The sequence below is a fragment of the Halobellus captivus genome (genome assembly GCF_003697845.1).
In the GTDB taxonomy this organism is placed as follows: domain Archaea; phylum Halobacteriota; class Halobacteria; order Halobacteriales; family Haloferacaceae; genus Halorubrum; species Halorubrum glutamatedens.
Genome location: NZ_RDQE01000001.1, coordinates 57,672 through 166,149, shown reverse-complemented (window position 1 = coordinate 166,149; position 108,478 = coordinate 57,672). Strand labels below are relative to the sequence as shown.

The following is a 108,478-nucleotide window of genomic DNA, read 5'->3' as shown; positions in this document are numbered from 1 at the left end:
GAGCGCGACCCGGACCAGAACGACTTCGACTTTGCCGAGCCGGCAACCGACCAGTCGTTCGAGAACGCACTCGAGAAGGCCCGTGACGGGACCCGACTCTCCGTCGACGACGCGACCGAGCTGCTCGCGACCGGGACCGACGCCGACGGGATCGACCCGGTCCGCAAGGAGGCCGTCTTGGAACTCGCCGACCGCCGTCGCGCCGAGACGGTCGGCGACGAGGTGACCTTCGTCGCCAACCTCAACAACAACGTCACCACCGCCTGCAACACGGGCTGTCTGTTCTGTAACTTCAAGGACTCCGCGCACGCGTTCGAGGCCGATAGCGACGTCGACCACGCCGGCTTCACCAAGCCGCCCGCCGAGTCGGGGGCGGTCGTCGAGGACGCCCTCGAGATGGGGATCTACGAAGTGTGTTCCGTCTCCGGGCTCCACCCAGCGTTCGCGCTGAACGCGGAGCACCACGAGGTCCTCGAAGGCTACGACGACCCCGCGAGCGAGGTGAACTACAAGCCGCCGGAGGCGTACGCGACCGACCCGGGAACCTACCTCGAGCAGATGGAGGCGATGTCGGTCGGCGGCGTCCACCTCCACTCGATGACGCCGGAGGAGGCCTACCACGCCAAACGCGGCACCGACTGGGAGTACGAGTCGGTGTACCGCGACCTCGCCGACGCCGGGCTCGACTCCGCGCCGGGTACCGCCGCCGAGATCCTCGTCGACGAGGTGCGAGACGTGATCTGTCCGGGGAAGATCCGAACCGACGACTGGGTCGCCGCGATGGAGGGCGCGATGGCGGCCGGCCTCGACGTCACCTCGACGATGATGTACGGCCACGTCGAGACGGTCGAACACCGCGCGGAGCACCTGGAGGTGATCCGGGACCTCCAGGACCGAACCGGCGGGATCACCGAGTTCGTGCCGCTCTCCTTCATCCATCGGAACACGCCGCTGTACCGCCAGGGCGTCGTCGACTCCGGACCCTCCCGCGACGAGGACGAACTCGTCGTCGCGGTGGCCCGGCTCTTCCTCGACAACGTCGACCACGTCCAGGCGTCGTGGGTGAAGTCGGGCGACGCGCACGGGCTCAAACTGCTCAACTGCGGCGCGGACGACTTCATGGGGACGATCCTCTCGGAGGAGATCACGAAGCGCGCGGGCGGCGAGTACGGCGAGTACCGCTCGTTCGACGACTACGTCGAGATGATCACGGCGATCGGCCGTACCCCCGTCGAACGGTCGACCGACTACCGGACTCGCCGGCGGATCGACCCCGACGACGGCCCGCACGGACCGCGTCTCGGGCCTCGCGCCGACGGCACGCCGATGCTGCCGAACCGGACGGCGGGCGGCGACGGCGACCCCGCGAGCGCGGACGACTGACGCGTTTCGAAAACCATTACCTCCCGACCGCCGGAGGATCGTTCATGAAAGTCCTCGTGACCGTAAAGGAGGTCGGAGAGCCCGACGACGACTTCGAGATCGAGGGGACCGACATCGCGGCGTCGGACCTCGAGTACGACCTCAACGAGTGGGACGACTACGCCGTGGAGGCGGCCGTCCAGCTCGCTGAGGCCGGGATCGCCGACGAGGTCGTCGCCGTCACTATCGGCCCCGTGCGCGCCGAGGAGACGATCCGAATGGCCCTCGCGAAGGGCGCCGACCGCGCCGTTCGCGTCTGGGACGACGCCTTCGAGGGGACCTTCGCCGACGTCTCCTCGAAGGTCGACGTCCTCGAGGCGGTCGTCGACGACGAGGAGCCGGACCTCGTCTTAGGCGGCGTCCAGGCGGCCGACACCGCCTTCGGCGCGACCGGCGTCGCGCTCGCCGAGCGGATCGGCTTCGAGCACGCCGCGGTCGTCAACGACCTGGAGCTCGACGCCGACGCGGGCGTCGCGAACGTCCACCGCGAGCTGGAAGGGGGAATAGAGGAGCTGACCGAGGTCGACCTGCCCGCCGTGTTGACCGTCCAGACCGGGCTCAACGAGCCGCGATACGCGAGCCTCCGCGGGATCCGACAGGCCCAGCGCAAGGAGATCGCCGTGACGGAGTTGGAGGACCTCGGGCTCTCCGCCGCCGACGTCGAGAGCACGCTGACGCTGACGGAGATGTACGAGCCCGAGAGCGAGTCCGACGCGGAGATCATCGAGGGGGACGCCGGCGAGGCCGCGGGACGCCTTGCCGAGGTCCTGCGTGATAAGGGGGTGGACGCGTGATGAGCGACGTTCTCGTCGTCTCCGAACACCGCCGCGGCGACCTTCGCGACGTCTCGCTCGAACTGCTCACCGCCGGCCGCGAGCTGGCGGACGCCCTCGACGGCGACCTCCACGTCGCGGTCGTCGCCGGCGACGTCGAGCGGTTCGCCGACGAGCTGAACCGCCCGGGAGTCGACCGGATCCACGCCGTCGAGAACGGCGAGGAGTTCGATCACACCGTCTACGCGGCCGCCGTCGAGGAGCTCGCGGAGCGGGTCGACCCGGCCGCGATCCTCACGCCCAACTCCGTCAACGGGCTCGACTACGCGCCCGCGGTCGCGGAGCGGCTGGACGTTCCGCTCGTGGCCGACGTCCTCGGCTTCGAGTACGACGCCGCCGACGGTCTGACGGTCACCCGCGAGATGTACGGCTCGAAGGTGGAGACGACCGTCGCGGTCGAGGGAGACCGGTTCTGTCTCACGGTTCGCGGCGGCGAGTTCGTTCCCGCCGAAGGTGTCGGGGACGCCGAGATCGGATCGGTCGACGTCGAGGCCCCCGAGTCGGGCGCGCGCGTCAAGGGGTTCGAGGAGGTCGGCGGCGGCGACGTCGACATCGCGGACGCCGACGTGCTCGTCTCGGTCGGGCGCGGGATCGGCGAGGAGGAGAACCTCGACCTCGTCGAGGAGCTCGCGGACGCGCTCGGCGCGACGCTCTCGTCGTCGCGGCCGATCGTCGACAACGGATGGCTCCCGAAGAACCGCCAGGTCGGCCAGTCGGGCAAGGTCGTCACCCCCGACGTCTACATCGCGGTCGGCATCTCCGGGGCGGTCCAGCACGTCGCGGGCATGAAGGGTTCGGACACGATCGTCGCGATCAACACCGACCCGAACGCGCCCATCTTCGACATCGCCGACTACGGGATCGTCGGCGACCTCTTCGACGTCGTCCCCGAACTCGTCGCCGAGTTCGAGTGATCGGGACGGGACCGACGAGAGCTGGCGGACGGTGCCGTTCGCCCCTTCCGGCGAAAACCCTATACTCCCCGTTCGGGATGTCTTGGACATGCCACACGTCCGGGGGACGATCCACGGCGTTGCCGCGATGGTGACGCTGGTCGTCGGATCGATACTGACCAACACGATCCGCGAGGAGTTCGAACTGTTCGCACAGATCGCCGCGACGACGACCCGGCTGCTCGTCGACGTCGCCGAACTGCCGGTCTCCGAGGAGATCGCCGAGGTCGTCGTCCCCGTCGGCGTGTTGATGGGGATCTGGGTGTTCGCCTACGAGCTCCAGCGGCTCTGACGGATCGAATGATCCCGATCCGCGCCGCGCTCCCGACGACCACTGAGGCCAGGGCGTTGCTGGCCGCCTACCGACGGGGGACCGGCGTGAACGCCGACCGACTCGTCGCGGAGGTAGCCGACACTGAACCCGACGCCGGGCTCGTCGACCCCCTCGCGGACCCCTTCTCGTCCGTCGACGACGTCGCCGAGCGGCTGGCTCGAGCCGAGTCACGACTCCGCGACCGCGGCGACCGGCGGTCGGTGTTCCTCACGGTGTACGTCCGGATGACGGAGGCGGTCGCCGCGGCGATCGAAGCCGGCGAGTTCGTCGACGACGAGTGGGTCGCGTCGTACCTCGTCGCGTTCGCGGAGCACTACCGGCGGGCGTTCCTCGCGTTCGAGCGCCGCGAGTTCGACGCGCTCCCGCGGGCGTGGATCGTGGCGTTCGGCGCGGCCGCCCGCGGCGACACTCTCGTCGCCCAGGACGCCCTCCTCGGGATCAACGCGCACATCAGCTACGACCTCACGTACACGCTCCGGGACGTCGGGATCGATCCGGACCGCGGGCACAAGCGGGCCGATCACGACCGCATAAACGACGTCCTCGCCCGGCTCGTTTCGGTCGTCCAGGAGGCGCTCGTCGAGGTGTACGACGCCGCGGGCGTCGCCGGAGTCGACGCGCTGTTCGACCCGCTCGACGACCGGATCGCCCTCCTGGGACTGAAGGGAAGCCGCGAGTTCGCCTGGCGGAACGCCGTGTCGCTCGCGGACCTCCCGCCGTGGATCGCGACGGGATACGTCGGCTGGCGAGCTCGGACCGTCTCGACCGGGGTCGCGACCCTGATCGCCACGCCCCGGATCGACCCGGAGGACCGGCGGCGGCTCGAGGCGTTCGAAGCGAACGTCCCAGCGCTGACCGAGTTCCGCGACGAATTCCGACGGCGGACCGCGTCGATGGCGGGCGACGCGTGATCGAACCGGCGTCCTCGACCCCGCCGCCGCCCCGATCGTCCCCGACGGACTCTCGGTTCGTTTATCACCCCGCCGACCCTCCGATCCCTCAATGAGCGAGGCCGACGAGCAGCCGGCTGCGACCGCGACGGGCCGGGAGATCTGGATCGAGAAGTACCGGCCACAGACGCTGGAGGACATCCACGGCCAGGAGGAGATCGTCGAACGCCTCGGAAGTTACATCGAGCAGGACGACGTTCCGCACCTTCTTTTCAGTGGTCCAGCTGGTGTAGGAAAGACCACCGCGGCCACCGCCATCGCCCGCGAGATCTACGGCGAGGACAACTGGCGCGGTAACTTCCTCGAGCTCAACGCCTCCGACCAGCGCGGGATCGACGTGGTCCGCGACCGGATCAAGGGGTTCGCGCGGTCGTCGTTCGGCGGCGACTTCCGGATCGTGTTCCTCGACGAGGCCGACTCGCTCACGGATGACGCCCAATCAGCGCTTCGCCGGACGATGGAGCAGTTCTCCGACAACACCCGCTTCATCCTCTCGTGTAACTACTCCTCGAAGATCATCGACCCGATCCAGTCGCGGTGTGCCGTCTTCCGCTTCTCGCCGCTCTCCGACGAGGCCGTCGCCAGTCAGACTCGTGAGATCGCGGCCGCCGAGGGGATCGAGGTGACGGACGCGGGCGTCGACGCGCTCGTCTACGCTGCCGACGGCGACATGCGCCGCGCGATAAACTCGCTTCAGGCCGCGGCGACGACCGGCGACGTGGTCGACGAGGAGGCGGTGTACGCGATCACGGCGACCGCCCGGCCCGAGGAGATCGAGTCGATGGTGACCGACGCGTTGGCGGGCGACTTCACGAAGGCGCGCGCGACCCTCGACACCCTGCTCACCGACACCGGGATGGCCGGCGGCGACGTGATCGACCAGCTTCACCGCTCAGTCTGGGAGTTCGACCTCCACGAGCGTGAGGCCGTCCGGTTGATGGAGCGGATCGGCGAGACCGACTACCGGATCGCCGAGGGCGCGAACGAGCAGGTCCAACTGGAGGCGCTGTTGGCGGCGCTGGCGCTGCGTGAAGAGTAGTTCGGTCGGGGTTTTTGTCTTCAGAACTCGTCGAGTCCCGACTGCTCGGCGGCCGCGAGCGCGTCCGCGCACGTCGACCAGGACCGCCGTGCGTGCGGCGGGACGTCGCCGTGATCGGCCACGTACGCGGCGAGGAACGCGCGCGTCGTCGGGTCGCTCGGGTAGCCGCTGCCGACGCGGTCGTACGCGGGGTAGGACGCGTCGATGGCGGCGACGCGGGCGTCGCGGGCGACCTTCGCGACGATGCTCGCCGCGCCGACGACCGGGTCGGACTCGTCCGCGCCGTGGGCGGCGTCGACGGCGACGTCCGCGACGGGAGCGACGGTCTCTCGTTCCGGATCCACCACGAACCCCCGCAGCCGCCGCGCGAACCGCGCCTCGGAGGTATCGCCCGCGTCGGCGACGACGCGGTCGCCGGCCCGGGCCACCCCCCGAACCGCCCGCGCCTGTCCGCGGACGGTGAGGGTGTTCATGTCCGTATCGGGCGCGTCGATCTCGCTCGTCTCGACGGTCGCGACCGCGACGTCGACCGCGTCGGCCGCGCGGAGCGCGGCCGCGATCTCCCGCCGCCGATCGGGCGCGACGCGCTTCGAGTCGTCGACGTCGGCCGGCAGGCTCTCCGGGTCCGCGCGGACCGCCGCGGCGACCATCGGTCCGAGGACTGGGCCCTTTCCGGCCTCGTCGACGCCGACGTACATGGCCGGATCGGACGCCCCGATGGACAAATACCTTGAGATCGGTCGGCAGTTGTGGGACGAAGACGGTCGGCGCGTGCCTCCGAGCGCCCTGACGGGCGCGAGGAGCCCGCGCGAGGGAGTCAGTCGCCGAGTGAAGCGAAGGCGACTGACGAGGCTGGGGAGGCGTGAGGTGTGGAACGGTGCGGGGTGGGACTCGAAGGGGCGAGGCGGTGCGGGACTCAAGAGGGCAGCCGCGAGGCGGGGGCTTCGGGGACGTTCTCCGGTGTCACGTCGACGACGACGCCGTACCGAGCGGTCGAGTGGGGACTATCGGGTCGTGGATCGCGTTGCCGAACGGTCGGCTCCGCCGAGGTCGACGGCGTAACTACTCGATCAGGACCGCGTTGACCTGGCCGGTCTGGCCGGGTCGGGAGGTGACGCGGGCGCGCCCCTCGCTCGTCTCGATGACGGCACCCTTGGTGACGATGTTCCGGCGGACGTAGTTGACGTTCGAGGGGTTCTCGACGACGTCCTCGATATCGGCCTCGACGACCTCGCCGCCGTCGGCGACCTGCGCGACGTTCGTCGCGAGCGCGCGGACCTTCCGCTCGTTGCCGCGGGAGTCGATGTACTGAACGCGGGTCTCGCCGACCGTCGTCTCGGCGGGCTCGCGGCCGAGCTGGTGGCGCTTCTTCTTCGCGGCGGGCTTCAGTCGGCCGCCGGTTCGCTTGCGCGTGGAGCGTCCCTGGTCTTTCATGTCCCTACGAACAGCCAGCGAATACTTGAAGCGTTCGACTCCGGTCGGCGGGCGTCTCGCGGGCGCTCGTGACCGATGGCGGACCGACGTCCGGTCGTCCGCGCGGCCCGTGGACGCGTCGGTCGAGCCGACCCGGGACCGCGCGACCGACAGACGAAAGTCCCGCGGTCACCGATCGAGAGGTATGAGCGACGACAACGAGGGGAACGCCGACGGAGACGACGACGTCCTCTCGGCGAGCGACATCGGCGGCGAGGGGCCGCCGATCGAGGAGAAGCCGTACAAGATCGTCTTCGAGGCGAACAAGTGCTTCGGCGCGGGCAAGTGCGCGGAGGTCGCCGACAACTGGGAGATGGACGTGGTGAGCGGGATGGCGAAGCCGCGGACCTACTACGTCGGCGAGGACGACCTGGCCGAGAACGTTCGCGCCGCGGAGGTCTGCCCGGCGAAGAAGGAGCGCGGCGTCATCCACGTCGTCGACCGCCGGACCGATGAGGAGATCGCGCCGGACCCGCACGGCGACGGAACGCTGTCGGTCGACTGGTGAGGGCGGTCCGGGTTCCGAAAGGGGTTTGACCCCGCCGGCGGTACCCGGATCCGCGCGGGGGTGGCTGAGCCTGGCCAAAAGCGGCGGACTTAAGATCCGCTCCTGTAGAGGTTCGAGGGTTCGAATCCCTTCCCCCGCACTCCTGCGGCGAGCAATTCGCGAGCCGCAGGAGTCTGATCAGAAGGGTTCGAACCCGGAAAGTCGCAGCCCGGACCGCGAGCGAAGCGAGCCGCATGCCCGGACCGTCTTTCGTTGGTTCGAATCCCTTCCCCCGCACGTCGCGGCGCTCACACACCGTGAGCGCTGCGGCTCGGCTGGGAGGGATTCGAAGCAGGGAACGGGTGGTGAGCGCGGACGCGAGCGAAGTAAGCACCTCAACGAGTGCTCCGTGAGTGATGGGACCCGGAACACGACCGCCGAAGCCCCGGACGGGTCGACCCGCCGGGACTCGCTGCGCGCCCGATCCGGGCATGCGGCTCGCTTCGCTCGCCGTTCCGGGCTCCGAGTGCTTGCGTCGTCCGGGCAGGACCGACCCGCCCGTCCCTTCGAATCCCGCCCCGCCCCGCTCCGCACCTCACGCCTCCCCAGCCTCGCGGTTCACGCTCTTCGAGCGCTCACCGCGTCCCTCGCGCGGGCTCCTCCCGCCCTGACGGGCGCTCGGAGGCACGCGCCGACCGCGGCTACGTTCGAGTTCGATCAGTAGTGCCAGGGGTACTCGTCGAACGCGGGCTCGCGCTTCTCGAGGAAGGCGTCGCGACCCTCCTGGGCCTCGTCGGTCATGTACGCCAGCCGGGTGGCCTCGCCGGCGAACACCTGCTGGCCGACCATGCCGTCGTCGGTCAGGTTGAAGGCGTACTTCAGCATCCGCATCGCGGTCGGCGACTTCGCGGTCATCTCCTCGGCCCACTCGAGCGCGACGGCCTCGAGCTCCTCGTGCGGGATCGCCTCGTTGACCATCCCCATGTCCGCGGCCTCCGCCGCGGAGTAGGTCTTCCCGCGGAAGAACACCTCGCGGGCCTTCTTCTGACCGATCTGTTTCGCCAGGTACGCCGAGCCGAACCCGCCGTCGAAGGAGGCGACGTCGGGGTCGGTCTGGAGGAACTTCGCGTGCTCCGCGCTCGCGAGAGTGAGGTCACAGACGACGTGGAGCGAGTGGCCGCCGCCGACCGCCCAGCCCGGCACGACCGCGACGACGGGCTTCGGCATGAACCGGATCAGTCGCTGGACCTCGAGGACGTGGAGCCGCCCCGCCTTCGCCTCGCGGACGAGCGGGTCGTCCGCCTCGCTCGCCTCGTCGTCGTCGCGGTACTCGTAGCCCGAGCCGCCCCGGACGGACTGGTCGCCGCCCGCGCAGAACGCCCAGCCGCCGTCCTTCTCCGAGGGACCGTTGCCCGTCAGGAGGACGCAGCCGACGTCGGCCCGCTTTCGCGCGTGATCGAGGGCGGCGTACAGCTCGTCGACGGTCCCCGGACGGAACGCGTTCCGGACCTCGGGCCGGTCGAACGCGATCCGGACGACGGGTACGTCGCGAGCCCGGTGGTACGTCACGTCCTCGAACTCGTCGGTAACCGGCTCCCACGCGTCGGGGTCGAAGATCTCCGAGACCATGCCGGACCGTCGCGCGCGGGAACCATAAACGACCGCGGGTCGGGACGACGGAACGGGATCCCCGTCCCGAAGACCGGCAATCGTTACGGCTATCGCGGACGCGAGGGATCGAGTGGATCGGTGGAAAGCCCGCTCGAGAAGCGTGAAGCGACGGATATCGGGACGTAACCTCGTCACCGGTACGGTCGGCGATTGCTGGTGGCGCGAGGGTATTGATCCCCGATCCCGTTGGATCGACATGAACCAGCGAAACCCGGGAGTCTCACGGCGGTCCTTCCTCGCGGCCGCGGGCGGAACCGCGACGGCGGGGATCGCCGGATGTCTCGGCGGCGATGACGGACTGGAGGAGTTGACCGTCGCGCACATGCCGATATATCCGGACCTCCAGTGGTACGTGATGGAGGGAGAGGGCTACTTCTCCGAGATCGACGCCGAGATCACCGGCGAGGAGTTCACCGACGGCCCCGCGATCATCCAGGCGTTCGGCGGCGGCGACATCGACGTCGCCATGTTCGGAATCGTACCGGCGATGATCGTCATCGATCGCGACATCCCGGCACAGGTGACGGCGGCGAACATCCGCGAGCCGATGGGGATCATGGCGGAGTCGTCGTTCCGTCCGACGTTCGAGGAGCACGGCGCGGAGGCGTTCGCGATGTGGGCGGAGGAGAACGACCGCCCCTTCCGCTTCGGCACCTTCCCGCAGGGCAGCGTCCCCGACGTACTGCTCCGGTACTGGCTCGGGGAGGTCGGCGTCGATCCCGAGGCGAGCGACGACGTCGAGATCATCGAGATAGGCGGCGCGAGCGCGGTCTGGCAGGCGATCGCCAACGACGAGATCGACGGCACCTCGATCATGGAGCCGGTTCCCACGATCGCCGACGAGGAGGGGTCGTCCGTCACGATGCTCCGAACTGCCGCGGAGATCCTTCCCGGACAGCCGGCCGCCGTCACCCTGATGAGCGACGCGGTCCGCGACTCCCCGCTCGCCGCACAGTTCCTGGAGGAGCACGTCCGTGCCACCGACTTCATCAACGAGAACCCCGACGCGACAGCGGCCCACGTCGAGGAGGGAATCGGAATGCCCGCGGACCGGGCCCGGAAGGCTCTCGACTCGCCGCTGTCGAACTTCGTCACCGATCCCGCGGAGATCACCGACGCGACGCCCGTCTTCTCGGAGTTCGCGGCGAACAACGGACAGATCGACGAGCGGCTCACGAACGAGCAGGTCTTCGATCCGAGCGTCTACGAGTCGCTCTGATGGCCACCGATATCGGACGGGAACTCGACGGAAACGGTCTGCGGGCCGGATTCGATCTCGGCGATCCCCGCCGGCTCCTCCGCGGGATCGCCGGCATCGTCGGGTTCCTCGCCCTCTGGTATCTCGTCTCGCTCACACAGCCCGCGTACGTGTTGCCCTCGCCGGCCGCGGTCGCGGGGACTTTCCTCGAGGAGCTCGCGTCCGGCACGATGACCGCCGCGCTGTGGTCGAGCGTCCGCCACTGGCTCCCCGGCACGATCGTCGGGACGGGACTCGGCGTCGCCGCCGGCGTCGCCTTCGCCTGGAGCGGGCTCCTCGACGACGTCACCGCGCCGCTCGTTCGGGTTCTTCGGCCGGTCCCGCCGCTCGCGCTGATCGGGTTCGCGATCGCGTGGTTCGGGATCAACGACGCGGGCGCGGCGTTCATCATCGCCGTCGGCGCGTTCTGGATCAACTTCTACGCGGCCTACGGGGCCGTCGAGGGCGTGTCGAAGGACCTCCTCGACGTGGGCCGGACGCTCGGAGTCCGCAGCGACCTCGACATGGTCCGGTCGATCGTTCTCCCGGCGTCGCTGCCGGGGATCATGACCGGGATCCGAACCGGCCTCGGACGCTGCTGGATGCTCGTCGTCGCCTCCGAGATATTCGGCGTGCCGGGCGTCGGACGCGAGATCCTTCGGGCGAGCAACAACCTCCTCGTCGACAAGGTGATCGCGTACATCCTCGTGTTGAGCCTGATGTATCTCCTCGTCGACGTGGCGTTCCGTGCGGCTCAACGGCGGGTGTTGATATGGCAGGCGTGAACGGGGACCCGGCGGACGTGAACGAAGATCCGGCGACCGAGACGGGCGGTGGTTCGAGCGAGACGGGCGTCGTCGTCGACGGCGTCGGGAAGACGTACGACGGGGAGGGCGACCCGGTCCGCGCGCTCGAGGAGGTGTCGTTCGGGGTCGAAGACGGGGAGTTCCTCTGTCTCGTCGGTCCCTCCGGCTGCGGGAAGACGACGCTGTTCCGGATCATCGCCGGACTCGCCGACGCCACGGACGGCGAGGTTCGGTTGGGGGGGTCGCCGGTGACGGGCCCCACGACCGACATGGGCGTCGTCTTCCAGGAGTACCATCTGTTCCCGTGGCTCACCGTCGAGGAGAACGTCGGGTTCGGACTCGATCGGAGCGACCGGTCGGCCGGCGAACGCGCGGCGCGGGTCGACGAAATGCTCGAACTCGTCGGGCTGTCGGAGTTCCGCGAGTCGTATCCGAAGTCGCTGTCGGGCGGGATGAAACAGCGCGTCGCCATCGCGCGGGCGCTCGCCGTCGATCCGACTCTCCTGTTGATGGACGAGCCGTTCGGCGCGGTCGACGCACAGACCCGCGAGATGCTCCAGCGCGAACTGCTCGACGTGTGGGCGTCGACGGGGAAGACCGTGCTCTTCGTCACCCACGACGTCGCCGAGGCGGTGACGCTCGCCGACCGGATCGTGGTGATGGCCGCCGAGCCGGGTCGCGTCCGCGAGGTCGTCGACGTCGACGTGGACCGCCCGCGCGAGCGCGGCGATCCGGCATTCGGCGAGCACGTCGCCCGCGTTCGGGAGCTGATCGGCGCACGAGCCTGAATCCACCGCCCGAACGGCACGACGCGTCACTCGGCGTCACGCCCGCGTTCACTCCTCGAGGGCGTCCCGCAGGTCGTCGGCGTGGCTTCGAAGCACCGCGACGGTCGCGTCGGCGTCGGCGTACCCCTGGTCGTACTGGTCGAACGCCGCGTCCGCCTCATCGAGGAATCGATCGACCGCGTCCGCGAGTCCGGGCTCGTCGTCGGTCATGCCCGGGGAGACGGGCGCCCGCGGGGAATACTCCTCGGTGTCACACGACCGCGGGTTTTATCTCCGGACGAGAGTATTGTACAGTATGAAGAATACTGTCGGCCAGCATGGAGCGGCGGAACGGGGATCGGGGCGAGCTCGGCGGAGGGGCCGAGGACGGGAGAGGAACCGAGAGTGGAGGAGGAGCCGATGAGCGGGAAGTCGGCCGTGCTCGCGACCGACCTCTCGACGGCGAGCGAGACGATGGTCGAGTCGGAGACCGGGCTGAACTGTCTCTCGCGGATCGGCGTCGATCGGATCCATCTCGTGACGGTGGTGCCCTCGAACGTCCACTCCGGGATGCCCGGGATCGACTTCGAGAAGCGTCGGAAACGCGGGCTCCGCCGCTACCGGTCGACGATCGAGGCCGCCGGGTTCGACGTCGAGACGCACGTGGTTCGGGGGACGCCACACCGACGGATCAACGGGATCGCCGGCGCGGTCGGCGCGGACCTGATCCTCGTCGGATCACGGGGGAAGAGCCCGCTCGAGAACCGCGTCATCGGGTCGACGGCACGGAACCTGGCCAGGACCACGGTGGTGCCGCTGCTCGTCGATCGGATCGAACGCGGCGTCGACGACCCCGAGACCGTGCGCCGACACCTGTTCAAGCGAACGCTCTTCGCAACCGACTTCTCGGAGAACGCCGAGCGCGCCTTCGAGACGTTCGAGTACCTCCGGCACGCGACCGAGGAGGTCACGCTGGTTCACGTGCGGTCGCCGAAGGACGACACCGGCGACGAGGGCGACGTGGAGGCACGACTCGGTGAGCTCGGGGACCGGCTCGACGAGTGGGGGCTCGAGGCCCGCACCGACGTCAGACGCGGGGATCTCGCGGCGGAGATCCTCGCCGCCGAGCGCGAACACGAGCCGAGCACCTTGCTCCTCGGATCGCGCGGTCGGAGCCGCCTGCGGCGACTCCTCCTCGGCAGTGTGAGCGAGGAGGTCGTCGTGAACGCGACCGGCAACGTCTTCCTGGTGCCGCCGCCGCGATCGGCCTGAGCCCGCGAGATCGGGGACATCGGCGAGTACGGGCCTGTTCACACGGAATTGTGTGTTCTATACACAAGCCTTTTACGCACACGGGGCGTACTCGCGGGCAATACCATGCCAGACTCGTTGGCCGAACAGCTCCGGAGCGACATGGAGTGTGAGGGGTTACTGGAGTGTTTCCACGGACTCAAACCGCTGGACAGGGAGTGTTTCCAGGTGCTCGTCGAGAGCGAGGAGCCGCTGACGATCGACGAGATCGGCGAGGCCGTCGACCGGGAGCGCTCGACCGCCTACCGTGCGGTCCAGCGGCTCCTCCAGACCGGGTTCATCAGCAAGGAACAGATCAACTACGACCAGGGCGGCTACTACCACGTCTACCAGCCGACCGACCCCGAGAAGATCTCGGGAGAGATGCAGCGGATGTTGAACGACTGGTACGCGAAGATGGGCCAGCTCATCCAGGAGTTCGAGGACAAGTACGAGGGCGCAGAGTCGGTAACTGCGCCGAGTTAGGACGCCGGTCGCTCAGCCGATAGTCAGGACTCGATCGGCGGTCGTCACGACCTCGAGTAGGTCGTTCATCGTCGATATCGGACAGACCTCGCTTCCGTCGCGTTTCCGCATCTCCAGGCACGTCCCGCACGCGAGCAGCTCCCCGCCCGCCTCGTCGAACGCCTCCATGCGGTCCCGCACGTCGAACTCGTCGTCCGTGATCTCCTCGGCTTCGACTCCCTCACCCAGGAGGAACACGGAGACGTCCCGTCCGTCCTCCAGGGCGGTGAGTCCGAGCCGGAACGCGTTCCAAGCGCGCTCGGGATCGGCGGTTTCGAGTACGATCCCCAACGTCTCCACGTCGTCCGGTGTGCCAGACATGTATTGTGCAATATAGTCAAGACTATATAGTTCCATCGTCGTCGGTCGACGACCAAGCGCGGTTCGGGCCAAGCGGCGGATCGACGCAGTGGGTCGGGGTGAATCGAGTCGGACCGACCGTCGACGGCGGGCCGGGCCGACCGTCGACACGCTTTGCGGGCCTCAGCGGCGGCGGAGCGCGTAGGCCGCGTAGCCGACCGCGGCGAGCAGCCCGGTGAAGAGCAGGCTTCCGGTCGCCGCCGGCGTGGTCGTGACGTACTCGCCGAACGGGTCGGTGAGCGCCAGCACGCCGACGGTGAGGACGACCCCGATCAGGATCGTCACCGCACCGAACGCCTTGAACGCCGCGTCGAGGTCGATGCGAGACGAACGTGATGAGTGGCTCATACCCGCCAGTACGCGTCCCGTACATAAATGGAGGGATGGATATTCCCACGAACGGGGAACACGTTGGCTCGGAGTCACGACGTATCGTGTTAAATAGTCCCATGAAAACACACGATACGATCGACCATCGGATCGACGTCTCGAGGAAGTGGAACGGTCCCTCGACGCGGATCGACTGGAAATCGCGAGTGAAACGCGCCGATTCGACGGATCGGTGTGATCGGAACGAATCACGAGAAATAATACGAATACGTTATCTATCGTTTCCCGTCTCCCACTCGAATATAGTATTGTACAACTAACCCAAAACCGTTATATCTCCCTGTCGGCTATCCTCGAGTACATGACCGACATCGATCGACCGATCCGGCACGGAACGCGGACGACGGAGGACGGGGGGAGCCGATGACCGGCACGGAGCTCCTCGCGGGCGCGTCGCCGTCGGTACAGGCACTCGCGGTGATCGGAGTCGTCCTCCTCGAGGCGATCGCCCTCTACGTCGGGTACGGGGCCGTGGAGGAGGCGGTCGGGCCGGCCGTCCTGGATCGGCTCGCGAAGGCGAGATGATCGGCTCCATCGCGGCGACCGAGCTCCTCGGTCTCGGCCCGGAGATCTTCGGCCTGTTCGTCGCCTTCGGCTTCATGGTCGGCGTGTTCTTCGGGTTCTTCGGGATGGGGGGCTCGTTCCTCGTCACGCCCGCGCTGTTGATCCTCGGCTATCCCGCCCCGGTCGCCATCGGCAGCTCGATGGCGTTCGTGTTCGGGACCGCGGCGATCGCGACGATGAAACACCACGACGCCGGGCAGGTCGACTACAAGCTCGGCGCGCTGATGTTCGTCGGGATCTCCGTCGGCATCGAGCTCGGAAGCCGGCTCGTCTTCGGACTCGAGGTGCTCGGGATCGCGAACGTCGTCGTCGGCGTCGCGTACGTGCTCCTGCTGGCGGCGATAGGCGTGTTGTTCACGCGGAGCGCGCTGGATACCGACGATGACGACGGCGACGACTCCGAAGGTGACGCCGACGAGGTCCCGGCGATCGCCCGAAAGATCCAGTCGTACGAGATCCCGCCGATGACCACGCTCGCGGACGGCAGCCGGGCGTCGCTGTGGACGATCTCCGGCGTCGGCGGCGGCGTCGGGCTCGTCTCCGGGTTCCTCGGCGTCGGCGGCGGGTTCGTCCGGATGCCCGCGATCTACTACGTGATCGGCACGTCGCTCGCGGCCGCGGTCGGGACGAGCCTCTTCGGCGGGCTCATGTCCGGGGCGGTCGGCGCGTTCACCTACGGCCGCGCGGGCGTGATCGACCTCGGGATCGTCACGGCATTGCTCGTGGGCAGCGCGCTCGGCGCGCGGATCGGCTCGAGCGCGACCGCCTACGTCGACGAGGACGACGTGACGATCTACTTCGGACTCATGCTGCTCGTCGCCAGCGCCGCGGTCGGGATCGGCGAGCTCTCCTCGTGGCTGTCGATGCCGGTCCTCGACCGGCTCAGCTTCGTCCTCCTGATCGGGTCCGCGCTGCTCGTCTGTGCGATGATCCTCTATCACGGCGCGCTCGCCGTGCGACGGACCCGCGGCGTCCCCGGATCGCCCCGGCGTGGCGAGTGAACGACGCTCCGCCCACGAACCGACCGACCCGGAGTATTGTATTAGACATCCAAAACCGTTATGGGGACGGGGTGCGTACGTCTCGATGATGACACAAACCAGCGAACCCGTGCCGACCGAACCCGTCGCGCTCGAGAGTGCCGACGACTTCGACGACTTCGTGACCGGGCACGACGTGGTGCTCGTGGACTTCTACGCCGACTGGTGTGGTCCCTGTCAGATGATGGAGCCGGCCGTCGAGGCGGTCGCGTCCGGGACGGACGCGGCGGTCCTGAAGGTCGACGTCGATCAGCACCAGGGACTCGCCGCCGAGTACGGCGTTCAGGGCATCCCGACGCTCCTGGTGTTCGCCGGCGGTGAAGTCGCCGACCGAATGGTCGGCGCACAGACCGAGGACGCCCTCCGCGAGGCCGTCAGCGGGCGGCTCGAGTGAATGACCGCGAAGCCGGAGGGGTCCGCATGACCCCGCGGGAACTCCGGGCGGACGTTCCCGCGCTGGACGAGGAGACGGCGTACCTCAACTACGGCGCACACGGACCGAGCCCGGAGTTCGTCGTCGACGCCGCCGCCGACTTCCTCGCGGGCCACGAGTACGACGTGGCCGAGACGGACCCGTACGAGCACGCGTTCGGGACCTACGAGACGGTCCGCGAGCGGATCGCGGCGCTGCTGGGGGCCGACCCCGAGGAGATCGCGCTAACCGAGAGTACGACCGACGGGATCGCGCGGATCGCCGCCGCGATCGACTGGCAGCCGGGCGACGTGGTCGTCCGGACCGACGTCGAACACCCGGCGGGCGTGCTCCCCTGGCGACAGCTCGAGGAGGAGGTCGGGATCGAGGTCCGCGTCGTCGAGACCGAGGGCGGCCGGATCGACCGCGACGCGTTCGCCGACGCGGTCACGGACGCGCGGCTCGTCTGTTTCAGCGCGATCACCTGGACGCACGGCACGCGTCTCCCCGTCCGGGAACTCGTCGAGGTGGCGAACGACGCGGGCGCGTTCACGCTCGTCGACGCGGTCCAGTCGCCGGGGCAGGTCCCGGTGGACGTCCACGCGTGGGGCGCGGACGCGGTCGCGGCCGCCGGCCACAAGTGGCTGCTCGGGCCGTGGGGAGCGGGCTTCCTCTACGTCGACCGCGCGGTCGCCGAGGGGATGACCCCCGGCACCGTCGGCTACCGCGGCGTGGAGACGCCCACCGCTCACGACATCGAGTACGCCCCCGGCGCGAAGCGATTCGAGGTCGGCACCACAACCCCGGCGGCACACGTCGCCCTGTTGGAGGGGATCGACGCCATCGAGTCGATCGGCCTCGACGCGATCGAGAGCCGGATCGAGACGCTCACCGACCGCCTGAAGGAGGGCGTCGACGAGGAGCGCCTCCTGAGCCCGGCCGAGTACGAGACCGGGCTCGTCACGTTCGACGTCGAGGAACCCGAGGCGACCGTCGAGCGGCTCCTCGATCAGGGGATCGTGATCCGCGACCTGCCGCATCCGGACGCGGTCCGCGTGTCGGTCCACGCGGTCTCGACGGAGCGGGAGATCGACGAGGTGTGCGAGGCGCTGAACGGGGAACCGTAGCCGAATGGGATTTCACACGTTCGACGCCGACCGGGCGGCGAAGCTCGAGGACCCCGAGCGCTACGCCTGGGTCTCGCGCGAGGAGCTGGTCGACGCGGTCGATCCCGACGACGACGCCGTCGCCGACCTGGGCAGCGGGACCGGATTCTACACCGACGACGTCGCGCCCCACGCCGGGACGGTGTACGGCGTCGACCTCCAGGCGGAGATGCACGCGGCGTACCGCGAGAAGGGACTCCCCGAGAACGTCGAACTCGTCGAGAGCGACGTGGCCGACCTGCCGTTCGCGGCGGGCGAGCTCGACGCCGCCTTCTCGACGATGACGTTCCACGAGTTCGCCGACGACGACGCGGTCGCCGAGGTCGCCAGAGTGCTACGGGCCGAGGGGCGGTTCGTCGTCTTCGACTGGTCCGCCGACGGCGACGCCGCCGCCGGGCCGCCGCTCGACGAGCGGTACGACCTCGCGGACGCGACCGCGATGCTCGAGGGAGCCGGCTTCGAGGTCGTCCACGGGACGACCCGCACCGAGACGTTCGCGGTCGTCGCGCTGGCGCCGCGAGGGTGACGGAACCCTGCCGCCGTCCGTCAGTCGGATGGAACTCTATCCGCGGCCGTCCGCCAGTCGGGCGGCCTCCGGGAGCGACCGCAGCCACAGCATCGCGCCCGTCCCGACGAGGGGACCGACCACGAGCGGAACGAAGGCCCACCGCCAGCCGGCGACGTTCCGAACCGCGGGGATCAGCCGGATGGAGGCCATGGTGATGAGGAAGCCGACGGCGGTCTGGAGCGTCAGCGCGGAGCCGACGTAGCTCGAGTCGGCGAGTTCCGAGACGGCCGCGGAGAACTGTGCGGAGTCCGCGACGATGAAGAACCCCCAGACCAGGACGAACGGAACGACCACGAGAAGCGACGAGCCGTAGACGAGGCCGGCGAGGAGACAGGCGGTGCCGGAGACGCCCATCGAGACGCTCGTCACCAGGGATCGGCCCCAGCGGTCGGCCGCCGACCCCGCGATCCAGGCCCCCACGCCGCCGATCGCGATGGTTCCGAACGCCAGGAGCGAAGCGAGCCGTCCCGCGTTCGCCGTACCCCCGGCCTCGAGGCTGGCGACGAGATATATCGGGACCCATGTCCAGACGGCGTACAGCTCCCACATGTGGCCGAAGTAGCCGACGTTCGCCAGGACGACGCCGCGGTCGGTGACGATACGCCGGATCGCGCCGGGGTCGAACGGGGACGTCTCGGGCTGGTGAGGGCCGTCCTCGTACGCTAGGACGAGAAGCCCGCCGAGGGCGGCGAGCCCCGCGGTCCCGTAGAGGACGAGGTCGGGACGACCGACGCCGCCGATCGCTCGGAGGAGGTGTGGCGACGCCGAGCCGACGGTGAGCGCGCCGACGAGGACGCCGATGGCGAGACCACGTCCCTCGTCGAACCACGCCGCCATCATCTTCATGCCCGTCGGATAGACGCCCGCGAGGGTGACGCCGGTGAGGAATCGGAGAGCGATGGCCGGGAGGCCGCTGGAAACGACGCCGGCGATGAGCGCCGTCACGGCGGCGCCCGTGAGCGCCGAGCCGGCGAAGAGATACCGTGGCGGAACGACGTCAGCGACGGTGAATGACGCCGACAGCAGCGCACCGACGACGAACCCGAGTTGGACGGCGTTCGTCAGCCACGCCGTCTCGGCGGCGGAGAGGCTCCACGCCTCGGCCAGTTCCGGGCCGACCGCCGTGCCGCTAAACCAGAGGGTCATCGCGAACAGTTCCGCGATCCCGACGAGAACGAGCGCACGCCACTTCCCGTTAGCAATGGTCGCCATGCGTACGCGGAGTCGACCGGGGACAAAAATCCGACTACCGATCCGTTACTCGACGACCTCGCGAACCCACGCCGTGAGGTCGTCTCCGGGGATGAACCCCTCCGCGCGGCGGGCGACCGGCTCGCCGTCGACGAAGAGGACGAAGAGCGGCACGCTGCGCACGTCGAACCGCTCGACGAGCGGCGGGTCGTCGCGGGGATTCACGAGCGCCACGTCGACGTCGACCGTGCGGGCGACGTTGCCGAGGACGGGCTCCATGCTCGCGCAGATCCCGCACCCTTCGGTGTAGAACTCGACGAGCGCGGCGTCGGTGTCGGCGAGGAAGTCGTCGAGGGCGGACTCGTCGGCGAGCGAGGTCGGACGACCACGCGGGGCGTCCCTCGCGTGGTCCTCTCCCGTCGATACAGTATTGGATTCCATACACACTATTGTTCTCGGACCAGTATAAAGGCTTGCTTCGGAGGGATCAGCCTCTATCGCTCGTCGAACCGCTCCGCCCATCTCGACGGCAGTGCGGCGTACACCTCGGCGTTCCGCGCCAGCGCCTCGCGAGTGGTGTACTCGTCGACCGCGTGGACCGTATCGGTGCCGAAGGCGAACTCGACGGTCCGGATGCCGGCGTGTCGGAACGTCTTCGCGTCCCCGCCGCCGGTGGCGCTCCGACGGAAGACGCGCTCGCCGGAAACGGCGGTCGCGGCGTCGGTGACGGCTCCGACGAGCGTCCCGTCGACGGGTTCGTAGCTCCCCACCGACCAGCTCACGTCGGCGATCGAGACCGCGGGGAAGTCGGCGAGACAGTCGCGAACGTCCGCGAGCACGTCCGCGGTCTCGACGCCCGCGGTCAGCCGCACGTCCAGGCGGGCGGTCGCCGCGTCCGGGACGGTGTTCACCGCCTCGCCGCCCTCGATCGTCCCGAGGTTCACCGTCGGGTGTTCGAAGAGGTCACGTGCGTCGTCCGCGCCGAGCGTCGGCTCGTAGTACTCGACCGACTCCTCGACGATCGGCCGGAGCGCCGCGTCGAGGTCGAACTCCCGGGCCGTGAGCCGCGAGCGAAGCAGCGAGACCGCCTCCCAGAGCCGGTCGATCGCGTTGTCGCCGAGCGACGGCCGCGAGCCGTGTGCGGCGGTTCCCTCGGCGCGGAGCGTCAGCCAGATGCTCCCGCGGTCGGCGACGGTGACCGAGTGACGACCGCGCGAGCAGGTCGTCTCGCCGATGACGCAGGCGTCGGGCGCGAGCCGGTCGAACGCGTCGCTCGCGACGAGGGTGTCGACGCCGGCGTCGCCGCCGGTCTCCTCGTCGCTCACGACCGCGAACGCGAGGGTGACCGGCGGGTCGGCGTCCGTCGCGGCGATCGACTCCCCGGCGGCCAGCATCGCCGCGAGCGGCCCCTTCATGTCGGTCGCCCCGCGGCCGTAGACTCGATCGCCGTCCCGATCGCCGAGCGGGTCGTGGCTCCACGCGGCCGCGTCGAACGGGACGGTGTCGACGTGGCCGTTGTACAGCAGGGTCCGGTCCGTTCGACCGGGCAGGACCGCGAGCAGGTTCGGCTTCGCCGGATCCGTGACGACGCGCTCGGTCTCGAAACCGGCGGCCGCCAGCAGGCCGGCGACGTAATCGACGGCCTCGCGGACGTCTCCGGGCGGATTTCGCGTGTCGAGCCCGATCAGGTCGGTCGCGATATCGACGATGCGGTCGGTCGAGACGGTCGGATCGGCCGGATCGGTCGAGCGGGCCGGATCCCTCGAGCGGGTCGGGTCGGATGGATCGTCTGTCATGGTGGTGTATCGCGAGGGGAGATCGGGGGAGAGGAGATCCGTGCGAGGGAGTCGAAAACGGCCACGGGCCGGCGGAAGCGGAAACGTGTGGACGCGGGAACGCGTCGGTCAGTCGTCGCTCGGTGCGGCGGCGGGCGCGTCGTCGGCGTCCCGGCTGCGCCAGACGCCCTGTGCGTACGCGCCGACGAACATCCCGCCGATCGCGTAGAGGATCGGCCAGTTGCCGACGCCGAGGCTGGCGTAGGCCGCCCCGGGACAGATCCCGGAGAGCCCCCAGCCGACGCCGAATATCGACCCGCCGACGAGGACGTCGCGGTCGAACGACTTCAGCCGGCGGCCGTACGGTCGCCCCGTGAGCGGGGCCGACCCGCGCAGTTTCGGCAGGGTCCAGAACGCGATCCCGGCGACGATCGAGCCGCCGAACATCACGAACAGGAGTCCGAAGTCGTCGAACGTCAGGAAGTCGAGGACGACCTCCGGACGGGCCATGTGGCTGAACCCGAGCCCGAACCCGAAGACGAGCCCGCCGACGAGGATCAGCGGCATGAAGAGCGGGTGTCGGCTCACAGCCCCACCCCCAACGCCGAGACGGCGTTCGCGGTCACGATCGCGACGACGAGGAACGTCGCCACGCCGACGAGGGAGGTGCGCGAGACCGAGCCGACGCCGCAGATCCCGTGTCCGGAGGTACACCCCTTCCCGACGCGGGTGCCGATCCCGACGAGGATCCCGCCGAGGAACAGCCGCCACGGCGAGACTTCGGTGGTCCAGGCGCTGTCCGCGATGGACCAGGGGTCGCCCTGGTATATCAGCGCGTAGACGGCCGCCCCGCCGATTATCCCGAGGGTGAACACGACGCGCCAGTCGCGCGAGGCGCGGTACTGCGCGAACCGCGAGCGCCCCGAGACGTACGAGAGCGTCGACTCGAGGAACGTGCTCGCGCCCGCCGTGATGCCCGTCCCGAGGTAGATCAGGACGGTTCCGAGCCCGACGAGCAACCCGCCGATCGCGTACCGCGAGATCCCGTTGGGGAACAGCGCGTCGACGGTGCCGGCTCCGAGCAGGTCGGCGGCCGCGGCGTCGATCACGCGGCGTCACCTCCGATGGAGACCGGCGTCGCGGGCGAGCGGGACGTCACGGACGGATCAGTCGTCGCTCGTGAGCGCATCCTGGCTCGCGGCGCAGTTGTTCGGGCCGAGCTCGAGCGCGAACGCCTCGTCGTCGTCGACGGCGTTCTGCCCGAGGTTGGTGGCGATGACCTCCTCGTAGTTGGCCGGTCTGGGCGGCATGTCCGCGAGGACGGTCTCGACGAACGTATCCTCGTCGACCGAGAGCGCGTCCATGCGTTCGCGGAGCTCGCCGATCGGCGCGGTGTAGGTGCCGTCCGCGGCCGACTCGGCCGCGTCACTGAAGTGCGCACCGCCGACGAGGACGTCGTCGTCGAGGGTCAACACGCGGTTCTGGAGCGAGTCGTACAACAACCGGGCGGCCTCCGGCGCGCCCTCGTCCCCCTCCTCGAGGTCGGGACGGGCGACGCTCTCGACGAAGAGACCGTCGCCGGTCGCGAGCAGGCTCCCGCCGAGCAGGTAGGAGGTCATGCCCGTGGTGTGGCCGGGCGTGAACACCGTCTCGATCGTCGCCGATCCGACGGCGAACTCGTCGCCGTCCTCCGTCAGCGTGACCTCGTCCGCGTAGGTGACGCCGCGGTCGGCGGCGGCGGAGGGAAGGACCGCCTCGACGCCCTCCTCGGCCAACTCACGGAGCCCGGAGACGTGATCCGCGTGCACGTGCGTGTCGAACGCGTACGTCAGATCGACGCCGAGTTCCGCGGCGTCGGCGAGGTAGCGGTCGGTGAACGCCCGCAGCGGGTCGACGACGGCGGCCTCGTCGCCGTCGTAGAGCAGGTAGCCGAGACAGCCGCTGGAGGGGCGCTGGTACTGGAGGAGCGTCCCCGGGCCGTCGTAGCCGGTCACCTCGTGGGCCTCGTAGATCGACGCCCAGCCGTTCATGCCGTCCTCGAGGTGGTCGACTTCGTAGCCGCGGTCGGCGAGCGCGCCCGCGACGTACTCGCTCGCGCCGCCCTTCGCACAGAGCACGGTGACGTGCTCGTCGTCCGGGATCGACGCGAGGACGTCGTCGCCGATCTCCTCGTCGAGGAAGTGGAAGTACGGCACGTTGATCGACTCGACGGTCTCGCCGTCGATGCGCCACTCCTCGTAATCGCTCGACATCCGGGCGTCGAGCAGCGTCACCGATTCCCCGGCGTCGATGCGGTCTTTGAGCGTTTCGGGTGCGATCGAGTCGACGTCCGAGTCCGGCGTCGGAAAGTCCATCTCGTCTGCGTCCATGTACGCTCTCTACTATCGGACGTATCGACTTAAGACTTCCCATAGTTGTGTACTTACTATACAATATACTAGGCAACGAGCGTCGGCCGGTATCGGGTTGAATCAGTCTTTACAGCGCATATACGCAGGTACGTGCGAATGAAGAGTCAGGAGATCCCGGATCTAGGCATCAGTGTCGTTCAGCAGTTCAGGTCAACCACAAGAATCGACACACTTATCATCGGACATCCAATATTGTGTGATAGCCCCAACACGGGGATTCAACCATGAGCACGGAAACCGCGACGGAGACGCTCGACGTGAAAGGACAGAACTGCCCGATGCCCGTCATCAAGACGAAGGGAGCGTTCGACGGCCTCGCGGCCGGCGACGTTCTCGAGGTCGTCTCGACGGACTCGGGGAGCATGAGCGACATCAAGGGCTGGGCCGAGTCGACCGAGGGTGCCGAGCTGGTCGACCAGGCCGAGGCCACCGAGGACGGGACGGCAGTGTACAAACACTACGTCCGGAAGGCGGAGTGAGATGAGCGCGGACACACCGCCGTCGGCCGACGGCGAACTCTCACCCGACGACGTCTCCGAGCTGCGCGCGCAGATCGAGGCGTTGGAGGCCGAGGTCTCCGACCTCCGGAGCGAGGTCGACGAGGGGAGCGCCGACAGGATGGTGATCATCGCCACGAAGGGAACGCTGGACATGGCGTACCCGCCGCTCATCCTCGCGAGCACGGCCGCCGCCTTCGGCTACGACGTCACGGTCTTCCACACCTTCTGGGGGCTCGAGATCCTCCACGAGGAGAACTCGAAGGACCTCGGATTGAGCTCCGTCGGCAACCCCAACATGCCGCTGCCGAACGCCATCGCCGCGCTTCCGGGAATGGACCGGATGACCGCGCGGATGATGCGAAACCGGATCGAGGACAACGACGTCGCCTCCGTCGAGGAGCTGATCGAGACCTCCCTCGCGAGCGGCGTCGACCTCCAGGCGTGTCAGATGACGATCGACCTGCTCGGCTACGACGAGGACGACTTCTACGACGGCGTGACGACCGGCGTGGGCGCGGCCTCCGCCTTCCAGGACATGGCCGACGCCGACATTCAACTGCTCGTTTGAATACGGCTACGGCGTCACGCACGCCACGGCTCGAACGAAGTATTAACTCGTTTCCGCCGGTAGCAGTGGATATGAGTGGTGTATCCCTCTCGCTCCAGCGGGCCGACGAGGAGACGATAGGATACGTCGAAACGCTGCTGGAGCGGAACGGACTGCCGTCGAGCGACGTGAGGGCAGGGGCCGGTCGGTTCTACGTCGGATACGACCGCGGAGAGCGGGTCGGCGTCGGCGGGATCGAGATCTACGACACCGAGGGGTTGCTCCGATCGGTCGTCGTCGAACGAGGGGCGCGGGAGAACGGGTTCGGAACGGCACTCTGTGAGGCGCTGGAACGGACGGCTCGGGACAACGGCGTCGAAACGCTGTATCTGCTCACCACGACCGCGTCCGAATTCTTCGAGAACCTCGGCTACGAGACGATAGAGCGGGACGCGGTGCCGGAGGCGATCCGGCGGACGACCGAATTCGCCGACCTGTGTCCCACGACCGCCACCTGTCTGCGGAAGTCGATTTGACACTCGGGGGTTCGACGGAGTCGAACGGACGGAACGTGCCTGCGACCGCTAGGACTCGTTTTCCGGCGACCGCGACCGTCCGATCGCCTTCGAGACCGCGAGCACGTACCCCAGCCCGTACTGGATCTCGGGGTCGCGGAGTCCGCGTGCGAGCCCCAATGCACCGACCTTCGCGGGCTCGCTCCGTTGGGCCGCGCCGAGCCCCTCGAGGAGCGTCTTGGTTCCCTCCCGGACCTCGTCGTCCGCGGCCGCGTCCGCGACCTCGCCGAGGGCGGCCCCGGTGCCCGCGAGCGAGCGGACCATCCCGTCGTCGAGGGCGGCGGTCGCGAGCGAGCCGACCGCCCCGAGCTCCGCGAGCTCGTCCAGGGTTCCGCTCCGCTGGAGCTCGATCAGCGTCTCCATCGCCTCGCGGAGCTCCTCGCCGTTCTCGCCGACGGTCGCCGCGAGGTCGACCGTTTCGTCGGTGGCCAACCCGTCCGCCGACTCCGCGAGCGTCGAGGCCGTGCCCGCGAGGTCGACGACCATCTCGTCGGTGAGCGCGCTCTCTCCGAGCGCGACGACGTCGAGCAGCTCGTTGACCGCATCGAGGCGGTCGACGAACGCCGCGACCGCCTCGGGGTTCTCCGCGACGATGGCCTCGAGGTCGTCGCGGTCGAGATCGGCCTCCCCGTCGAGCGGTGCGTTCCCATCGTCGGCCTCTCCGTGGTCGACGTCCTCGCTTTCGGAGTCCGTGGGTTCGTCGGTCATCTCAGAGCAACCCCCGTGCGGTGAGCCAATAGGACTCGTTGTACGCCAGCTTCGACCAGTGAAGCTTCTCCGAGGGCGGGGCGGGCGACGGCGGGTTCTCGTAATCGAACTCGACGAACGAGGCCGCGTCCATGCCCGTTTCGATGAAACACAGCGTCTTGCCGTCGTACGTCGCCGTCGCGGGGCGGCCGCGGACCTCGCTCGCGAGCCGTCGCCCGACGACGCCCGCCTGGTAGTGGGCGACGCTTCCCGCCTTGGGTACGCCGGTCGTCGCGGCGTCGCCGATCGCGTACACGTTCTCGGCACGTTCGGCCTCCAGCGTGTGTTTGTCCACGTCGACCCAACCACGGTCGCCGAGGTCGGCGTCCGCGACGACGTCGACGCCGCGGTGCGGCGGGATCGCGGCGAGGACGTCGTAGTCGATCTCGGTTCCCTCCATCGACGCCACCGTCTTCGCATCGGGGTCGACCGAGTCGGCGTTGAAGAACGTCTCCACGCCGATGTCGCGCTCCGTCATGATCGGCTCGGCCCACTCGGCGATGTGGGGGTTACCGTGAACGCGGTTGATCGGGTAGGTGTACGTGACCTCGACGTCCTCGCGCAGCCCGCGCTCGCGGAACCAGTCGTCGGCCATGAACGCGAACTCCAGCGGCGCGGCCGGGCACATGTGCGGCGTCCCGACGACGCTCACCACGAGGTGCCCCTCGGTCATCGAGAGCAGGTCGTCGCGCAGCGCCAGCGCGCCGGACTCCGAGTAGTAGTCGTGGCCGCCCTCGGCCAGCCCCGGGACCTCGTCGGGCGCGAGCGTCGATCCCGTCGCGACGACGAGGTAGTCGTACGAAAGCGGTGCGCCCGCGTCACGGAGCGCGAGCTCCTTCGCGTCCGTATCGATCCCGGTCACTCGGTCGACGACGAGGTCGATCCGGGAGTCGACGAGTTCGCGGAGCGGCCGCCGACCGTCCGCGGGCTCGCGCTGCCCGAAGGGGACGTACAGCCACACCGGCTTGTACACGTGGTCGGGGCCGTCGTTGATCAGGGTCACCTCGACGTCGCCGCCGTCGATCTCCGCAGCGAGCCGGTCGGCGAGCCCGTTCGCGAGCACCGTCCCGCCGGTGCCGCCGCCGAGGATCGCGACCCGATCGGTCACGTCACGCCACCTCCACGTAGAAGCGGTAGTCGTCGCCCGTTTCCTCGACGGCGAGTAGCTCGTTGTCGGTCTCGTCGACCCACTCCGAGACGTCCGTGAGCGACTGCTCGGCGTCGCTCAACAGCAACACGACGTCGCCCGAGTTCGCCGAACGGACTCGTCCGATGAGGTCCATCAGCGGACCGGGACAGGCGGCCCCGCGCGCGTCGACGGTGTCGGTGGGTTCGATGTCGGTGTCGGTCATGATACGGTCGGACGTTCGGTCGCCGTGGTTATAGTATTGTATAGAAGTTCCAAACGTGTAGAACCGTACCAGAACTTATATATGTTCTCGAAGGGACCGACGCGAGCGTCCCGGAGCGGGGAGAGGAACGGCCCCCGAGAAACCGCGGCTACTCGCCGAGTTCGTCGCGAAGGTCGCCCATCGTGACCTCGCGTTCGGCGTGAGCGTTGTGCTGGTGGATCGACTCGTCGTTCGACTGCTTCATGCGGATCACGGCGTCGTCGGCGAGGTGGTCGAACTCCGAGAGCGTTCCCTCGGCGAGCGCACGCACGCAGTCCTCGACGAACTTCGCGTTCGCGTGGGCGTGATAGGTCATGTGGTCCTCGTCAGGGCGTTTCGCCATGTTGTAGATCCGCGCGCTCATCGAGTCGCGGGCGACGTCGATCACGTCGCGGAGGTCGACCTCCGGGCTCCCGTCCGTGGTGATAGTCAGCGTGGCGTGGCCGCGCTGGGAGTGACCCGGCTGCGGGACCGCATCGAGGAACGCCTCGGTCGTCTCCTCGTCGACGCCGAGCCGGTGAAGCTCCTCGCGAGCGCGCGACTCGGACATCCCCTGTGAACAGGGACACACCGTCATCCCGGTGACCTCCGCGCCGATCTCGGCGCGGGTCCCCTCGTCGGTCGCGGTCGCGCTGGCGAGGATGGTCGCCGTGCTCTGGGTCTCGAGCCCGGAGGCCGGCGTGTCCTCGCGGGTGACGAGCTCCGCCGTCATCGACACCTCGGCGGTGGTGGTGTAGTCGTGTTTCTCCAGGAGTCGCTCCGCGGCGTCGCCACAGACGTCCTCGACCCGGTAAGCCTCCTCGCGGGTTATCTCCTCTAATATCTCGTCTATCGTCGCGAGGTTCCGCGACATGTCGATCCCCTTCCGGCCGCTCGGGAGGTCGACGAACACCTCGAACTCGGCCATGAGGACGATCGGTCGCTCGTCGCCGCGGGCGAGCTTGACGAGCTTCTCCACGCCGGTGACGCCGACCTGCGAGAGCCCGACGGTGACGTCCGGGGCCGACGCCTGTACGTCCGGCAGCTGATGACTCATTACGAACGTATCAGGGGAGACGAGCGATTAGGGCTTTCGATGACGGGGGTCGCGTCGGGCTTCCGGCGACGTCGACGGGAGTCGCGGTCGGGTCGAACGCTCAAAGCCGCGTCGCTCGCCGCTCCGGCGCGTAACGCACCATTTATAACTGCGGCAGCGGAACCGTACCCCAACGACCATGCCGAGTTCCAATGGACCCCAGAAGGCCACTCGAGACAAGCTGTCGAACAAGCCGAGAGACCGCGGAACGTCGCCGCCCCAGCGCGCGATCCAGGAGTTCGAGGAGGGCAGCCGGGTCCACCTCAAGATCGACCCGAGCGTCCAGGAGGGGCGCTTTCACCCCCGCTTCGACGGTCGAACCGGCACCGTGACGGGCAAGCAGGGCGCGGCGTTCACCGTCGAGATCACGGACGGCGGCAAGACCAAGACGCTGGTCGTCCGCGCCGCCCACATGAGCCAGCAGCAGTAAGATGACGATCTTCAAGGAGAAGCTGGACGAGGAGTACCTCACCACCGCGGAGGCGAAGGAGATCCTCGGCGAGATCGAGGCGGACCGCGCGGCCGACGAGGAGCGCGAGCTCCGGTACGAGCTGGCCCGCGCGATCGAACACGTGAACCGCTTCGGTCACCTCGACGCCGACGAGTCCCGAGAGCTCGTCGAGGAGCTCGCCGAGCTCGAACGGATCGACGTTCCGACGGCGGTCAAGATCACCGACCTCCTTCCCGAGGACCGAACGGAGCTCCGCTCCGTCTTCGCTCAGGAACGGTACTCGCTCGACGGCGACGAGCTCGACGAGGTCCTCGACGTCGTCGCGAAGTACGCCTAGACCGAGCGGATCGTCGGATCCGGCCCGATCGGGCGGAGCTCCGACCCGATGGAGGTTCGACGTTTCCCCGATGGCCGACGTTTCCCCGACGGCGGCGGTTTTTTACCGCTCGGATGCGCTACCTGTTGACATGAGCGATCACGCGACAGACGCCGACGAGCGCGACTCGGCCTCCGAGGACGGAACGGAGGAGCGTTCCGTCGCCGTCCTGCTCGACGTCCTCCCCAACGGCCGACCCGACGACGGCCGCCCGGGCTACCAGAAGTCCCCGGTTGCGTACGCGGTCGGCGTCCCGTCGTTCGGGCTGTACGAGCTGTCGCTGGAGGAGGACGCCGACGTCTCCGTGAGCGACCGGATCGACCTCGACGGGCCGGCCGTCTCGCGGTACCGCGAGGTCGCCTTCGACGACCTCACGCGGAACGCGGCCGCCGAGGTCGAGTACGCCGTCGAGGCGATCGTCGACGACGACGAGCGTCGGTTCGTCGACTTCTACAACGAGGCGGGGCCGATCACGCTCCGGCTCCACCAGCTCAACCTCCTGCCCGGGATCGGCAAGAAGCTCCGGAACAGGGTCCTCGACGAACGGAAGCGCGGCCCCTTCGAGAGCTTCGAGGAGGTCTCGAGTCGGATATCGGGCCTGCACCGCCCCCGAGAGGTGATCCTCGAGCGGATCGTCGAGGAGATCCGCGAGGACGACCTGAAGTACCGGACGTTCGTCGGCCGCGAGGAGTGACCAGGAAACGGGACTTTTACCCCGAGCCACCGTGTAGCGCGGCCATGACCGATCGATCGGCGGGGGCCGCGGACGCGTACGGAACCCGCGACCCCGACGCGCTCGCGCGGCGGGCCGGCACCCGCGCGAACCCCGACAACGATCAACACTTCCTCGTCGACGACCGCGTCCTCGACCGGCTGCCGACGTACCTCCCCGCGGACGCCGACCGGAGCCACCTCCTCGAGGTCGGCGGCGGCGCGGGCGCGCTCACGGACCGGCTGCTCGCGGCGGTCGGCGCGGGCGGCGCCGCCGCCGGCGACTCCGACGATGACACCTCCAACGCCGCCGAGGGCGGACCCGTCGGTCGGGTGACCGTGATCGAACGCGACCCGCCGTTCGCGGCGTTCCTCCGCGAGGAGTTCGCGGCCGCGGTCGACGCCGGAACCCTCACCGTGCTCGAGGGCGACGCGCTCGAGGTCGAGTTGCCCGACTTCACCGCCTGCGTCGCGAACCTGCCGTACGGGATCTCCTCGGAGATCGCCTTTCGGCTGCTGCCCCGAAAGAAGTCGCTCGTGTTGACGTTTCAGGCGGAGTTCGCCGACCGGATGGTCGCGTCGGCCGGCGAGTCCGAGTACGGTCGCCTCTCCGTCTCCGCCCAGCACTACGCGAACGTCGAGGTCGTCGAGCGGATCCCGAAGGAGGCGTTCGACCCCCAACCCGCCGTCGAGAGCGCGGTCGTCCGGTGTACGCCGCGGGACCCCGACTACGAGGTGGGTGACGAGGCGTTCTTCCTCCGGTTCGTGAAGGCGCTCTTCACCCAGCGGCGCAAGACCGTCCGGAACGCGATCCGCAACACCGCCCACATCTCCGGGCTCGACGCGCCGGACGCGGTCGTGGACGCGGTCGACGAGGACCTGCTCGGTCGCCGACCGGGGACGCTCGACCCCTCGGCGTTCGCGGCGCTCGCCGAACTCGCCCGCGAGCACGGGTCGCCGGCGGAGGCGTGAGACGATGGCCGGCCGGACTCGAACCGGAGGTGGACGGCGATGACCGCCGGGGTCGAAGCCCTAGTCGGCGTGCTCGCCGACCTCGATCGGCTCGTGAGCGGGAACGCCCGGCGGATCCTCCTCACGGCGGCGATCGTCGGATTCGTCGTCGCCGTCCGGCTGGTCGTCGGACGGCTGAAACGCCGGAAAGAGGAGCTCTCCTCGACACGGCGGTTGGCGCTCTCGACGACGATCGCGGGGGCCACCGCCGCGGGAGTGCTGTCGCTTCTCGTCGTCTGGGAACGCAGCGGGGCGCTCGTCGACGCGGTCCAGTCCGCCGCGATCGCGGACCAGCTGTCGAACGTCGTACTCGCGGTGATCCTGCTCGCGAGCGCCTACGCGGTCACGGACTTCCTCGGCGACGTGATCCGCGAACTCTCCGTCGAGAGCACGGCGGTCTCCGAACACCAGGAGGAGGTGCTCCGGCGGATCGTCCAGTTGAGCGTCTACACGCTGGTCGCGCTCGTGACGATCGGCCTCTTCACCGACAACGTCGGCAGCCTCCTCGTCGGGGCGGGGTTCCTGGGGATCGTCGTGGGGATGGCCGCCAGACAGACCCTCGGTGCCGCTCTCGCCGGGTTCGTCCTGATGTTCTCGCGGCCGTTCGAGGTCGGCGACTGGGTCTCGATCGGCGAGTACGAGGGGACCGTCACGGAGATATCGATCATCAACACGCGGCTCCGGTCGTTCGACGGCGAGGTCGTCACCCTCCCGAACGACGAGGTCCGTGCGGGCGCGGTCGTCGACCGGTCGCGTCGCAACCGCCTCCGTATCGAGATCGAGGTCGGCGTCGACTACACGACCGACCTCGATGTGGCCGTGGACGTCATCGAGGACGCGATCACCGGGCTCGACGGCGTGGCCCGGATGCCACAGCCCGACGTCGTGACCAAGCGGTTCGCGGACTCGTCCGTCGTCCTCGGGGTCCGCTACTGGATCACGAACCCGAGCATGCGGAAGCGCTGGCGGACCCAGACCGCGGTCATGGCCGCGATCAAGACCGAGTTCGAGGCCGAGGGGATCACGATCCCCTTCCCGCAGCAGACGCTCTCGAGTCGAACGAAGGGGGCGGACGCCGAGCTGAACGCGCGGATCGGCGGCGGCGAGGGCGAGCCCGAACCGTCGGGTGAGACGGACGAGGGGTCGTCCTCGGGAGGATCGGGAGCGTGACCTCCCTCGACCGCGACGGGCCGACCGTGTATCGCCCCGCGAAGGACTCCGGGCTCCTGGCCAAGGCGGCCCTGGAGGACGCTCACGGCCGCGTGCTGGAGGTCGGGACCGGTTCCGGCTGGGTCGCGGAGCGGATCGCCGAGGAGCGCGGGCTCCGCGTCGTCGGCAGCGACCGCAACCCCCACGCGGCCCGGGAGGCGGCCGACCGGGGCGTCGAGGCGGCGGTGGCCGACCTCCTCGACCCGTTCCGCGCCGACGCGTTCGACACGGTGTGTTTCAACCCGCCGTACCTCCCGACCGATCCGGAGAACGAGTGGGACGACTGGATGGAGCAGGCGCTCTCGGGCGGCGAGTCCGGGCGGGAGCTCATCGAGCCGTTCCTCGCCGACGTCGATCGGGTGCTCGCGCCGGGCGGAACCGTCCTCCTGCTCGTCTCGTCGTTGACGGGATACGAGGAGGTGCTGGCGCTCGTCGAGGACGCCGGCTTCGATCACGTGGTCGCCGTCGAGGAGTCGTTCCCGTTCGAGACCCTCACCGTGTTACGACTCGAACGGACGGAGTAGGTCGGGGCTCCGGGTCAGTCCGCGGTTCGCTCGTCGGGGGCGTCGCGGTCGGCGGTCGGTTTCCCCGTCCCCTCCGATCCGGTCGGAACGAGCCCGACTCTCCCGTCCGTTTCCCCGAAGGACTCCGGATGGATCACGGCCGCGAGCGCCTCCAGCGTGTCGACGACGCGGTGGCTGTGGCGGTTGAGGTAGGCGGTGCCGTCCATCGCGTACACCCGTCCGTCCCGCACCGCGGCCACGTCGTCGAGGGGTTCGCGTTCCAGCAGCTCCCGAGCCCGGCTGCCGGCCTCGGCGACGTCGGCGCTACAGGGACCCACGACGAGGACCTCCGGGTCGAAGGCGCGCAGCTCCTCGGGGTCGACCTTCCGGGACCGTTCGCCGGCCGCGACGAGTCCGGGTGCTCCGCCTGCGAGACGGATCAGGTCGGGGATCCAGAGCCCGCCGTGGCGGACCGGGTCGGTCCAGTCGAGGACGGCGACGCGGGGACGGGAGTCGAGAGTCGCCGGGGAGCCGGAGCTCGCAACCTCGCCCGGGACCGCGTCCGCGACGGCGTCGATCCGGGCTTCGAGGTCTGCGCGGAGCTCGGCCGCGGCGTCCCGACGGCCGACCGCCTCGCCGATCCGTTCGACGTTCGCGAGCACGTCCGCGAGGTCGTCGGCGTGGACGTCGAGCACCGCGGCGTCGAGGTCGAGCCGCTCGACCGCCCGGCGGGCGAGCCCCGCGTCGAGCGCACAGACGGCACAGACGCCCTGCGTGAGTATCGCGTCCGGGTCGGCCGCGGCGAGCGCGTCGCCGTCGAGGTAGTACGTGTCGTCGTGGGCGACGATCCGGTCGATCCCGTCGGGGTCGTCCTCGAGGTCGCGAACGAGCCCCGTGAGCGTCGGCCGGTCGGTCACCGCCGGCGGGTGATCGCACTGGTGGGAGACCGCGGCGGGCGTGACGCCGAGCGCCGCCGCGACCTCGGTCGCCGAGGGGAAGAGCGAGACGACTGACATGGGCCGTGGTTCCACGCGATCGGTGGTAAGGGTTCGGCTCGCCCGTTCCGAAGGAATAACCATAGGACATAAATCAGGTTCGCAAATATTATACAACGGCATATCCAACGCTCGGTGATGACCGAACGAGTCGCGGCCACGCCGGGGATCTATCCGCTCCCGGACTGGGCGAAAGGGACGCTGTCGGACCTGAAGGGCCACCAGAAGGGCGACCTCCTCAGCGGCGACGAGGGGGGCGAGATCGCCGAGGCGTACGACGAGGTCCGCGCGGAGTTCGTCGACGACCAGATCGAGGCTGACCTCGACCGCGTCGTCGAGGGACAGGGTCGTTGGGACGACATGATCGCGCATCCGCTCACGGTCCACGACGAGGTCGAGACCGGCGGGATCGTGCGGTACTACGACAACAACAACTTCTACCGCGACCCGCGAGTCGTCGGCGACCTCGACTTCTCCGGCGACGTGGCGGGCGAGCTCGAGTCGGCGCGCGCGCTGCTCGAGGAGGCGGGTTCCGGCGACGCCCCGCTCGCGGCGACGCTGCCGGGACCGTACTCGCTCGCCGCGCTCGCGACCGACGAACACTACGGCGACGACGACGAGTTCCAGGCCGCTATCGCCGAGTTCCTCGCCGGCGAACTCGAGGCCTTCCCCGCACACGAGACGCTGTTCGTCCTCGAGCCGTCGCTGGTGACGAACCCGCCGGCGGACGGGACCGAGGAGCGCGCGACCGACGCGATCGCGACGGTCGCCGACGCGACCGACGCCGACGTGGTCGTCCAGACCTTCTACGGCGCGCTCGACGAGAAGCTGTACGCCCACCTCGTCGACGAGGCGGGCGCGGACGCGCTCGGGCTGGACCTGGTCGCCGGCGACCGCGAGGACACCGTGTACAACGTTCAGGAGTACGGATCGACCGACTCGGTCGCGCTCGGACTCGTCGACGGGCAGAACACGCTCGTCGAGGAGCCGGGGACGATCGCCGAGCGCGTCGAGTGGTTCGAGGGACAGGCCCCGGCCGCCGACTTCGAGACGACGTACCTGACGCCGAACACCGAGCTGTTCTACCTGCCGGAGAACAAGTACCGCGCGAAGCTGTCCGCCCTCGCCGCCGCCACGGAGGTACTCGAGTAATGGTCCGAAACCCAGCCGCCAACCGCGAACAGTTCCGCCCGACCGACCACCCGAACGACTCGTTCCTGCTCACGACGGTCGTCGGCTCGTACCCGAAGCCGAAGTGGCTGAACCGCGCCGACGAGCTCGTCGAGGACCCCGACTCGAAGTTCGACGAGTCGGACCTCGAAGAGGCCCACGACGACGCCTGTCGGCTGATCACGCACGAGCACGAGCGTGCCGGGCTCGACACCGTCGTCGACGGCGAGATGCGCCGCAACGAGATGGTGGAGTTCTTCGCCGAGCGCATCGACGGCTACGAGTTCAACGGCCCGGTAAAGGTGTGGGGCCACAACTACTTCGATAAACCCTCGGTCGTCGAGGAGGTCTCCTACGACGAGCCGTGGCTCGTCGACGAGTTCGCGTTCACCACGAACGTCGCCGAGCGCCCCGTCAAGGTCCCGATCACGGGACCGTACACGCTCGGCTTCTGGGCGTTCAACGAGGCGTACCCCTCCACCGAGGAGCTGGTCTACGACCTCGCGGACCTCGTCAACGAGGAGGTCGAGAAGCTGGTCGAGGCGGGTGCACGATACATCCAGATCGACGAGCCCGCGCTGGCGACGACGCCGGAGGACCACGCGATCGTCGGCGAGGCGCTCGACCGGATCGTGAGCGGCATCGACGAGGACGTGCGGATCGGACTGCACGTCTGTTACGGCGACTACTCCCGGATCTACCCCGAGATCAACGACTACCCGATCGACGAGTTCGACGTGGAGCTGTGTAACGGCGACTACGAGCAGATCCCGACGTTCCAGGAGGACGAGTTCGAACCCGACCTCGCGCTCGGCGTCGTCGACGCCCACACCGCCGAGATCGAGCCCGTCGAGGAGATCAAGGAGAACGTCCGCCAGGGGCTCCGGGTCGTCCCGCCCGAGAAGCTGACTATCTCGCCCGACTGCGGGCTGAAGCTACTCCCCCGCGAGATCGCCTACGGCAAGACCGAGAACATGGTGACGGCCGCGAGGGAGGTCGAAGCCGAGATCGACGCCGGCGAGATCGACCTCGACGCGCCGCTCGCGGACGACTGAAGCGCCGCCGTCCGATTCCCCGCAGATCACCCGATCACCCTCCCGTTACCTGACGTTTATGCGGATCGCCCTCGTGTGTTCGGTATGGCAAACGTCATCGTCGTCGGCGGCGGCCCCGCAGGTCTGAGCGCAGCCCTCTTCGCCGCGAAGAACGGCCTCGAGACGACCGTCTTCGACACCGACGGCACGTGGATGCACAAGGCACACCTGTTCAACTACCCCGGGATCGGGTCGGTCGACGGTACCCTCCTCGTCGACACGATGCGCGACCAGGTCGACGACTTCGGCGTCGAGCGTCACCAGGGCGTGGAGGTCACGGGCGTCGAGTCGACGGACGGCGGCTTCGTCGTCTCGACCGCTGACGACGAGTACGCCGCCGACTACGTCGTGCTCGCGACGGGCGCGAGCCGCGACCTCGCGGAGGGCCTCGGCTGTGCGTTCGCCGAGGACGACACGGTCGACGTCGGGGTGGACATGGAGACCTCCGTGGAGGACGCCTACGCGACGGGCGCGATGGTCCGCGCCGAGGAGTGGCAGGCGGTCATCTCCGCCGGCGACGGCGCGGCGGCCGCGCTCAACGTCCTCTCGAAGGAGAAGGGCGAGCACTACCACGACTTCGACGTGCCCGCCGACGCCGAGCGCGTGCTCGGCTCGCTCGTCGACGAGGAGTAGCGAACCCGGGTCCGGACGGCCGTTTGTTAAGTATCTCGCGGCGAAGCCGATCGGTATGGACATCGGCGTGACCGTCGGAGACGACCTCGACCGACTGGCGGCGTCGCCGGCGGCGTTCGACTTCGTCGAGCTCGGCGTCGGCGCGGGGAGCCTCCCGCCGGAATCGATCGATCCCGGCCGGCTCGGCCGGGCGCTCGCCGGCCGGGACCTGGCCGTTCACCTGCCGTACAGCCAACCCCTGACGAGCTACGCGTCCGAGGTCAACGACGCCATCGTGGCCTACCAGCGGCGGCTGCTCGAGGGAGCGGGAGCGCTCGGCGCGGAGAAGGCCGTCCTCCACGCCACCTCCGCCGACCGCGACGACGTCGAGTTCCGCGAGACCGCGGCCGAGCAGCTCCGGCGTGTCGCCGACGCCGGTCGGGAGGCGGGCGTCGAGGTCGTCGTCGAGAACGTCGGCCATCAGCACCGCGGGATCCAGCTGTCGGTCCTCGGCGACATCGCCCGGGAGACGGACACCGCGGTCTGTTTCGACGTGGGACACGCGTACATGGAGGGCGGGAACGAGGCGATACGGCGGTTCCTCCGACGCTACGGCGACCGGGTCTCACACCTCCACTGTCACGACGTGCGCCGCCGCGGCGACACGCACATGCCGGTCGGAGCCGGCGAGGTGGACTACGAGGCGATGAGCGCCGAACTGGAGGGGTTCGACGGCACCGTCGCACTGGAGGTGTTCACCGACGACGACGGGCTGCTCGTCGACTCCGCTCGGCGCGTCGCAGGCCACCTGGGCGCGGAGTGGTGAGACCCTCCCGTCTCAGTGGTCGTCGGCGTCGTCGGCTCCGTTCGTCTCGTCGTCCGCGGTCGATCCCGGATCGTCGTCCGCGGCGGAACCGTCCTCATCACCGGGACCGTCCCCGTCGCCGGCGGGATCCGTCCCCGTCGTGTCGTCGTCGAGCTGGCGCTTGATCGACTCCAACTCGGACTCGACGTCGACCTCGGGTCGGCCCGCGTCGTCGACGTCCTCGGCCTCGGCCTCGACTTCCCCGGGCCGATCGTCGCCGTCGGCGTCGGGATCGGTCACGTCGATGTGGACCGCGCCGTCCCGAGCTCGGTCGTCCCCGCGGCCGCGACGCTCCCGCTCGTCGTCCCCCCGTCGACCGTCCTCTCGTCGCCCCCGTCCGTCCCCGTCCCGTTCGTCCCGTCGGGACCGCGCCGCGTCGGCCTCGCGGCGTCCCTCCTCGATCCGCGATTCGATCTCCGCGGTGAGGTCGCGCGCGTCGGCGATGATCGAACGGGAGGCGGCGTCCTCGGGGAGGTCGGCCTCCGAGAGCGCGGTTCGGAGCTCCGCGAGCGATCGGGAGAGCCCGGCCGTCGCGCCGTCGCGGACGTCCGCGAGGCGGTCGCCGGTCGCCTCCGCGCCCTCCGTGACGCTCCGGCCGGGATCGGCGAGCCGGAGCGTTCCCTGGAGCAGTTCGAGCGACTTGATCGTCGTCTCCAGGAGGGCGATGAGCGTCGGGATCGTGTACTGCTCCGTGAACCGTACCAGCTCCGAGAGACGGGGCGGGCGCGGGGGACCGCGGCGGTCGCGTTCGGTTTCCCGAAGGTCGCGCCGGAGCTCGGAGAGCACGTCCTCGAGCTCGTCGAGCCGCTCCTCGAGGTCGTCGTCGCGTCGATCGCGGGAACTCATGTACTCGCCTACGCGGTGGCCGGGTAAAAACCTCGGCCGCGGGGATCCGACGACCGTCAGTTGATACAGTCAGGGCACCGTCAGTCGAACCGGCCGCGGCGGTACTGGACGGGCCACTCGACCGCCGCGTCGAGCTCGTGGGCGGCCTCGAGCGGCCAGTAGGGGTGCCGGAGCATCTCGCGGCCGAGCGCGACGAGGTCGGCCCGATCGTTCCGCACGAGTGCGTCGGCGTGGGCCGGCTCCGTGATCCCGCCGACGGCGGCGACGGGCACGTCCGTTCCCTCACGGATCGCCTCCGCGTACGGCACCTGATACCCTGGCCCCGCGTTCGGGAGCTCCTGGTCCGGATGGATCCCGCCGCCGGAGACGTCGATCAGGTCCGCGCCGGCGTCGGCGAGGAGTGGAGCCAGCCGGACCGAGTCGTCCACGTCCCACGAGTCGCGATCGGGGAGCCAGTCGGTCGCGGAGATACGGACGAAGACGGGCTTGTCGTCCGGCCAGATCCCGCGAACCGCCTCGACGACCTCGCGCACCAGTCGCGTCCGGTTCTCGAAGCTCCCGCCGTACTCGTCCTCGCGGTCGTTGGTGACCGGCGAGAGGAACTGGTGGAGGAGGTAGCCGTGTGCGGCGTGGACCTCCGCGATCTCGAAGCCGGCCGACAGGGACCGCTCCGCGGCGGCGGCGAACGCGTCGACCACGTCGTCGATATCGTCGGCGTCCATCCGGCGGGTCGCCGCCGGCTCCTCGTCCGGATACGGCTCGTCGGTCGCCGATATCGTCTCCCACCCGTCCTCGTGGTCCTCGGGAAGTGCGTGGCCGCCCTCGTTCGGCGGAGCGTGGGAGGCCTTCCGGCCGGCGTGGGCCAGCTGGATCCCGGGGACCGCACCCTGCGACCGGACGAACTCCGTGATCGGTTCCAGCGCCTCGGCCTGTTCGTCCGACCAGATACCGAGACAGCCGGGGGTGATGCGGCCGCGTCGCTCGACCCCCGTCGCCTCCGCCATCACGACGCCCGCGCCGCCGACCGCGCGGGTGCCGAGGTGGACCCGATGCCACTCGCTCGGCATCCCCTCCTCGGCGGAGTACTGACACATCGGCGACAGCATGATCCGGTTCGGGATCTCCGTGCCGCGCAGCGAGAACGGCGTGAAAAGCGAGTCAGTCATCGTCGGACCGACGCCGCCGTCGTGGTAATGCCCTCCGATAGCCCGTCCGGATCGCCGCCATCGTCGGCGTTCTTTTCCTCCCTTCGGATCCCCGTCCGCCCCGCATGGTTTAGGTCGACCGAAACCTATAACCCTTCCCGCCCCCGAGCGGCCGGTAATGAGCAGCGGAGAACGCGTCGAACACGAGCCCGAACCCTCGAGCGACCGACTGCCCGCCGTGACGGCGAGTCGCGCCTCGCCGGACCGAACCGTGTTCACCGAGGAGGGCAACACTGACGGCTGGATCGCGACCGATCTGACCGTCGAACTCGAACGGTAGCGCTCCCGCGCCGGAACGACTATTCGACTCGCGGCGGATCCCGCGGACGATGCCCTCCGCTCGTCACGACTCGCCGGTCGTCCTCCTGCGACTGGCCGTCATCCAGTTCTTCGTCGTCGCCTTCCCGGCCGTCCACTACCTGGCGCGGAACCTCTCTACCGAACGTTTCTTCCCGCACGCCGAGCCGTCGATACCACTGTACGTCGCCGGTGTCGTCTCGACGTTCGCCGTTGCGACGGCAGTGAGCCTCTCGTGTGCCGTCGTGGTCCGTCGCTTGGTCGTCGCCCCGTCGCTCCGCGACCCGTCCTCGCCGGACCACGGAACCGTCGCTCACCCGGACGACCCGTTCCTCTGGCGGGTCCTGCTTCCCGACTGGCGGACGCTCCGGGCGTACCTCGGGTTCGTCGGCGTCGTCGCCCTGTGGGCGGTCGTCCGGATCGGCGGGATCGGCCCCGAACCGCTCGTTACGCTCCTCGCTTTCGCCGTCGTTCCATTCGGTGTCCCGCTCCTGTTTCTCGCCCCGCTGGCGATCGGCTCGCACGTCGCCGTCGTGGTCGGCTACGCAGCCTCCGCGATATGGACTGCTGCGCTGGCACGGTTGCTCGTCGAGGCCACTGACGCGACTCGCGAGGGAAGCGCGACCGCTCCGCCGGGTGAAGATCACTAGAACCGGCATCGACAGGTGACGAGGTATTCCGACCGTCGCAGTCGACGGCGGCGTCGCGAGAGCGAACCGTGTGCCGACCACGACGGAGTCGGGGACGGCCCCCGCCGCGAAGGGAAACGTCTTAATGGACTACGCGCGCATTCTCCGGTATATGAGCAACGGCGACGACGAGCCGGCGGAGGCCGCCGAGGAGGCCGACGCCGCCGACCAGGCGGACACGGACGAGCCCGAGGCGACCACCCCGACGCTCCCCGACGAGGCGACCGAGGAGTCCCTGACCGAGTACCTCGACGAGATCGAGACGGCACTCGAGGACGCCGGGACCGAGGCGGCCCTCGACGACGTCGAGGCGCTGCTCGACGACGCCGAGGACGCCCTGGCGGGTGCCGACCTCCCCGAACCCGACGAGGACGACGAGGACGCCGACGACCCGCGCGGCGACCTCGAGGACCGGATCGCGGAGCTCCGCGAGGGACTCGAGGACGCCCGCGGCCCCTACGCCGAGGACGTCGTCGAGGCGATCGAGGCGTCGGTCTCGACGCTCGAGGACACCGAGTGGACCGCCGAGGGGCACGAGGACGCGGCCGACGCGGTCGAAGCCTTCGTCGACGCGGCCGCGGAGGCGGTCGACGACGGCGTCGACGCGGACGCGATCGAGACGGATCCGGACGCCGCGGACGGTGAGAACGTGGACGACGACGACACGGACGCCGGTGACACGGACGACGAAGGTGGAGCCGACGGCGGGGCAGGGGCGGACGACGAAGCAGGGACCGACGACGACGGAGTCGCGGTTCTCGTCGCCGCCCTCGACGCCGTCGCGGCGGGGATCGCGGACGCGGAACTCGATCCCGACGAGGACGCGGAGACCCTCGCGGATCTCCTGGCGGCGACCGACGCGCTCGAGGAGGGCCTGGAGGACGCCGAGGAGTGGGACGACCTCGAGACCCACGAGCAGCTGCGCGCGCAGGGCTACTACGACGTGCTCGGCCACTACAAGGACTACCCGGTCGAGTGGGCCGCGCTGAAGGAACACGAGGCGCAGGGCAACGTCGACATGATCCTGCTCGCGCTCGACTCGCTCCAGTCGGACTTCATGGAACGCCACTGTCTCGAGGCGTTCGAACGGATGGGCAAGCGCGGAAAGACCGAGGCGTCGCTCGAGGAACTGCTCGGGCGAGCGGGCAAGCGCGACCGGTTCGCGATCCGCATCCTCGGAAAGATGGCGGCCGAGGAGGCGGTCGAGACGCTCCTCGAGTACGTCGACGAGGACTCGAACCCGCAGCTCCAGAAGGCGACGTTCAAGGCGCTCGGCGAGATCGGCGACGGCGACGCGGTCGGCCCGCTCGCGGAGAAGCTGGCGATGGAGAACGACCACGTCCGGCCGCTCGCCGCGCGCGCGCTCGGACTCATCGGCGACACCCGGGCGATCGACCCGCTCGCCGACGCGATCGCGGAGGACGACTCCGACGACGTCCGCGCGGCCGCCGGCTGGGCGCTCCGACAGATAGGCACGCGGGAGGCGCTCGAGGCGGTCGCCGAGTACGCCGACGAGCGCTCCTTCGTCGTCCAGACGGAAGCCGAGAAGGCGCGGGCCGCCCTCGACGCCGCGGCGACGCCGGCGTAGTCGGTCGGTTCCGGTTCGATCGTTCTCATCGTTTCCGATTCCGATCGTCACTTCCGAGCCGACGTCACAGCGCTCGCGAAATACAGCGGTAACGCTCCCGGGATACGGCGGTGGCTCAGTGTTCGATATGCGTGAGAAACGGGGTCGCGTCCGGTGTCCGCCCGTGAAGGTGGGTCGGGCCCGATAGTCGTCGTGTGGGATCCAGGGCGTCGATCGCCCGACGGAGCTTAGTTGCGGACGACGTTCGTCGCGCGGGGGCCTTTCGGCGACGACTCGATGTCGAACTCTAACTCCTGTCCCTCTTCGAGGTCCGGGCCGCCGACGTCCTCCATGTGGAAGAACACGTCATCGTCCTCGTCCTCAGTCGAAATGAAACCGTAGCCGCCAGTGTCGTTGAAGAAATCAACCTTTCCGTTTGCCATTGCAAACAGACGTACGGGCGATCCGGGGATAACCCTTGCGAGGGTCGTGGTACCACGAGGGGGCCGTCCGACCGTTTATCCCGGATACCGCGACCAGAGCACGCATGCGTCCGCCGATCGACCGATACCGCCGATTCGTCCGGGGGGAGTCCGCCGTTCGATCCGAGTCCGTCGCCCGGATCGGACCCGCCGTCCGGATCGCCGTCGCGGTCGCGGTCCTGCTCGCGACGGTCGCGTCTGCCCCGGGCGTCGTCGGCGCCGCGAGTCCGTCCGCCGCCGCGGTGGATCCATCTACCGTCGCCGCGACTCCGTCCGCCGAGGGGGCAGCCACGGCCGACGCGACGAACGCCTCCGATCCGCGGATCGTCGAACTCTACCCGAACCCGGTCGCCGAGGGGAACCGCGGCGAGTATCTCGTCGTTCGGCTCCCGGAGTCCGGAAACTGGTCGCTCTCGGACGGGTACCACGTCGCGTCGATCCCGTCGAACGCGACCGGTTCCGTCGTTCTCTCGATGGAACCGAACCGCACGCGGGAGCTCCTCGGCGACCGCGAGATCCCCGTCCGGACGCTCGATGGATACTTCCCGCTCTCGGCGAGCGGGGACCGGATCGCGTTGCGCCGCGACGGGGATCCGGTCGACGTCGTCGAGTACGACCGCGTTCGCGAGGGATACCGCTGGCGGGTGACGTGGGACGAGTGGCGACCGAACGGGTACGCGCCGCGCGTGCCCGAGCGCGTCGCCGGAGCGGCGGTGACGCCGTTCGTCCTCCCGGACAGCCCGGAGACGCCCGTCGAGCCGCTCGCGACCGCGGACGAGCGGGTCCTCCTCGCCGGCTACACGGTCGAGTCCGACCGCGTCGCGGACCATCTCGTCGACGCCGCCGATCGGGGAGCCGACGTGCGCGTCCTCGTGGAGGGATCGCCGGTCGGCGGATTTCCGCGACGGGGCGCACGCGTCGCCGATCGGCTCGTCGCCGCCGGCGTCGAGGTGCGCGTCCTCGACGGCGATCCGAACCGGTTCCGGTTCCACCACGCGAAGTACGCGGTCGCCGACGATCGTGCCGTCGTGCTCACCGAGAACTGGAAGGAGTCGGGGACGGGCGGCGAGTCGAGTCGCGGCTGGGGCGTGATCGCCGACGACCCGGAAGCCGCCGCCGACCTCGCGGCGCTCTTCGAGAACGACGCGACCGGCCCCGATACCCGCTCGTGGGACGCGTTTCGCGAGGAGACGACGTTTCACGGACCGCCGACGGACGGGGATATCGACGGCGACACGGACGACGCCGACGGCTTCGCGGACGCGACGGAGCGGGCGTACCCCTCGCGGTTCGATCCGCCGACCCCCGCGCCCGCGGACGTGGAGCTGCTCACCGCGCCGGGCAACGCCGGCGACCGACTCGTCGAGCGGATCGACGCCGCCGACGACCGGGTCCTCGCGATCGTCCCGCGAACCGGCGGCCCGGACGGACGTCTCGTCCGGGCGGCCCGTCGGGCGGCCGAGCGCGGCGTCGACGTTCACCTCCTGGTGTCGAACGCGTGGTACGACCGCGAGGCGAACCGGGAGCTGGTCGACGCGCTCGCGGACGAGCCGATCGAGGTCGCCGTCGCGGAGCCGCGCGGCCGGTACGGCAAGGTCCACGCCAAAGGGATCGTGATAGACGACGCCGCGATCGTGGGGAGCCTCAACTGGAACGAGGGGGCGAGGACGGAGAACCGCGAGGTCCTCCTCGCCGTCGAGAACGCGGGCGTCGCCGACTTCTACGCTCGGGCGTACGCAGCCGACTGGCGCGGCGGCGGGGTTCACCTGCCGGTCGGGATCGTCGGGGGGCTGGCCGGAACGGTAGCCGCCGCCGGAGTCGTCGCGCGTCGCGAGATCGAGTTCGTCTGAGTTCGATGGAGTCCGGAGCGTGCTCAGTCGTCGTCGATGACGGCGGTCGACGAGAGCGTCTCGTCGATCTCCGCCTCGGCCATCTTCCCGACGAGCGCGTCGATGACGGCCTCGCGGCGGCCCTTCACGAACTTGATCGAGCCGACGACGAGGTGGCCGCCGCCGGAGACGCCCGCCTCGGGGAGCTCCTCGTTCAGCTCGGTCACCATCGTCGGGATGTCGAGTCTGACGCCGTCCGATCGCAGGACCGCGAAATCCGGGCCGTAGCCGATCGTGATGACGGGGTCGCCCGTCTCCCGGACCCGCGTGTCGTGGAGTTCGCCCGTCGTCTTCCCCGGCGCGGGGTACGTGAAGCGGTGGGCGTACTCGTCGACGTCGATCCGGTAGAGGTGTGCGCCGGAGGCGAGCCGCTCGTGTTCGACGTGCTCGTCGACCGCCTCGAGCTGTCGATCCACGTCCCGTTCGGCGCGCTCGGAGAGGAACTCGACCAGCTCCTCGTGGCGCGCTGGGTCGTCACAGCCGACGTTGAGGGCGTCGTTGACGAGCGTCTTCCCCTCGGAGTAGCGCAGCCAGTGGGCGGCGTAATCGAGCGCCTCGCCGATGTCGAGGAGGTCGTCCTTCCCGTAGCCGGCGTCCGCGGCGAGTTCGACGTAGTCGTCCATCGCCTCCGCCTTCGACCGGTCGGAGAGGCCGGCGACCGCGGGCACGTGTTCGAGCTCCTCGGAGAGCGACGGGTCGATCAGCCGCGCGAGCTCGACGCACATCATGCCGGTGGTGACCCGGTAGTCCTCATCGTGGAGGTACGGGTTGACGTGGGCGTCGAGAAGCGGCGCGACAGCCTCCGGGTCGGGGTGGTGGTGATCGACGACCGCGATGGGGATGTCGTAGTGCGTGAGGTTCTCGTAGGCGGGGACGTCCTCCTCGGTGGACCCGTTGTCGAGCATGAGAAGCAGGGGGAGCTTCCGGCCGTGGCGGGCGCGTCCCTCGAGCGCGAAGTTGAGGTCGCGAGTGACGTCCTCCATCTCGTAGTACGGGGCCTTGCTCGGGAGCCGCTTGAACAGGTGTTGTGAGGCGTCCGGGTCCTCGTGAACGTCCCGGACGAGCCGTTCGAGCGCCAGCTGAACCGGGATCGCCGCGCACATCCCGTCGCCGTCGGCGTGGTGGCGGACCCGGATCGGCCGTCCGGCGAGCACGGTTCGGCGGAGCAGCCGGGCCAGATCGCGGAGGTCGTCGTGGATCGACTCGAACGCCTCCCACTCCACGAGCGGGTCCACGTCGGCCGGCTCGGCCCGTTCGTCGAGCGCCGCCTCGAACGCCGTCCGGGCCTCCTCGGCACGGTCGCCGGAGAGCGCGGTCAACGAGTCGACCTCGAGCTGGAGCCCGCCCTCCCGCGTCTCGACCGTCCCCGAGACGTGGACCATGTCGCCCACCTCGACGGCGGGGTACGCGCGGACGCCCGCCTCCTCGAAGGCGGCACACGAGACGACGCCCGAGGCGTCGGCGACGCCGAAGATCGTCGGGCCGCCCGTCTGTTTCGTCTGGACGACCTCGCCCTCGACGGTCACCTCGTCGCCGGGGACGAGCCCGCGAACCCGGGAGATCGTCGGTTCGTGCTCGACTGTCTCGGTCGTGTAGCCGCCCGGGGACGCCTCCTCGAAGGCGACGTCGCCGTTCTCCTTCACCTCGACCAGCCGGACGATCAGCCGGTCGCCGACCGCGTACTCGCCCTCGAGGTTCGACTCGTGGACGAGTCCGCTCACGGCGTCGGAGACGTCGACGAAGATCCCGTACTCGACGACGCCGTTGACGGCGGCGTGATACAACGCGTCGGTGTGGACGTCCTCCAGGGTACAGTCGGGCGCGAGGTCATGGACGACGTCGCGGTTATCGGGCTCGGCGTCTCGATTATCGGGTTTCCCCTCCGCCCTCACGGCGTCGGGTTCGGGACTCGAATCGTCCCGCATGCCGGAATCCCCGGCGGTGTGTTCGCTCATACACGCCGTTCGGGATCGGAGGGTGTTAAGCTTGTTATCTCGTGCTCGCGGGGCGAAGACCGTCAGGGCCGTCAGGGCCGTCAGGACGCGATCCGGGGGTGGCCCGTCGGTCCGGAACCCATATCAATCGACGGCGAGTGTTTCGGGACATGCGACTGTTCCGGTCGGACGACCTCCTCGGGATCGCCCGGGAGACGATGGAGTTCGTCCTCGAGGCCAGCGAGGAGACCCACCCCAACGAGTACATGGGGTTCCTCCGCGCCGACGACACGGCCGCCCTCGACATCGACCGGGACGGACAGGTCATCACGGACGTGCTCGTCATTCCCGGCACGGAGTCGAACCCGACGAGCGCGTCGGTCCGCTCGCACATGAAGCCGAACGACATGCGCTCGGTCGGGTCGGTTCACTCGCACCCGAACGGCGTGCTCCGGCCGAGCGACGCCGATCTCGCGACGTTCGGCCAGGGCGAGGTCCACATCATCGTCGGCGCACCCTACGGCTGGGGCGACTGGAAGGCGTTCGACAACGAGGGGAACCAGCGCACCCTCGAGGTGCTCGACGTCGAGATGCCCGACGAGCACTTCTTCGATTTCACCCAGGAGGACATCGACCGCGAGCTAGGCGACGCGAACGACGATCGGGGCGGGTTCCTCTCGTGGCTGCGATGACGCGGGTCGTCGCGCAGGGGACCTTCGATCTGCTCCATCCCGGCCACGTCCACTACCTCGAGGACGCCGCGACGTACGGCGACGAGCTTCACGCCATCGTCGCCCGGGGGTCGAACGTCACCCACAAGGCGAAGCCGATCCTCTCGGACCGGCAGCGGCGAGACATGGTCGCCGCGCTCGCCGCCGTCGACGAGGCCCATCTCGGCCACAGAGAGGACATCTTCGTGCCGATCGAGACGATCGATCCCGACGTCATCGTGCTCGGGTTCGACCAGCACCACGACGAGGCCGCGATCGAGGCCGCGCTCGCGGACCGGGGGATCGACTGTCGAGTCGAGCGTGCCTCCAGTCGTGAGCCCCGTCACGACGACGAGCTGCTCTCGACCGGCGACATCATCGACCGGGTGCTCGAGCGGCGCGGATGACGGCGTCGAGCGGGGTGACGGCGTCGAGCGACGCGGGTGAGTCACCGGACGGCCGATCCGACCCGCGGAAGCGCGGGACATATATGGACCGACGCCCAAGCCGATCCACGTGACGATACCCGACCGGTTCCCCGCGGTCCTCGCCGCGGCGGCGATGGGCGTGTACCTCCTCGTCGTCGTCGGGGCGACGACCTCGCTGACCGACGCCGCGGCGGCCTGCGGCGGCTGGCCCGCCTGCGGGGGCGGCTACGCGCTCCCCGCGGAGCCAGCGGCCTGGATCGCGCTCGGCCACCGCGTGCTGGCGGCCGCCGTCGGCGCGTCGGTCGTCGCCTCCGCGGTCCTGGCGTGGCGCGACGGCGCGAGCCGCCGCGTCCGCGGCGCGCTCCTCCTCGCGCTCGCGTTGTTCCCGGCACAGGCCGGGATCGGCGCGGCCGTCGCCCTCGGCGACGCGTCGCTTTCGATGCCCGGCGGGACGATCCCGCTCGGGCTCGTCCACCTCGTCCTCGGGGTGACGATCTTCGCGAGCGTCCTCGCCGCGCTGGCGTGGTGGCTCGAGGCGGCGACCGGCGACGCCGACGACGCGCCGACCGACTTCGAGCCGGGGACCGACCACCTGCCCCCGGTCGAGGACGCCCCCGCACCGTCGATTCCGACGGCGACGGTGCCGCGGCTGCGCGCGACCGCCGCCGCGTACTTCCGGCTGATGAAGCCGCGGCTGATGTGGCTGCTCTGTCTCGTCGCCGCCGCCGCGATGGCGCTTTCCGGCGGTCCGAGGTTCACGCCGTACACCGTCGCCGCGACGCTCGTAGGCGGGGCGCTCTCCATCGGCGCGTCGGGGACGTTCAACCACGTGTTCGAACGGGACGTCGACAGGCGGATGCAGCGGACCAACGACCGCCCGCTTGCGACCGACCTCGTTCCGGTCCCGCACGCGCTCGCGTTCGGCGGGCTGTTGACGGCCGTCTCCCTCGGGCTGTTCTGGACCGTGAACCCCCTGACCGCCGCGCTCGGGCTGGTCGCGATCGTGTTCTACAGCGTCGTGTACACGCTGGTTCTGAAACCGAACACGGTCCAGAACACGGTCATCGGCGGGGCGGCGGGGGCGCTCCCGGCGCTCATCGGCTGGGCGGCGGTCACCGGGGAGGTCGGCGGGGGCGGACTGCTGCTCGCGGCCGTGATCTTCCTGTGGACGCCCGCGCACTTCTACAACCTCGCGCTGGCGTACAAGGACGACTACGAGCGCGGCGGGTTCCCGATGATGCCCGTCGTTCGCGGCGAGACCGCCACCCGGCGGCACATCGTCTGGTACCTCGGGGCGACGCTGGTCGCCGCCGTCGCGCTCGCGGCCGTCGCCGATCCGCTCGGCGCGCTGTACGCGACCGTGGGCGTCGCCCTCGGCGCGGTCTTCCTGTGGACCGTCGTTCGACTCCACTACGAACGGAACGAGTCCGCGGCGTTCCGCGCGTTCCACGCCTCGAACGCCTACCTCGGACTCCTGTTGTTCGCGGTCGTGTTCGACGCGCTCGTGGTCTGAACCGGGGATCGGCGGGGCGCTGTTTTATCACGTTTGGGGGCCTATTCGAGCGCGTATGACACGAGTCGAGATCGAGTACTGCGTGCCGTGTGGCATGCTGGATCGGGCACAGGACGTCTCACGGGCGGTTCTCGAACAGTTCGGGGAGGAACTCGACGAGGTCGCGCTCGTCACCGGCGACCATGGAATATTCGTCGTCCGCGTCGACGGGGAGGCCGTCTTCGACAAGGACGAGGACGGCTACGACGTCGACGCGATCGTTCGGGCGGTGAAACCGCACGTCGGCGCGACCGCGTGACTCGGGTCGTCCCCCGGTAGACAGCCGATCGGGTCGGGTCCGTCGAGGTGGGGCGCGATCCCGCCGTCGCCACGGGAGGGGGCGCGGACCGTGCCGGGCGGAAAGTAATTGTTGCTTGCTAACAAACGTCGAGCCATGGCGGAGCGGACGGATACACGATCCGGTGGGGAGGGACGCACCGTCGACGAGGGGCGCGTCGACGACGGCGACGGATCCGGATCGACGTCCGTCCCCGACGCGACGTCCGCGACAGGCGACGGACCGGCTGACGGCGACGGGTCGGACGATGACGCCAGAGTCGAGTGGAGGGACCGGACGTGGTACCGGTCGAAACTCGGGCTCGTGATCGTCGCGGTCGACCTCCTCGCGACCGCGATCCTCGCCTGGACGAGCGTCACCCCCGGGATCGACGTCACCGCCGGGTCGGGCCGGATCGTCGCCCCCGCGGTGCTCGTGTTCAGCCTGCTCGGCGCGCTGGGGTTCGTCTTCACGGCGCTCATCGACGACTTCGACGCCAGCGTCGGCGACCTGTTGCGGTACAACTTCCGGCTACCGGCCGCGCTACCGCTCGGCGTCGGGATCTTCCTGCTCTCGGACGTCGTCCTCGGCGAGGCCGCGGCCGACGACACCCTCGTACTCGGTGCGGTCTTTCTCGCCGGGATCTACGTCAACCTCGCGTACAAACGGCTCGGGGCGTTAGCGCGGCGACTGTTGCCGGGTGACGATATCGAACGGGGTTCCGACGGGAGCGAAGGCAAGAACGACGGTGGCGACGACGGCGGCGATGACGGAACCGACGACGGGAACGACGACCGAACCGTCCCGGAGCGTGAGGACGCCCGAACCGCGGAGTGAGCCGGCCGATCACTCCTCGTCGACGACCGACCGTGCCGAGTTGCCCACGACGAGCAGGCTGCTCGTCCCCATCGCGAGCGCCGCCAGGAGCGGGTTGAGGGCCCCGGAGACCGCGAGCGGGATCGCGATCGCGTTGTAGGCGAACGCCCACCCGAGGTTCTCCCGGATCCGCCGGTTCGTCCCGCTCGTGACGTCGAACAGCTCAGGGATCGCGGCGAGCCGGTCCTCCAGGAGGACGGCGTCGGCGGCGTCCGCGGCCAGGTCGGTGCCGCTCGCGACGGAGACCCCGAGGTCGGCGGCCGCGAGCGCCGGCGCGTCGTTGCTGCCGTCGCCGACCATCGCCACCCGCTCTTCCGCGCCGATCCGGCGGACCGTCTCGGCTTTCGCCTCCGGCGGCACCCCCGCGAACACCTCGTTGATCGCGGGATGCTCCTCGAAGCGGCGCGCCGCGGCGGCCGAGTCGCCGGTGAGCACGACGACGCGCTTCCCACGGTCGTCGAGGTCGGTCACGACCGCCTCCCACCCCTCACGGACCCCGTCGCCGACGACGAGGACGCCCCGGACCCGCCCCTCCCAGCCGACGAAGACGGGGACGTTGCCGTCCGCCGTCGCGCGCTTACCCGCCTCGCGGATCCGGTCGGGGAGGGTCCACTCGCGCTCCTCGAGGAGGGATCGGTGGCCGACGACGACGCGGTCGCCGTCGATCCGCCCCTCGACGCCGCGGTCCGTGACGGTGACGTCGGCGACGTTGACGTCGACGGACTCGTCCGGATCGTCGACGCGGCTCGCCGGATCGGTCGAGTCGGTCGTCCCCCCAGCGGCGGGCGGATCCCCCGCAGGATCGCTTGCGGGTTCCGTCCCGCCGTCGACGACGGCCGTGGGGTCCGAGGGATCGTTTCCCGCCCGGTCCGCGTCGACCCCTGCCCGGTCCGCGTCGACCGCGTCCGCGATCGCTCGCGCGATCGGGTGGGCGGAGGCGTGTTCGAGCGCCGCCGCCCGGTCGAGAACTCGCTCGTCGTCCGACCCTCTCTCCTCGTCGTCCTCCGCGGCCGTCTCGAGCAGCCGCATCTCCCCGTCGGTGAGGGTCCCGGTCTTGTCGAGCACGACCGCGTCGATCCCGGCGCCGTCCTCGAAGACGGCGTCGGAGACGATCACGATCCCCCGGCGGGCGGCGTCGCGTATCCCCGCCGCGATCGCGAGCGGCGTCGCCAGTCCGAGCGCGCACGGACACGAGACGATGAGCACCGTGAGCGCGACGAGCGCCGCGTCGGTCGGGGTGCCGCCGAGCGCCAACGTCCCCGCGCCGGCGACGACCGCGACCGCGACCACGAGCGGGACGAACACGGTCGCCAGCCGGTCGACGAGCCGCTGGATCCCCGACCGCGAGCTCTGGATGTCCCAGAGCAGTCGAACGAGGGTGTCGAGCGTGCTCGTCGCGTCCTCGCCCACCTCGATCACGACCGGCGAGTCCGTGACGACGGTCCCGCCGCGGACCGCGTCGCCGGGACGTTTCGTCGCCGGGAGCGACTCGCCGGTCACGAGCGCCTCGTCGACGGCGGCGGTCCCCTCCGCGACCGTGCCGTCGAACGGGACGCGCTCGCCGGGCCGGACGAGCAGCCGGTCGCCCGGCTCGACCGCCTCCGTCGGGACCGATTCGCCCGACTCCCGCCGGGCCTCGCTCTCGGCCGCGGTCGTCAGCTCCGAGAGCATCCCGGTCGCGCGGGACTTGATCCGCGACTCGTACCCGTGGCCCGCGGTGACGACGAGGATCACGGCGATCGTCACGTCGAAGTAGAGGTCGGTCCGGCCGACGAGCATCGCGAGCGTGCTGTACGCGTAGGAGCTGACGGCCGCGAGCGACACCAGCAGATCCATGTTGGGGCGACCCGCCCGCAGGCTCACGTACGCGCCGCGGAGGATCGGATAGCCCGTGTAGAACAGCACGACGGAGGTGAAAAGCCAGATCTGCGTGAACAGGTAGAGCCCGCCCACGCCGCCCAAGTCGAGGAGCGGGTCGTAGCCGAAGTAGGTCGGATATAGAAAGAGGACGTACCACAGCATCGCCATCATCCCGAAGAAGCCGCCGCCGATGAGGAAGCGAACCACGTCGACGTCGTCGCCCTCGGGCTCGGGATCGGCCCGGTCGCTCGCGGTGTAGCCGGCGACGGAGAGCGCCTCCGGCAGGTCGGCGGCGGTCACCCGGTCGGGGTCGTACTCGACGCGGATCGTGTCGGTGGCGTAGCTCGCCTCCGCGGCCGCGACGCCCTCGCGTTCGGCGGCGGTCAACTCGAGGAAGGACTCGCAGGTCGCACAGTGCATGCCGTCGACGTGGAGGAACGCCGTCTCGCCGTCGAAGTCGTCCGGCGGCTCCGCCTCCGGCGTCCGCTCCTCGAGGTCCTCGGCGTCCGCCACGTCGTCGAGCGAGCGCGCCACGGCGAGACACCCCTGACAACAGTACTCACCCTCGACGGCCGGGTCGGTGTGCGGGTCCGATCCCGTCGGCAGGTCACAGAGGGTACAGTTCGACATGGTGGTGGCGTCCGGTTCGTCGGCCGCGGGCGGTCGGAGTCGGTACGGCCCGTCGAGGGCGGTGCGGGCGAGACGACCCGTCGGCGCGAACCGCCCGAACCGTCGGGGCAAACCGCCGGGTCGTCGGCGCGAACCGCCCGAACCGTCGGGGCAAACCGCCGGGTCGTCGACGCGGACCGCCGGTATCACCCGAATTGCCGCGAATGTCGACGCCTACGCGTCCTCGATGTCGCTCGGCTCGAGCCTGGTGTCGTCCCCGCCAGGGCGAAGGCTGCCGCCGGTGGCGATCCGGAGGCTCGCCCAGATGAGCACCACGTTGACGAACGTGACGGCGACGACGTACTCCGCGCGCGAGGCGATGTAGGCCGCCGCCGGGAGCACCCCGCCGAGCACCAGGAACACCGCGTGCTGGAGCGAGAATTCCATACGAACACGTGTACGGCCGTCGGCATATAACCCAAGCGGATTTTCATACCCCGAGAACGGATGGATATTATATGGTTGGCTGTCCGTAATCCGACCTATGAGCCGAACCGAGACGGCAGGCGCGCCGGCGGACGACGCGGGCGGCGACGAGGAGTTCGATCCCGTCGGCACGCTCGCGCTCATCGCGGTGTACTTCGCGATCCTCGTGATCGCATGGGTGTACATCTACTACATCGAGTTCCTCGGCCGTGACCTCGTCGTGGTGGGGTGAAACGGGATGCACATTCACGCCTACGAGAAGATCTGGCTCGCGTTCGCCATCGTGTTGATCCTGTTGCTCCTCGGGTCCGTCACCTACGGCGCGGTCGGTCCCGGCGTGGCGATGGTCGCCGACAGCGAGGCCCAGATCGACGCGAACGCGCTCGACGAGGACGACCGATTCGCCGAACCTCGCGTCGAGCAGGTCGGCGAGAACGAGTACGAGGCGTACGTCGTCGCCTACCAGTTCGGGTTCGAACCGAGCCCGATCGTGGTCCCCGAAAACAGCACCGTCACGTTCCAGATCACCTCCCGCGACGTGATCCACGGGTTCGAGGTGGCCGGGACGAACGCCAACACGATGGCCGTTCCGGGCGAGGTCGCGGAGATAACCGTCGAGGTGAGCGAACCCCGGGAGTACGGGATCGTCTGTAACGAGTACTGTGGGGCCGGCCACCACGCCATGGAGGGGAAACTTCACGTCGTATCCGAAGAGGAGTTCGCGGAGATGAACGAGGGAGGTGAAAACGAATGAGCGACGCGCTCGAGGCGGAGGAGACGTTCCTCGATAGGTTCCCGGAGGAGGCCAAGGTCGTTCGGTCGGCGTTCCTCGGGTCCTTCCTGGCGCTCACGCTGGGAGCGATCTTCGGGATCATCCAGACGCTCCACCGGACCGGACTCTTCCGTGGACTCATCGACTCCACCGACTACTACACGGTTCTCACCGCACACGGCGTGTTCCTGGTGATCAGCTTCACCGTCTTCTTCCTCGTCGGCCTGTTCACCTGGGCGGTCGTTCGGAGCCTCGACCGGCCGCTCGTGGACATCAGGATCACGTGGACGTGGTACGTGCTCATGGCCGGCGGAATGACGATGACCGGGATCTCCATCCTCGCCGGCTTCACGGACGCGATCGACATGAGCGCGGACGTTCTGTACACGTTCTACGCGCCGCTTCAGGCACATCCCCTGTTCTATACGGGGCTCGCCGTGTTCATCGTCGGATCGTGGCTCGCCGGCGCGGACTGGTTCCGCACGTGGCTCGCGTGGCGCGAGGACAACCCCGACGAGCGGATCCCGCTCCAGACGTTCATGGTGTTGACCACCATGATCATGTGGTACATCGCCTCCTCGGCGGTCGCCGCGTCGGTGCTGATCTTCCTCCTTCCCTGGTCGCTCGGGCTGATCGAGTCGGTGAACCCGACGCTCACCCGGACGCTGTTCTGGTTCTTCGGCCACCCGGTGGTCTACTTCTGGCTGATGCCCGCGTACCTGCTGTGGTACACCGTGCTTCCGTCCATCGCCGGCGGTCGGCTGTTCAGCGACCCCCTCGCGCGGGTCGTCTTCGTCCTGTTCCTGCTCTTGTCGACCCCGGTCGGCATCCACCACCAGTACCTCGATCCGGGGATCGCCGAGGGATTCAAGTTCATCTCGATGACGAACACGATGTTCCTCCTGCTGCCGAGCCTGCTCACGGCGTTCACCGTCGTCGCGAGCGTCGAGTACGGCGCACGCCAGCGCGGCGGGACGGGGATCTTCGGCTGGCTCCGGTCGCTCCCCTGGCGGGACCCGGCGTTCACCGGGATGATGCTGGCGGGACTGATGTTCGCGGCCGGCGGGTTCTCGGGGATGGTCAACGCCGGAATGAACATCAACTACATGATCCACAACACGATCTGGGTCCCCGGCCACTTCCACCTCACCGTGGGGACCGCGGTCGCGCTCACGTTCATGGCCGCGACCTACTGGCTCTGGCCGCAGATCACCAACAAGCCGGTCTACAGCCGACAGATCGGGCTGTTCCAGGTCGTCCTCTGGTTCATCGGGATGGCGCTCATGTCGAACGCGATGCACGCGCAGGGGTTACTCGGCGTTCCCCGACGGACCGCCGAGCCGGAGTACTCCGGCTTCGACTACCCGGTCGCGTTCGGCGGCTTCGAGGAGCTGAACGTCCAGATCGCCATCGGCGGAACGCTGCTGTTCCTCTCGACCGTCCTGTTCATCGGGAACCTCGTGCTCACGATGGGTAACCCGCGCGTCTCCGGGCTCGCGGAGACGATCCGGCCGGCGCTGTCCGGGCCCGACGACGCCCCCGAGGTGCTCGATGACCTCCGGATCTGGGTCGGGATCGCCGTGACCCTCGTCGTGCTCGCGTACGCGCTCCCGCTCGCGGCGATCATCAACGACGGCGGGCTGCTCGGTCCCGGCGTCGGGACGTATCCCGTGTGGATCGACGCGACGGTCGGCGCGCTCGCGGAGGTCGCCGTGCCGGCGGCGTGGGCGCTCGTCGACGCGCTCGCGTTCCTCGGTGCTCGCCTCCTCGATGCGGCCACCTCGGGGGTGGTCGCGTGAACGTCGACGTCACCCGCGGCGGGTTGCTCGTCGGGCTCGCGGTCTTCGGGGTCATCGTCTACGAACTCCGGACGGTGCTCGACGCCCTCGGACTCAGCCTCCCGATCGTCCCGTACATGGCCGGCGTGTTCGTCCTCGCCGGGCTCGCGGTCTGGCTCGTGGTGCTCTCCGGCGGCTGGCGGACCGGTCCCGACGAGGCCGGCTGACCCGACGAGGCCGGCTGACCCGACGAGGCCCGGCGACGCGGCGAGGCCGAACGGTTCTGCCACGTCCGGGATCGAGCGGTCGAGCGACCGGAGCGGTTTTGCCGATCTCTCCCGTCGGTCCGGTATGGACCGAACGCGCGTCGTCGTCCGCTGTGCGGAGTGTCGGTTCGAGGCGACACACGACCGGCTCCGGACGGCTCGAGAGACCCTCGCGGACCACGAGGCCGAGACGGGTCACGCCGTCGACTGGCGGATCGAGTCGCTCGCGCCGGGCGTCGAGCGTGCGGGTGAGGACGCCGGCGTGTGCGGCCGCCCGACGTGTGCCGACTCCGATTCGCCGCTCATCGACCCGGACGTACCCGACCGGTGAGGTCGGCGTCGTCGATCGCGGCTGCGGGTTCTGTCGCTCAGCCGAACGAGAGCGCTTCCGCCTCCGTCCATCGTGGCTCGAACTCCTCGCTCACGCTGGCGGCGAACTCGGCGTCCTTGACGTCGATCATCGCGAAGGGCTCCTCGCCCGAGAGCGGATGCGGCACCTCGATACACACCTCGAGCCCGTCGAAGACGTTGAACGTCCCGTCGACGCCCGGCGTCGTCCGAACCGAGAACCCCTCGTTGTCGACGAGTTCGGCGCTGTATCGGCGGCCGACGCTTCGCGGGAGCGCGTCGACCGTCTCCGGCGACAACAACACCCTGACCTCGACGCCCCGGTCGAGCGCCGCCTCCAGCTCCGCGGTCACGCGCTCGCCGACCGTGCCCAGGTCGAAGCCGGTCGCGGGCGCGCCGGCGACGACGACCATCCGACGCTCCGCGGCCGCGATCCGTTCCAACAGGAGGTCCGTGGCGTCCTCAGCGCCGACCGCGGCCGTCCAGAACTCGCCGTCGACGGGGTCGGTGGCGTCGAGCTCGCTCGAGAGCTCCTCGACGACCGTCGCGTACTGCTCGGCCCGTGCGTCGAGCTCGCGTCGTTTCTCCTCGAGCAATCGATCCAGGGCGGCGTCGGGCTCGACGCCGACGTACTTCTTCGGGCGGCTCGCCGCCTGGCTCCGGACGAGGTCGTGGCCCTCGAGGCTGTTGAGCACGTCGTAGATACGACCCATCGGGACCTCGCTGGCCCGCGAGAGGTCCTTCGCCGTCGTCGGCCCGGTCCGTAGCAGGGCGCGGTACGCACGGGCCTCGTACTCCGACAGACCGAGATCACGAAGGGATGCCATACCCCAACGTGTCCCGGTGCCGGCATAAACACGTCGGACGTTTACGCTCGTTTCAGCGGAGGGACGGCCCGACGAGACGTCGGCGCCGATCGAGCACGGACCGACGCTCGACGGCGCCTATCACTCGACCGTCTCCGCGACGCGGGTCATCAACTCGTCCGGCGTTGTCGCGGGGTCGGAGACGGCGTCGCCGGCGGTCACGACGGCCGATCCCTCGGGAACGGTTCGCGGCGCGGACGCGTCCTCGCGGTGGGCGTTCGGAACGACGACCTTCTCGTGGTCGGCGACCCGCCAGGCCGCCCGGTGGAGGTCGCTTCCGGGCTCGGTGCCGACGGCGATGACGGTCGTCCCGCGGAGCAGCCGCCCGACGAGGCTCCCGTATCCGGCGACCTGTACCCCGAGCCGGTCGGTCGCGCCCGCGAACGACTCGGCGGTCTCGCGGGCGACCGCCCGGTAGCGGTCCTCGCCGGTGAGCGCCGCGAGGTCGACGAGCGCGGACGAGAGCTCCACGTTGCCGTCGAGCGGCCTGAAGGGGCGGTCGAGCAGTCCGGCACCCGAGCGTGCCCCGTCGACGAACGAGCCGTCGACGTGGAGCTCCTCGATCGCTCGGTCGGCGACCGCGCGGGCGACGTCGGCACCCTCGCCGAGCACCCCGGCGGCGCGGACGTACGCGCCCACGACCCGCGAGACGTCCTCGAGGAGGTCGCTCGGGGCGAGGTCGTCGGTCCCGTCGTCGCCGTCCGTGGACCGGTAGTGGGTCACGAGGCCGGTGTCGAGGTCGATCAGGTCGCGCTCGAGACCGTCGAGGGTCCGCTCGGCGTACTCGCGGGCGCGGTCGTCGTCGGTGTACGCCGCGAACGCCAGGAGCGCGTCCGCCGCGAGCGCGTTGGCGCCGGCGAGGACGGTGAGGTCGCGACGGGGCGAGTCGAGGTCCGCGCGGTCCTCGGCGGAGGCGGCGTAGTAGGCCCGCCCGAGCCCCGGGCCGAGGCTCCCGCCGACGCCGTAGCCGGTCCAGAGGTCGTCGGTGAGGAAGTCGACGGCCGCCGCGGCGGGCTCGCGGTACGCCTCCTCGCCGGTGTAGAGGTAGGCGTTCGCGAACGCCCGCGTCACCGCCGCGTTCGTGTCCGCCGGCTTCTCGTAGGCCACGTCGCTCCAGTCGCGGGTCCCGGCGAACCTGAAGAAGCCGCCGGCGACGTCGTCCGCGAGGTGGTCGCGGACCGCGTCGAGGGTGCGCAGGCCACGGTCGCGGTCGCGTTTCAACGCGAACTCCACGGTGCGGGGAAGCGGGAACTTCGCGTCGGTTCCCCATCCCGCGTACTCCTCGTCGTACTTGTTCTCGAGTTGTCCGGCGAGGTGGCTCTCGACCGCCTCGGAGAGCTCGCCGGCCGGCGGTCGGTCGCCGTTCAGCGCGCGCGGGATCCGACCGGCCTCGCGACCCTCCTCGTCCCACATCCGTTGGACGGACTCGAGCACCTGGCGCATCCCGTCGACGCCGAGGTACCCCGCGCCGGTGAGCAGTTCGCCGTCGGGCGTGAGGAAGGCGGTCGTGGGGAACCCGCCCATGTTGTACCGCTCGCGGACGCGCGGGCGGCGGTCGACGTCGACCCGGACCGGGACGAACCACTCGTTCACGTTGGCGGCCACCCGCGGCTCGGCGTAGGTGGTCGCGTCCATCTCGTGACAGCCCTCACACCAGGTGGCGGAAAGCGAGAGGAGGACCGGCAGGTCCCACTCGTCGGCCTCGGCGAACGCCTCGCGGCCCCACTCGCGCCACTCGACCCGCGTCGCGTCGGTCATGGGTCACGCTCGGGTGGGCGGGTGGGTAAGCGCTTCGAGACGGCGCGTCGTGGAGGAAGGGGTGGAGAGCCGAATTCGGCGGAGGGACGGTGCGGCGGAGGGACGGTGCGGCGGAGGGTGAGAGGCGGCGGTCCCCGGCCTCGGCGTCAGGCGTCGGTCTCGTCGGCACGGCCGCCGTTCGACGTCGACGACGGGTTCCGCACGTCTGAGGAGGCCGGAACGCCGTGATCGCGGCTCGAGCTAGGGTGGTAGTCGTGGCCGACCGCGAGCGCGACCGCGTTCGCGGCCAACAGCCCAACGAAGAGCAGAGCGTTCGTTCGGTCGAGTCCGGCGTACAGCAGGAACGGGTAGCCGACCGGGATGACGATCGCCGCCCAGAACGCCACGGCTCTGACGGTACGGCTCATCCGCTCCGCGAGGGGGAACGTGAGGGGGATCCGTTCGAGGGGGACACGGGTGGACATCTGACGTTTCCCCCAACGGGTGGTACCCACATATAGCCCGCCGAGGGTTCGGCGTAATTCACACCTTGTACCGTGTTTCGCGAGGTTTCAAAACCGGTTCAAAAGACAGTAAAAAGTTTATCAACCCATCTGGACTTTCTTTCAGTGTTTCGTAGTCCGATTCCACATCCCGGAAAACTCGGCCCGAACGAGGGTCCTCGAGGGCGCAACGGGGGCCGACCGTCGATCGGCGGACTGGAGCCCCGCCTGCCGAGGGGCGAAGCGATTTACCCCTGCCGCGGCCACCGTCGGCCATGGGAAGCGACGAGACCAGCGGGGGCGGAGAGCCCGGAAACCAGCGACCACACGTGTGCGTCGTCGCCTGCGGCGGAACGATCGCGTCGGAGCCGGGAGACGACGGTGCCGCCCCGGCCAAGACGGGAGCGGACCTCGTGTCGGCGGTGCCGGGCGTCGAGACGTACGCGACGGTGTCGGCCCGGGAGGTCTGTTCACAGCCGGGGTTCGACGTGCGGTGGCGCGACGTGTTCGCGACCGCGGCCGCGGCGCGGGAGGCGGTCGAGGAGGGCGCGGACGGGATCGTCGTCACCCACGGGACCGACACGCTCGCGGACACCGCCTACGCGCTCGACGTGTTGACCGACCTGCCCGCACCGGTCGTGGTGACGGGCGCACAGCGTCGCCTCGACGAGCCCTCGAGCGACGTGCCGGCGAACCTGACGCTCGCGGTCCGGGCGGCGGCCGACGACCGGTTCGCGCGCGGCGTCCACGTCGCGTTCGACGACGAGCTTCACGCCGGCCGCGACGTCGTGAAGGGCCACAGCAACGCGCTCTCGACGATGACCTCGCCGGCGTCGGCTCCGGTCGCGACGTTCACCCGTGCCGCGTCCGACCTCGTCCGCGAGCCGCGTCGAAGGGTCATGGTCGACCCGCTCTGTGGACCCGAGGGGCCGATCGATCCCTCGGACCCGACCGCGGCGGCCGACCGGGTTCCCGAGGTCCCCGTGGTCCATTCGGGGACGGGGGCCACCGCGGCGGGGATCGAGCGCGCGCTCGCGGCCGACGTGGGCGGGATCGTGATCGAGGGAACGGGCCTCGGCAACGCCACGGCCGCGATCGGCGACGCCGTCGCGGAGGCGGTCGAGGAAGTGCCCGTCGTCGTCGCCGGCCGGCCCGCCGGGCCGACCGAGCCGGTGTACGGGACGCCGGGCGGGGCGGTCACGCTCGCGGACCACGGCGTCGTCTTCGCCGGAAACCTCCCGGCGGCGAAGGCCCGCGTCGGGCTGGCGCTCGGGCTGGCCGCCGGCGTCGGGCGGGAGGACCTCCCGCGGGTCTTCGGCCGGTCGTAGCGGATCGCCGGATCCACAGCGGATCGCCCGATCGGCATGGCGCGCCGCCGCGGGCGACGCGGGTAGCACAGAGAGCCGTTTGTGCCTCCACGAAGCCCTTATCCGGCACCGTCGTATCGGCGGGCATGAAACGGGCCACTCGACGATCGACGCTCCGCGGCATCGGGACGACGACCGTGACCGTCGGAACCGTCGGAATCGTCGGGTTCGCGGGCTGTCTCGGCGGGTCGCCCCCCGGGTCCGACGACGGAACCGGCACCGACGACGGAACCGGCACCGATGACGGAACCGGCACCGATGACGGAACCGGCACCGACGACGGGAACGGCGGAAGCGACGCCGACCCGGAGACGACGGTCCATCGGGTCGGCGGCGCGCTCTCCGGGCCGGCGTGGCGGCGGACGGAGCGGCCGGGGTTCGTGACCCTGTTCACCGACCGCACCGCGGTCGAGTGGCTCCTCGGGGACGCGCGTCCCGAGACGCTCGATTTCGTCGAGGGGACCGACTTCGAGGAGTCGGTTCTCGCATACGTCGAGTCGGTCGGCCGGAACACCTGCGAACGACTCCTCGAGTTCGCGGACGTCGCCGTCGACGGGGAGACCCTGACCGCGGACGCGACGGTGGTCGACACCGCCGACGAGGACACCGCGTGCGGCGAGGCGATCACCCACTCCGGGGCGTTCCTCCGAGTCACGGCCGACCCGCTGCCGGAGACGGCTCGGATCGCCGTGACGGACGGACGGGGCGAGACCGCCGAACTGACCGGCGAGGACGGCGTCCGCGACCCGGCGGCGCTCCGCGGATCCGTGCGGCCCGACGGCGACCCGGCGAACGTCCCCGCGCCGCTCGACTGTCCGGACGACGCCTTCGAGCGACATCCCATCCCCTACGACGGGGACGTGAACTGGGGGTCGGGCGGCGGCGTCGACGGCGACTCGGGGCTCGAACTCCGGGTCGTGAATCCCGAGTACGAGGAGGCGGACGGGACGGACGACTCCGACGGGACGGACGACTCCGACGGGACGGACGACTCCGACGACCCGAACGACTTCGAGACCGCGAGTGGCCCGGACGAATACCTGCGGTTCGAGCGGAGTGACCCGTTCCGCGTCGAGATGACGAACGTCTCCGCGCGACCGATCGGCGTCGGCAACCACGCCAAGTACACCCTCGAGGTGGAGGCCGAGGACGGGTGGACCGACGTGCGCGGGAGCGACGACGGCCGGTTCGAGTACACCGACGAACTGCTCTCGACGCCGCCGGGCGACGTCTTCGAGTGGTCGTTTGCGATGGACGAGGAGGGGTTGGTGGCCGACCATCCGAACGGCGACCTCCGGGTGTGTCCGGACCTCGAACCCGGGCGGTACCGGTTCGTCTTCTTCGGCGCGGACGAGCTTGCCGTGGCGTTCGACTACGTCGGGTAACGCGGGCCGACCCCTCGACCACCTCGTCGACGATGGTCGCGAACCGCAAGCGGGTGTTGGAACCCGAAGCGTCAGGCCGCGTTGCTCGCGATCGCCGTCTCGAGCGTGGTTCGGTCCTGTGCGCCGACGAACCGGTCGACCGGCTCGCCGTTCGCGTACACGAGGAACGTCGGCACGCCCCGAGCGCCGAGTCGCTGGGCCAGCCCGGGCAAGCCGTCGACGTCGACCTTCGCGACGACCGCGTCGGTCTCGTCCGCGAGCGACTCGACGGTCGGCTCCATCATCTGACACGGACCACACCAGTCGGCATAGCAGTCCACGAGCACGACCTCGTGCTCGCCGACGAGCCGCTGGAACTCCTCGGCGCTTCCGATCTCGACCGGATCGCTCGGCGTTTCGATCCCGACGTCGACCTCGTCGGCACCGTCGCCGCCGCGTCCCTCGTTCTCCTCGGCCTCGAGCCGTTGGCGAAGCTCCCGACGCTTTCGCTCGCGGATCCGCTCGCGCTCGCTCGGCTCGGATTCGCCCCGATCGGATTCGCTCATGCATCGATCTTGTGTGTTCTAAACAATATAGGTTGCGGTCGGCGGGATTCGCGTGGCGGAGGTATATGGTGATACGCGCCGTAGACGAGGTATGGGCGACATCGACGCGGTCCGCATGGACGACGACGAGCGTGACGAGTTCCTCGGACGGTCCGGAACCGGCGTCATCTCGCTCGCGACGGCCGGGGACGAGCCGCCACACAGCGTCCCGGTCTCCTACGGATACGACCCGATGGAGTCCGTCCTCTACTTCCGACTCTCCGTCGGCCCGGACCGGACGAAGGGCGAACTCGACGACCGCGAGGCCACGTTCGTGACCTACGGCGAGGACGACGGCCGATGGCGAAGCGTCGTCGCGAGCGGCCGTCTGGTGTCGACGACGGACGAATCCGTGGCCGAGGAGACCATCCAGGGGCTCGAGCGAACCGGCAGGATACCGATCGTCGACGTCTTCGGCGAGCCCACGAGCGAGGTGACCTTCGCGTTCTACCGGCTCGATCCCGACCGGATCACGACCCGCGTCGAGCGGCCGATGGACCCGTGAGGACGGGGGCGTCCGAGTCGACAGTCGACCTGGCCGCTCGGGCGCTCAGATCTGTCCGACGGCGACGAAGCCGACGTAACAGGCTGCCACCAGCACCCCGGAGTGCAGGAGCGCCCCGTACCTGCCGCGCGCGGCGGCCCCCGCGAACCAGCCCGACGCGAGCATCGTCGCCTGCGCGACCACGTAGAGGCGGAACCGCTCCAGTTCGGGGTGGACGACCTCCGGATCGAACGGCGCGTCGAGCGCGGCAGCGAGCGCGAGCAGACGGTCCGTCCGCATCACGCCGGCGTTGATCGCGACGACGGCGGCGCCGACCGACAGGGCCGCGACCCACCCGATCACGACGTACCGGCGCATCGCCTCGCGGAGCGCGCGCTTCTCGTGGGTCAGTCGGTCGACCTCGGCCTGTAGCGTCTCGAACACCTCGTCGACGGTGCTCCCGGCGTTCAACGCCCCGGCGACCAGTCCGATCGTCCGGACGGCGAGGGGCGTCCCGACGCGGTCGACGAACCGGTCGAGCGCCACGACGCGCACGTCGCTACCGGCGGCGGAAGCGTCACGAGCGGCGACGGTCGGGTCGGCGTCGTCCGCGTCGGGTGCGCCCTCCGTGGCGGTCGTCAGCGAGAGGTTGAACGCGAGGTCGGCGACGTCGCCGCGCAACACGCCGAGGTCGGTCTCGCGAGCCGCGGTCGCGACGGCCTCCGGGAACGGGCGGCCGACCGAGGCGTGCGCGGAGACCGCGTAGACGAAGTCGGCGATCCGGCGGTCCTTGGCGTCGTCGATCCGTCCGCGCCGGGCGGCGACCGACCCGACCGGGAGCGCGAACGCGACGTACGCCAGAAGCGAGACGTTCACGAGCGGGTATCCGGCGTACGCGAGAGCCACGGCCACGGTCGCCGCGGGGATGACCGCGACGATCGACGCGCTGGCCGGGTTCGACGGCGCGGACGCGAGCACTCCGCGGAGGCCCTCCGGACGGCGGTAACTCGTGCGCGAGTCGACGGGGCGGAGCGCGCCGGTGGCGGCGATGCCGACGAGCCCGACCGCGAGCAGGAATCCGACGGACGCGTAGACGGCGACCGCTCGCGGCGAGACGGTACCGACCGGCGTGTCGACCAGCCGCGAGAGGTCGGGGGCGAACACGCTCGTCACCGTGACGGCGACGACGAGCAGCGCGGGCAACACGAGCACGAACACGAACAGCTCCGCGATCGGCTTCAGGTACCGCCGGGCCCGCGTCCGAGCGTGTTCCTGTCGATGCGCCAGGAGGCGGCTCTCGGTGCGGAGGAACTCCGCGAGCGCCTCGTCGCCCGCCGAGACGTGCTGACGGAACTTCAGGAGGAACGGCGCGAGGAGGTCCCGCGAGGGCGTGTCGCGGGCGACGCGGCGGAGCCCGGCGTCGAGACTTCCCGTGAGCCGTGCGGCGTTGAGGGCCTTCCGAAACGACACGGACGCGCCGCCGTAGGCGTCGTTCTCGGCGACCTTCGCCACGAGCGTCCGGGCGTCGTCGCTCCCCGAGGAGAGCGCGTCGAGGTATCGGACCGCACCGGGGAGCGTCCGCTCGATCCGCGCCCGGCGCGCGGAGACCAACCACCGGAGGTAGAGCCCGCCGGCGTGGACCGTCGCCCGTTTGGCGAGGAGGCCCGCGACCGCCGACAGACTGACCGCGAGCGCGACCGGGGGTGGCGTGGGAACCGCGAACGACACGCGCGTACCGAGGCCGTCCGCGAGCGCGGTCGAGACCTCGGGAGCGACCGCGCTCGCGAGGAGAACGACCGGGATGGCCGCCGCGAGACCCACGACCCAGGAGAGCGCGTACGTCCGCGCGAGGTACGTCTCGAAGTCCGTCGACGGGTCCGCCCCGCGGTAGCGCTGTCTATCGACGTCGTGGCGACGGTCGTCGGCGTGCCGGGCGAACAGCGCGTGGAGGACCCGATCGAATCCGGCGAATCCCTCGAGCCCGGCGGATCCGGAGGATCGCGCGTCGCCGGCTCCGGTTCGGGTCTCCCGTTCGACGCGAGCGGACCGTCGCGTGTCGCCGCTCACGGCGCGCCTCCGGGTCGGGCGTCGCCGTCGTCCCCCTCGGCCGACCCGCCGGGATCGCTCGCGTGTCGCATCGATCGCGCGGCGCGTTCGACGGTCGCGGCCTCGTCGGCCCGGAGGTCGGCGAGGAACTCGAACAGCTCGTCGAAGTCCGTGAGACCGTCGCGGACGAGGTACTCCACGTAACGGCGTTTGGCGGCGAACTCGGTTTCGACCGCGTCGAGGTCGCGGTCGGTCCGCTCGGCGAGGCGCGCGAGCGCGTGGAGCCGCCTGCCGCCGTCGGAATACGAGCCGGCGGCGTCCGCGGTCGGCGCGCCGTCCATCCGGAACCCGCCCGCGGGGTCGCGCCACGCGACCGTGTTGTAGTGGACGGCCGTGTCGTCGCGCTCGACGACTCCGGCCCCGCCGTGTTTCGGGTCGCCGGTCCGGCTCCGGGTCGCGGCCGGATCGAGCGCGTCGTACTCGGCGGGCGAGAGCGGCTCGACCGCCTGGGCGACGTACCGGTCCCCGCCGACCTGTCGCGGGAACACCACGAGGTCGACCTCCCGGAGCAGGTACGGTGGGAGTCCGCGCTCTATCGCGCGGTTGACGAGCGTCTCCACGTCCGCGGCGTGCGTGGTGCCCACGACGCCGTGGCCCGTATTCACCGTCTCGGCGAACGTCTCGAAGCTGGCGGGCGTGTTGATCTCGGCTATCACCTCGACGTCGGGGTTCAGGTAGTTGGCCTCAGTCATCAGCGTCGCCATGCTCACCGCCTTGTAGTCGTTCTCGTGATCGCGGGTCGTCAGCGCCACGCCGGTCTCGTGGGGGAGTCGCACCTCGCGGGAGCCCTCGTCGATGGAGATCGGGCGGTCGTCGAAGGGGATGAAGGGCATGTGGGCGTTCATTAGCGTCGTCTTGCCCGCCCCCGTCGGTCCCGCGAAGAGGACGACGCCGCGGTGTTCGTACAACAGCCACAGCAGGGTGACGAGCTCCGTCGAGAGCGCGTCGCGGGCGATCAGGTCGACGGGCGTCAGCGGGTCGGCGGCCTGCTTCCGGATCGAGACGTGTGGGCCGTCAGCGGAGATGACCGGCAGCGCGACCGCACACCGGACGGTCTCCGGGACGTCGGGGACGTCGAGGTTGACCTTCGCGGAGGGCGTCGAGGCGTTCAGCTCCACGCCGTCGCGGGCCGCCAGCCGCGTCACGACGTCGACGAACCGCGACTCGTCCGTGAACGCGAGGTTCGTCGGGATCCGACCGCCCCCGGCGAGCGGATCGAGCCCGCGGCGGTCGTCCGCGGCCGCGTCACCGACCTCGCCACCGCGGGGGGCTTCCTCGTCCCCGTCGTCACTCCCGCTCGCCGCCCTCGACAGCACCGCGGGCCGGGGAACGACCTTCACGCGCTCGCCGACGCGGTTGGCCTCGACGTCCTCCAGGTGCGGGTCACGGATCGGGACGGTGAGGACTCCCTCGCCGACGAAGTCGCGGAGCACGTAGTACACGAGGTCGTCGAGTCGGTCGTCGGCGTACGTCGGATCGACGCTCGGTGCGACCAGGTCCCGGTCGGCGAGAGCGCGCCGGACGCGAGCGCGGGCGGTCGCGATCCAGCCTCGTGGAGAGGAACCGCCCGCGAGCCGGCGCGAGAGGTACCGACGGGCGTGCTCGGCGACGAACTCGGTCCGGTCGTCTATCAGCCGATCCACGGGGGTCTCCCAGATCCGGCGCTCGCAGTCGCGGATCAGCGTCTCGTCGCCGGGGAGGAGGTCGGGTTCGAGCGCGGCGTACTTGGTCTCGAAGGCGTCGGAGCCGAGCAGCCGCTCGCGGTAGATCACCACGTCCACGGGGTAGCCGGCGAACTCGACGGCGTACCGCGCGAGCCGCTCGCCGGCGACGCGCTCGACGTACTCGGCGTCGGCGTCGATCCCCGTCTCGAGCGGGGCGAACGCGTCCGTGTGGACGACGAGCTCGCGGTCGTCGCCGACGTCGGCGACCTCGATCCGGCCGTCGAGCGCGACCGGCGTGAGGTCGCCGAACAGCCGGAGCTCACACAGCGCGTGGTGGTCGATCCGGCGGCGGGCGGCCGCGGTCGCCGAGAGCAGGCGATCGAGCACCCGCTCGTACTTCGGCTCGAACCCCGCGTCCGCGCGCTCGACCGCGCCGGCGCGGGTGAGCGGCCGACGCCCGCGGACCGCCGAGAAGTGGTCACGGACGGTCCGGAGCGCGCGCTCGTCGGCCGGCGAGAGGGGCGGTTCGCGGACGTCGTAGCCGAACCGGCCGCCGTCGCGTTCGCGGATCGTCGCGACGACGCCGGGCGCGGACTCGTACTGCGCGCGGACGTCCGGGGCGTACCAGGCTTCGGGGTCGTCGGGCGGGACCGGCGCCGGAACCGAGGCGTCGTCGTCCTCGGAGCCGCCGCCGATCCGCAGGGTGGGACTCGTCACGTCTCTACGCTCGTCTGATCGACTCGAGTCCGACGATCCGACATAACTATTCTCCTTTCCTGACATGTAGTTTCAGGCCGCTGAAACGCGAACCGCGAGGTGGGGCGAACCGAGCCCGAAGAGGTTTGTCGTCGGGAGCGGAATCGGCGCGGTAGATGGTCTCGGACGAGGAACTCGGGAGGCGGGCCGCCGCGCTCGACGGCTCCGTGGTCGTCTGCGGGGTCGACGGCGACGCGCTCGTTCCCGCCGGGGCGTTTCCCGGGGCTCGCGTCGCGACGATCGCGGAGCTCGTCGCCGAGAACGACGATGATCCCGACCGCGACGACGTCGCCGCCGTGCTGGTCGTCGTGGGCCCGACGCTTGAGGCGGGTCGGACACCTGGGGCGCTCGACGCACTCGACGATCTCGGCGCGCTCGACGCGTTCATCGTCGCAGTCGCCCCGTCGGGCGTCGCTCCCGAGTCACTGGCGGCGGCACGCCGACGGGTCGACGCGACGCTACTCGCCGGTGAGGGGGGCGCCGCGGAGGCGATCCGGACGTTCCTCGAGGCGGTTCAACGCCCCGGCTTCGTCAACCTGGACCTGGCCGACGCCCGGACCGCCCTCTCGATCGGCATCGCCGCGGTGGGGACCGGAACGGCGGGAACCGACGGGTCCTCGATCGCCGACCGCGACGCGCCCGCGCTCGCGGTCGACGAGGCGTTCGATCGGTTGCCGGAGGGCGTCGACCCCGCGGACGCGAGCGCCGCGCTCGTCGACGTGGTGGTCGACCCGGAGACTAGCATCGCCGCCGCGACCGACGCGATCGCGGCGGTTCGCGAGCGGATCGACGCGGACGCGAACGTGATCTGGGGCGGCGCAGTCGACGAGTCCGTCGAGGACGAGATCGGCGTCCGGGTCGTCGTCGCGGACGTCGAGTACGCCCCGCCGCTCGCCGGCGGCGACCCTTGTCCGCGCTGTGGGACCCCGCTGTCGACGTACGCGTTCGGCGCGCGCGAGACGCTCTCGTGTGACGGCTGCGGCTACTCCGGGGTCGCGGTCCGTCGGGGGTAAGCCCGACGCCCGGGTCGTCCGGCGATCGACGACCGCCGAGGGACGGATCCCGGGGTTCCAGCGTCGCCGACAACCCTCATGAACGAATGTTTTATTCGTCGGTCGACGCCCAGGTAGGGTATGGCGACCGATCCGGCGCAGGGGGAGGGATCCGCGTTCGACACGTCGGCGGCAGCGCTCGGCCACGACCGGCCGGACGTGCCCGCCTACCGGGCGCTCGCGTCGGCCCTCCGCGAGCGCGTCGACGGCGAGGTCCAGTTCGACGAGTACGCACAGGTGCTGTACGCGACCGACGGCAGCATCTACGGCGCGCGCCCCGCGGGCGTCGTCTCGCCGCGGTCGGTCGGGGACGTCCGCGAGACGATGCGGGTCGCCGCCGACCACGGCGTCCCCGTGCTCGCGCGCGGCGCGGGCTCCTCGCTCGCCGGCCAGACGGTCGGACCGGGATGTGTCGTGCTCGACTTCTCCCGATACATGGGCGGGATCCTCGAGGTCCGCCCCGACGACCGCCGTGCCGTGGTCGAGCCGGGCGTCGTCCAGGACCGCCTCGACGACCGCCTCGCCGAGGACGGGTTGAAGTTCGCGCCCGATCCCGCCTCCTCGGCGCGAGCGACGGTCGGCGGCGGGATCGGCAACAACTCCACGGGAGCACACTCGGTCCGGTACGGGATCACCGACGCCTACACCGAGGAGCTGAAGGTGGTGCTCGCGGACGGTTCGCTCGTCCACACCCGGGAGGTCGTCCTCGACTCGCCGGAGTACGAGGCGATCGTCGCTGGCGAGGAGGGAGGCGAGCGCGAGGCGGCACTGTACGAGACGGTTCGCCGGCTCGTCGAGGAGAACGAGGCCGAGATCGACGAGCGGTATCCGACGCTCAAGCGGTCGGTCTCGGGGTACAACCTCCACAAGGTGATATACGAGAACGACGCCGGCGAGGAGGTAATCAACCTCTCGAAGCTGTTCGTCGGCGCCGAGGGGACCCTCGGCGTCGTCGTCGAGGCGGAGGTGTCGCTCGTCACCCGCCCCGAGGAGACCGCGCTGGCGCTGTACACCTTCGACTCGCTTACGGCCGCGATGCGGGCCGTTCCGGAGGCGCTCGGGTTCCCGGTGAGCGCGGTCGAGCTGATGGACGACGAGGTGTTCGGACTCGCGGCCGGCTCCCCGCAGTTCGCGGAGTACGCCGAACCGATCCCCGACCGCGCCGCGGCGGCGCTGATGCTCGAGTGGGACTCCGAGCTGGTCGACGACTTCGAGGCGGCGATCGCCGACACGAACGCACGCTTCCTCGAGGGGGGCGACGCCTTCGACGTCCTCGAGGCGTACACCGAGAGCGACCAGGCGGATCTCTGGAACCTGCGGAAGGCGGCCATCCCGCTCCTGATGAGCATGGAGGGCGACCCGAAGCCGTACCCGTTCATCGAGGACGCGTCGGTTCCGCCCGAGGAGCTCGCGGAGTACGTCGGCGAGTTCGAGGACGTGCTCGACGCGCACGACACCTCGGCGGCGTACTTCGCACACGCCGGGAGCGGCACCCTCCACATCCGGCCGATCCTCTCGCTGAAGGAGGAGGAGGGCATCGAGAGGATGCACTCCATCTCGGAGGACGTCACCGACCTCGTGTTGGAGCACCACGGTGCGTTCTCGGGCGAGCACGGCGACGGGCTCGCGCGCACCGAGTTCAACCCGAAGATGTACGGCGAGCGGCTCTGGGGCGCGTTCCAGGAGCTCAAGTCGACGTTCGACCCCGAGTGGCGGCTGAACCCCGGGAAGGTCGTCTACGTCGACGACGAGACCGCGAGCGAGCGTGGCTATCCGGAGACCGCCGCCGACACGGACATGCGCGAACACCTCCGCTACGGGGCCGAGTACCAGTCGATCGAGCCGCAAACGACGCTGGACTTCGACGACGAGGGCGGGTTCTCCCACCTGGTGGAGCTGTGTAACGGCTGTGGCACCTGCCGGGAGACCGACTCGGGCGTGATGTGTCCGACCTATCGCGCCTCCGGCGAGGAGATCCAGACGACGCGGGGGCGCGCCAACATGCTCCGGGCGGCGATCAGCGGCGACCTCGACGACGACGAGATCCATTCCGACCGCTTCCAGGGGGAGGTGCTCGACCTCTGCGTGGGGTGTAAGGGGTGTCAGAGCGACTGTCCGACCGGCGTCGACCTCGCGAAACTGAAGGCGGAGGTGAAACACGAACACCACGAGGCGGAGGGGGCCGGGCTCCGCGAGCGACTCTTCCGCGACATCGATCGCCTCTCGGCGATCGGGAGCGCGCTCGCGCCGCTGTCGAACGCGGCGACGAAGCTCCCCGGGAGCCGACGGCTCATGGACGCCGTCGCGGGGATCGCGCCCGATCGCGAGCTGCCGACGTTCCGCTCCGAGAGCTTCGAGGAGTGGTTCGCTTCGCGGGGCGGCTCGACGGTCGACCCCGCGGACGCGACCGACACGGTCGTGCTCTTTCCGGACACCTACACGAACTACAGCTACCCGGCCGCCGGGAAGGACGCCGTCGCGGTGTTGGAGGCGGCGGGGGTGCGCGTCGAGGTCGCCGACGACCTCGTGCCGTCGGGGCGGGCCGCCTTCTCGACCGGCTTTCTCGACGTCGCCCGCGAGCGCGCCGAGGCGAACGTCGCGGCGCTCGCCCCCCGTGTCCGGGAGGGGGCGTCCGTCCTCTTCGTCGAACCCTCCGACGCGGTGATGTTCCAGGACGAGTACCTCGACTTGCTCGACGGCGAGGCCGTCCGGGCGGTCTCGGCGGCCGCCTACGGCGTCCTGGAGTACCTCGACGCCGGCCGGGTCGACGATCGGTTGGCGTTCGACGCGCCGGCCGAGTCGCTGACCTATCACGGCCACTGTAACCAGAAGGCGACGGACAAGGACCACCACGCGGTGGGCGTGCTCAGACGCGCCGGCTACGAGGTGGACCCGCTCGACTCCTCGTGTTGCGGGATGGCCGGCTCGTTCGGCTACGAGTCCGAGCACTACGACCTCTCGAAGGCGATCGGCCGGGTCCTGTTCGACCAGGTGGCGGAGAGCCCCGGGGAGACGACCACCGCGCCGGGCGCGTCCTGTCGCTCGCAACTCGGAGACCGCGACGGGGAGTCGACCCCGCCACACCCGATCGAGAAGGTCGCCGAGGCGGTGACCGGGTCGGCGAACGCGACCGTCGCCGGCGACGATTGACCGGTCGTCCTCCCACCCCCAGGGGGACGATCTCGGGGAGCCGGCGGGTCTCCGGCGACGAAGGACACTATCCGTGGGCCCCCCTACCGTCCGTATGGACCTGTTCTGGCACCGGCGGGACCCGCGGCTCCGCGACAACGTAGGGCTGGCGGCAGCCGCGGCGACCGCAGGCGATCGCGACGAGACGATCGTCCCCGTCTTCGTGTACGACACGGAACTCCTGGGAACGATGGGCGCACGACGGCGGGCGTTCCTCCTCCGGAACGTGGAGCGCCTCCGGCGTCGCTACCGCGAACTCGGGAGCGACCTCGTCGTCCGCGCGGGCGACCCCGCGTCGGTGGTTTCGGATCTCGCGGCGGAGCACGACGCCGACCGGGTCACCTACAACGAGCACTACCGTCCGGCGCGGCGGGAGCGCGCGCGTGCGGTCGAGTCGAGACTCGCGGACGCCGGCGTCGGGACGGTGACGCGGACCGACCTCGTGTTGGTCGATCCCGGACGGCTGGCCGAGTCGTATCCGAACCACGGAGGGTTTCACGACGACTGGCGGGCGGTCCCGAAACCGGACCCGTATCCGGAGCCGAAACCGGGGACGCTGGCGGACGTGGGGGGCGAGCGGTCCGTCCGGGAAGTTACCGGTGACGCCTTCGTCGATACCGATCCCCTCCGAACCGACGTCGACCTCCCGCCGGCCGGCTATCGGGGCGCCCGCAAGCGGCTCGACGACTTCCTCGCGGACGGGATCGACACCTACGCCGACACCCGCGACGATCTCGCGCGGGCGGTCGAGGCACCGACCCACGCCGTCTCCCGGCTGTCGCCGTATCTCGCGGCGGGTGCGATCGGGATCCGGGAGGTGTGGGCGGCCGCGACCGGAGCTCGCGACGCCGCGAGCGACGACGCCGCCCGCCGAAACGTCGAGAAGTATCGGGACGAGCTCGCCTGGCGCGAGGAGATGTACCACCTGTTGTACTACAACGCCGACCTGGCGGAGGCGAACTACGTATGGTTCCCGAACCCCATCGCGTGGCGCGAGGACGACGAGGGGTTCGAGGCGTGGAAACGCGGCGAGACGGGATATCCGCTGGTCGACGCCGGGATGCGCCAACTGGAGGCGGAGGGGTACGTCCACAACCGCCCCAGACAGGTGGTCGCGAGCTTCCTCACCAAACACCTCCTCGTCGACTGGCGGCGCGGGGCGCGCTGGTTCATGCAGCGGCTGGTCGACGGCGACCACGCGTCGAACCACGGCATGTGGCAGTGGATCGCCTCGACCGGCACCGATAGCGTCGACGTGCGGATCTTCGATCCGGTGAGCCAGGCCGCCAAGTACGACCCGGACGGGACGTTCGTCCGCGAATACGTTCCCGAGCTACGGGACGTGCCGGCCGGGGCGGTCGTCGACTGGCCGACGCTTTCGGCCGCGGAGCGCGAGGAGTTGGCTCCCGACTACCCCGACCCGATCGTCGACCGCGACGCGGCATACGAGCGCGCACGGCGGGTCTTCGAGGAGGCGCTCGGAAAGCGCTGACCGGTCGAAACTCGGATGGCCTTTTTACGTGCACCGAACCACCCCGCGGTATGCCGAGCGTCAGCGACACCTACATAGAGAACCGCCAGCGCGTCCAGCCGACCCACACCAACAACTACGCGTCCGCGCACGGCGGCAACGTCGTCAAGTGGATGGACGAGGTCGGCGCGATGTCGGCGATGCGCCACGCCGGCGAGACGTGCGTCACCGCGAAGATCAGCGAGCTCGACTTCAAGCGCCCGATCCCGCAGGGGGACACCTGCGTGATCGAGTCGTACGCGTACGCCGCCGGGCGGACCAGCGTGCGCGTTCGACTCCGGGCGTTCCGCGAGTCGCCCCGAACCGGCGAGCGGGAGCTGACGACGGACTCCTACTTCGTCTTCGTCGCCGTCGACGCGGACGGGTCGCCGACGCCCGTCCCCGAACTCACCGTCGACGGGGAGCGCTGCCGAAGGCTGCGCGACGACGCGCTCGCGGCGGAGCCCGACGAGGAGTAGTCGCCGTCGGAGGGGAGAACCGACCACGGATCGCCGGGAGCCGATCGCGACGACTCACCGCGGACGGTTCGCCGAAACGGCCGACCGAAGCGATCCTTCGAGAACGGCCCTTCGAGAGTGATCCTCCGAATACGACTTATCGAGAATGTTCGATGTAGTGTACAGCAGGTATGAACGGATAAGGCCGAGACCGCTAACGAACCGACTCCCGAGAGAGCGACGACCACAACACTAAAGTCAAATCGAGTTATATCAATGTATATGTCGATACTCAACCGGCTGTTCGGCGACGATGGAACGGACGAAAGCTGCTGTGACGTTCGTATCGAGGAGATAGAACCCGACTCTGACGAGGACGAGGCGTGACGGAACGAACAACTCGAGAGAACTCATCGAACATGTCCAATCAATCTGACGGCGAACGCGACGGAACCGGATCGGCGAGCGCGACGCTCGGACGGCTCGAGGAGGAGGCCTGTTGTGAGGGATCGGTAATCGACGATCGTCGAGCTGATCCGGAGACGGTCGCGAACGAGGAGGCGGTGTTCAAGGCGCTCGCGAACGAGAAACGGCTCGCGGTCGTCCACGCGCTCCGTGACGGCGAGCTCTGCGCCTGCGACCTGGAGGCCGTCCTCGACGCGCCGCAGTCGACGGTGGCCACCCACCTCCGGAAGCTCCGCGACGCGGGGATCGTCCGGACGCGCAAGGACGGCAAGTGGACCCACTACCGCATCGCCGACACCGCGAGCCTCCAGCTGATCGACCTGGCCGCCGCGCTGGGGGAGGAACGGTGATCCCGCCGGGCACCGAGGCGGCGATCGCCGACTCCTGGGAGTACTTCGTCCACCTCGCGGTGGTCCTCACGCCGCTCTTCCTCGGGGCTTCCTTCCTCGTCGGGCTCGCGCAGGAGTACCTCCCCCCGGAGCGCGTCGAGACGCTGCTCCGCTCGCGGGACCACGGCAGCGGGAACGTGCTCGCGGCGGGGTTGGGGGCGGTGACCCCCTTCTGTTCGTGTTCGACCGTCCCGGTGCTCGCGGGGCTGTTGGGTGCGGGCGCGCCCGTCGGCATGTCCTTCTCCTTCCTTCTGGCCTCGCCCATCGTCAACTGGATCGCGGTCGTGCTGCTCTTCGGGCTCTTCGGCCCCGCGGTGACGGTCGCGTACGTCGTCGCGGCGCTCGCGTGTGCGATCGCCGGCGGACTGATCGTCGGCACGCTCGACCTCGACCGCTACGTCAAGGACGTCCGGATCACGGCCGGCGGCCGGGAGGTGGCGACCGACGGCGGGACGGCGACGTCCGGCTGCGGCTGCGGCGGAGCGACCGCCGCCTCCCGGACCCACGGCGAGCGGGTCTCGGCGGCCGGCCGCGGGGCGCTGTCGTTCTTCCGCGACACGCTCCCGTACCTCCTCCTGGGGATGACCATCGGGGCATTGATCCACGGGGCGGTCCCCGCGGAGGCGCTCCAGCGGGTCGCGGGACCGGGGAACCCGCTCGCGACGCCGCTCGCGGCGCTCGCGGGCGCGCCGATCTACGTGAGCCTGAGCGGCATGCTGCCGATCGCCCACTCGCTCACCGAGGCGGGGATCCCGATCGGGACGGTGATCGCGTTCGTCATCGGCGGCGCGGGGATCAGTATCCCGAACCTGATCCTGTTGAACAAGCTGTTCAAGCGCCGGCTGTTGGTCATCTACGCGACGACGGTCGTCACGATCGGCGTCGTCGTCGGCGTGAGCTTCAACACGGTGCTCGCGGGGATCCTCTAGACGCGGAGCTTCCGGACCTCGAGAACTTCCATCGCCGCTTCCTCCGGGCTTTTGGCTCGAGAACCCGAACGGCGAACCGATGACGTCCACGCTCGACGACATAGACCTCGAGTTCGTGAAGCTCGACGGCACCGGCCTGTACACCAGCGAACTCCAGTTCGGCACCTGGCGGTTCGGCAAGGAGAACGAGGCGGGCGAGATAGAGATCGGCGAGGAGCGGGCCCACGAACTCCTCGACGCGTACGCCGACGCCGGCGGACGCTACATCGACACCGCCGACGTCTACGGCGGCGGCACCTGCGAGGAATGGATCGGCGACTGGCTCGGGGAGCGTGACCGCGAGCGCTACACGGTCGCCTCCAAGATCTACTGGCAGATCCGCGACGACGACCCCAACAGCCGCGGGACGAACCGCAAGAACCTCCGCCACCGCCTCGACGCGCTGCTCGACCGGCTCGGAACCGACTACGTCGACGTGCTCTACATCCATCGCTGGGACGACGCGACCGACGCCCGCGAAACCATGAAGACGCTGAACGGGTTCGTCGAGTCCGGGAAGGTCCACTACCTCGGCGCGTCGACGCATCGACCCAACGCCTGGAAGGTCGCCCGCGCGAACGAGATCGCCCGCGCCGAGGGGTGGGAGCCGTTCACCGTGCTCCAGCCGCGGTACAACCTCGTCGACCGTGAGGTCGAGGGGGACTACCTCGAGTTCGCCCGCCAGCAGGGGCTCGCGGTCTGCCCGTGGAGCCCGCTCGGACAGGGCTTCCTGACGGGCAAGTACGACCGCGAGGAGGACCTCCCGGAGGACTCGAAGGTGGCGTCCTCGAGCCGGTTCCGTGAGTCGTATCTCACCGCGGAGAACTTCGACGTCCACGACGAGCTCGATGCCGTGGCCGACGAGGTCGACGCCTCGCCCGCGCAGGTCGCGCTCGCGTGGCTCGCCCACCGCGACGGCGTCACCGCCCCGATCGTGGGCGCACGAACCGTCGACCAGCTCGAGGAGAACCTGGCGGCCGCCGAGATCGACCTCTCGGACGAGCAGGTCGACCGGCTCACGGACGCGAAGGCGAGCCCCTACGAGGGGCTGTAGCAGAGCGCCTTAGAACGGTTAACGGACTGGAAGATTCACACAACGGCTCACATACCCGTTCTTCCGTCCTCCGATTCGCTCACTACAGTCGGTGTGGTGACCGACGTGGTTCATCACCTATCGGAAATGTACCAGAAGTGCCGTGCAAGATAGAGAGCATAGATTCAGTGATCGACTACATACTGGTAGGGTCGTTTGGCTACGTACACAATGAGGGAAGAGGAACGACGGAGAAGCTACAACCGAGTGACTACCTCTGGTCTTCTGTGATGTACCACTCATAGCCGTATCCCACGAGTGCACCGAGTGGGACAACGACGGGGGCGGTAATGATGCCCCCGAATACAGCGATTAGAGCAGTGAGAAACAGGAACTCGAAGACCGCACCCACGAGTGCGCCAGCGGAAACCTGACTCAGAGTCATAACTAGACCTATCGAAGCCGCGAATACGAACAGCGTACCGAACGCTGAAACGACGCCTGCGACGGCCCCGTAGCGTGGGTTCGGCTCATCCGGCATCATCACGCGCCAGACGGCGGTCCCGACGAACACAGCGATAATCGGTGCAAAAATACTCCCGAGGAAGATGATCTCACTTCCTCGTCGGTACTCCGCTATGCTCGCGGAGTCGAATCCGCGGGCCCTGAACGTCTGGAAGAAGTTCCAGAGATTGATCAGGACGGCACCAAGGAGGGCCGAGCCGCCGCCCGCGAGGCCCGCCCCGACATCTCGCCGGGACACCCCTAGATAGTCGGTCATATTCCAATCAACGGATGTTTGCGGTGACTCGGTGATAAAGGCTTGACCGACACGACTCACTCGTACCCGATTCGCGCCCTGTATCATGCACGTCGCTGAGAACATCCTTTACAGTTGGTAGGAATCTCGGCAGTCGATACGCACTATCGATCTACCAGATGACTCGGATAGTACGGGGTGAAAACAATAGCTCGTGAAGCGTTCCATGCCTCCCTCGGAATTAGGGAAAAGCGGACCGTCGAACTACCGTTCCGCGCAGTACTCGACGAAGTTCCGGAGGATCCGGAGCCCGGTCTCCCCGCTCTTTTCGGGGTGGAACTGCGTGCCGAAGACGTTCCCCGCCTCGTTGGCGACGACCGCCGGGAAGTCGACGCCGTAGTCGGCGGTCGCGACCACGGCGTTCGGGTCGTCGGGCTCGGCGTAGTAGGAGTGGACGAAGTAGGCGTACTCGCCGTCGACGCCCTCGACGACCGGGTGGTCGCGTTCGACCGACAGCTCGTTCCAGCCCATGTGCGGGACCTTGCGGTCCACGTCGAACCGGACGTTGGTCCCGGGGACCAGATCGAGGCCCGTCACCTCGCCTTCGCCCTCGTGGTCGGCCTCCTCGCTCGAGGTGAGGAGCATCTGCATCCCGAGACAGATCCCGAAGAGCGGCCGGCCGGCGTCGGCGTGGTCGGTCAACGCCTCCCGCAGCGGGCCGGCGTTCTCCATTCCCTCGCGAAACGCCCCGACGCCGGGGAGGACGACGCCGTCGGCCGCGGCGAACGCCTCGGGGTCGTCGGTGATCTCGACCGACGCGCCGGCGCGCTCGAGCCCGCGGGTCGCGGATCGGAGGTTCCCGAGGCCGTAGTCGACGAGGACGACGTCCGCCAGCGTCTCCGCCGGCGGTTCGAAGGTGCTCATACCATCCCTCGGAGGGGGACGGAAAAGTCGGTTTCCCTTGTGACTCGGTGACGGGGGGTTACTTCAGCATCGACTCCGCCATCCGGTTCGGGAACCCGGTGATGAGCTCCCAGATGCTCATCTCGACGTCGTCGGAGCGGAGCCGCGACCGGAGCCGCTGGCTGAACAGCTCGACGGAGATGATGAGGAGGAAGATCGCCAGCAGCGTCGCCATCATGTTGGTGAACCGCAGCAGGTTCTGCTGGGAGGCGAGGACGTACCCGAGCCCCCCCGCGCCGATGACGCCGACGGTGACGCCGATGCGGACGTTGATCTCGAAGATGTACAGCGTCCACGCGATGAACGCCGTCCGAACCTGACTCAACATGCCGAAGAAGACGACTTGCGGCTTGCTCGCGCCGGTCGTCCGCATCGCCTCGATCGGGCCGTCCTCGATCTCCTCGAGCTCGTCGACGAACAGCCGGCCGAGGTTCCCGATCGTGTCGAACGCGATCGCGATCGCGGCGGAGGAGGGACCGAGCCCGAGGAACGGGATGAAGATCAGCGTCCAGACGATCGCCGGGACCGCGCGGATGAACGACATGGTGCCCCGGAAGATGAAGTTAAAGGGAAACGGGGTGACGCGCTCGGAGCCGAGCGTCCCGAACACCAACGCGACCGGGAACCCGAGGATCGTTCCGACGAACCCCATGGCGAGCGTGATGCCGGCCTCCCCGAAGATCTGGAAGATCCCGAGCTCCTGGAAGAAGAACGCGTAGACGTCGGCGGGGTTCGGCGGGAACTGGAACAGCAGGCCGCCGATCTCCGGGTCGTACAGCAGGTTCCCCTGAACGATGAACTCGAGGTATCGTCCGACGTCGAGGAACGGGACCACGCCGAAGTAGTCGGTGATCGGGAAGAACCCGGTCAGCGACTCCCTGAAGGTCTCCAGCCGCGCGTCCGGGTTGAGGAGCTCCGTCGCGGCGAACGCCTGGAGGGTCGTGAACGCGAGGAACGCGAACAGTGCGACCCAGCCGACCGCCCGGCGACGCCGCGTCCGCTTGATGTTCTCGAACTGGTCGGCGATGCGGCTCGGGACGGCGTCGTCCGATCCGAACGTCCCTTCGGTGTCCGATGTATCTGTGGTCACTCGTGGATCAGCTCCGTTCTCGTCACGTCGAGGCGACGCCGTCGACCGCGGCGTCGGCGTCTCCGTCGTCGCTCACGAACATCCCCTCGGTATCGATGTCGCCGTAGAGGTCGTCGATGACGTCGATCGTCAGCTCGTCTCGATACCCGTCGAACACTTTCTTCCCCTCCCTGAGACCGATGAACCGGTGGCCGAACTTCCGCGCGATGTTGACCTGGTGGAGGCTACAGAAGGTCGTCAGACCGCGGTCCTCGGAGGCGGTCCGAAGGTAGCCCATCACGCTCTGAGCGCTCCCCGGATCGAGGCTCGCTACCGGCTCGTCCGCGAGGAGGACCTCCGGCTGCTGGACGAGCGCGCGGGCGATGCCGACCCGCTGCTGTTGCCCGCCGCTCATGCTGCGCGCCTTCTGTTCGGCCTCGTCGAGCAGGCCGACGGTGTCGAGCGCGTCGAGCGCGCGGTGCTTCTCCTCGTCGTCCTGGAGCTGTAACACGCTGGAGAGTAGCCCGGAGCGGTGGACGCCGCCTGAGAGGGAGTTCGAGTACGCCGTCATGTCCCCGATGATGTTGTGCTGTTGGAAGATCATCGCGACCTCGGGGCGGGGATCGACCACCGGCTCGCCGGCGATCGTAATGTCGCCCTCCGTCGGCGAGAGCAGTCCGCTCAGCGTCCGCAGCAGGGTGGACTTGCCGGAGCCGGAGACGCCGAGCACGATGACGAACTCCCCGTCGGGGACCTCGAAGGACACGTCGTCGAGCGCGACCGTGTCGCCGAACCGTTTCGTGAGACCGTCTACGTCGATGTAAGTCATGATCGAGAGAGGGGTTGAACCGCCGTTCAGAGGTCGCCCCAGTCGAGCCCGAGCTCCTGGCCGAGCTCGGCGACCGGGTCGAAGTCCTCGACCGTCGCCTCGACGATACCGCTGAACCAGAGCGAGTGGTCGGCTACCAGCTCTACCTCCTCCAGTTCGCTCTCGGAGAGCTCCTCCTCGTCCATCTCTAAGAGCGCGGGGTCGACGTTGAGTGCCTCGGCGATGTCGGCCTCCGAGTCGTGTTCGAACGCCTCCTGTGGGGCGTCGATCATCAGCTGTCGGAGGTCGTCCTTGAGCGACTCCTCCCACGCGGCGTTGCTCACGATGGGCGCGCGCGGGATCGGGTCGGAGACCGCGAGCAGTCGGAGCTCGGGGTCGCGCTCGCCCGCACCGTCGTACTCCGCGGAGACGTCGACGAAGTCCTGTGACATCTCGTCGAACTGCTCCTGGGGAACGTGTGCGGCCGTCGAGAACGCGCCCGTCCCGGCCGCGGCGATCCGGTCGTCCCCAATGAGCTGCTCGCGGGCCGTCGTGTGGTCCGAGGTTCGGAGCTCGAAGTCCTCCGGCGATCCGCCGGGGGCGTTGCCGATGTCGAGACCCGCCTGCCGGAGCATCAGAAGCGGGAACAGCGTCCCGGAGACGGAGGTCGGCGCGGCGGACGCGACGACCTCGCCCTCGAGGTCCGCCAGCGACTCGATGTCGCTGTCGGCCCGGGTCGTGATGAGCGAGAAGTACTGCTCCGCGCCGTAGGCCACCCGCATCCCCGTCACGTCGATCTCCTCGGGGATCTGTGCGACGGCACCGGGAGAGGTGTCCGCGAAGACGCGGTCGCCCTCGGCGGCGCGTCGGAGCTCCTGAGCGGTCCCCGAGTAGCTCGCGGTCGGCTGCTCGATGATCTCCACGTCGGCCTCGGACTCGAGGTACTCGAAGAGGGGCTGGTACTGGACCTGGATGTCGATCTCCTCCTGGGCCGGGTTCATGACCCACGTGACCTCCGTCGTGGAGTCGTCCGAGCTCCCCGCGGTCTCGCCGTCTCCGGAGCCGTCGTCGCCGGACCCGTCGTCTCCTGAGCCGTCGTCGCCGGACCCGTCATCGCCGGACCCGCCGTCGCCGGTACACCCAGCGAGACCGACGACTCCGGTCGCCCCCGCCGTTTTGACAAACGTCCGCCGGTTCGCCGACCACCTGTTGTCGGACATACAGGCGGGTGTTTCGCTCTCGTGACTAATCGTTTTCTATGTTTTCCACCGATATCGACCCTGAAAACCATACTCACACGGATTCGATCCGATCGACCGACGGACCGTCAGAACTCGCCGAGCCGGGACTGGCCGCCGGAACCGTCGCCGCCGCCCGCGACGACCCCGCTCAGCGCGCCCGCCCGGGCGATCGTCTCGAAGAACCCCTCCCGCTGGCTCCGGTCGTACAGCGTCGCCGCCGGGTGGACCGACAGCAGGACTCGCCGGGAGGCCCCGCCGATCCGCGCGTCGACGACGTCGCCCGACTCGGACGTGATCCCCACCGACCGGTCGAGGAGGTGTTCGCTCGGCACCTTTCCCAGCGTGACGATCAGTTCGGGATCGAGCCCGGCGATCTCGGCCTCGAGATGGCCGTGACAGTTGGCCAACTCCTCGGTCGTCGGGTCGCGATTCTCCGGGGGACGACACCGCACGCAGTTCGTGATCCGAACGTCGGCGCGCGCGAGCCCCGCGTCCCGCAACGCCCCGTCGAGGACGTCGCCGGAGCGCCCGACGAACGGCTCCCCCCGCTCGTCCTCGTTCGCGCCGGGCCCCTCGCCGACGAGGAGTAGATCGGCGTCAGTCGGGCCGACGCCCTCGACGATCCGGCTCCGCGACTCGACCAGCGCCGGACACCGCTGGCAGGTTCCCACACGCAGGTCCGCATCGAGCGTGCCGTCCGCGTCGACGCCGCCGCCCGCAACGTTCCCGTCTCCGTCCTCGCTCATGGCCTCGACTCCGGGTGCCGGAGACATAAGTCCGGACGGTCGACGACCGTACGCCACCCGGTCCACCCACCCCGCCCCCTCACTCCACCCGATCCGTGACGACGACCGCCCGGAGGTCGTTCACGTTCGTCCCGGTCGGGCCGGTCCGGAGCAGCGAGTCGGCCTCGTCCAGGAGGGGAGCCACGTCATGGCGGTCGAGCGCGTCCCGCGCGGCCGGCGTCGGGAGCGTCGCGGCGTCGACGACCCCGCCGGCGGCGTCGCTCGCCCCGTCGATCCCGTCGGTGTCGACGCTCGCGACGACGATCCCCTCACGCTCGAGTTCGATCCCCGCGCTCGCCGCGAACTCCGCGTTCGGCCCGCCGGATCCGACGCGGTCGTCGTCCGTTCCGTCGGCGAGCGTCACGGTGGTCTCCCCGCCCGTGAGCAACACCGCGGGCGGGGCGACCGGACGGCCGTCGACGGCGCACGTCTCCGCGAGCGCGGCGTGCTCCCGTCCCGCGTCGCGCGCCTCGCCGACCACGTCGTCGGCGACGACGACCGCGTCGTATCCGCGGTCGGCCGCGGCGTCCGCCGCCGCGTCGAGCGCGGTCCGTGCGTTCCCGACGGTGAACGTCCGGGTACGATCGAACGCCGGATCGCCGGCCGCCGGCGTCTCGGGGCGTTCGCCGGCGGCTCCCGCTCGGAGGTGCCTGCGAACCGTCGCGGGGGGATCGATCCCGTACCGCTCCAGGGTCGCGATCGCGTCGTCGTACGTCGAGGGGTCGGGGACGGTCGGGCCGCTGCCGATCACGGCGGAGTCGTCGCCGACCACGTCGCTCATCGCGAGGGTCACGACGGTGGCGGGGGCCGCGGTCCGGGCGAGCTGCCCGCCCTTGACCGCCGAGCAGTGCTTCCTGACGGCGTTGATCTCGTCGATCGACGCGCCGCAGGCGAGCAGCGCGTCGGTGAGATCGCGGAGGTCGTCGATCCCGATAGGGTCGCTCGGAACCGACAGGAGCGCACTCGCGCCGCCCGTGACGACCGCAATGACGAGGTCGTCCGGGCCGGCCGCCGCCGCGACGTCGACGACGCGCCGTGCGTGCTCGACGCCGCGCCCTGTCGGGAGCGGGTGGTCGCCGGGGAGGACGTCGAACGGGCGGCCTTCCCCCGATCCCTCCGGGTCGTCGGTGACCACCGCCCCGCCAGCGAACCGATCTCCGAGGCGACCGTCGAGTCGGTCCGCGAGCGCCGCCGCCGTCCCGCCGGCCGCCTTGCCCGCCCCGACGAGCCGGACCGTCTCGTACGCGTCGAGGTCGTACTCGCCGGTCGTTCCGTCGACGCCGGCAACGCGGAGGGTCCCGCCGGTCACCGAGACGGCGTCGGCGACGACGTTCGCCGGGAGCGCGGCCTCGATCCCCGCGGCGAGACAGTCGAGCGCGACGTCGTGAGTCGGTGTCCGGGCGATCCGCTCCCGGTCGCGGAAGGTGATGCCGCTCATGGTCGGTCAGTTGACGGCGGGGGACAAATACCCGCCCCATCGACCCGACACGTTATGTGCTAACAGTCCAACTAGGAGTAGATGCAACGGACGCGACACACGACCCTCGGAGCGATGCCCGTCGAACCGTCCCGATCCGCCGCCGGTAGCGGGTGATCGCCGTCATGGATCCGGACGCGTCCGAGGTCGAGAACGGGAACGCCGACACTGGAGACGGGAACGCCGACGCCGGGAACGGAGACGACAAAACCGGAGCCGCCGCGGTCGACCGCGAGACGGTCGTCCGTCGAGGGGTGGGCGGGGCCGTCGTCGGCGCGGCGTGGATCGCGGGGCTGTTCGCCGCCGCGCCGCTCGTCGGCGGGTTCGGGATCGAGCCCGTCGCCGAGGGGGTTATCGCCCGCTCGCCTGGCTGGCTGTCGACGCTCGCGATCGATCTGCTCGGGTTCTACGCGACGCCGACGCTCGTGGGTGGCCTGGTCGCCGGCGTCGTCGCCGTGAGCGCGGCCGGCGGGGTCCTCCTCCCGATCGCGGTCGAACGGACGGGGAAGCCGTCGATCGGGGATCGACTCCGAACGAGGGCCGGCACCTCGGTCGCGGCGGTCGCCGTCCTCGCGACCGTGCCGCTGCTGCTCGCGGCCGGGGCGACACCCTCGGGCGGCTTCGTCGTCGGGGTCATCGTCGCCGTCGCACCGCCGGCGCTCGTCGCCCGCGGCCTTCCGCGGACCGGCCGGCTCCGGGGACGACGCGGGTTCCTCCGGCGCGTCGGCGGGCTGGCGGTCGCCGGGGGCGTCCCGCTCGCGGGCCTCCGGTTGCTGTTCGATCGGCTGGGCGGGCCGGAGGAGAGCGAGCGCGTGGGCGCGCCACTGGAGCGATCGGTCTCGCCCCCGACGGGGGATCCCGCGTTCGACTTCGGCGGGATGCCGCCGGCGGTCACCTCGCCGGCCGAGCACTACGTCGTCGACGTCAACGTGAACCCGCCGATACTCGACCCCGAGGCGTGGAGCCTCGACGTCGACGGCGCGGTCGCGGAGCCGTACTCGCTCGCGTACGACGACCTGGTGGGCCACGAGGATCGCCTCGAGCAGACGACGACGATGGTGTGCATCTCCAACGAGGTCGGCGGCGACCTGATCGGGACGGCCCACTGGACGGGGGTCCAGCTGTCCGACCTCGTGGCGGCGGCGGGGCCCGCGGAGGGCGCGGTCGACGTGGTCACGCACGCGGCCGACGGGTACAGCGAGGCGATCCCGATGGATATCGTCGAACGGGAGGACGTCCTGATCGTCTACGGGATGGGCGAGCGAACGCTGGAGACGGAGCACGGGTTCCCGGCTAGACTGCTCGTCCCTGGCCGGTACGGGATGAAGATGACGAAGTGGATAGAGCGGATCGAGGTCTCGGGCGTCGACCACGAGGCCTACTGGGAGGACCGGGGCTGGGACGAGGAGGCGGTCGCGAACACGATGTCGTACGTCCGGGCTGCCGAGCGCGACGGCGACAGGGTCGTCGTCGGCGGCGTCGCGTTCGGCGGCTTGGAGACCGGTATCGAGGAACTGGCGGGCGTCGAGGTCACCGTCGACGGCGGGGAGACGTGGAACGAGGGCGAACTGGAGGAGCCGATCGCCCCGCACGCGTGGCGCCGCTGGCGGTACGCGTTCGACGCACCCGACCGGAGCGAGTTCGACGTCGTCGTCCGCGCGGTCCGGCGCGACGGGACGGTCCAGACCGAGGAACGGACGGGACCGCGCCCGGGCGGGTCGACGGGGTGGCACCGGACGACCGTCGAGGTCGAACCGAACTCAGGGGGGTAACGAGTCGTCCGGGATCGCCTCCCGGTGGGCGCTCGCCGCGATCGACGCGATCCGGAGGGGTTCGGGCCGGCGGAACCCCTCGCGAACGAGGGATCGAACGATCGCGGCGGCGCGGTCGTCCGCGAGGCCGATCGCGCGAACGAAGAGGGGAGCCGCCGAGCCGGATTTCGGACCCACCGAGCCGGAGTCGTCGAGCGGGACCCGCCGCCGGGGCGGCAACGACCGATAGACGGCCAGCCGTTCGGCGAGGTCCTCGCCGTCGAACGCCCCGCGGAGCGCGGGCTCGAGTCCTGGACTCGCCTCGTAGCTCACCGCGGAAACGGGACGGTCGAGTTCCTCGTGGAGCCGGCAGAGGTCGACGAGGTTGAACCAAGCGGGCGCCACGCCGGCGAGACAGAGATGTCGGACGTCCTCGCGACCCGACTCGGCGACGAGGTCGACGATGGCGTCGGTGGCGTCGCTGCCGCCGACGGTACACGCTTCGTAAGCCAATCCGTCGAGAGCGTCGTCGGACCTGAGAATCGCGCCGGCGACCCGACTCACGCGGTCCCCGTCGGAGAAGGCGACGCCGAGCGTCCGGCTCGGTAGGTCACTCACGACGCTGCGGACTCGCCGTCACGTCTCCTCGGATTTGATCTCCTTGAGCCGGTCGAGCAGCTCGTCGTTCGACGCGCCGGGCTCGTACTCGACGGACCCGTCGTGGGTCTCCTGGGCGGCTTGGACCCCGTCGTCGTCGTCGAAGTCCGCGTCCAGGTCCTGATTCTCCTGTTCGGATTCGTCGTAGCTCCCGAAGCCCATTGTACATGGTAGTACTTGACCGTAGCGTATAAATCCCGGGGCGAGTCAGGTCTCCAGCCATCGATCCGGAGGGGCTCACCGGTCGCCGTCGGCGCACACGTTTTTGTCCGACGGGACGGGTACTGTGTACATGGAGCCGATCACCGTCACCGCCGACGCCGAGGCGTTCACCTGTAACGCGTACCTGGTTCCCGGGGAGGCGACCACCCTCGTCGACGCGGGGACCATGCCGGGGGTCACCGACGTCATCGCCGAGCACGTCGACGAGGTCGACCGCGTCGTGCTCACGCACCAACACCACGACCACGTGGGCGAGCTCGACGCCGTCCTCGACCGGTTCGAGCCCCGACTGCTCGCCGCCGCCGACCACCCACGCCGGGACGTGGCGATCCGCGACGGCGACGAGGTGCTCGTCGGAAGCGAGCCGTGTACGGTCGTGGAGACGCCCGGACACGCCGACGACCACGTCTCGCTGGTGGGCGAGGAACGCGTCTACACCGGCGACGTGGTCGTCTACAACGACGGCGCGTTCGAGGACGGCTCGTTCGGCCGGACCGACATGGCCGGCCAGTCGCGCGAGCGCCTGATCGAGAGCCTCCACGCGCTGCTCGACCGGCTCCCCGACTCGGTCGAGGCGATGTACCCGGGTCACGGCGACCCCTACCGGGCGAGCGAGGGGTCGGACACGGTCCGAGAGGTGATCGAACGCGCGACCGAGCGGGCCGAGCGACGCGAGCCGAAGTACCCGGACGAGTGACCGTCACGAGGAGTGAGTTCCTCGCCGACACGCGTTCTTAAGTGTCACACGGACGAACCGGTGGCCATGGACCTGTCGACGGCGGTCACCGCCACCGTTTCGACCCTCCGACGGCGACCGGCGGACCTCCTCCCGTTCTACTTCCTCGGGACGGCCGTCCCCGTGATCGCCCGTACCGCCCTCCTCCTCGCGCTCGCGGGAGCGTACCTCCACGCCGAACTCACGGGCGGGATCGACGCCGTCCGGGACGCGCTCGCGGGGGCCGACCTGACGCCGCCGAACCTCGAAGACCCGGAGGCCGTAGAGCGGTGGGCCGAGGGGCTGGCCCCCGTGTTCGAACCGCTCGTCTCGCCGACCACGGTCGCGCTCGTCGTCGGTGGGATGGTCGCCGCCGTCCTGATCTCGGTTCTCGCGTACGCGGCGGTCTCGGCCGGCCAGATGAGCGCCGTGATCGCTCGGTTACGGGGGAACCGAGGACTGACTGCGGGGATCGCCGGCGTCCGGGATCGCTGGCTCACGTTCCTCGGACTGTACGTCGCGGAACTCCTGTTGTGGCTGGGCGTGGTCCTGCTCGCGAGCGTCGCCGTCGGCGTCGCCGCGCTCGTCGGCGGCCCGCTGGTCGGGGCCGTCGTCGGGCTCGGGGCACTCCTGGTCGGCGGCGCGGCGCTGGTGCTCGTCCGGATCGTCTTCGCGTTCGCCCCCGCGGCGATCGTCGTCGACGACGCCGGCGTGTTCGGCGCGGTCGAGGGCGCGGGCGGGTTCGTCCGGTCGAACCCGGTCGACGCCATCGCCTACCTCGTCGTCGCCGTCGGCGTCCTCGTCGCGATCTCCTCGGCCGCGTCCGCCCTGGCGTTCCTCGGCGGCGGCGCGGTCGTCGCGCTCGCCAGCGCGGTCGTCGCCGCGCCGGCGCTCGACCTCCTGAAGACGGTTCTCTACGGCGACCACCGCGGTGCGGTCGATCCCGTCGACCCGCCGGAGGCGAGCGTCCGTACGCAGTTCACCGGCGGAGTCCGTCGCGGCATGGCCGAGACGCGCGTCTTCGTCCGGCGGACGCCGGGCACCCACCTCCTCGTCGTCGCCGTCGGCGTCGCGGGCGGCGTCGCGGGCTGGATGCTGGCCGGGCCGTTCGTCGGGGTCGTCCCCACCTCCATCGAGGCACGGCTCGGGGGACTCCCGCCGGCCGCCGCCCTCGAGTTCTTCGGGAACAACTGGACGGTGACGATCGCCACGGCGTTCGGCGGGATCGCGCTCGTCCTTCCCGCGCTCTCGTCCATTGCGTTCAACGGCCTCGCGCTCGGCGCGGTCGCCGCGCTGGAGGGGAACCTCCCCGCACTCGTCGCGTTCGTGATCCCGCACGGGCTCCTCGAGATCCCGGCGATCGTCGTCTCGGGCGCGCTCGGGGTCCGGCTGGGCGTCGTCGCCTGGCGGGCGTTCCGGGGGCGGCTGAGCCGCGTCGGGTTCGCGGACGCGGTCGAGAACGCGTTCTGGGTGACCGTCGGGGTCGGCGTCCTCCTCGCGGTCGCCGCCCTCATCGAGGGCTTCGTCAGCCCGTACTACTGGCGTCCGTTCCTCTAGACCGCCCCGCGGTCGCTCCTCCGTCCGAGGCGCGCTCCGTTTCGCGGCGACCGACCACACGTTCAAGTCGGTCGGGCGCGAATCCTGACCCGTATGACCCGACGCGATCCCTTCAGCGACATCGAGGAGCTGTTCGAGCGCATGGACCGCGAACTCGGGAAGCTCGGGGCGGGACTGGACGTGCCCGCCTCCTCGAACGTCGCCGTCGACCTGATCGAGGGCGACGAGGAGCTGACCGTGCTCGCCGACCTCCCGGGGTTCGACGACGACGAGATCAGCGTGGAGCTCAGGGACGAGACGCTCACCGTCGCGGCGACGCCGAGCGGTGCGGAGGAGGACGACGCCGACGAGGCCGACGACGAGCGCTACCACCTCCGCGAGCGACGTCACGGACCGGTCTCCCGGCGGATCCCGTTGCCGGCGGCGGTCGATCCGGACGCCGCGACCGCCGCGTACGACGCCGGCGTACTCACGGTCACCCTGCCGAAGCGTTCCGCGTCGGAAGAGAGCGGTCACCGTATCGACGTCAGCTGACCGAGGTTCCGACCGATTTCGACCGGTTCCGACCGAGATCGGAACGTAGCACGTCTGGCGCTAGCAACCGTCCATCCCTGTTTAATACCTCAGCGCGCCTCTCTAGAGACGATCAACGATGAACAGATCCAACCCCTTCGAGGAGATAGAGCAGTTCTTCGGGCGAACGCCGTTCGGCGAGGAATGGACGGGGAAACGGGAGCTTCGAACCGCGGACGTCGACGTGGCCGAGTACGACGACGAGGTCGTCGTGATGGCGGATCTGCCCGGATACGACCGCGAGGACATCGACGTCCACGCCGACGACGGCCGGCTCACGATCCGTGCCGAGCGCGACGCCGAACGCGAGACCGAGGACGGAGAGACCGAGCACCGATACCTCCGTCGTGAACGGCGTCACGAGTCCGTGACTCGGACGATCGACCTCCCGAGGGGCGTGGATCCGGAGGGCGCGGCGGCGACGTACCGGAACGGCGTCCTCACCGTCACGCTGCCCAGCAGGCGGGACGACGGCGAGGACGGCCACCGGATCGACATCGGGTAGAACGCCGTACCGACGCCGATCGGAACCGTGTGATCCGAACCGTTCGACGGGTTTCGGAGACGTATCACGGATCGGACCCGCCACGGGCCGGATCCGCCCGAACTCCCTCCGTTTTTCGTCGACAGGTTCTCCACCGCCGGAGCGTTAGTATATGCCATGGACGACGCCGACTACGACGCGGAGCGTCGACGGCTCGTCGAGCACCTCCGGCGGCGGACCGACGTGAGCGATCGGACCCTGTCGGCGATCGCCGCGGTCCCTCGACACGAGTTCGTCCCCGAGCGGAACCGCGCACACGCGTACGCGGACCGGCCGCTGCCGATCGGTCACGGCCAGACGATAAGCGCGCCGCACATGGTGGCGGTCATGACCGACCTCCTCGAGGTCGCCGGCGGCGACCGGGTGTTCGAGGTCGGTACGGGCTGTGGCTACCACGCCGCGGTGGTCGCCGAGGTCGTCGGCGACGGGAACGTCTACAGCGTCGAGTACGTCCCGGAGCTCGCCGACGCCGCGGATGAGCGTCTCCGGCGGTTGGGATACGACGTGACCGTTCGATCCGGGGACGGCCGGACCGCGTTCGAGGACCACGCGCCGTTCGACGCGGCGTACCTGACCTGCGCCGCTCCCGAGGACGTCCCCGACGGGATCGCGGAGCGAGTGCGGGAGGGCGGCCGCGTCGTTGCCCCGGTGGAGCCCGATGCCCGCGCGGACGGACTCCTCGGCCGCGCCGTCGGAGGCCGATCCGGCGGGAGTCAGCGACTCGTCCGCCTGACCGTCCGTGACGACGGCGTCGACCGCGAGGACCACGGCGCGGTGCGGTTCGTCCCGATGAAGTGATCCTCCGAGCGGAGCGTGCGGTTTTAGACCACGGACCGCCCAGAACGGGCATGGACGAAGCGGCGCTCCGGGCGGACATGATCGAGGGGCTCGAACACCAGCTCGGCGAGCCCCTCGGGGCGGCGGTGCTGTCGGCGCTCCAGGCGGTCCCGCGAGAGGCGTTCGTGGACGACACGCCCTACGCGAACGACGCGAGCGAGGAGGCGGGAACGCGAGCGCTCGCCCCCGCGACCGTCGCGCGGATGCTCACGGCGCTGGGTGCCGAGGACGGCGACGACGTCCTCGTCGTCGGAGCGGGGATCGGCTACACGAGCGCCGCGATCGCCGAGATCGTCGGGGCACGTCACGTCCACGCGATCGACATCGACCGACGGGCCGTCCACCTCGCCCGTTCGAACCTCGCGGACGCGGGCTACGGCGCCGTCCTCGTCGACCACCGCGACGGCGCGAGCGGGTTCCCGGAGTACGCGCCGTACGACCGGATCCTCGTCGAGGCGGCCGTCGTGACGCCGCCGCGGGCGCTTCGCGATCAACTCGGAACGGACGGGCGGATCGTGTACCCGCGTGGGGCCGCGGACCAGACGATCGCCGCCATCGAACCGGCCGAGGACGTGTCGCTCGATGGCGACGACGAAGGGACGGCCGAGATCGGCCGCGGGACGCCGACCGACCGCCGGACCACGGACGATCCCGCGCCCGACGGCTTCGCGACCGTCGAGGAGGCGGGTCCCGCACGGCTTCGCCCGATGCTCGTCGACGGCGAGCAGGCGGGCGTCGAGCGGAACCGGACGCGACGTGAGGACGCCGAGTTCGCCGAACGGGGATACTTCGCGAAGACCGGCTGGGAACAGGAGTGGATCGACTGGGACGACCGGATCTAGATCGCGGGCGTCGATCCTACTCCGAGACGACGAGCACCTCTGTGTTACCGCGTTCGTCGACGAAATCGCTTCCCGCGGGCGGTTTGACGTCGATGGAGAGCGTCCCGTCGAGCTGGTTCGGTCCCAGCTCCGGCGACACCTCGACGCTGGCTATCCCGTCCTCTCCGGACTTCGCGGTGGCGAGTCCGTCCAGTCGCGCGGAGCCGCCGCGAACGATCACCGTCGCGTCCGAGACGCGGTTCCCGTCCGGGTCGACGACCGCGACGTCGAGCGTCTGTGACCCCGGCGACGTCACCTCCGGCTGTGGCTGTGCGTCCACCTCCGTCGACGAGAGACCGTCGATGTCGCCGATCATCCCCATCATCACGCTGAGGCTCGCGACGCCGACGACGAGCGCGATCACCAGTCTGACCGGTAACCCCTCGATCGCGCGGCGGTCGGCGAGAAACGATCCGGCGTGCGTCTCGGGCGTCGACGTGTCCGACTTCGAGTCGAGCATATGACCGGTGGCCGCGGATTGGTACATAAAGAGTCGGTGGGGCGGAGACCGAACGCCGCGGGAGCCGCATCGCACGCACCGCCACACGACACCTTATAATCGGTAGCGCGCGATCCCCCGCATGAACGTACTCGGACGTGTCGACGCGGAGATCGGGTCGGAGACGCGTTCGCCCGCGACCGTCCGTCTCGGGTCCTTTCTGGCGCGAGACGGGAGCGACGGGGCGGCCGTCGGGATCGACGCCGACTCCCCGCACGCGGCGGTGGTGTTCGGGAAGCGCGGCACCGGAAAGTCGTACACGCTCGGGGTCCTCGCGGAGGGGCTCGCGGACGCGACCGGCGTGGCTCCCGTCGTGGTCGACCCGATGGGCGTGTTCGACGGACTGACGGAGGCCGGGGGGCGCGTACTCGATCCGGTCGTTCGGCCGACCGTGCTCCCGGCCGCGGTCTGGCCCGACCTCCTCGGGCTCGATCCCGCCGGCGGTCCCGGGAGCCTCCTGTGGCGGGTCGTCGCCGACGCGGTCGAAGCGGCGGAAGGCGACGGGAACTCCCCGTCGATCGAGTCGATTCGGTGGGCGGTCTCGGAGACGGACGCGCCCGACCGGACGCGTCGGGCGGTCCGGAACCACCTCCGACTGGCCGAGTCGTGGGGGATCTTCGACGCGACGGCCCCGCCGATTACCTCCCTCGTCGCGAGCGGCGACCCCACGGTGCTCGATCTGTCCGGCGTTCCCGAGGCCGCAGCCGGGGCGGTCGTCCGCGCGGTCGCCCGTGGGCTGTACGACGCGCGGGTGGACGGGAGCGTCGACCGGCTTCCCTGGCTGCTCGTCGACGAGGCCCACGCGTTCTTCGACGGCGTCGCCGATCCGGCGCTGCGGACGCTGCTGACGCGGGGGCGTGCGCCCGGCGTGTCGCTCGTCTGTGCGACCCAGCGCCCGAGCGCGCTGCCGGGCGTCGCGGTCTCACAGTCCGACCTCCTCGTGGCACACCGGCTCACGGCGGGTCCGGACGTCGACGCGCTGGCGACGGCGGAGGCGACGTACCTCGACGGCGACCTCGCCGCCCGACTACCGACCGGAACCGGCGAGGCGCTCGTCGTCGACGACGCGAGCGAGACGGCCCACACGGTCCGCGTGCGGGAGCGGCGAACGCCACACGGCGGCGGAGATCCCCGCGCCGGCGACACGGAGGCGGCACGGACCGAAGGGACGGGACGAACCGGATGAACGCTCCGCCGGACCGATCGCGGGCGTGACGGATACACATCACAACGCCCAACTCGATCCGCCCGGTGACACGGACATGGAACGGACGATCCTCGGGATCGGGCTCGTCGCGCTCGGCGGGTTCGTCGGCGCGCTGGCGCGGCACGGCGTCGACGTCGCCGCCGGCGACGTGACCGGACTCGGCACGCTCGTCGTGAACGTCGTCGGATCGTTCGCCCTCGGATACCTGGTCACGCGGACGGTCGGCCCGCGAACGCGGCTCCTCGTCGGGACCGGCGTGATCTCCTCTTTCACCACGTACAGCACGTTCGCGACCGACGCGGTCGCGCTCGGAACGGTCGCCGGAACTACCTACGTCGCCGTCAGCTACGGGCTCGGGTTCGCGGCCGCGCTCGCCGGGCTCGCCGTCGGAGGGCGACGATGACGCCGGTGGACCCGATCGTCGGCGCGCTCGCGGTCGGCCTCGGCGGCGCGGCGGGCGCGACGTGTCGTCACCTGGTCGGACTCGCGGTTTCCGGCCGCCGGTCGCTCGTGATAGTGAACACCCTCGGGAGCCTCGCGCTCGGTGTCGTGCTCGCCGCACCGGTCGACTCCGTGACCGCCCTTTCGCTCGGCGTCGGGTTCTGCGGCGCGTTCACGACGTTCTCGTCGTTCGCGGTCGAGACGGTCACGGCCGCCGAGAGCGGGGAGACCGGCGTCGCCGTCGGGTTCGCCATCGGCGTCCTTCTCGCATCGATCGGTGCGGTCCTCGTCGGATCGACGCTCGTGCTCGCGGGGACGTAGAACGGGGGAGAACGGATCGCGTGCGATCACCCGAAGACGGCGTCTCGTGGTCACGACGGGAGCCGAACGGAGCGACAGTTACAGGACGGACGGAGCCGTACGAGACGGCGTGAACGACGACGCCGACGGATCGACGGCGACTCCGAGGGAGGACGGCGAGTCCGGGGCCGGCGATCCGACCGAGACGGACGCACCGAGCGACGTCGCCGACGTCGACTTCGCGGACCTGTCGCTGCCACAGCGGCTGTTCGTCGCGGCCGTCCAGAACCCGACGCGGGGCGTCGTGATCGCGGTGCTGTTCGCGTTCGCGTTCTCGTTTTACGTCGCGCTCTGGATGGCGTTTCCCCGGGTCGGCGCGCTGTTTTCGGCCGTCGGCGTCGTCGTCGTTCTCGTCCTGCTCGGCATATACTACCTGATAGGTCACGTCCTCGATTGACCCGGGTTCCCCCGCGGTCGACTCGGGTTCCGTCCCGATCTCAGGGATGGGGTTCGTAGAACTCCCGGAGCCCCCTTCCGAACCGGTCGGCGAGCGTCGCCACGGCGTCGCCGACGAGGACGTCTCGCTCCGCGAACGCCGGTTCGACCCGGGCGCCGAGCGCGATGTCGCCGGCGGCGTCGCTCTCGAGGTACTCGCGGACCGTCGTGAACTCCCGTTCGCGCTCGACGACGTATCGGTCGCCCTCGATGAACGGCCCGTACGTGTCCGGGTCGACGTCGTCGGCGTACGACTCGTAGAACCGGTCGGCGTGTTTCCGCACGGCGACCGGCGGGCCCTCGTGGCGCTCGACCGCCGGTCGAGTCGGCGTCTCGACCTCGACGTACAGGGCCGCCCGTTCCCGGTCGTCGCCGACCATCGCCCGCGAGCGGAGCGCGTCGAACCCGCGTTCGTCGAGCCCGCGAACGGTCCCGTCGAGCGACCGGCGGAGCTGGGGCCACAGCTGGTCGTCGACGACGTCTGGGGCGTCGAAGACGACCGCGACCGGCGTCGTCTCGCGTCTGTCGAGGTGGTCGCGGACCCCTCCCGCGTCGAGCGGATCGGCCGTCCGCGGTTCGAACAGCCCCTCGCGGGGGTTCGCGATCAGATCCCGTGCGTAGTGTTGAAACCGTGCCAGGTTCGCCGCCGACAGCACCGCCGCGACGTTGCGCGTCGGGTCGGTCGGATCGACGACGACGAGCGGGTCGTCGAACGTCCGCTCGGCGTGGCCCTCCGGATCGAACTCCATCGGCGGATGCCAGCTCCGGGCGGACTCGACGAGCGGGCGGAACCCGCCGAGCTCGGCGACGAGCAGCTCGGTGAGGTATCCCGAGAAGCCCTCGGTCCGGAGGTCGCTGCCGTACGCGCCGATCCCCTTCAGGAACGCCTTCGCGAGGACCACGTCGCCGGCGAGGTCGTCGTCGAGCCGCGCCGAGAGGTACGCGTCGTGGAAGGGGGTTCGGTCGACCGCGGAGATCAACTCGCTCGCCTCGTCGACGTCGTGACAGGGGACCAGGTCGACGTCGAAGCCGTCGTACGTCCCCTTCACGTAGGGGTGTTCGGCGTACTCCTCGTGGCCGTCGGGAAGGACCGCGTGGCCCACCGCGAGCCCGTACTCCTCGAGCTGCTCGCGGTCGATGTCGGCCGGGAACCGAACGAAGAGGTCGATGTCGCGGTCGCCGGAGACCCACGTCCCGCGTGCGGTCGAACCCACCTGGACCACGTCGGCCTCGACCGGGAGGTCGTCGATCGCCGCCCGGGTGCGCTCGGTCAGCTCGGCGGCCGTCTCCCGAAGCCGTTCGCGTTCCTCCGCGTCCGGAAGGACGCGAGCGCGGACGTGCGACAGCACCGCGTCGAGGTCGGCCATACGCCGGCTTCTCGCGGTCCGGCCGAAAGCGTGTCGGTCGTCGAGGGAGAGCGGACGGGGCCACCGGTCCGAGTCGGGCGGAAACGAAAGCCCTATCAAATCCAGTCGAGTACTTCGAGTCGAGCCGAAGTAGCTCAGTTGGTAGAGCGCCTCGCTGTTACGACGGTCGGTGGACGGTTCCCCCGAACGTCACAGTCACGAGGCGGTCCCAGGTTCGAGTCCTGGCTTCGGCGCTTCCTCCCGCAGTAAGTTCACTTTCACGAGCAGGCTGGCGTATTTGTTCATCTCCCAAATACTCCCTGTATGTCCGACCGCGAACGACAGTACACCGCACTTGCGGGTCCACAGGAGCGGGGACAGGCGACGGAAGCTATCGTGAAAGCGGAGTTAGTGAGTCGCGGAGTGCCGGTTCTCGTGCCCGAGTACGACAACGAACCGTACGATTTCGTGATCGAGATCGACGGAAACTTTCATCGTGTCCAGGTGAAGACCGCGTTCGAAGCGACCACGAACGGAGCGATACGGTTTCGGACGCGGAGCGTCCGAACGAAGCGATCAGGGTACGAACGGGAAGGATACGATGGAGAGATAGATCTCTTCGGGGTCTACACGCCGATCCGAGACGAGGCGTACCTCGTGCCGATCGAAGACGTCGGTGAGACGCAGATGACGATCCGATACCTTCCGGCTGAAAACGGTAACACGAAACACGTCAATTGGTATGAGGACTACCTGCTCGATGAAGTGTTCCCGTCGCTCGATTCGAACCCGGTAGCCTAAAGGGGAACAGGATCGATCTTCCGACGAGGGCCTTTAGCTTAGTCTGGCTCAAAGCGTTCCGCTCATAACGGAATGATCGCCGGTTCGAATCCGGCAAGGCCCACTTCTCGCTCCGGTTCTCCCGCGAACTACTCCAACAGCTCCACAAGCTCGTTCACGTCCGCGAGCACCGCGTCGGCACCGGCGTCGGCGAACTTCTCCCGTCCCGACTCGCCCGTGAGCCCGCCCGTGAGCACGCCGATCGCGTAGTAGACGCGATCGCCGTCCTCGCGGTCCGCGTTGCGGGCGGTCCGCACGTCGTCGAGGGTGTCGCCGGCGAACGCGACCCGGTCGGCGTCGAACCGCTCGGCGAGTTCGACGAGCGCCCGCGGATGCGGCTTCCCCTCCTCCCAGTCGTCCATGGTGAACCGGTGGCGATCGGGGACGTCGAGGCCGACGCGGTCGAGCGCGATCTCGGCCTCCGCGGCGGGTCGTCCCGTCAACACGCCCACGTCGAACCGCTCGGTCAACGCGTCGATCGTCGCCGGCTCGACGAGCGTGGGCTCGTCGTGGATGTACCCGGTCGTCGCCACCGGCGGGTCGCCGCCCTCGAGCTCTCGGTACAGCTCCTCGCCGAGGTACAGCGCCTGGAACACGGCGTGGAGGCGATCGGTGTCCCACTGGTCGCGGACCCGCGCCTGTGCGACGTCGGGGAGGTCGGCGACGACGCGTTTGGCCGCCTCGAGCCCGCCCGCCTCGTCGGCGGCGATCCGGTCCGTGAACGACTCGACGTCCATCCGGAGCCCCTCGCGGCGGGCCACCACGAAGAGCGCGGCGGCGTACGTCAGCTCCCAGTCGTTGTTGAACCCGCCGGCGTCCTTGAACGACTGGATCGCCCCGCGGTCGATCGTCTTCCCGCAGACGCGGTCGACCGACTCGATGATCGCCCGGCGGTAGGAGTCCGCGACGTCGACCAACACTCCGTCGATATCGAGCACGACAGCGTCGACCTGCATACCCGTAGGCCGGCAGGGGGAGAAATGAACGTTCGGGTTCCCGCGGTTCGCTCCGCGGACGGCGGTCCTGACCGCGGAGGGGCGTCGTGTCCACGGGAACGGATCACGGGTGGCCGTCGGGATCACGGGAAGGGATCCGCCGCCGAGTGCGCGACGTACAGCGTCGTATCCGGAAGCGACCGGCGCTCGACGGGGACGACCGGCTCCTCGAACCCGAGCGTGGTGAACAGGCAGGCGGCGTCGAGCCGGCGCGCCAACTCGACGGTGGGGCGTTGAAGCTCCGCCGGGAGGCGGCGGGCGTACACCGCGTCGACCCCGTCGCTCGTGCCGAGCGCGGACGACGGGGAGGGCGCGTCCGCGAGCGCGACCACGTCGCCGTGGCGGACGCGAAGCGAGCCCGGAGGAACCGTATCCGCGTCCTCGGTCGATCCGGCCACGTGATCGCCCCCGCTGCTGCCGTCGATCGCGACGTCGATGGCGAGCACGTCACGACCGCGGTCGGCGAGGTCCTCGGCGACGCCGAGGCGGTCGCCGCAACCGACCTCCAGGAGTCGGTCGAACCGGTCGAGTTCGGTCACGAGCGCACGACGTGAGAGAGATACCACGGCGGGAGGTTTATGACCGCGGCGGGCAAAAGCCGTTCCATGCTCGTGGACATCGTGCCGGTCGGGGAGGTTTCCCCGCGAGTGAAGCGGGAGGCCTCCGCCGTGCTTCGGTCGGTGTACGACTGTGACGTGACGGTCCACGACGACCAGGAAGTCCCGAAGACCGCCTACGACGACGGCAGAGGACAGTACCGGGCGGAGGACCTCATCGAGGTCGTCAGCCGCGTCGGCGGCGGCGAGAAGAACATCGGGATCACGCCGCGTGACCTCTACTACCGGCGGCGGAACTACGTGTTCGGGCTGGCGTACCTCAACGGCAGCGGCTCCGTCATCTCGACGCACCGTCTTCGGACCTCCTCGGACGGCGGCGTGTCGACGAAACCCGCGATCGACGTGTTCGCCGACCGCGTCCGCAAGGAGGTCGTCCACGAGATCGGCCACACCCTCGGTCTGGAACACTGCGACAACAGCAAGTGCGTGATGTCCTTTTCACCCACGGTCCGCGAGGTCGACGTGAAAGAGGAGAACCTCTGTGGGACCTGTTCGCGGCTCGTTCGGTGAGCCGGTCGTCGCCGGTCATCCGGCTCGGCCGCCGATCCAACGTGGATCGACGACGGACCGTCCCGGTCGATTCCGCCGGTAGAGGTAAACCCCGTCCGATCCATATCCGAGGTATGGCCGCAAAGTCGGAGTACCGCGACCGGCCGGACGTCCAGGTCGCGCTGCTCGACGCGCTGGTCGACCGCGGCGACGAGGGGATGACGGTGTTGGAGCTCCGGGCGGCCGTCGACGCCGACATCGACGCGGTCGAGGACGCGCTCGCCGCGCTGAAGGAGGACTCGCTCATCACGGTCGAGAGCGGGGACCGCGTCCGCGTCTACCCCCACGACCGGGTCGTCCCGGACGCCGAACCGAACGAGGCGGAGCCGACCGGCGGGCTCCTCGAGGGCCTCAGAGAGCGGCTCGGGTTGTAGGTCGAAAACGGGCCTCCGCTTCGAGGAGAGACGATCCACGAACCGCGACCTTTTGGCCGTGCCGCGACTCGGTACGGCCATGACGCTCGTCTCCGACGCCCACGCCGGTCACGGTGCGGTCTACCGCGACCGCGGGGGCAGACAGGTCGTCGACCACTACGGCAAGCCCGCCCGCGTCGGGAAGGCGGTCAGAAACGTCGTCGGCGCGATCGAGATGGGATACGGCGTGCTCTCGGTCACGGGCGACGACCGGGTGGAGTTCGTCGACAACGCGGTCAGCAACCGGGTTCCCGCCGAGGACGGCCGCGGGGTCTACGCGCTGTTGTGTGACCCGCAGGGCGGCATCGAGACGGACATGTACGTCTACAACGCGAACGAGCGGCTGCTCGTCTTCGTTCCCCCCGAGCGCGCCGGTCCCGTCCTCGAGGACTGGTCGGGGAAGGTCTTCATCCAGGACGTGGAGATCGAGGACGTCTCCGACGAGTTCGGCGTGTTCGGCGTTCACGGCCCGAAGTCGACCGAGAAGGTCGCCTCGGTGCTCGGCGGGCCGGGCGCGCCCGAGGAGCCGCTGACGTTCGTCCGCGGGTCGATGGTCGACGCCGGCGTCACCGTGATCGCGTCCGACTCGCCCCTCGGCGAGGAGGGCTACGAGGTCGTCTGTGCGGCCGCGGACGCCCCCGACGTGTTCGACACGCTCGTCAACCGCGGGCTCAACGCCGCCCCGTTCGGCTACCGGACGTGGGACGCGCTGGGCCTCGAGGCTGGGACGCCGCTCTTCGAGCACGAACTCGAGGGGACGATCCCGAACGTCCTCGGGATCCGGAACGCCCTCGACTTCGAGAAGGGGTGTTACGTCGGCCAGGAGGTCGTCTCCCGCGTCGAGAACCAGGGTCGACCGAGCCGCCGACTCGTCGGGCTCACCCTCGACGGCCTCGTCGACGACCTCGCCGACGTCGACGGGGACGCGGACCCCGAGGGCGTCGACGACCGCCTTCCCGACCCCGGTGCGGCCGTCTTCGAGGGCGACGCGGCCGTCGGCGAGGTGACCCGTGCCGCGGTCGGCCCCGCGGTCGAGGAGCCGATCGCGTTCGCGCTCGTCGACTTCGACGCCGACCGCGACGCGGTCATCGTGCGCGTCGACGGCGAGGAGGTCGCGGCGACCCGGACCGACCTCCCGTTCGTGGAGGGAAGCGCGCGCTCCGGGCGGCTCCCGACGTATCCGGAGGAGTGAGTATCGAGATCGGATCGACGCCGTTGCGGTGGCGCGCCCGGGAGCGGGCCTTCGGCCCGCGACCGGACCGCGAGGGAGCCGGCTCGGCGTTTGAAAACGCCGAGCCGACGAGGCTGGGGAGGCGTGAGGCGCGGTTGCGGTCGCGGAGGGTGGAACTCGAAGGGGAAGCCGTGATCCCCGTGAGCACGTAGATCCCTTTCGTGGAGGTTCGTTTCAGTGTTCGTAGCGAGGATCACCGAAGCAGTGAGAACCGCGTGTTCATGGTCGTTATCGGGACTCACTCATCCGTCATCCCCGTCCTCTTCCTTACGACGCTGAACGGGTTCACCTAGGCACCGACCCGTCACCAGAAATCCGAGGCCAGCGACGAAGCACGTGACGGCGATCAACGGGAACATGGACTGAACCCCGATCCGGGACGCCAACGCTCCGAACAACACCGGGCTGATCGCACCGCCCAACCCCGAAGCGGTCTGGACGATGCCGAACAGACTCCCGCTGAACTCCCGTTCGGAGTACTCCGAGGCCAACGTGTTCACCACCGGCAACGACGCGTAGACGGCCACCCCTAACAGGAAGAACCACCCGAACAACACCACGGCCGACGTCGGAACGAAGGCGGTCGCCACGATGAAGCCACCGGCACCGAGAAACGTGGCGGTCAGCAGGTCGAGTCGGTCGAACCGGTCGGCCAGTGCCCCGAACCCGACCGTCGAAAGCGCACTTCCGGCGAGGAACAGAAAGAACATTCCGTTGGCGATACCCGTCGACAGACCGGTTCGGGCAACGACGTACGACGTGAAATACGTTCGGACCCCGTAGGACTGGAGGGTGAACAGCAACTTCGCCAGAAAGAGCCCGAGAACCCACCACGCGAGTGGGATCCGCGTCACCTCCCAGACGTCGGTGAGGAGTCGTTTGAGACCCCGCCGTTCGGCCGAGCCGGACTGCGATGTAGTGGTCGTCGCCGATGGGGTATCCACCGACGAAAGCGGCTCCATTAGGAGAGCGAACGCGCCCGCATACAGGAGGCCGACCCCGGCGGTGACGCCCAGTGCGATTCGCCAGTCGGTCACGACCGCGAGACCACCGATGAGGACCGGTGCAAGCATGTTCCCGAACATCCCCGCGAGTTCGTGGATCCCCATCGCCTTCCCCTCCGTTTCGGCCCCTTCGATATCGCTGATAAGGGACATCCCCGCAGGGTGGTAGGTACTCCCTCCAGCGCCGGAGAGTGCGACCCCTCCGAGCAGTACCGGATAGGACGGGGCGACACTCGCAAGCGTCATTCCGGTGCCCATCACGGCCATCCCGACCGTGATGAGACGGGTCTGCCCGAGGCGGTCGGCGACGGCCCCGGCGGGGAGTTGTAAGGTCGCATACATGGAAAAGAAGACGGTGACGAGCAGTCCAGCGCGAGTGTACGAGAGGTCGAACTCCGAGATGAGAAGCGGGAGGATCGGCGGGAGTGCGAGGCTAAACAACTCGTTTACCCCGTGAGCGCCACTAACGAGGCTTACCTCGCGAGTATTGGTAACGTCGAACAGATCTCGGACCGCCTCGACTGCCATTATACGTCGGTGTTTCCATCCTCAATTAAACGGAGTCATGAAGGCAACAACGGCGAAACGATGGCCACGGGAGCCATGCCCCGTCCCGTTCGATCGCGTTCGTCGACCACGCTCGCTCGGCCGACTCACAACACGAACCGCACGCCCGAGTAGACGCCGAAACCGAGCACGAGCGACCCGACGAGCGACGCGATCCACGCGAGCACGGTATACCCCATCTTCGAGCGGCTCACGCCGGCGTCGCCGGCGGCGTATCCCGCGCCGACGATCGCCGAGACGATGATCTCGTTGAACGAGACGGGGATCCCGAACGCGACCGCGGTCTGGGCGATGGCGAACGACGGGATGAGCGCCGAGATCGACCGCCTCGGTCCCATCGAGGCGTAGTCCTGTGAGATCGCCTTGATCATCCGCGGCGCGCCGGTCCACGACCCGGCGAGCAGGCCGACGCCACCGCCAACGAGGAGCGCCCACAGGGGCACCCCCACGTCGGAGAAGATCGGGACGAGCGGTCCGATCGCGAGGCCGACCTGCGAGCCGCCGGCCGAGAACGCCACGAGCCCGCCCATCGCGAGCAGGAACCGGCGCTGTGCGCCCGCGCGGTCGCGTCCGACGTCGACGTACACCGCGGCGGTGACGACCGCGGCCACGGCGGCCGTCACGGCGAGGACGCCGGCGGAGCCGGGAACGCCGAGCCCGACTCCCGCCGCCTCCGCGATCGACGCCTGATCGCCGTCGGGACCGAGCAGCGCAAATCCGACGTTGGCGACGATCGCGCCGACTACGCCGGCCAGCGCCGCCGTGAGCGCGCGCTCCGGGAGGCGGTCGCCGATCAGCGTGCGGGCGACGCCGTAGGCGATCCCGCCGCCGACGAACGGGGTAAGCACCCACAGCGTGAGGATCTCGGTGTACTTCGGCCACGCGGGGTCGCCGCCCATCGCGAGGCCGACGCCGACGACCGCGCCGGTGACGGTGAACGCGGTGGCGATCGGGTAGCCGGCGAAGACGCCGATGGCGACGAGTACCGCGGCGGTGACGAGCGCGACGATGGCGGCGGTGGCGGTGAGCGTGACCCCGCCGATCAGCTCGGTTCCGACCGCTTCCGTGACGTTCGCTCCCTGGAGGATCGCCCCGAGGAGACCGAGGACGCCGACGACGAGCCCGGCGCGCATGACCGAGATGGCGTTGGCTCCGACGGCCGGGGCGAACGGGGTCGACCCGGAGGAGCCGGCGCCGATGGACCACGCCATGAAGAGGCTGGCGGCGCCGGCGACGAGGAGCGTGAGCGTCGTGACGACGACCATCGTTATCGCTGCCCGTCCTCGTAGCCCTCGCGCAGCCCCATCAGGGTGCGCCGGACGAGGAGGAAACCGAAGAAGAACAACCCGAGCAGACCGACGAGAACGAGCACGAACAGCGGCTCGACCGATATCATACACGGAGATCCGTCGGCACGGAGTTAGGCGTTTCGACCCGCTGACCAGGCGGAGGGGCCGCAGATACCTCTCCTCGGCGTCACTAAAACGCGTTTTTGTGCCTCGAACACCTATAATACGGTACCCGGGCAATACGCAAGTGCGACCCCCGCTTCGGCCCTCCGCCGAGTACCGCTCGACGTGGTACCCGGGAGTCCCCCCGCAAGCGAGGCGCACGTCCGCCCTCCATCCGTTCGGACGATCCCCCGTCGTCCGAGCGGTCGACGTCTCCGGGACGACGCCTCCTGGCCGGCGGTCGTTCCCCCAACGACCGCCCGTCCGACCGGGTCGAGGCGGGGAGTCGCGGTCGTCCGTCCCCACCCGTCCGACCGATCCCCCTCCGTCGAGACGCGGGACGGACGCGTGTACTCTTCTGCTCGGTTCGTCCGTCCTCACACCGCTATCGCTCGATCCGGAATCGCTCGAAGACCTCCCCGTCAGGGGTGACGAGGCGGCCGTCGAGGCCGCCGTCCGCCGGCTCGAGTTCCGCGTGGGCCGGTCGGTTCCCCCGCGGCTGGGCGTGGCTTCCCGGGTTCAGGATCGGAACCGCGGTCGAGTCGTCGAATCGCGGTCGATGGCTGTGGCCACAGATCACGGCGTCGGCGTCGCGGCCGCGAGCGAGCATGACGAGCCCGGTGTCGCCGCTCCGATGTCTGTGCGTCACCGCGAACCGGACGCCGCCGAACTCGACGGTGCGGACCTCCGGCAGTCGGCCCCGGATCGTCGCGCCGTCGTTGTTGCCGAACACGGCACGGAGGGAATCCGTCGCCCGTTCGAACGCGTCGAGGACGGGCTCCCGATAGAAGTCGCCCGCGTGGACGACGAGATCGGCGCTCTCGACCGCCTCACGAGTCCGTCCGCGAAGCTTCGGATCGTCGGTGCTGTGGGTGTCCGAGAGGACGACGAGCATGCCTCCCGGTTCCGACGCACGGCGGTTAAGCGTCGCGGGCGAGCCGGACGGGTCGATCGGACCCGCGACGGCCGGGGGTGGTCCCCCGCTTACCGGATCGTCAGCAGCCGGCGGAGGATGTCGCCGTACGCGGGTCGCGTGACCAACACGCCGATCAGCACGCCGAGGATGGTGAAGATGGCGAACCCGGAGAGGTCGCCGAGGCTCAACACCATCAGCGGCGACATGGCGACGATGGTCGTCGCCGCGGCCGCGCCGATCACCCAGAACGCCCGGCGGAACCGCGAGTCGAACACCGTCCGAGAGTTGACCTCGCCCTCGCTCATCACCTCGTCGGCGATGATCACGAGGTCGTCGACGCCCGTCCCGACCACGGCGATGAAGCCGGCGATGACCGCGAGTTCGAGCGGGTACCCCACGAGCGCCGCGAAGCCGAGCAGCGCGTACACCTCCGCGAGCGCGGTGACGATCATCGGCAGCGCCACCTTCGGCTCGCGGTAGCGGAGGAACACCATGCCGGCGACCGCGAACACGGCGAAGATGCCGGTTATCGCCGAGTAGAGCCGGAAGTTCTCCCCCTGCGAGGCCGAGATGGTCGAGGACGTCCCCTGCCCGCTGATGTCGAGCTCCGCGGGGAGCGCGCCCGCACGCAGGTTGATCGAGATGGTCTGAGCGTCGGCGAAGGAGGTGGTCGTCAGCCGGAAGTTGCCGCTGTCGGCCCAGCTTCCCTCAGCCATGCTCCGGGCGAGCCCGTCGTCCATCCCGAACGCGTTGACGACCTCGCCGTCGACGACGAGCAGCAGACAGGAGTCGCTGCCCTCGCCGAGCGAGTCCGTCTCCATGTCGTAGTTACAGCGCGCGCCGCCGGAGGCGCTCGCGACGCCGTACTCGACGGACGCCTCCTGGAACCGGTGGGCCGGCGACTGCTCCCCCTCGGGAGCCTCGTTGACGACGGAGACCGGAACGTACGCACCCGTGGACCCCTCGCGTCGGCTCGCGGTCCCGATGTCCTCGAAGTCGTCCTGGATCAACACGTCCTCCTCGACCGCGGTCCCGTCGTCGGCCGACGAGTCGGGATAGGCGATCGCTATCTGTACCGTTCCGCGCTCCTCGAGGAGGTCTATCACGTCCTGGCGTCCCTGTCCGGGCACCTCGATCAGCAGGAAGTACTCGCCGGTGATCGACTGGACCTGCTGGACGCTCCCGCCGGAGAGGCCCGCCTCGTTGATCTTGTCCTGGATGACCTGCTCCGCGGCGTCCCGGCTCTCCTGTGTCACGCCGCTTCTGATCCCGTCGTAGGCGTATCCCGAGGCGTCCATCGCCGCGCGGAACTCGTCCTCGCCTACCGAGGCGTCCGTGACCTCCACCTCGCCGCCCTCCTCGGTGGTCCGGACCGCGCTGACGTCGCGCGCGGAGGTTCCGTCCAACTGGGCGGCGATGTCGCTCGCGACCTGTGAGGGGTTCTCGCCGTCGAACGCCACGTCCGTCGCGGTGTATCCGAGAAGGGGCGCTCGGACCCGCGTCCCGCCGGCCAGATCGAGGCCGTACTGGAGGTTCGTGATCCCCTGTGTCGCCTCGTCGGCCGACTCGCCCGGGGCCGTCTCGGGGCCGAACTGCGGGGCGAAGAGCGCGACGGTCGCGCCGAGTACCACGACGACGAGGAGCAGCACCCGCCAGTTCTCCTTGATCGGTTCGAGCATCAGCGTTTCACCCCCTCGAACTTGTACCAGCGAAGCAGCGCCACGTTCAGCAGATACGTGTTCATCAGGTCCGCACAGAGCCCGATCGCGAGGATGATCCCGATGTCACGTAAGAGTCCGATCCCGAAGACCGTCGCGACGATCGCCATGACGATCATCGCGGCCATGGAGGTGACCGTCATCGTCACCCCGGTTCGCATCGCGCGGTTCACGGACTCGTAGAACTCGCCGGTCCGGCGGAGCACGGAGTTGTTCAACAGGATGTCCGAGTCGACGCTGTATCCGATGATCATGAGGAGGGCCGCGACGATACCGAGCGTCATCTCGATGCCGAGTAAGTTCATGGCGGCAACGGGGATGACCAGGTCCGAGAACGCGGAGGCGACGACCGCGACGGACGGGACGAACGTCCGGAAGAGCGCGAACACGAGCACGCTCATCCCGAGGAACGCGAGCCCGACTCCGAAGACCGCGGTCCGGGCGGTGTCCGTGGCGAAGCTCGCCGACACCTGGTCTATCGCCTCCGTCTCGAGCTCCGCCGCGGCCGCCTGCTCCTCCAGATCGCTCGCGAGCCCCTCCGGGTCGTCATCGGACGCCCGGAAGGTCACGACGTACACGTCGTCGGCGGGGATCGAGCGGATCGAGTCCGGATCGCGATCGAACGCCGTCTCGATCCGCTCCTCGACGTTCCCGCTGCCGTCGTCTGCGATCCGAAGCTCGACGCCGCCGGTGAACTCGAGCCCGAGCGTCGCCGGCGCGCCCGTGACCGCGTACCACCCGCCGATAATGACGATCGCCAACGCGAGCACCGCGAGCGGCACGAGCACGAGCTGCCGGTTCGAGTACTCGGTGTAATCGACCTCCGGTACCTCGATCGCTGTCATGAAACGGGTTCGTCCGTGAGGCCGAATAAGCCTTCTTATCTCCCGAATCGGTCGAAAACGACGCTCCGGTCCCGTCTCGACCTCAGGGCAGATACCGCACGCTGAGCACGCCCGGTTCCGCCCGGACCTCGACGCGATCGACTCCGAGCCTGGCGGCCCGCGAGAGCGTTCCCTCGCGGTCCTCGAGCACGTCCGCGGCCGCCTCCTCGGTCGCGTCCTCCGGCGGGGACAACACGTGTATCTCGCCGATGCCGGCCCGCGGTTCGCGGGTCAACTCGCCGGGGGGAAGGTCGGCGGCGAGCTCCCGTTCGTGAACCGTCGGGGGCTCCTCGCTCCGCTCGAGCGAGAGCGACCGCCGTTCCTCCACCTCGATCACCCGGTAGGTGACCTCCATCGGCGGGTCCGGCGCGACCGTCGCCTCGACGGCGTCGTCGACCGCCAGTCCGGGATTCGAGCTCAGCGTGTGGACCTGGCCGTCGTGGGCGTCCTTGAGCACCGCGGAGTCAGCCTCGACGTGGGTGACGAGGAACGTCCCCTCCTTTTCGTCGGTCATTACCCGCGGTTACGTCGTCGAGCCATTTCCGGGTTTCGAGCCGCCCTCGTCGCCGCTCCGGAGGCGATAGTGCGTCCAGAAGACGACCGCGGCGGCGAGGACGGGAAACAGCGCCCCGGCCGGCCGGGGAAGCGCGTACAGCGCCGAGAGCAGCACGGACTCGGTCGGGTCGCGCAGGTCGGCGGGCGCGGTGACGATCAGTCCGAGATACAGGGAGGCGAGGAAGAGGAAGCCGGCGTACGCCAGCTTCCGGTCGTATCCGGCCGCGACGGGGAGGTCACGCCGGTGCCGGCGGGCGACGAAGAGCAGCGGCGCCAGAAGCGGGGCGACCGCGGCGAACCCGAGGACCACGTACAGCGACCGCGTGAACAGGTACGTCCCGCTCGGGACGCCGGCGGTCTCGGCCATCCAGACGACGAGCGCGAGCGTCACGACGAGCGCGATGGCCGCGGTCGCCAGCGCGCCGATCACCCCGTAGACGCGCATCGTCCACGAGTCGGTGTTGCGGATCGCGTACGGAACCGCGCCGAACACCCCCCGATAGCTGTCGGTCATCACGCGCCCTTGGACCGACGGCCGATTAAACCCCTCGTCCGCGAGGTTTTACACCCCGGAAAGCGATCGACGACCGTGGGCCTCTACGACGCGTATCTCGCCGTTCGCCACCGACTTCACGAGGGGGAGCCGCCCGACCACGTCGCGATCGTCATCACCGAGCGCGACCTGCTCGCGGACGGCGCGTTCGACACCCTCGTCGCGGCGCTCGGC

The 108,478-nt window shown here is 69.7% G+C and carries 120 protein-coding genes and 3 tRNA genes (2 of these 123 only partly in view); 73 read left to right on the top strand and 50 right to left on the bottom strand.

Features of this window, described 5'->3' with window-relative positions:
* The 6 genes from cofH to EAO78_RS00870 form a co-directional block, all read left to right on the top strand.
* Positions 1–1,383 carry the 3' portion of a 7,8-didemethyl-8-hydroxy-5-deazariboflavin synthase subunit CofH gene (gene cofH / locus EAO78_RS00895; RefSeq protein ID WP_122103980.1) on the top strand. The gene continues 9 nt to the left of window position 1, outside the view, so only the last 1,383 of its 1,392 coding nucleotides appear in the window; its start codon lies beyond the left edge, outside the window; the stop codon is at positions 1,381–1,383.
* Between the two features lie 44 nt (positions 1,384–1,427).
* The gene (locus tag EAO78_RS00890; RefSeq protein ID WP_122103979.1) at positions 1,428–2,216 is read left to right on the top strand and encodes an electron transfer flavoprotein subunit beta/FixA family protein; all 789 of its coding nucleotides are present in this window, start codon (positions 1,428–1,430) and stop codon (positions 2,214–2,216) included.
* Positions 2,216–3,169 carry an electron transfer flavoprotein subunit alpha/FixB family protein gene (locus EAO78_RS00885; RefSeq protein ID WP_122103978.1) on the top strand — a complete coding sequence of 318 codons (954 nt, stop codon included), beginning with the start codon at positions 2,216–2,218 and terminating at the stop codon, positions 3,167–3,169. Before EAO78_RS00890 ends, EAO78_RS00885 begins: the two co-directional genes overlap by 1 nt.
* A gap of 88 nt (positions 3,170–3,257) precedes the next feature.
* On the top strand, positions 3,258–3,500 hold the full coding sequence (locus tag EAO78_RS00880; RefSeq protein WP_203227800.1) for a hypothetical protein: 243 nt from the start codon (positions 3,258–3,260) through the stop codon (positions 3,498–3,500).
* An 8-nt stretch (positions 3,501–3,508) separates the two neighbouring features.
* Positions 3,509–4,453: a DUF5995 family protein gene (locus tag EAO78_RS00875; protein WP_122103977.1), complete on the top strand. Its 945-nt coding sequence runs from the start codon at positions 3,509–3,511 to the stop codon at positions 4,451–4,453.
* A gap of 91 nt (positions 4,454–4,544) precedes the next feature.
* Complete coding sequence (locus tag EAO78_RS00870) at positions 4,545–5,531, top strand: replication factor C small subunit (protein ID WP_122103976.1); 987 nt, start codon at positions 4,545–4,547, stop codon at positions 5,529–5,531.
* Positions 5,532–5,551: 20 nt separating this feature from the next.
* Here EAO78_RS00870 and rnhB read toward each other — a convergent pair whose 3' ends face one another.
* Both rnhB and EAO78_RS00860 read right to left on the bottom strand, forming a co-directional pair.
* Positions 5,552–6,229 carry a ribonuclease HII gene (rnhB, locus tag EAO78_RS00865; RefSeq protein ID WP_122103975.1) on the bottom strand — a complete coding sequence of 226 codons (678 nt, stop codon included), beginning with the start codon at positions 6,227–6,229 and terminating at the stop codon, positions 5,552–5,554.
* 364 nt (positions 6,230–6,593) lie between these two features.
* Positions 6,594–6,965, bottom strand: coding sequence for a 30S ribosomal protein S8e (locus tag EAO78_RS00860; RefSeq protein WP_122103974.1), 372 nt, complete (start codon positions 6,963–6,965; stop codon positions 6,594–6,596).
* Between the two features lie 184 nt (positions 6,966–7,149).
* Here EAO78_RS00860 and EAO78_RS00855 point away from each other — a divergent pair, with 184 nt between their 5' ends.
* Together EAO78_RS00855 and EAO78_RS00850 are read left to right on the top strand one after the other, a co-directional pair.
* Positions 7,150–7,512 (top strand): ferredoxin, encoded by a 363-nt coding sequence (locus tag EAO78_RS00855; protein ID WP_122104194.1) that lies wholly within the window; start codon positions 7,150–7,152, stop codon positions 7,510–7,512.
* Positions 7,513–7,566: 54 nt separating this feature from the next.
* A tRNA-Leu gene (locus EAO78_RS00850) sits at positions 7,567–7,651 on the top strand.
* A gap of 557 nt (positions 7,652–8,208) precedes the next feature.
* Here EAO78_RS00850 and EAO78_RS00845 read toward each other — a convergent pair.
* Positions 8,209–9,120, bottom strand: a complete 912-nt coding sequence (locus EAO78_RS00845) for a 1,4-dihydroxy-2-naphthoyl-CoA synthase (RefSeq protein WP_122103973.1) — start codon at positions 9,118–9,120, stop codon at positions 8,209–8,211.
* A 238-nt stretch (positions 9,121–9,358) separates the two neighbouring features.
* On the opposite strand from EAO78_RS00845, the gene EAO78_RS00840 reads away from it, so the two are divergent.
* Genes EAO78_RS00840 through EAO78_RS00830 form a run of 3 tightly spaced genes read left to right on the top strand, consistent with a single transcriptional unit; the run spans position 9,359 to position 11,993 of the window.
* Complete coding sequence (locus EAO78_RS00840) at positions 9,359–10,381, top strand: ABC transporter substrate-binding protein (protein ID WP_122103972.1); 1,023 nt, start codon at positions 9,359–9,361, stop codon at positions 10,379–10,381.
* Entirely contained in the window at positions 10,381–11,184 is an 804-nt protein-coding gene (locus tag EAO78_RS00835) for an ABC transporter permease (RefSeq protein WP_122103971.1), read from the top strand. Before EAO78_RS00840 ends, EAO78_RS00835 begins: the two co-directional genes overlap by 1 nt.
* Positions 11,172–11,993: an ABC transporter ATP-binding protein gene (locus EAO78_RS00830; protein ID WP_122103970.1), complete on the top strand. Its 822-nt coding sequence runs from the start codon at positions 11,172–11,174 to the stop codon at positions 11,991–11,993. The genes EAO78_RS00835 and EAO78_RS00830 overlap by 13 nt, the downstream gene beginning before the upstream one ends.
* Before the next feature lie 48 nt (positions 11,994–12,041).
* Here the strand turns inward: EAO78_RS00830 and EAO78_RS18025 are convergent, their stop codons facing one another.
* Positions 12,042–12,203, bottom strand: a complete 162-nt coding sequence (locus EAO78_RS18025) for a hypothetical protein (RefSeq protein WP_203227799.1) — start codon at positions 12,201–12,203, stop codon at positions 12,042–12,044.
* A gap of 189 nt (positions 12,204–12,392) precedes the next feature.
* Between EAO78_RS18025 and EAO78_RS00825 the strand changes: the two genes are divergently transcribed.
* A complete protein-coding gene (locus tag EAO78_RS00825) occupies positions 12,393–13,244 on the top strand; it encodes a universal stress protein (RefSeq protein WP_122104193.1) in 852 nt (283 codons plus the stop codon).
* A gap of 105 nt (positions 13,245–13,349) precedes the next feature.
* The gene (locus EAO78_RS00820) at positions 13,350–13,748 is read left to right on the top strand and encodes a helix-turn-helix domain-containing protein (RefSeq protein WP_122103969.1); all 399 of its coding nucleotides are present in this window, start codon (positions 13,350–13,352) and stop codon (positions 13,746–13,748) included.
* Positions 13,749–13,760: 12 nt separating this feature from the next.
* Here the strand turns inward: EAO78_RS00820 and EAO78_RS00815 are convergent, their stop codons facing one another.
* Positions 13,761–14,108 carry a DsrE family protein gene (locus tag EAO78_RS00815; RefSeq protein ID WP_203227798.1) on the bottom strand — a complete coding sequence of 116 codons (348 nt, stop codon included), beginning with the start codon at positions 14,106–14,108 and terminating at the stop codon, positions 13,761–13,763.
* A gap of 162 nt (positions 14,109–14,270) precedes the next feature.
* Positions 14,271–14,495 (bottom strand): hypothetical protein, encoded by a 225-nt coding sequence (locus EAO78_RS00810; protein ID WP_122103968.1) that lies wholly within the window; start codon positions 14,493–14,495, stop codon positions 14,271–14,273.
* A gap of 405 nt (positions 14,496–14,900) precedes the next feature.
* On the opposite strand from EAO78_RS00810, the gene EAO78_RS18020 reads away from it, so the two are divergent.
* The 5 genes from EAO78_RS18020 to EAO78_RS00790 all read left to right on the top strand — a co-directional run bounded on the left by EAO78_RS18020 (position 14,901) and on the right by EAO78_RS00790 (position 18,245).
* Positions 14,901–15,062: a DUF7512 family protein gene (locus EAO78_RS18020; protein ID WP_203227797.1), complete on the top strand. Its 162-nt coding sequence runs from the start codon at positions 14,901–14,903 to the stop codon at positions 15,060–15,062.
* The gene (locus EAO78_RS00805; RefSeq protein WP_122103967.1) at positions 15,059–16,102 is read left to right on the top strand and encodes a sulfite exporter TauE/SafE family protein; all 1,044 of its coding nucleotides are present in this window, start codon (positions 15,059–15,061) and stop codon (positions 16,100–16,102) included. Before EAO78_RS18020 ends, EAO78_RS00805 begins: the two co-directional genes overlap by 4 nt.
* An 88-nt stretch (positions 16,103–16,190) precedes the next feature.
* The gene (gene trxA / locus EAO78_RS00800; protein WP_122103966.1) at positions 16,191–16,535 is read left to right on the top strand and encodes a thioredoxin; all 345 of its coding nucleotides are present in this window, start codon (positions 16,191–16,193) and stop codon (positions 16,533–16,535) included.
* Positions 16,536–16,561: 26 nt separating this feature from the next.
* Positions 16,562–17,680, top strand: a complete 1,119-nt coding sequence (locus EAO78_RS00795) for an aminotransferase class V-fold PLP-dependent enzyme (RefSeq protein ID WP_122103965.1) — start codon at positions 16,562–16,564, stop codon at positions 17,678–17,680.
* 4 nt (positions 17,681–17,684) lie between these two features.
* The gene (locus EAO78_RS00790) at positions 17,685–18,245 is read left to right on the top strand and encodes a class I SAM-dependent methyltransferase (RefSeq protein WP_122103964.1); all 561 of its coding nucleotides are present in this window, start codon (positions 17,685–17,687) and stop codon (positions 18,243–18,245) included.
* A 36-nt stretch (positions 18,246–18,281) separates the two neighbouring features.
* Here the strand turns inward: EAO78_RS00790 and EAO78_RS00785 are convergent, their stop codons facing one another.
* From EAO78_RS00785 to EAO78_RS00760, 6 genes are all read right to left on the bottom strand, one after another.
* Positions 18,282–19,499, bottom strand: coding sequence for an MFS transporter (locus EAO78_RS00785; RefSeq protein WP_122103963.1), 1,218 nt, complete (start codon positions 19,497–19,499; stop codon positions 18,282–18,284).
* 45 nt (positions 19,500–19,544) lie between these two features.
* Positions 19,545–19,919: a thioredoxin family protein gene (locus tag EAO78_RS00780; RefSeq protein ID WP_122103962.1), complete on the bottom strand. Its 375-nt coding sequence runs from the start codon at positions 19,917–19,919 to the stop codon at positions 19,545–19,547.
* A 53-nt stretch (positions 19,920–19,972) separates the two neighbouring features.
* A complete protein-coding gene (locus EAO78_RS00775) occupies positions 19,973–21,274 on the bottom strand; it encodes a M20 family metallopeptidase (protein WP_122103961.1) in 1,302 nt (433 codons plus the stop codon).
* Positions 21,275–21,382: 108 nt separating this feature from the next.
* Positions 21,383–21,820: a YeeE/YedE family protein gene (locus EAO78_RS00770; protein WP_122104191.1), complete on the bottom strand. Its 438-nt coding sequence runs from the start codon at positions 21,818–21,820 to the stop codon at positions 21,383–21,385.
* A 17-nt stretch (positions 21,821–21,837) separates the two neighbouring features.
* The gene (locus tag EAO78_RS00765) at positions 21,838–22,362 is read right to left on the bottom strand and encodes a YeeE/YedE family protein (RefSeq protein WP_122103960.1); all 525 of its coding nucleotides are present in this window, start codon (positions 22,360–22,362) and stop codon (positions 21,838–21,840) included.
* A 57-nt stretch (positions 22,363–22,419) separates the two neighbouring features.
* Positions 22,420–23,622, bottom strand: a complete 1,203-nt coding sequence (locus EAO78_RS00760) for an MBL fold metallo-hydrolase (RefSeq protein WP_122103959.1) — start codon at positions 23,620–23,622, stop codon at positions 22,420–22,422.
* A 266-nt stretch (positions 23,623–23,888) separates the two neighbouring features.
* Here EAO78_RS00760 and EAO78_RS00755 point away from each other — a divergent pair, with 266 nt between their 5' ends.
* The 3 genes from EAO78_RS00755 (at position 23,889) to arsN2 (ending at position 25,247) form a co-directional block, all read left to right on the top strand.
* Positions 23,889–24,143 carry a sulfurtransferase TusA family protein gene (locus EAO78_RS00755; RefSeq protein WP_122103958.1) on the top strand — a complete coding sequence of 85 codons (255 nt, stop codon included), beginning with the start codon at positions 23,889–23,891 and terminating at the stop codon, positions 24,141–24,143.
* 1 nt (position 24,144) lies between these two features.
* Positions 24,145–24,732, top strand: a complete 588-nt coding sequence (locus EAO78_RS00750; RefSeq protein ID WP_122103957.1) for a DsrE/DsrF/DrsH-like family protein — start codon at positions 24,145–24,147, stop codon at positions 24,730–24,732.
* A gap of 71 nt (positions 24,733–24,803) precedes the next feature.
* Positions 24,804–25,247: an arsenic resistance N-acetyltransferase ArsN2 gene (arsN2, locus tag EAO78_RS00745; protein ID WP_122103956.1), complete on the top strand. Its 444-nt coding sequence runs from the start codon at positions 24,804–24,806 to the stop codon at positions 25,245–25,247.
* 48 nt (positions 25,248–25,295) lie between these two features.
* Here arsN2 and EAO78_RS00740 read toward each other — a convergent pair whose 3' ends face one another.
* The 4 genes from EAO78_RS00740 to mptA all read right to left on the bottom strand — a co-directional run bounded on the left by EAO78_RS00740 (position 25,296) and on the right by mptA (position 28,460).
* Positions 25,296–25,994 carry a helical membrane plugin domain-containing protein gene (locus EAO78_RS00740; RefSeq protein ID WP_122103955.1) on the bottom strand — a complete coding sequence of 233 codons (699 nt, stop codon included), beginning with the start codon at positions 25,992–25,994 and terminating at the stop codon, positions 25,296–25,298.
* A 1-nt stretch (position 25,995) separates the two neighbouring features.
* Complete coding sequence (locus tag EAO78_RS00735; protein WP_122103954.1) at positions 25,996–27,141, bottom strand: NAD(P)/FAD-dependent oxidoreductase; 1,146 nt, start codon at positions 27,139–27,141, stop codon at positions 25,996–25,998.
* Position 27,142: 1 nt separating this feature from the next.
* Complete coding sequence (locus EAO78_RS00730) at positions 27,143–27,385, bottom strand: sulfurtransferase TusA family protein (protein WP_122103953.1); 243 nt, start codon at positions 27,383–27,385, stop codon at positions 27,143–27,145.
* Positions 27,386–27,533: 148 nt separating this feature from the next.
* A complete protein-coding gene (gene mptA / locus EAO78_RS00725) occupies positions 27,534–28,460 on the bottom strand; it encodes a GTP cyclohydrolase MptA (protein WP_122103952.1) in 927 nt (308 codons plus the stop codon).
* A gap of 178 nt (positions 28,461–28,638) precedes the next feature.
* Here mptA and EAO78_RS00720 point away from each other — a divergent pair, with 178 nt between their 5' ends.
* The 6 genes from EAO78_RS00720 (at position 28,639) to EAO78_RS00695 (ending at position 32,781) form a co-directional block, all read left to right on the top strand.
* The gene (locus EAO78_RS00720; RefSeq protein WP_122103951.1) at positions 28,639–28,929 is read left to right on the top strand and encodes a 50S ribosomal protein L21e; all 291 of its coding nucleotides are present in this window, start codon (positions 28,639–28,641) and stop codon (positions 28,927–28,929) included.
* A gap of 1 nt (position 28,930) precedes the next feature.
* A complete protein-coding gene (locus EAO78_RS00715) occupies positions 28,931–29,287 on the top strand; it encodes an RNA polymerase Rpb4 family protein (RefSeq protein ID WP_122103950.1) in 357 nt (118 codons plus the stop codon).
* A 130-nt stretch (positions 29,288–29,417) separates the two neighbouring features.
* On the top strand, positions 29,418–30,020 hold the full coding sequence (locus EAO78_RS00710; RefSeq protein ID WP_122103949.1) for a DUF655 domain-containing protein: 603 nt from the start codon (positions 29,418–29,420) through the stop codon (positions 30,018–30,020).
* Positions 30,021–30,064: 44 nt separating this feature from the next.
* The gene (locus EAO78_RS00705; RefSeq protein ID WP_122103948.1) at positions 30,065–31,009 is read left to right on the top strand and encodes a 16S ribosomal RNA methyltransferase A; all 945 of its coding nucleotides are present in this window, start codon (positions 30,065–30,067) and stop codon (positions 31,007–31,009) included.
* Between the two features lie 39 nt (positions 31,010–31,048).
* Positions 31,049–32,218, top strand: a complete 1,170-nt coding sequence (locus EAO78_RS00700) for a mechanosensitive ion channel family protein (protein WP_122103947.1) — start codon at positions 31,049–31,051, stop codon at positions 32,216–32,218.
* Entirely contained in the window at positions 32,215–32,781 is a 567-nt protein-coding gene (locus tag EAO78_RS00695; RefSeq protein WP_238987588.1) for a HemK2/MTQ2 family protein methyltransferase, read from the top strand. The genes EAO78_RS00700 and EAO78_RS00695 overlap by 4 nt, the downstream gene beginning before the upstream one ends.
* A 14-nt stretch (positions 32,782–32,795) precedes the next feature.
* On the opposite strand, the gene EAO78_RS00690 is transcribed toward EAO78_RS00695, so the two are convergent.
* Positions 32,796–33,776 (bottom strand): ABC transporter substrate-binding protein, encoded by a 981-nt coding sequence (locus tag EAO78_RS00690; RefSeq protein WP_122103945.1) that lies wholly within the window; start codon positions 33,774–33,776, stop codon positions 32,796–32,798.
* Positions 33,777–33,893: 117 nt separating this feature from the next.
* On the opposite strand from EAO78_RS00690, the gene EAO78_RS00685 reads away from it, so the two are divergent.
* The 4 genes from EAO78_RS00685 to EAO78_RS00670 all read left to right on the top strand — a co-directional run bounded on the left by EAO78_RS00685 (position 33,894) and on the right by EAO78_RS00670 (position 37,457).
* Positions 33,894–34,907 (top strand): 5-methyltetrahydropteroyltriglutamate--homocysteine methyltransferase, encoded by a 1,014-nt coding sequence (locus EAO78_RS00685; protein WP_122103944.1) that lies wholly within the window; start codon positions 33,894–33,896, stop codon positions 34,905–34,907.
* The gene (locus EAO78_RS00680; RefSeq protein ID WP_122103943.1) at positions 34,907–35,980 is read left to right on the top strand and encodes a methionine synthase; all 1,074 of its coding nucleotides are present in this window, start codon (positions 34,907–34,909) and stop codon (positions 35,978–35,980) included. The genes EAO78_RS00685 and EAO78_RS00680 overlap by 1 nt, the downstream gene beginning before the upstream one ends.
* Before the next feature lie 84 nt (positions 35,981–36,064).
* Positions 36,065–36,652: an NAD(P)/FAD-dependent oxidoreductase gene (locus EAO78_RS00675; protein WP_122103942.1), complete on the top strand. Its 588-nt coding sequence runs from the start codon at positions 36,065–36,067 to the stop codon at positions 36,650–36,652.
* 55 nt (positions 36,653–36,707) lie between these two features.
* Positions 36,708–37,457, top strand: coding sequence for a sugar phosphate isomerase/epimerase family protein (locus EAO78_RS00670; RefSeq protein ID WP_122103941.1), 750 nt, complete (start codon positions 36,708–36,710; stop codon positions 37,455–37,457).
* Between the two features lie 12 nt (positions 37,458–37,469).
* On the opposite strand, the gene EAO78_RS00665 is transcribed toward EAO78_RS00670, so the two are convergent.
* Together EAO78_RS00665 and EAO78_RS00660 are read right to left on the bottom strand one after the other, a co-directional pair.
* Positions 37,470–38,342 carry a DUF7547 family protein gene (locus EAO78_RS00665; protein WP_122103940.1) on the bottom strand — a complete coding sequence of 291 codons (873 nt, stop codon included), beginning with the start codon at positions 38,340–38,342 and terminating at the stop codon, positions 37,470–37,472.
* Between the two features lie 80 nt (positions 38,343–38,422).
* Positions 38,423–39,508, bottom strand: coding sequence for an NADH:flavin oxidoreductase/NADH oxidase (locus EAO78_RS00660; protein ID WP_122103939.1), 1,086 nt, complete (start codon positions 39,506–39,508; stop codon positions 38,423–38,425).
* A 157-nt stretch (positions 39,509–39,665) separates the two neighbouring features.
* Between EAO78_RS00660 and EAO78_RS18015 the strand changes: the two genes are divergently transcribed.
* The 3 genes from EAO78_RS18015 to EAO78_RS00650 all read left to right on the top strand — a co-directional run bounded on the left by EAO78_RS18015 (position 39,666) and on the right by EAO78_RS00650 (position 42,121).
* Positions 39,666–39,827 carry a hypothetical protein gene (locus tag EAO78_RS18015; RefSeq protein ID WP_203227796.1) on the top strand — a complete coding sequence of 54 codons (162 nt, stop codon included), beginning with the start codon at positions 39,666–39,668 and terminating at the stop codon, positions 39,825–39,827.
* A gap of 49 nt (positions 39,828–39,876) precedes the next feature.
* Positions 39,877–40,494 carry a hypothetical protein gene (locus EAO78_RS00655; protein WP_122103938.1) on the top strand — a complete coding sequence of 206 codons (618 nt, stop codon included), beginning with the start codon at positions 39,877–39,879 and terminating at the stop codon, positions 40,492–40,494.
* Positions 40,495–40,645: 151 nt separating this feature from the next.
* Entirely contained in the window at positions 40,646–42,121 is a 1,476-nt protein-coding gene (locus tag EAO78_RS00650) for a HEAT repeat domain-containing protein (RefSeq protein WP_122103937.1), read from the top strand.
* Positions 42,122–42,348: 227 nt separating this feature from the next.
* On the opposite strand, the gene EAO78_RS00645 is transcribed toward EAO78_RS00650, so the two are convergent.
* Positions 42,349–42,543: a cold-shock protein gene (locus tag EAO78_RS00645; protein ID WP_066411613.1), complete on the bottom strand. Its 195-nt coding sequence runs from the start codon at positions 42,541–42,543 to the stop codon at positions 42,349–42,351.
* 104 nt (positions 42,544–42,647) lie between these two features.
* On the opposite strand from EAO78_RS00645, the gene EAO78_RS00640 reads away from it, so the two are divergent.
* A complete protein-coding gene (locus tag EAO78_RS00640) occupies positions 42,648–44,432 on the top strand; it encodes a phospholipase D-like domain-containing protein (protein WP_122103936.1) in 1,785 nt (594 codons plus the stop codon).
* A gap of 23 nt (positions 44,433–44,455) precedes the next feature.
* Here the strand turns inward: EAO78_RS00640 and EAO78_RS00635 are convergent, their stop codons facing one another.
* Positions 44,456–46,426, bottom strand: coding sequence for a DHH family phosphoesterase (locus EAO78_RS00635; RefSeq protein ID WP_122103935.1), 1,971 nt, complete (start codon positions 46,424–46,426; stop codon positions 44,456–44,458).
* Between the two features lie 149 nt (positions 46,427–46,575).
* On the opposite strand from EAO78_RS00635, the gene EAO78_RS00630 reads away from it, so the two are divergent.
* From EAO78_RS00630 to EAO78_RS00610, 5 genes are all read left to right on the top strand, one after another.
* The gene (locus EAO78_RS00630; protein ID WP_122103934.1) at positions 46,576–47,097 is read left to right on the top strand and encodes a Mov34/MPN/PAD-1 family protein; all 522 of its coding nucleotides are present in this window, start codon (positions 46,576–46,578) and stop codon (positions 47,095–47,097) included.
* Positions 47,094–47,522 (top strand): FAD synthase family protein, encoded by a 429-nt coding sequence (locus EAO78_RS00625; protein ID WP_122103933.1) that lies wholly within the window; start codon positions 47,094–47,096, stop codon positions 47,520–47,522. Before EAO78_RS00630 ends, EAO78_RS00625 begins: the two co-directional genes overlap by 4 nt.
* A 109-nt stretch (positions 47,523–47,631) precedes the next feature.
* Entirely contained in the window at positions 47,632–49,056 is a 1,425-nt protein-coding gene (locus EAO78_RS00620; RefSeq protein WP_122103932.1) for a heme o synthase, read from the top strand.
* A 55-nt stretch (positions 49,057–49,111) separates the two neighbouring features.
* Positions 49,112–49,354 carry an Rdx family protein gene (locus EAO78_RS00615; protein WP_122103931.1) on the top strand — a complete coding sequence of 81 codons (243 nt, stop codon included), beginning with the start codon at positions 49,112–49,114 and terminating at the stop codon, positions 49,352–49,354.
* A gap of 135 nt (positions 49,355–49,489) precedes the next feature.
* The gene (locus EAO78_RS00610; protein ID WP_203227795.1) at positions 49,490–50,209 is read left to right on the top strand and encodes a hypothetical protein; all 720 of its coding nucleotides are present in this window, start codon (positions 49,490–49,492) and stop codon (positions 50,207–50,209) included.
* Positions 50,210–50,218: 9 nt separating this feature from the next.
* Here EAO78_RS00610 and EAO78_RS00605 read toward each other — a convergent pair whose 3' ends face one another.
* Positions 50,219–52,738: a heavy metal translocating P-type ATPase gene (locus EAO78_RS00605; protein ID WP_122104190.1), complete on the bottom strand. Its 2,520-nt coding sequence runs from the start codon at positions 52,736–52,738 to the stop codon at positions 50,219–50,221.
* A 213-nt stretch (positions 52,739–52,951) separates the two neighbouring features.
* Complete coding sequence (locus EAO78_RS00600; RefSeq protein WP_122103930.1) at positions 52,952–53,164, bottom strand: hypothetical protein; 213 nt, start codon at positions 53,162–53,164, stop codon at positions 52,952–52,954.
* A 97-nt stretch (positions 53,165–53,261) separates the two neighbouring features.
* Here EAO78_RS00600 and EAO78_RS18010 point away from each other — a divergent pair, with 97 nt between their 5' ends.
* From EAO78_RS18010 to EAO78_RS00580, 5 genes are all read left to right on the top strand, one after another.
* Positions 53,262–53,435, top strand: coding sequence for a hypothetical protein (locus tag EAO78_RS18010; protein ID WP_203227794.1), 174 nt, complete (start codon positions 53,262–53,264; stop codon positions 53,433–53,435).
* Between the two features lie 6 nt (positions 53,436–53,441).
* Complete coding sequence (locus tag EAO78_RS00595) at positions 53,442–53,957, top strand: cytochrome c oxidase subunit II (protein ID WP_122103929.1); 516 nt, start codon at positions 53,442–53,444, stop codon at positions 53,955–53,957.
* The gene (locus EAO78_RS00590) at positions 53,954–55,774 is read left to right on the top strand and encodes a b(o/a)3-type cytochrome-c oxidase subunit 1 (RefSeq protein ID WP_122103928.1); all 1,821 of its coding nucleotides are present in this window, start codon (positions 53,954–53,956) and stop codon (positions 55,772–55,774) included. Before EAO78_RS00595 ends, EAO78_RS00590 begins: the two co-directional genes overlap by 4 nt.
* Positions 55,771–55,980, top strand: a complete 210-nt coding sequence (locus tag EAO78_RS00585; RefSeq protein ID WP_122103927.1) for a CbaC protein — start codon at positions 55,771–55,773, stop codon at positions 55,978–55,980. Before EAO78_RS00590 ends, EAO78_RS00585 begins: the two co-directional genes overlap by 4 nt.
* Positions 55,981–56,104: 124 nt before the next feature.
* On the top strand, positions 56,105–56,350 hold the full coding sequence (locus EAO78_RS00580; RefSeq protein ID WP_122103926.1) for a DUF7542 family protein: 246 nt from the start codon (positions 56,105–56,107) through the stop codon (positions 56,348–56,350).
* Between the two features lie 37 nt (positions 56,351–56,387).
* On the opposite strand, the gene EAO78_RS00575 is transcribed toward EAO78_RS00580, so the two are convergent.
* The 3 genes from EAO78_RS00575 to EAO78_RS00565 form a co-directional block, all read right to left on the bottom strand.
* Positions 56,388–57,194, bottom strand: a complete 807-nt coding sequence (locus EAO78_RS00575) for a TrmB family transcriptional regulator (protein WP_122103925.1) — start codon at positions 57,192–57,194, stop codon at positions 56,388–56,390.
* Positions 57,195–57,314: 120 nt separating this feature from the next.
* Entirely contained in the window at positions 57,315–58,991 is a 1,677-nt protein-coding gene (locus EAO78_RS00570; RefSeq protein ID WP_122103924.1) for a DUF255 domain-containing protein, read from the bottom strand.
* A 146-nt stretch (positions 58,992–59,137) separates the two neighbouring features.
* Positions 59,138–59,455 (bottom strand): hypothetical protein, encoded by a 318-nt coding sequence (locus EAO78_RS00565; RefSeq protein WP_238987587.1) that lies wholly within the window; start codon positions 59,453–59,455, stop codon positions 59,138–59,140.
* A gap of 293 nt (positions 59,456–59,748) precedes the next feature.
* Between EAO78_RS00565 and EAO78_RS00560 the strand changes: the two genes are divergently transcribed.
* Positions 59,749–60,801, top strand: a complete 1,053-nt coding sequence (locus EAO78_RS00560; RefSeq protein WP_122103923.1) for an asparaginase — start codon at positions 59,749–59,751, stop codon at positions 60,799–60,801.
* A gap of 125 nt (positions 60,802–60,926) precedes the next feature.
* The gene (locus EAO78_RS00555) at positions 60,927–62,225 is read left to right on the top strand and encodes a hypothetical protein (protein WP_122103922.1); all 1,299 of its coding nucleotides are present in this window, start codon (positions 60,927–60,929) and stop codon (positions 62,223–62,225) included.
* A gap of 71 nt (positions 62,226–62,296) precedes the next feature.
* On the opposite strand, the gene EAO78_RS00550 is transcribed toward EAO78_RS00555, so the two are convergent.
* On the bottom strand, positions 62,297–62,770 hold the full coding sequence (locus tag EAO78_RS00550) for a thioredoxin family protein (protein ID WP_122103921.1): 474 nt from the start codon (positions 62,768–62,770) through the stop codon (positions 62,297–62,299).
* Between the two features lie 91 nt (positions 62,771–62,861).
* Between EAO78_RS00550 and EAO78_RS00545 the strand changes: the two genes are divergently transcribed.
* Positions 62,862–63,314 (top strand): pyridoxamine 5'-phosphate oxidase family protein, encoded by a 453-nt coding sequence (locus tag EAO78_RS00545; RefSeq protein WP_122103920.1) that lies wholly within the window; start codon positions 62,862–62,864, stop codon positions 63,312–63,314.
* Positions 63,315–63,359: 45 nt separating this feature from the next.
* Here EAO78_RS00545 and EAO78_RS00540 read toward each other — a convergent pair whose 3' ends face one another.
* Positions 63,360–65,360, bottom strand: coding sequence for a type II secretion system F family protein (locus EAO78_RS00540; RefSeq protein ID WP_122103919.1), 2,001 nt, complete (start codon positions 65,358–65,360; stop codon positions 63,360–63,362).
* Entirely contained in the window at positions 65,357–67,846 is a 2,490-nt protein-coding gene (locus EAO78_RS00535; protein ID WP_122103918.1) for a type II/IV secretion system ATPase subunit, read from the bottom strand. The genes EAO78_RS00540 and EAO78_RS00535 overlap by 4 nt, the downstream gene beginning before the upstream one ends.
* An 89-nt stretch (positions 67,847–67,935) precedes the next feature.
* On the opposite strand from EAO78_RS00535, the gene EAO78_RS00530 reads away from it, so the two are divergent.
* The 7 genes from EAO78_RS00530 to EAO78_RS00500 all read left to right on the top strand — a co-directional run bounded on the left by EAO78_RS00530 (position 67,936) and on the right by EAO78_RS00500 (position 76,904).
* Positions 67,936–68,832, top strand: coding sequence for a zinc finger domain-containing protein (locus tag EAO78_RS00530; protein WP_122103917.1), 897 nt, complete (start codon positions 67,936–67,938; stop codon positions 68,830–68,832).
* Positions 68,833–68,952: 120 nt separating this feature from the next.
* Positions 68,953–72,021, top strand: a complete 3,069-nt coding sequence (locus tag EAO78_RS00525) for an FAD-binding and (Fe-S)-binding domain-containing protein (protein WP_122103916.1) — start codon at positions 68,953–68,955, stop codon at positions 72,019–72,021.
* Between the two features lie 94 nt (positions 72,022–72,115).
* A complete protein-coding gene (locus EAO78_RS00520; protein WP_122103915.1) occupies positions 72,116–73,552 on the top strand; it encodes a cryptochrome/photolyase family protein in 1,437 nt (478 codons plus the stop codon).
* Between the two features lie 50 nt (positions 73,553–73,602).
* Entirely contained in the window at positions 73,603–74,049 is a 447-nt protein-coding gene (locus tag EAO78_RS00515) for an acyl-CoA thioesterase (protein ID WP_122103914.1), read from the top strand.
* A gap of 398 nt (positions 74,050–74,447) precedes the next feature.
* Complete coding sequence (locus EAO78_RS00510) at positions 74,448–74,843, top strand: ArsR/SmtB family transcription factor (protein ID WP_122103913.1); 396 nt, start codon at positions 74,448–74,450, stop codon at positions 74,841–74,843.
* Positions 74,840–75,811: a permease gene (locus EAO78_RS00505; RefSeq protein ID WP_122103912.1), complete on the top strand. Its 972-nt coding sequence runs from the start codon at positions 74,840–74,842 to the stop codon at positions 75,809–75,811. Before EAO78_RS00510 ends, EAO78_RS00505 begins: the two co-directional genes overlap by 4 nt.
* Before the next feature lie 79 nt (positions 75,812–75,890).
* A complete protein-coding gene (locus EAO78_RS00500; protein ID WP_122103911.1) occupies positions 75,891–76,904 on the top strand; it encodes an aldo/keto reductase in 1,014 nt (337 codons plus the stop codon).
* A gap of 250 nt (positions 76,905–77,154) precedes the next feature.
* Here EAO78_RS00500 and EAO78_RS00495 read toward each other — a convergent pair whose 3' ends face one another.
* The 7 genes from EAO78_RS00495 to EAO78_RS00465 form a co-directional block, all read right to left on the bottom strand.
* Positions 77,155–77,664: a hypothetical protein gene (locus tag EAO78_RS00495; RefSeq protein ID WP_122103910.1), complete on the bottom strand. Its 510-nt coding sequence runs from the start codon at positions 77,662–77,664 to the stop codon at positions 77,155–77,157.
* Between the two features lie 243 nt (positions 77,665–77,907).
* Positions 77,908–78,567 (bottom strand): imidazole glycerol phosphate synthase subunit HisH, encoded by a 660-nt coding sequence (gene hisH, locus EAO78_RS00490; protein WP_122103909.1) that lies wholly within the window; start codon positions 78,565–78,567, stop codon positions 77,908–77,910.
* Between the two features lie 58 nt (positions 78,568–78,625).
* A complete protein-coding gene (phnE, locus tag EAO78_RS00485; protein WP_122103908.1) occupies positions 78,626–79,696 on the bottom strand; it encodes a phosphonate ABC transporter, permease protein PhnE in 1,071 nt (356 codons plus the stop codon).
* 22 nt (positions 79,697–79,718) lie between these two features.
* Positions 79,719–80,504 (bottom strand): phosphonate ABC transporter ATP-binding protein, encoded by a 786-nt coding sequence (locus EAO78_RS00480; protein ID WP_122103907.1) that lies wholly within the window; start codon positions 80,502–80,504, stop codon positions 79,719–79,721.
* A 26-nt stretch (positions 80,505–80,530) separates the two neighbouring features.
* Positions 80,531–81,703 carry a PhnD/SsuA/transferrin family substrate-binding protein gene (locus EAO78_RS00475; RefSeq protein WP_122103906.1) on the bottom strand — a complete coding sequence of 391 codons (1,173 nt, stop codon included), beginning with the start codon at positions 81,701–81,703 and terminating at the stop codon, positions 80,531–80,533.
* Between the two features lie 107 nt (positions 81,704–81,810).
* Positions 81,811–82,470, bottom strand: a complete 660-nt coding sequence (locus EAO78_RS00470; RefSeq protein WP_122103905.1) for a uracil-DNA glycosylase — start codon at positions 82,468–82,470, stop codon at positions 81,811–81,813.
* Positions 82,471–82,549: 79 nt separating this feature from the next.
* Positions 82,550–83,947, bottom strand: coding sequence for a glycerate kinase type-2 family protein (locus EAO78_RS00465; RefSeq protein WP_122103904.1), 1,398 nt, complete (start codon positions 83,945–83,947; stop codon positions 82,550–82,552).
* Positions 83,948–84,111: 164 nt separating this feature from the next.
* Between EAO78_RS00465 and EAO78_RS00460 the strand changes: the two genes are divergently transcribed.
* Positions 84,112–85,758, top strand: a complete 1,647-nt coding sequence (locus tag EAO78_RS00460; protein ID WP_122104189.1) for a molybdopterin-dependent oxidoreductase — start codon at positions 84,112–84,114, stop codon at positions 85,756–85,758.
* On the opposite strand, the gene EAO78_RS00455 is transcribed toward EAO78_RS00460, so the two are convergent.
* The gene (locus EAO78_RS00455) at positions 85,747–86,355 is read right to left on the bottom strand and encodes an endonuclease dU (RefSeq protein WP_122103903.1); all 609 of its coding nucleotides are present in this window, start codon (positions 86,353–86,355) and stop codon (positions 85,747–85,749) included. The two genes, EAO78_RS00460 and EAO78_RS00455, sit on opposite strands and share 12 nt — an antisense overlap.
* Before the next feature lie 18 nt (positions 86,356–86,373).
* Positions 86,374–86,556, bottom strand: coding sequence for a DUF5786 family protein (locus EAO78_RS00450; RefSeq protein WP_122103902.1), 183 nt, complete (start codon positions 86,554–86,556; stop codon positions 86,374–86,376).
* A 130-nt stretch (positions 86,557–86,686) separates the two neighbouring features.
* Between EAO78_RS00450 and EAO78_RS00445 the strand changes: the two genes are divergently transcribed.
* The 6 genes from EAO78_RS00445 to EAO78_RS00420 all read left to right on the top strand — a co-directional run bounded on the left by EAO78_RS00445 (position 86,687) and on the right by EAO78_RS00420 (position 91,684).
* Positions 86,687–87,313, top strand: a complete 627-nt coding sequence (locus EAO78_RS00445; protein WP_122103901.1) for an MBL fold metallo-hydrolase — start codon at positions 86,687–86,689, stop codon at positions 87,311–87,313.
* A gap of 66 nt (positions 87,314–87,379) precedes the next feature.
* Positions 87,380–88,888, top strand: coding sequence for a stage II sporulation protein M (locus EAO78_RS00440; protein WP_122103900.1), 1,509 nt, complete (start codon positions 87,380–87,382; stop codon positions 88,886–88,888).
* A gap of 93 nt (positions 88,889–88,981) precedes the next feature.
* The gene (locus EAO78_RS00435) at positions 88,982–89,422 is read left to right on the top strand and encodes an Hsp20/alpha crystallin family protein (protein WP_122103899.1); all 441 of its coding nucleotides are present in this window, start codon (positions 88,982–88,984) and stop codon (positions 89,420–89,422) included.
* Between the two features lie 118 nt (positions 89,423–89,540).
* Entirely contained in the window at positions 89,541–89,966 is a 426-nt protein-coding gene (locus EAO78_RS00430) for an Hsp20/alpha crystallin family protein (RefSeq protein WP_122103898.1), read from the top strand.
* Between the two features lie 156 nt (positions 89,967–90,122).
* The gene (pcm, locus tag EAO78_RS00425) at positions 90,123–90,803 is read left to right on the top strand and encodes a protein-L-isoaspartate O-methyltransferase (RefSeq protein ID WP_122103897.1); all 681 of its coding nucleotides are present in this window, start codon (positions 90,123–90,125) and stop codon (positions 90,801–90,803) included.
* A gap of 50 nt (positions 90,804–90,853) precedes the next feature.
* Positions 90,854–91,684, top strand: a complete 831-nt coding sequence (locus EAO78_RS00420; RefSeq protein ID WP_122103896.1) for a protein-L-isoaspartate O-methyltransferase family protein — start codon at positions 90,854–90,856, stop codon at positions 91,682–91,684.
* 16 nt (positions 91,685–91,700) lie between these two features.
* Here the strand turns inward: EAO78_RS00420 and EAO78_RS00415 are convergent, their stop codons facing one another.
* Complete coding sequence (locus tag EAO78_RS00415) at positions 91,701–92,183, bottom strand: DUF7382 domain-containing protein (RefSeq protein WP_122103895.1); 483 nt, start codon at positions 92,181–92,183, stop codon at positions 91,701–91,703.
* A 121-nt stretch (positions 92,184–92,304) separates the two neighbouring features.
* Between EAO78_RS00415 and EAO78_RS00410 the strand changes: the two genes are divergently transcribed.
* The 4 genes from EAO78_RS00410 to EAO78_RS00395 all read left to right on the top strand — a co-directional run bounded on the left by EAO78_RS00410 (position 92,305) and on the right by EAO78_RS00395 (position 94,627).
* Complete coding sequence (locus EAO78_RS00410; protein WP_122103894.1) at positions 92,305–93,408, top strand: ATP-binding protein; 1,104 nt, start codon at positions 92,305–92,307, stop codon at positions 93,406–93,408.
* Between the two features lie 76 nt (positions 93,409–93,484).
* A complete protein-coding gene (locus EAO78_RS00405; protein WP_122103893.1) occupies positions 93,485–93,832 on the top strand; it encodes a fluoride efflux transporter FluC in 348 nt (115 codons plus the stop codon).
* Positions 93,829–94,191 (top strand): fluoride efflux transporter FluC, encoded by a 363-nt coding sequence (locus EAO78_RS00400; RefSeq protein ID WP_122103892.1) that lies wholly within the window; start codon positions 93,829–93,831, stop codon positions 94,189–94,191. The genes EAO78_RS00405 and EAO78_RS00400 overlap by 4 nt, the downstream gene beginning before the upstream one ends.
* A gap of 109 nt (positions 94,192–94,300) precedes the next feature.
* Positions 94,301–94,627 carry a hypothetical protein gene (locus EAO78_RS00395; protein WP_122104188.1) on the top strand — a complete coding sequence of 109 codons (327 nt, stop codon included), beginning with the start codon at positions 94,301–94,303 and terminating at the stop codon, positions 94,625–94,627.
* Between the two features lie 40 nt (positions 94,628–94,667).
* On the opposite strand, the gene cca is transcribed toward EAO78_RS00395, so the two are convergent.
* Entirely contained in the window at positions 94,668–96,032 is a 1,365-nt protein-coding gene (gene cca / locus EAO78_RS00390) for a CCA tRNA nucleotidyltransferase (RefSeq protein ID WP_122103891.1), read from the bottom strand.
* Between the two features lie 123 nt (positions 96,033–96,155).
* Between cca and EAO78_RS00385 the strand changes: the two genes are divergently transcribed.
* From EAO78_RS00385 to EAO78_RS00375, 3 genes are all read left to right on the top strand, one after another.
* A tRNA-Asn gene (locus tag EAO78_RS00385) sits at positions 96,156–96,265 on the top strand.
* Between the two features lie 70 nt (positions 96,266–96,335).
* A complete protein-coding gene (locus EAO78_RS00380) occupies positions 96,336–96,812 on the top strand; it encodes a group I intron-associated PD-(D/E)XK endonuclease (protein WP_122103890.1) in 477 nt (158 codons plus the stop codon).
* A 27-nt stretch (positions 96,813–96,839) separates the two neighbouring features.
* Positions 96,840–96,915 (top strand) — tRNA-Ile (locus EAO78_RS00375).
* A gap of 25 nt (positions 96,916–96,940) precedes the next feature.
* On the opposite strand, the gene EAO78_RS00370 is transcribed toward EAO78_RS00375, so the two are convergent.
* Entirely contained in the window at positions 96,941–97,807 is an 867-nt protein-coding gene (locus EAO78_RS00370; protein ID WP_122103889.1) for a TIGR01548 family HAD-type hydrolase, read from the bottom strand.
* A gap of 122 nt (positions 97,808–97,929) precedes the next feature.
* Positions 97,930–98,412, bottom strand: coding sequence for a UPF0146 family protein (locus EAO78_RS00365; RefSeq protein ID WP_122103888.1), 483 nt, complete (start codon positions 98,410–98,412; stop codon positions 97,930–97,932).
* 39 nt (positions 98,413–98,451) lie between these two features.
* On the opposite strand from EAO78_RS00365, the gene EAO78_RS00360 reads away from it, so the two are divergent.
* The 3 genes from EAO78_RS00360 (at position 98,452) to ygfZ (ending at position 100,617) form a co-directional block, all read left to right on the top strand.
* Positions 98,452–98,973, top strand: coding sequence for an archaemetzincin family Zn-dependent metalloprotease (locus EAO78_RS00360; protein WP_122103887.1), 522 nt, complete (start codon positions 98,452–98,454; stop codon positions 98,971–98,973).
* 113 nt (positions 98,974–99,086) lie between these two features.
* The gene (locus EAO78_RS00355) at positions 99,087–99,386 is read left to right on the top strand and encodes a DUF6432 family protein (protein ID WP_122103886.1); all 300 of its coding nucleotides are present in this window, start codon (positions 99,087–99,089) and stop codon (positions 99,384–99,386) included.
* A 79-nt stretch (positions 99,387–99,465) separates the two neighbouring features.
* Positions 99,466–100,617 (top strand): CAF17-like 4Fe-4S cluster assembly/insertion protein YgfZ, encoded by a 1,152-nt coding sequence (gene ygfZ, locus EAO78_RS00350; RefSeq protein WP_122103885.1) that lies wholly within the window; start codon positions 99,466–99,468, stop codon positions 100,615–100,617.
* 281 nt (positions 100,618–100,898) lie between these two features.
* Here ygfZ and EAO78_RS00340 read toward each other — a convergent pair whose 3' ends face one another.
* The 8 genes from EAO78_RS00340 to EAO78_RS00310 form a co-directional block, all read right to left on the bottom strand.
* Positions 100,899–102,188, bottom strand: a complete 1,290-nt coding sequence (locus EAO78_RS00340) for an MFS transporter (protein ID WP_122103883.1) — start codon at positions 102,186–102,188, stop codon at positions 100,899–100,901.
* A gap of 125 nt (positions 102,189–102,313) precedes the next feature.
* Positions 102,314–103,492 carry an inorganic phosphate transporter gene (locus EAO78_RS00335; protein WP_122103882.1) on the bottom strand — a complete coding sequence of 393 codons (1,179 nt, stop codon included), beginning with the start codon at positions 103,490–103,492 and terminating at the stop codon, positions 102,314–102,316.
* Positions 103,493–103,494: 2 nt separating this feature from the next.
* The gene (locus EAO78_RS18580; RefSeq protein WP_262488572.1) at positions 103,495–103,623 is read right to left on the bottom strand and encodes a DUF7859 family protein; all 129 of its coding nucleotides are present in this window, start codon (positions 103,621–103,623) and stop codon (positions 103,495–103,497) included.
* 440 nt (positions 103,624–104,063) lie between these two features.
* Positions 104,064–104,573: a metallophosphoesterase gene (locus EAO78_RS00330; protein WP_122103881.1), complete on the bottom strand. Its 510-nt coding sequence runs from the start codon at positions 104,571–104,573 to the stop codon at positions 104,064–104,066.
* Between the two features lie 89 nt (positions 104,574–104,662).
* Entirely contained in the window at positions 104,663–106,273 is a 1,611-nt protein-coding gene (locus EAO78_RS00325; protein WP_122103880.1) for a preprotein translocase subunit SecD, read from the bottom strand.
* Positions 106,273–107,157, bottom strand: coding sequence for a protein translocase subunit SecF (secF, locus tag EAO78_RS00320; RefSeq protein ID WP_122103879.1), 885 nt, complete (start codon positions 107,155–107,157; stop codon positions 106,273–106,275). Before secF ends, EAO78_RS00325 begins: the two co-directional genes overlap by 1 nt.
* A gap of 82 nt (positions 107,158–107,239) precedes the next feature.
* Positions 107,240–107,710, bottom strand: coding sequence for a DUF5812 family protein (locus EAO78_RS00315; RefSeq protein ID WP_122103878.1), 471 nt, complete (start codon positions 107,708–107,710; stop codon positions 107,240–107,242).
* A gap of 9 nt (positions 107,711–107,719) precedes the next feature.
* Complete coding sequence (locus EAO78_RS00310) at positions 107,720–108,265, bottom strand: hypothetical protein (protein ID WP_122103877.1); 546 nt, start codon at positions 108,263–108,265, stop codon at positions 107,720–107,722.
* 75 nt (positions 108,266–108,340) lie between these two features.
* On the opposite strand from EAO78_RS00310, the gene EAO78_RS00305 reads away from it, so the two are divergent.
* Positions 108,341–108,478, top strand: the 5' end (the start) of a protein-coding gene (locus EAO78_RS00305) for an undecaprenyl diphosphate synthase family protein (protein WP_122103876.1). It continues 471 nt past the right edge of the window; the window shows 138 of its 609 coding nt (coding positions 1–138); its start codon is at positions 108,341–108,343; its stop codon lies beyond the right edge, outside the window.

Excerpts from the sequence above, each read along its gene's own strand:
- EAO78_RS00775 (WP_122103961.1), bottom strand. The coding sequence starts at position 21,274 with ATGACAGACGATCCATCCGACCCGACCCGCTCGAGGGATCCGGCCCGC.
- EAO78_RS00675 (WP_122103942.1), top strand. The coding sequence starts at position 36,065 with ATGGCAAACGTCATCGTCGTCGGCGGCGGCCCCGCAGGTCTGAGCGCA.
- EAO78_RS00645 (WP_066411613.1), bottom strand. The coding sequence starts at position 42,543 with ATGGCAAACGGAAAGGTTGATTTCTTCAACGACACTGGCGGCTACGGT.
- ygfZ (WP_122103885.1), top strand. The coding sequence starts at position 99,466 with ATGACGCTCGTCTCCGACGCCCACGCCGGTCACGGTGCGGTCTACCGC.
- EAO78_RS00470 (WP_122103905.1), bottom strand. The coding sequence starts at position 82,470 with ATGAGCGAGGACGGAGACGGGAACGTTGCGGGCGGCGGCGTCGACGCG.
- EAO78_RS00465 (WP_122103904.1), bottom strand. The coding sequence starts at position 83,947 with ATGAGCGGCATCACCTTCCGCGACCGGGAGCGGATCGCCCGGACACCG.
- EAO78_RS18010 (WP_203227794.1), top strand. The coding sequence starts at position 53,262 with ATGAGCCGAACCGAGACGGCAGGCGCGCCGGCGGACGACGCGGGCGGC.
- EAO78_RS00730 (WP_122103953.1), bottom strand. The coding sequence starts at position 27,385 with ATGACCGACACCGACATCGAACCCACCGACACCGTCGACGCGCGCGGG.
- EAO78_RS00600 (WP_122103930.1), bottom strand. The coding sequence starts at position 53,164 with ATGGAATTCTCGCTCCAGCACGCGGTGTTCCTGGTGCTCGGCGGGGTG.
- EAO78_RS00560 (WP_122103923.1), top strand. The coding sequence starts at position 59,749 with ATGGGAAGCGACGAGACCAGCGGGGGCGGAGAGCCCGGAAACCAGCGA.
- EAO78_RS00705 (WP_122103948.1), top strand. The coding sequence starts at position 30,065 with ATGACCGATCGATCGGCGGGGGCCGCGGACGCGTACGGAACCCGCGAC.
- cca (WP_122103891.1), bottom strand. The coding sequence starts at position 96,032 with ATGGCCGACCTCGACGCGGTGCTGTCGCACGTCCGCGCTCGCGTCCTT.
- EAO78_RS00405 (WP_122103893.1), top strand. The coding sequence starts at position 93,485 with ATGGAACGGACGATCCTCGGGATCGGGCTCGTCGCGCTCGGCGGGTTC.
- EAO78_RS00710 (WP_122103949.1), top strand. The coding sequence starts at position 29,418 with ATGAGCGATCACGCGACAGACGCCGACGAGCGCGACTCGGCCTCCGAG.
- EAO78_RS18580 (WP_262488572.1), bottom strand. The coding sequence starts at position 103,623 with ATGATATCGGTCGAGCCGCTGTTCGTGCTCGTTCTCGTCGGTCTGCTC.
- EAO78_RS00715 (WP_122103950.1), top strand. The coding sequence starts at position 28,931 with ATGACGATCTTCAAGGAGAAGCTGGACGAGGAGTACCTCACCACCGCG.
- EAO78_RS00310 (WP_122103877.1), bottom strand. The coding sequence starts at position 108,265 with ATGACCGACAGCTATCGGGGGGTGTTCGGCGCGGTTCCGTACGCGATC.
- EAO78_RS00885 (WP_122103978.1), top strand. The coding sequence starts at position 2,216 with ATGAGCGACGTTCTCGTCGTCTCCGAACACCGCCGCGGCGACCTTCGC.
- EAO78_RS00430 (WP_122103898.1), top strand. The coding sequence starts at position 89,541 with ATGAACAGATCCAACCCCTTCGAGGAGATAGAGCAGTTCTTCGGGCGA.
- EAO78_RS00335 (WP_122103882.1), bottom strand. The coding sequence starts at position 103,492 with ATGGTCGTCGTCACGACGCTCACGCTCCTCGTCGCCGGCGCCGCCAGC.
- EAO78_RS00880 (WP_203227800.1), top strand. The coding sequence starts at position 3,258 with ATGCCACACGTCCGGGGGACGATCCACGGCGTTGCCGCGATGGTGACG.
- EAO78_RS00830 (WP_122103970.1), top strand. The coding sequence starts at position 11,172 with ATGGCAGGCGTGAACGGGGACCCGGCGGACGTGAACGAAGATCCGGCG.
- EAO78_RS00640 (WP_122103936.1), top strand. The coding sequence starts at position 42,648 with ATGCGTCCGCCGATCGACCGATACCGCCGATTCGTCCGGGGGGAGTCC.
- EAO78_RS00630 (WP_122103934.1), top strand. The coding sequence starts at position 46,576 with ATGCGACTGTTCCGGTCGGACGACCTCCTCGGGATCGCCCGGGAGACG.
- EAO78_RS00525 (WP_122103916.1), top strand. The coding sequence starts at position 68,953 with ATGGCGACCGATCCGGCGCAGGGGGAGGGATCCGCGTTCGACACGTCG.
- EAO78_RS00460 (WP_122104189.1), top strand. The coding sequence starts at position 84,112 with ATGGATCCGGACGCGTCCGAGGTCGAGAACGGGAACGCCGACACTGGA.
- EAO78_RS00860 (WP_122103974.1), bottom strand. The coding sequence starts at position 6,965 with ATGAAAGACCAGGGACGCTCCACGCGCAAGCGAACCGGCGGCCGACTG.
- EAO78_RS00495 (WP_122103910.1), bottom strand. The coding sequence starts at position 77,664 with ATGACCGACTATCTAGGGGTGTCCCGGCGAGATGTCGGGGCGGGCCTC.
- EAO78_RS00740 (WP_122103955.1), bottom strand. The coding sequence starts at position 25,994 with ATGACCGACGAACCCACGGACTCCGAAAGCGAGGACGTCGACCACGGA.
- EAO78_RS00760 (WP_122103959.1), bottom strand. The coding sequence starts at position 23,622 with ATGGACGCAGACGAGATGGACTTTCCGACGCCGGACTCGGACGTCGAC.
- EAO78_RS00440 (WP_122103900.1), top strand. The coding sequence starts at position 87,380 with ATGGACCTGTCGACGGCGGTCACCGCCACCGTTTCGACCCTCCGACGG.
- secF (WP_122103879.1), bottom strand. The coding sequence starts at position 107,157 with ATGACAGCGATCGAGGTACCGGAGGTCGATTACACCGAGTACTCGAAC.
- EAO78_RS00580 (WP_122103926.1), top strand. The coding sequence starts at position 56,105 with ATGGACCGAACGCGCGTCGTCGTCCGCTGTGCGGAGTGTCGGTTCGAG.
- arsN2 (WP_122103956.1), top strand. The coding sequence starts at position 24,804 with ATGAGTGGTGTATCCCTCTCGCTCCAGCGGGCCGACGAGGAGACGATA.
- EAO78_RS00360 (WP_122103887.1), top strand. The coding sequence starts at position 98,452 with ATGCTCGTGGACATCGTGCCGGTCGGGGAGGTTTCCCCGCGAGTGAAG.
- EAO78_RS00515 (WP_122103914.1), top strand. The coding sequence starts at position 73,603 with ATGCCGAGCGTCAGCGACACCTACATAGAGAACCGCCAGCGCGTCCAG.
- EAO78_RS00400 (WP_122103892.1), top strand. The coding sequence starts at position 93,829 with ATGACGCCGGTGGACCCGATCGTCGGCGCGCTCGCGGTCGGCCTCGGC.
- EAO78_RS18015 (WP_203227796.1), top strand. The coding sequence starts at position 39,666 with ATGAGCAGCGGAGAACGCGTCGAACACGAGCCCGAACCCTCGAGCGAC.
- EAO78_RS00635 (WP_122103935.1), bottom strand. The coding sequence starts at position 46,426 with ATGAGCGAACACACCGCCGGGGATTCCGGCATGCGGGACGATTCGAGT.
- EAO78_RS00435 (WP_122103899.1), top strand. The coding sequence starts at position 88,982 with ATGACCCGACGCGATCCCTTCAGCGACATCGAGGAGCTGTTCGAGCGC.
- EAO78_RS00875 (WP_122103977.1), top strand. The coding sequence starts at position 3,509 with ATGATCCCGATCCGCGCCGCGCTCCCGACGACCACTGAGGCCAGGGCG.
- EAO78_RS18025 (WP_203227799.1), bottom strand. The coding sequence starts at position 12,203 with ATGACCGACGACGAGCCCGGACTCGCGGACGCGGTCGATCGATTCCTC.
- EAO78_RS00820 (WP_122103969.1), top strand. The coding sequence starts at position 13,350 with ATGCCAGACTCGTTGGCCGAACAGCTCCGGAGCGACATGGAGTGTGAG.
- EAO78_RS00655 (WP_122103938.1), top strand. The coding sequence starts at position 39,877 with ATGCCCTCCGCTCGTCACGACTCGCCGGTCGTCCTCCTGCGACTGGCC.
- EAO78_RS00545 (WP_122103920.1), top strand. The coding sequence starts at position 62,862 with ATGGGCGACATCGACGCGGTCCGCATGGACGACGACGAGCGTGACGAG.
- pcm (WP_122103897.1), top strand. The coding sequence starts at position 90,123 with ATGGACGACGCCGACTACGACGCGGAGCGTCGACGGCTCGTCGAGCAC.
- EAO78_RS00420 (WP_122103896.1), top strand. The coding sequence starts at position 90,854 with ATGGACGAAGCGGCGCTCCGGGCGGACATGATCGAGGGGCTCGAACAC.
- EAO78_RS00445 (WP_122103901.1), top strand. The coding sequence starts at position 86,687 with ATGGAGCCGATCACCGTCACCGCCGACGCCGAGGCGTTCACCTGTAAC.
- EAO78_RS00590 (WP_122103928.1), top strand. The coding sequence starts at position 53,954 with ATGAGCGACGCGCTCGAGGCGGAGGAGACGTTCCTCGATAGGTTCCCG.
- EAO78_RS00370 (WP_122103889.1), bottom strand. The coding sequence starts at position 97,807 with ATGCAGGTCGACGCTGTCGTGCTCGATATCGACGGAGTGTTGGTCGAC.
- EAO78_RS00520 (WP_122103915.1), top strand. The coding sequence starts at position 72,116 with ATGGACCTGTTCTGGCACCGGCGGGACCCGCGGCTCCGCGACAACGTA.
- EAO78_RS00450 (WP_122103902.1), bottom strand. The coding sequence starts at position 86,556 with ATGGGCTTCGGGAGCTACGACGAATCCGAACAGGAGAATCAGGACCTG.
- EAO78_RS00610 (WP_203227795.1), top strand. The coding sequence starts at position 49,490 with ATGGCGGAGCGGACGGATACACGATCCGGTGGGGAGGGACGCACCGTC.
- EAO78_RS00595 (WP_122103929.1), top strand. The coding sequence starts at position 53,442 with ATGCACATTCACGCCTACGAGAAGATCTGGCTCGCGTTCGCCATCGTG.
- EAO78_RS00785 (WP_122103963.1), bottom strand. The coding sequence starts at position 19,499 with ATGGCGACCATTGCTAACGGGAAGTGGCGTGCGCTCGTTCTCGTCGGG.
- EAO78_RS00665 (WP_122103940.1), bottom strand. The coding sequence starts at position 38,342 with ATGAGTTCCCGCGATCGACGCGACGACGACCTCGAGGAGCGGCTCGAC.
- EAO78_RS00480 (WP_122103907.1), bottom strand. The coding sequence starts at position 80,504 with ATGACTTACATCGACGTAGACGGTCTCACGAAACGGTTCGGCGACACG.
- EAO78_RS00795 (WP_122103965.1), top strand. The coding sequence starts at position 16,562 with ATGACCCCGCGGGAACTCCGGGCGGACGTTCCCGCGCTGGACGAGGAG.
- EAO78_RS00650 (WP_122103937.1), top strand. The coding sequence starts at position 40,646 with ATGAGCAACGGCGACGACGAGCCGGCGGAGGCCGCCGAGGAGGCCGAC.
- EAO78_RS00835 (WP_122103971.1), top strand. The coding sequence starts at position 10,381 with ATGGCCACCGATATCGGACGGGAACTCGACGGAAACGGTCTGCGGGCC.
- EAO78_RS00575 (WP_122103925.1), bottom strand. The coding sequence starts at position 57,194 with ATGGCATCCCTTCGTGATCTCGGTCTGTCGGAGTACGAGGCCCGTGCG.
- EAO78_RS00530 (WP_122103917.1), top strand. The coding sequence starts at position 67,936 with ATGGTCTCGGACGAGGAACTCGGGAGGCGGGCCGCCGCGCTCGACGGC.
- EAO78_RS00770 (WP_122104191.1), bottom strand. The coding sequence starts at position 21,820 with ATGCCGCTGATCCTCGTCGGCGGGCTCGTCTTCGGGTTCGGGCTCGGG.
- EAO78_RS00660 (WP_122103939.1), bottom strand. The coding sequence starts at position 39,508 with ATGACTGACTCGCTTTTCACGCCGTTCTCGCTGCGCGGCACGGAGATC.
- EAO78_RS00605 (WP_122104190.1), bottom strand. The coding sequence starts at position 52,738 with ATGTCGAACTGTACCCTCTGTGACCTGCCGACGGGATCGGACCCGCAC.
- trxA (WP_122103966.1), top strand. The coding sequence starts at position 16,191 with ATGACACAAACCAGCGAACCCGTGCCGACCGAACCCGTCGCGCTCGAG.
- EAO78_RS00825 (WP_122104193.1), top strand. The coding sequence starts at position 12,393 with ATGAGCGGGAAGTCGGCCGTGCTCGCGACCGACCTCTCGACGGCGAGC.
- EAO78_RS00340 (WP_122103883.1), bottom strand. The coding sequence starts at position 102,188 with ATGGCAGTCGAGGCGGTCCGAGATCTGTTCGACGTTACCAATACTCGC.
- EAO78_RS00855 (WP_122104194.1), top strand. The coding sequence starts at position 7,150 with ATGAGCGACGACAACGAGGGGAACGCCGACGGAGACGACGACGTCCTC.
- EAO78_RS00845 (WP_122103973.1), bottom strand. The coding sequence starts at position 9,120 with ATGGTCTCGGAGATCTTCGACCCCGACGCGTGGGAGCCGGTTACCGAC.
- EAO78_RS00565 (WP_238987587.1), bottom strand. The coding sequence starts at position 59,455 with ATGTCCACCCGTGTCCCCCTCGAACGGATCCCCCTCACGTTCCCCCTC.
- EAO78_RS00805 (WP_122103967.1), top strand. The coding sequence starts at position 15,059 with ATGATCGGCTCCATCGCGGCGACCGAGCTCCTCGGTCTCGGCCCGGAG.
- EAO78_RS00720 (WP_122103951.1), top strand. The coding sequence starts at position 28,639 with ATGCCGAGTTCCAATGGACCCCAGAAGGCCACTCGAGACAAGCTGTCG.
- EAO78_RS00510 (WP_122103913.1), top strand. The coding sequence starts at position 74,448 with ATGTCCAATCAATCTGACGGCGAACGCGACGGAACCGGATCGGCGAGC.
- EAO78_RS00330 (WP_122103881.1), bottom strand. The coding sequence starts at position 104,573 with ATGCTCGTCGTCCTCTCGGACACCCACAGCACCGACGATCCGAAGCTT.
- EAO78_RS00415 (WP_122103895.1), bottom strand. The coding sequence starts at position 92,183 with ATGCTCGACTCGAAGTCGGACACGTCGACGCCCGAGACGCACGCCGGA.
- EAO78_RS00625 (WP_122103933.1), top strand. The coding sequence starts at position 47,094 with ATGACGCGGGTCGTCGCGCAGGGGACCTTCGATCTGCTCCATCCCGGC.
- EAO78_RS00535 (WP_122103918.1), bottom strand. The coding sequence starts at position 67,846 with ATGTCAGGAAAGGAGAATAGTTATGTCGGATCGTCGGACTCGAGTCGA.
- hisH (WP_122103909.1), bottom strand. The coding sequence starts at position 78,567 with ATGAGCACCTTCGAACCGCCGGCGGAGACGCTGGCGGACGTCGTCCTC.
- EAO78_RS00680 (WP_122103943.1), top strand. The coding sequence starts at position 34,907 with ATGGTCCGAAACCCAGCCGCCAACCGCGAACAGTTCCGCCCGACCGAC.
- mptA (WP_122103952.1), bottom strand. The coding sequence starts at position 28,460 with ATGAGTCATCAGCTGCCGGACGTACAGGCGTCGGCCCCGGACGTCACC.
- EAO78_RS00685 (WP_122103944.1), top strand. The coding sequence starts at position 33,894 with ATGACCGAACGAGTCGCGGCCACGCCGGGGATCTATCCGCTCCCGGAC.
- EAO78_RS00615 (WP_122103931.1), top strand. The coding sequence starts at position 49,112 with ATGACACGAGTCGAGATCGAGTACTGCGTGCCGTGTGGCATGCTGGAT.
- EAO78_RS00550 (WP_122103921.1), bottom strand. The coding sequence starts at position 62,770 with ATGAGCGAATCCGATCGGGGCGAATCCGAGCCGAGCGAGCGCGAGCGG.
- rnhB (WP_122103975.1), bottom strand. The coding sequence starts at position 6,229 with ATGTACGTCGGCGTCGACGAGGCCGGAAAGGGCCCAGTCCTCGGACCG.
- EAO78_RS00790 (WP_122103964.1), top strand. The coding sequence starts at position 17,685 with ATGGGATTTCACACGTTCGACGCCGACCGGGCGGCGAAGCTCGAGGAC.
- EAO78_RS00670 (WP_122103941.1), top strand. The coding sequence starts at position 36,708 with ATGGACATCGGCGTGACCGTCGGAGACGACCTCGACCGACTGGCGGCG.
- EAO78_RS00355 (WP_122103886.1), top strand. The coding sequence starts at position 99,087 with ATGGCCGCAAAGTCGGAGTACCGCGACCGGCCGGACGTCCAGGTCGCG.
- EAO78_RS00810 (WP_122103968.1), bottom strand. The coding sequence starts at position 14,495 with ATGAGCCACTCATCACGTTCGTCTCGCATCGACCTCGACGCGGCGTTC.
- EAO78_RS00755 (WP_122103958.1), top strand. The coding sequence starts at position 23,889 with ATGAGCACGGAAACCGCGACGGAGACGCTCGACGTGAAAGGACAGAAC.
- EAO78_RS00410 (WP_122103894.1), top strand. The coding sequence starts at position 92,305 with ATGAACGTACTCGGACGTGTCGACGCGGAGATCGGGTCGGAGACGCGT.
- EAO78_RS00325 (WP_122103880.1), bottom strand. The coding sequence starts at position 106,273 with ATGCTCGAACCGATCAAGGAGAACTGGCGGGTGCTGCTCCTCGTCGTC.
- EAO78_RS00815 (WP_203227798.1), bottom strand. The coding sequence starts at position 14,108 with ATGTCTGGCACACCGGACGACGTGGAGACGTTGGGGATCGTACTCGAA.
- EAO78_RS18020 (WP_203227797.1), top strand. The coding sequence starts at position 14,901 with ATGACCGGCACGGAGCTCCTCGCGGGCGCGTCGCCGTCGGTACAGGCA.
- EAO78_RS00570 (WP_122103924.1), bottom strand. The coding sequence starts at position 58,991 with ATGACCGACGCGACGCGGGTCGAGTGGCGCGAGTGGGGCCGCGAGGCG.
- EAO78_RS00500 (WP_122103911.1), top strand. The coding sequence starts at position 75,891 with ATGACGTCCACGCTCGACGACATAGACCTCGAGTTCGTGAAGCTCGAC.
- EAO78_RS00890 (WP_122103979.1), top strand. The coding sequence starts at position 1,428 with ATGAAAGTCCTCGTGACCGTAAAGGAGGTCGGAGAGCCCGACGACGAC.
- EAO78_RS00840 (WP_122103972.1), top strand. The coding sequence starts at position 9,359 with ATGAACCAGCGAAACCCGGGAGTCTCACGGCGGTCCTTCCTCGCGGCC.
- EAO78_RS00780 (WP_122103962.1), bottom strand. The coding sequence starts at position 19,919 with ATGGAATCCAATACTGTATCGACGGGAGAGGACCACGCGAGGGACGCC.
- EAO78_RS00475 (WP_122103906.1), bottom strand. The coding sequence starts at position 81,703 with ATGTCCGACAACAGGTGGTCGGCGAACCGGCGGACGTTTGTCAAAACG.
- EAO78_RS00315 (WP_122103878.1), bottom strand. The coding sequence starts at position 107,710 with ATGACCGACGAAAAGGAGGGGACGTTCCTCGTCACCCACGTCGAGGCT.
- EAO78_RS00555 (WP_122103922.1), top strand. The coding sequence starts at position 60,927 with ATGAAACGGGCCACTCGACGATCGACGCTCCGCGGCATCGGGACGACG.
- EAO78_RS00870 (WP_122103976.1), top strand. The coding sequence starts at position 4,545 with ATGAGCGAGGCCGACGAGCAGCCGGCTGCGACCGCGACGGGCCGGGAG.
- EAO78_RS00380 (WP_122103890.1), top strand. The coding sequence starts at position 96,336 with ATGTCCGACCGCGAACGACAGTACACCGCACTTGCGGGTCCACAGGAG.
- EAO78_RS00690 (WP_122103945.1), bottom strand. The coding sequence starts at position 33,776 with ATGTCAGTCGTCTCGCTCTTCCCCTCGGCGACCGAGGTCGCGGCGGCG.
- EAO78_RS00700 (WP_122103947.1), top strand. The coding sequence starts at position 31,049 with ATGACCGCCGGGGTCGAAGCCCTAGTCGGCGTGCTCGCCGACCTCGAT.
- EAO78_RS00750 (WP_122103957.1), top strand. The coding sequence starts at position 24,145 with ATGAGCGCGGACACACCGCCGTCGGCCGACGGCGAACTCTCACCCGAC.